Annotated in this window: 110 protein-coding genes; 71 read left to right on the top strand and 39 right to left on the bottom strand. The window is 69.6% G+C overall.

The annotated features are described in order from the left end of the window. Positions 1 to 495 precede the first annotated feature (495 nt). Positions 496 to 960: a hypothetical protein gene (locus tag ABZZ22_RS06365; RefSeq protein ID WP_354928050.1), complete on the top strand. Its 465-nt coding sequence runs from the start codon at positions 496 to 498 to the stop codon at positions 958 to 960. Continuing rightward, on the top strand, positions 884 to 1414 hold the full coding sequence (locus ABZZ22_RS06360) for a hypothetical protein (protein ID WP_354928047.1): 531 nt from the start codon (positions 884 to 886) through the stop codon (positions 1412 to 1414). The genes ABZZ22_RS06365 and ABZZ22_RS06360 overlap by 77 nt, the downstream gene beginning before the upstream one ends. 211 nt (positions 1415 to 1625) lie before the next feature. On the opposite strand, the gene ABZZ22_RS06355 is transcribed toward ABZZ22_RS06360, so the two are convergent. Further along, entirely contained in the window at positions 1626 to 2489 is an 864-nt protein-coding gene (locus ABZZ22_RS06355; protein ID WP_354928044.1) for an NmrA family NAD(P)-binding protein, read from the bottom strand. A 63-nt stretch (positions 2490 to 2552) separates the two neighbouring features. Between ABZZ22_RS06355 and ABZZ22_RS06350 the strand changes: the two genes are divergently transcribed. After that, on the top strand, positions 2553 to 2930 hold the full coding sequence (locus tag ABZZ22_RS06350; protein WP_354928041.1) for a helix-turn-helix domain-containing protein: 378 nt from the start codon (positions 2553 to 2555) through the stop codon (positions 2928 to 2930). Between the two features lie 11 nt (positions 2931 to 2941). Here the strand turns inward: ABZZ22_RS06350 and ABZZ22_RS06345 are convergent, their stop codons facing one another. Both ABZZ22_RS06345 and ABZZ22_RS06340 read right to left on the bottom strand, forming a co-directional pair. Beyond that, positions 2942 to 3403: a GDYXXLXY domain-containing protein gene (locus ABZZ22_RS06345; protein ID WP_354928038.1), complete on the bottom strand. Its 462-nt coding sequence runs from the start codon at positions 3401 to 3403 to the stop codon at positions 2942 to 2944. Beyond that, a complete protein-coding gene (locus ABZZ22_RS06340) occupies positions 3400 to 4569 on the bottom strand; it encodes a DUF2157 domain-containing protein (protein WP_354928035.1) in 1170 nt (389 codons plus the stop codon). Before ABZZ22_RS06340 ends, ABZZ22_RS06345 begins: the two co-directional genes overlap by 4 nt. Positions 4570 to 4917: 348 nt before the next feature. Here ABZZ22_RS06340 and ABZZ22_RS06335 point away from each other — a divergent pair, with 348 nt between their 5' ends. Next, complete coding sequence (locus tag ABZZ22_RS06335) at positions 4918 to 5259, top strand: hypothetical protein (protein ID WP_354928032.1); 342 nt, start codon at positions 4918 to 4920, stop codon at positions 5257 to 5259. Positions 5260 to 5476: 217 nt separating this feature from the next. Then, the gene (locus ABZZ22_RS06330) at positions 5477 to 6337 is read left to right on the top strand and encodes a type IV toxin-antitoxin system AbiEi family antitoxin domain-containing protein (RefSeq protein ID WP_354928029.1); all 861 of its coding nucleotides are present in this window, start codon (positions 5477 to 5479) and stop codon (positions 6335 to 6337) included. A 146-nt stretch (positions 6338 to 6483) separates the two neighbouring features. On the opposite strand, the gene ABZZ22_RS06325 is transcribed toward ABZZ22_RS06330, so the two are convergent. From ABZZ22_RS06325 to ABZZ22_RS06315, 3 genes are read right to left on the bottom strand one after another with little or no spacing between them, the layout of a single operon-like run. Further along, complete coding sequence (locus ABZZ22_RS06325) at positions 6484 to 7107, bottom strand: class I SAM-dependent methyltransferase (RefSeq protein WP_354928026.1); 624 nt, start codon at positions 7105 to 7107, stop codon at positions 6484 to 6486. 6 nt (positions 7108 to 7113) lie between these two features. Further along, positions 7114 to 7740, bottom strand: coding sequence for a GNAT family N-acetyltransferase (locus tag ABZZ22_RS06320; protein ID WP_354928023.1), 627 nt, complete (start codon positions 7738 to 7740; stop codon positions 7114 to 7116). Between the two features lie 9 nt (positions 7741 to 7749). Continuing rightward, on the bottom strand, positions 7750 to 9699 hold the full coding sequence (locus ABZZ22_RS06315; protein ID WP_354928020.1) for a DUF2207 domain-containing protein: 1950 nt from the start codon (positions 9697 to 9699) through the stop codon (positions 7750 to 7752). A gap of 187 nt (positions 9700 to 9886) precedes the next feature. Between ABZZ22_RS06315 and dop the strand changes: the two genes are divergently transcribed. The 4 genes from dop to prcA all read left to right on the top strand — a co-directional run bounded on the left by dop (position 9887) and on the right by prcA (position 13486). Continuing rightward, the gene (dop, locus tag ABZZ22_RS06310; protein WP_354928017.1) at positions 9887 to 11398 is read left to right on the top strand and encodes a depupylase/deamidase Dop; all 1512 of its coding nucleotides are present in this window, start codon (positions 9887 to 9889) and stop codon (positions 11396 to 11398) included. A gap of 117 nt (positions 11399 to 11515) precedes the next feature. After that, positions 11516 to 11713 (top strand): ubiquitin-like protein Pup, encoded by a 198-nt coding sequence (locus tag ABZZ22_RS06305; protein WP_008356645.1) that lies wholly within the window; start codon positions 11516 to 11518, stop codon positions 11711 to 11713. 85 nt (positions 11714 to 11798) lie between these two features. Further along, a complete protein-coding gene (gene prcB, locus ABZZ22_RS06300; RefSeq protein WP_354928013.1) occupies positions 11799 to 12635 on the top strand; it encodes a proteasome subunit beta in 837 nt (278 codons plus the stop codon). Then, entirely contained in the window at positions 12632 to 13486 is an 855-nt protein-coding gene (gene prcA / locus ABZZ22_RS06295; RefSeq protein WP_354928010.1) for a proteasome subunit alpha, read from the top strand. The genes prcB and prcA overlap by 4 nt, the downstream gene beginning before the upstream one ends. Positions 13487 to 13576: 90 nt before the next feature. On the opposite strand, the gene ABZZ22_RS06290 is transcribed toward prcA, so the two are convergent. After that, a complete protein-coding gene (locus ABZZ22_RS06290) occupies positions 13577 to 14017 on the bottom strand; it encodes a VOC family protein (protein WP_354928007.1) in 441 nt (146 codons plus the stop codon). Between the two features lie 125 nt (positions 14018 to 14142). Between ABZZ22_RS06290 and ABZZ22_RS06285 the strand changes: the two genes are divergently transcribed. After that, positions 14143 to 15114, top strand: a complete 972-nt coding sequence (locus ABZZ22_RS06285; protein WP_354928004.1) for an endonuclease/exonuclease/phosphatase family protein — start codon at positions 14143 to 14145, stop codon at positions 15112 to 15114. Positions 15115 to 15131: 17 nt separating this feature from the next. On the opposite strand, the gene ABZZ22_RS06280 is transcribed toward ABZZ22_RS06285, so the two are convergent. Next, entirely contained in the window at positions 15132 to 16640 is a 1509-nt protein-coding gene (locus ABZZ22_RS06280) for a SulP family inorganic anion transporter (RefSeq protein WP_354928001.1), read from the bottom strand. 105 nt (positions 16641 to 16745) lie between these two features. Between ABZZ22_RS06280 and ABZZ22_RS06275 the strand changes: the two genes are divergently transcribed. The 12 genes from ABZZ22_RS06275 (at position 16746) to ABZZ22_RS06220 (ending at position 29376) form a co-directional block, all read left to right on the top strand. Beyond that, positions 16746 to 17162, top strand: coding sequence for a MerR family transcriptional regulator (locus ABZZ22_RS06275; protein ID WP_354927998.1), 417 nt, complete (start codon positions 16746 to 16748; stop codon positions 17160 to 17162). Between the two features lie 80 nt (positions 17163 to 17242). Beyond that, complete coding sequence (gene pafA / locus ABZZ22_RS06270) at positions 17243 to 18604, top strand: Pup--protein ligase (RefSeq protein WP_183549465.1); 1362 nt, start codon at positions 17243 to 17245, stop codon at positions 18602 to 18604. A gap of 112 nt (positions 18605 to 18716) precedes the next feature. After that, a complete protein-coding gene (locus tag ABZZ22_RS06265; protein ID WP_354927995.1) occupies positions 18717 to 19700 on the top strand; it encodes an FKBP-type peptidyl-prolyl cis-trans isomerase in 984 nt (327 codons plus the stop codon). Between the two features lie 27 nt (positions 19701 to 19727). Then, positions 19728 to 20711 carry a WYL domain-containing protein gene (locus ABZZ22_RS06260; RefSeq protein ID WP_354927992.1) on the top strand — a complete coding sequence of 328 codons (984 nt, stop codon included), beginning with the start codon at positions 19728 to 19730 and terminating at the stop codon, positions 20709 to 20711. Further along, positions 20708 to 21778, top strand: a complete 1071-nt coding sequence (locus ABZZ22_RS06255) for a WYL domain-containing protein (protein WP_354927989.1) — start codon at positions 20708 to 20710, stop codon at positions 21776 to 21778. The genes ABZZ22_RS06260 and ABZZ22_RS06255 overlap by 4 nt, the downstream gene beginning before the upstream one ends. A 38-nt stretch (positions 21779 to 21816) precedes the next feature. Beyond that, positions 21817 to 22110 (top strand): twin-arginine translocase TatA/TatE family subunit, encoded by a 294-nt coding sequence (gene tatA / locus ABZZ22_RS06250; RefSeq protein WP_354927986.1) that lies wholly within the window; start codon positions 21817 to 21819, stop codon positions 22108 to 22110. An 8-nt stretch (positions 22111 to 22118) separates the two neighbouring features. Continuing rightward, a complete protein-coding gene (tatC, locus tag ABZZ22_RS06245) occupies positions 22119 to 22964 on the top strand; it encodes a twin-arginine translocase subunit TatC (RefSeq protein WP_354927983.1) in 846 nt (281 codons plus the stop codon). 17 nt (positions 22965 to 22981) lie between these two features. Then, entirely contained in the window at positions 22982 to 23866 is an 885-nt protein-coding gene (locus ABZZ22_RS06240; protein WP_354927980.1) for a YegS/Rv2252/BmrU family lipid kinase, read from the top strand. Between the two features lie 29 nt (positions 23867 to 23895). Continuing rightward, positions 23896 to 26676 carry a DEAD/DEAH box helicase gene (locus ABZZ22_RS06235; RefSeq protein WP_354927977.1) on the top strand — a complete coding sequence of 927 codons (2781 nt, stop codon included), beginning with the start codon at positions 23896 to 23898 and terminating at the stop codon, positions 26674 to 26676. A 102-nt stretch (positions 26677 to 26778) separates the two neighbouring features. Further along, the gene (locus ABZZ22_RS06230; protein WP_354927974.1) at positions 26779 to 27900 is read left to right on the top strand and encodes a ferrochelatase; all 1122 of its coding nucleotides are present in this window, start codon (positions 26779 to 26781) and stop codon (positions 27898 to 27900) included. Between the two features lie 25 nt (positions 27901 to 27925). Next, positions 27926 to 28819 carry an inositol monophosphatase family protein gene (locus tag ABZZ22_RS06225; protein ID WP_354927971.1) on the top strand — a complete coding sequence of 298 codons (894 nt, stop codon included), beginning with the start codon at positions 27926 to 27928 and terminating at the stop codon, positions 28817 to 28819. A gap of 266 nt (positions 28820 to 29085) precedes the next feature. Next, positions 29086 to 29376 carry a DUF4193 domain-containing protein gene (locus ABZZ22_RS06220; RefSeq protein ID WP_354927968.1) on the top strand — a complete coding sequence of 97 codons (291 nt, stop codon included), beginning with the start codon at positions 29086 to 29088 and terminating at the stop codon, positions 29374 to 29376. Positions 29377 to 29546: 170 nt separating this feature from the next. On the opposite strand, the gene ABZZ22_RS06215 is transcribed toward ABZZ22_RS06220, so the two are convergent. Beyond that, positions 29547 to 29855 carry a DUF4235 domain-containing protein gene (locus ABZZ22_RS06215; RefSeq protein ID WP_354927965.1) on the bottom strand — a complete coding sequence of 103 codons (309 nt, stop codon included), beginning with the start codon at positions 29853 to 29855 and terminating at the stop codon, positions 29547 to 29549. A gap of 35 nt (positions 29856 to 29890) precedes the next feature. Further along, positions 29891 to 30349 (bottom strand): DUF3093 domain-containing protein, encoded by a 459-nt coding sequence (locus tag ABZZ22_RS06210; protein ID WP_354927962.1) that lies wholly within the window; start codon positions 30347 to 30349, stop codon positions 29891 to 29893. Positions 30350 to 30422: 73 nt separating this feature from the next. On the opposite strand from ABZZ22_RS06210, the gene dut reads away from it, so the two are divergent. The 7 genes from dut to ABZZ22_RS06175 all read left to right on the top strand — a co-directional run bounded on the left by dut (position 30423) and on the right by ABZZ22_RS06175 (position 35964). Then, positions 30423 to 30884, top strand: coding sequence for a dUTP diphosphatase (gene dut / locus ABZZ22_RS06205; protein ID WP_354927959.1), 462 nt, complete (start codon positions 30423 to 30425; stop codon positions 30882 to 30884). A 51-nt stretch (positions 30885 to 30935) separates the two neighbouring features. Beyond that, on the top strand, positions 30936 to 31598 hold the full coding sequence (locus ABZZ22_RS06200) for a DUF3710 domain-containing protein (protein ID WP_354927956.1): 663 nt from the start codon (positions 30936 to 30938) through the stop codon (positions 31596 to 31598). 10 nt (positions 31599 to 31608) lie between these two features. Further along, positions 31609 to 31980, top strand: a complete 372-nt coding sequence (locus ABZZ22_RS06195; protein WP_354927953.1) for an OB-fold nucleic acid binding domain-containing protein — start codon at positions 31609 to 31611, stop codon at positions 31978 to 31980. A gap of 11 nt (positions 31981 to 31991) precedes the next feature. After that, positions 31992 to 32738 (top strand): DUF3159 domain-containing protein, encoded by a 747-nt coding sequence (locus ABZZ22_RS06190; protein WP_354927950.1) that lies wholly within the window; start codon positions 31992 to 31994, stop codon positions 32736 to 32738. Next, positions 32735 to 33781 carry a hypothetical protein gene (locus tag ABZZ22_RS06185; RefSeq protein ID WP_354927947.1) on the top strand — a complete coding sequence of 349 codons (1047 nt, stop codon included), beginning with the start codon at positions 32735 to 32737 and terminating at the stop codon, positions 33779 to 33781. Before ABZZ22_RS06190 ends, ABZZ22_RS06185 begins: the two co-directional genes overlap by 4 nt. 154 nt (positions 33782 to 33935) lie before the next feature. Continuing rightward, on the top strand, positions 33936 to 34397 hold the full coding sequence (locus ABZZ22_RS06180; RefSeq protein WP_354927944.1) for a cell division protein FtsQ: 462 nt from the start codon (positions 33936 to 33938) through the stop codon (positions 34395 to 34397). A gap of 76 nt (positions 34398 to 34473) precedes the next feature. Beyond that, complete coding sequence (locus tag ABZZ22_RS06175; protein WP_354927941.1) at positions 34474 to 35964, top strand: PepSY-associated TM helix domain-containing protein; 1491 nt, start codon at positions 34474 to 34476, stop codon at positions 35962 to 35964. A gap of 168 nt (positions 35965 to 36132) precedes the next feature. On the opposite strand, the gene ABZZ22_RS06170 is transcribed toward ABZZ22_RS06175, so the two are convergent. Further along, complete coding sequence (locus tag ABZZ22_RS06170) at positions 36133 to 36543, bottom strand: transcriptional repressor (protein ID WP_292651110.1); 411 nt, start codon at positions 36541 to 36543, stop codon at positions 36133 to 36135. Positions 36544 to 36671: 128 nt separating this feature from the next. On the opposite strand from ABZZ22_RS06170, the gene rpmB reads away from it, so the two are divergent. The 5 genes from rpmB (at position 36672) to ABZZ22_RS06145 (ending at position 39782) form a co-directional block, all read left to right on the top strand. Beyond that, positions 36672 to 36908, top strand: a complete 237-nt coding sequence (gene rpmB / locus ABZZ22_RS06165; protein ID WP_292651108.1) for a 50S ribosomal protein L28 — start codon at positions 36672 to 36674, stop codon at positions 36906 to 36908. After that, complete coding sequence (gene rpsN / locus ABZZ22_RS06160; RefSeq protein WP_354927937.1) at positions 36908 to 37213, top strand: 30S ribosomal protein S14; 306 nt, start codon at positions 36908 to 36910, stop codon at positions 37211 to 37213. The genes rpmB and rpsN overlap by 1 nt, the downstream gene beginning before the upstream one ends. A 162-nt stretch (positions 37214 to 37375) precedes the next feature. Further along, positions 37376 to 38362, top strand: a complete 987-nt coding sequence (locus ABZZ22_RS06155) for a permease (protein ID WP_354927934.1) — start codon at positions 37376 to 37378, stop codon at positions 38360 to 38362. 162 nt (positions 38363 to 38524) lie between these two features. Further along, complete coding sequence (locus ABZZ22_RS06150; RefSeq protein WP_354927931.1) at positions 38525 to 39226, top strand: TIGR03943 family protein; 702 nt, start codon at positions 38525 to 38527, stop codon at positions 39224 to 39226. Positions 39227 to 39236: 10 nt separating this feature from the next. Beyond that, entirely contained in the window at positions 39237 to 39782 is a 546-nt protein-coding gene (locus ABZZ22_RS06145; protein ID WP_354927928.1) for a hypothetical protein, read from the top strand. A 90-nt stretch (positions 39783 to 39872) separates the two neighbouring features. Here the strand turns inward: ABZZ22_RS06145 and ABZZ22_RS06140 are convergent, their stop codons facing one another. Continuing rightward, a complete protein-coding gene (locus ABZZ22_RS06140; protein WP_354927925.1) occupies positions 39873 to 41453 on the bottom strand; it encodes a bifunctional NAD(P)/FAD-dependent oxidoreductase/class I SAM-dependent methyltransferase in 1581 nt (526 codons plus the stop codon). Between the two features lie 72 nt (positions 41454 to 41525). On the opposite strand from ABZZ22_RS06140, the gene ABZZ22_RS06135 reads away from it, so the two are divergent. From ABZZ22_RS06135 to ykgO, 6 genes are all read left to right on the top strand, one after another. Further along, positions 41526 to 42083: an XRE family transcriptional regulator gene (locus tag ABZZ22_RS06135; protein ID WP_354927922.1), complete on the top strand. Its 558-nt coding sequence runs from the start codon at positions 41526 to 41528 to the stop codon at positions 42081 to 42083. A gap of 76 nt (positions 42084 to 42159) precedes the next feature. Next, a complete protein-coding gene (locus ABZZ22_RS06130) occupies positions 42160 to 42423 on the top strand; it encodes a type B 50S ribosomal protein L31 (protein WP_354927919.1) in 264 nt (87 codons plus the stop codon). A gap of 157 nt (positions 42424 to 42580) precedes the next feature. Next, positions 42581 to 43699 carry a GTP-binding protein gene (locus ABZZ22_RS06125; RefSeq protein WP_354927916.1) on the top strand — a complete coding sequence of 373 codons (1119 nt, stop codon included), beginning with the start codon at positions 42581 to 42583 and terminating at the stop codon, positions 43697 to 43699. 31 nt (positions 43700 to 43730) lie between these two features. Beyond that, positions 43731 to 43907: a 50S ribosomal protein L32 gene (gene rpmF, locus ABZZ22_RS06120; protein WP_354927913.1), complete on the top strand. Its 177-nt coding sequence runs from the start codon at positions 43731 to 43733 to the stop codon at positions 43905 to 43907. Between the two features lie 27 nt (positions 43908 to 43934). Further along, complete coding sequence (gene rpsR / locus ABZZ22_RS06115) at positions 43935 to 44171, top strand: 30S ribosomal protein S18 (protein WP_179658079.1); 237 nt, start codon at positions 43935 to 43937, stop codon at positions 44169 to 44171. A gap of 6 nt (positions 44172 to 44177) precedes the next feature. Next, on the top strand, positions 44178 to 44300 hold the full coding sequence (gene ykgO, locus ABZZ22_RS06110) for a type B 50S ribosomal protein L36 (RefSeq protein WP_045547214.1): 123 nt from the start codon (positions 44178 to 44180) through the stop codon (positions 44298 to 44300). Between the two features lie 107 nt (positions 44301 to 44407). Here ykgO and rpmG read toward each other — a convergent pair whose 3' ends face one another. Beyond that, entirely contained in the window at positions 44408 to 44578 is a 171-nt protein-coding gene (rpmG, locus tag ABZZ22_RS06105; protein WP_354927908.1) for a 50S ribosomal protein L33, read from the bottom strand. A 158-nt stretch (positions 44579 to 44736) separates the two neighbouring features. On the opposite strand from rpmG, the gene ABZZ22_RS06100 reads away from it, so the two are divergent. Genes ABZZ22_RS06100 through ABZZ22_RS06085 form a run of 4 tightly spaced genes read left to right on the top strand, consistent with a single transcriptional unit; the run spans position 44737 to position 49440 of the window. Then, a complete protein-coding gene (locus tag ABZZ22_RS06100) occupies positions 44737 to 46278 on the top strand; it encodes an ABC transporter substrate-binding protein (RefSeq protein WP_354927905.1) in 1542 nt (513 codons plus the stop codon). Next, positions 46275 to 47228: an ABC transporter permease gene (locus ABZZ22_RS06095; protein ID WP_354927902.1), complete on the top strand. Its 954-nt coding sequence runs from the start codon at positions 46275 to 46277 to the stop codon at positions 47226 to 47228. Before ABZZ22_RS06100 ends, ABZZ22_RS06095 begins: the two co-directional genes overlap by 4 nt. Beyond that, complete coding sequence (locus ABZZ22_RS06090) at positions 47225 to 48052, top strand: ABC transporter permease (protein ID WP_354927899.1); 828 nt, start codon at positions 47225 to 47227, stop codon at positions 48050 to 48052. Before ABZZ22_RS06095 ends, ABZZ22_RS06090 begins: the two co-directional genes overlap by 4 nt. Continuing rightward, the gene (locus ABZZ22_RS06085) at positions 48049 to 49440 is read left to right on the top strand and encodes an ATP-binding cassette domain-containing protein (protein WP_354927896.1); all 1392 of its coding nucleotides are present in this window, start codon (positions 48049 to 48051) and stop codon (positions 49438 to 49440) included. Before ABZZ22_RS06090 ends, ABZZ22_RS06085 begins: the two co-directional genes overlap by 4 nt. A gap of 66 nt (positions 49441 to 49506) precedes the next feature. Here ABZZ22_RS06085 and ABZZ22_RS06080 read toward each other — a convergent pair whose 3' ends face one another. From ABZZ22_RS06080 to amiA, 8 genes are all read right to left on the bottom strand, one after another. After that, positions 49507 to 49785, bottom strand: a complete 279-nt coding sequence (locus ABZZ22_RS06080) for an HU family DNA-binding protein (protein WP_179658077.1) — start codon at positions 49783 to 49785, stop codon at positions 49507 to 49509. A 90-nt stretch (positions 49786 to 49875) separates the two neighbouring features. Further along, entirely contained in the window at positions 49876 to 51564 is a 1689-nt protein-coding gene (locus ABZZ22_RS06075) for an ABC transporter ATP-binding protein (RefSeq protein ID WP_354927892.1), read from the bottom strand. Then, a complete protein-coding gene (locus tag ABZZ22_RS06070; protein WP_354927889.1) occupies positions 51561 to 53222 on the bottom strand; it encodes an ATP-binding cassette domain-containing protein in 1662 nt (553 codons plus the stop codon). Before ABZZ22_RS06070 ends, ABZZ22_RS06075 begins: the two co-directional genes overlap by 4 nt. Beyond that, positions 53219 to 54223, bottom strand: coding sequence for a hypothetical protein (locus ABZZ22_RS06065; RefSeq protein WP_354927886.1), 1005 nt, complete (start codon positions 54221 to 54223; stop codon positions 53219 to 53221). The genes ABZZ22_RS06070 and ABZZ22_RS06065 overlap by 4 nt, the downstream gene beginning before the upstream one ends. A gap of 14 nt (positions 54224 to 54237) precedes the next feature. Continuing rightward, positions 54238 to 55641: a YcaO-like family protein gene (locus ABZZ22_RS06060; protein WP_354927883.1), complete on the bottom strand. Its 1404-nt coding sequence runs from the start codon at positions 55639 to 55641 to the stop codon at positions 54238 to 54240. Further along, the gene (locus tag ABZZ22_RS06055; RefSeq protein ID WP_354927880.1) at positions 55638 to 56621 is read right to left on the bottom strand and encodes a CocE/NonD family hydrolase; all 984 of its coding nucleotides are present in this window, start codon (positions 56619 to 56621) and stop codon (positions 55638 to 55640) included. Before ABZZ22_RS06055 ends, ABZZ22_RS06060 begins: the two co-directional genes overlap by 4 nt. Then, a complete protein-coding gene (locus ABZZ22_RS06050; protein ID WP_354927877.1) occupies positions 56618 to 57397 on the bottom strand; it encodes a hypothetical protein in 780 nt (259 codons plus the stop codon). Before ABZZ22_RS06050 ends, ABZZ22_RS06055 begins: the two co-directional genes overlap by 4 nt. Positions 57398 to 57522: 125 nt before the next feature. Beyond that, on the bottom strand, positions 57523 to 57621 hold the full coding sequence (gene amiA / locus ABZZ22_RS06045) for a streptamidine family RiPP (RefSeq protein WP_246321463.1): 99 nt from the start codon (positions 57619 to 57621) through the stop codon (positions 57523 to 57525). A 112-nt stretch (positions 57622 to 57733) separates the two neighbouring features. On the opposite strand from amiA, the gene ABZZ22_RS06040 reads away from it, so the two are divergent. Genes ABZZ22_RS06040 through ABZZ22_RS06020 form a run of 5 tightly spaced genes read left to right on the top strand, consistent with a single transcriptional unit; the run spans position 57734 to position 63552 of the window. Beyond that, on the top strand, positions 57734 to 58936 hold the full coding sequence (locus ABZZ22_RS06040; protein WP_354927874.1) for a hypothetical protein: 1203 nt from the start codon (positions 57734 to 57736) through the stop codon (positions 58934 to 58936). After that, complete coding sequence (locus tag ABZZ22_RS06035) at positions 58933 to 60612, top strand: prolyl oligopeptidase family serine peptidase (RefSeq protein WP_354927871.1); 1680 nt, start codon at positions 58933 to 58935, stop codon at positions 60610 to 60612. The genes ABZZ22_RS06040 and ABZZ22_RS06035 overlap by 4 nt, the downstream gene beginning before the upstream one ends. Continuing rightward, entirely contained in the window at positions 60612 to 61754 is a 1143-nt protein-coding gene (locus tag ABZZ22_RS06030; RefSeq protein WP_354927868.1) for an iron ABC transporter permease, read from the top strand. The genes ABZZ22_RS06035 and ABZZ22_RS06030 overlap by 1 nt, the downstream gene beginning before the upstream one ends. Next, entirely contained in the window at positions 61751 to 62542 is a 792-nt protein-coding gene (locus ABZZ22_RS06025; protein ID WP_354927865.1) for an ABC transporter ATP-binding protein, read from the top strand. Before ABZZ22_RS06030 ends, ABZZ22_RS06025 begins: the two co-directional genes overlap by 4 nt. Beyond that, positions 62539 to 63552, top strand: a complete 1014-nt coding sequence (locus ABZZ22_RS06020; protein WP_354927862.1) for an ABC transporter substrate-binding protein — start codon at positions 62539 to 62541, stop codon at positions 63550 to 63552. The genes ABZZ22_RS06025 and ABZZ22_RS06020 overlap by 4 nt, the downstream gene beginning before the upstream one ends. A 70-nt stretch (positions 63553 to 63622) precedes the next feature. Here the strand turns inward: ABZZ22_RS06020 and ABZZ22_RS06015 are convergent, their stop codons facing one another. The 4 genes from ABZZ22_RS06015 to ABZZ22_RS06000 are packed head-to-tail and all read right to left on the bottom strand — an operon-like array spanning position 63623 to position 68636. Beyond that, complete coding sequence (locus tag ABZZ22_RS06015; RefSeq protein ID WP_354927859.1) at positions 63623 to 65380, bottom strand: ABC transporter ATP-binding protein; 1758 nt, start codon at positions 65378 to 65380, stop codon at positions 63623 to 63625. Next, positions 65377 to 67251, bottom strand: a complete 1875-nt coding sequence (locus tag ABZZ22_RS06010; RefSeq protein WP_354927856.1) for an ABC transporter ATP-binding protein — start codon at positions 67249 to 67251, stop codon at positions 65377 to 65379. Before ABZZ22_RS06010 ends, ABZZ22_RS06015 begins: the two co-directional genes overlap by 4 nt. A 45-nt stretch (positions 67252 to 67296) precedes the next feature. Continuing rightward, the gene (locus tag ABZZ22_RS06005) at positions 67297 to 67968 is read right to left on the bottom strand and encodes a TrkA family potassium uptake protein (RefSeq protein ID WP_354927853.1); all 672 of its coding nucleotides are present in this window, start codon (positions 67966 to 67968) and stop codon (positions 67297 to 67299) included. A 5-nt stretch (positions 67969 to 67973) separates the two neighbouring features. Beyond that, positions 67974 to 68636 (bottom strand): TrkA family potassium uptake protein, encoded by a 663-nt coding sequence (locus ABZZ22_RS06000; RefSeq protein WP_354927850.1) that lies wholly within the window; start codon positions 68634 to 68636, stop codon positions 67974 to 67976. A 181-nt stretch (positions 68637 to 68817) separates the two neighbouring features. Between ABZZ22_RS06000 and ABZZ22_RS05995 the strand changes: the two genes are divergently transcribed. The 4 genes from ABZZ22_RS05995 (at position 68818) to ABZZ22_RS05980 (ending at position 74571) form a co-directional block, all read left to right on the top strand. Further along, positions 68818 to 70773: an APC family permease gene (locus ABZZ22_RS05995; RefSeq protein WP_354927847.1), complete on the top strand. Its 1956-nt coding sequence runs from the start codon at positions 68818 to 68820 to the stop codon at positions 70771 to 70773. Next, the gene (locus ABZZ22_RS05990) at positions 70770 to 71954 is read left to right on the top strand and encodes a TRAM domain-containing protein (RefSeq protein WP_354927844.1); all 1185 of its coding nucleotides are present in this window, start codon (positions 70770 to 70772) and stop codon (positions 71952 to 71954) included. The genes ABZZ22_RS05995 and ABZZ22_RS05990 overlap by 4 nt, the downstream gene beginning before the upstream one ends. Before the next feature lie 1004 nt (positions 71955 to 72958). Beyond that, positions 72959 to 73909, top strand: a complete 951-nt coding sequence (locus ABZZ22_RS05985) for a histidine kinase (protein ID WP_354927841.1) — start codon at positions 72959 to 72961, stop codon at positions 73907 to 73909. After that, entirely contained in the window at positions 73906 to 74571 is a 666-nt protein-coding gene (locus ABZZ22_RS05980; RefSeq protein WP_354927838.1) for a response regulator transcription factor, read from the top strand. The genes ABZZ22_RS05985 and ABZZ22_RS05980 overlap by 4 nt, the downstream gene beginning before the upstream one ends. A 1-nt stretch (position 74572) precedes the next feature. On the opposite strand, the gene ABZZ22_RS05975 is transcribed toward ABZZ22_RS05980, so the two are convergent. Further along, a complete protein-coding gene (locus ABZZ22_RS05975; RefSeq protein WP_354927835.1) occupies positions 74573 to 75490 on the bottom strand; it encodes a sigma-70 family RNA polymerase sigma factor in 918 nt (305 codons plus the stop codon). Between the two features lie 69 nt (positions 75491 to 75559). Between ABZZ22_RS05975 and ABZZ22_RS05970 the strand changes: the two genes are divergently transcribed. Continuing rightward, entirely contained in the window at positions 75560 to 76327 is a 768-nt protein-coding gene (locus ABZZ22_RS05970; RefSeq protein ID WP_354927832.1) for an SDR family oxidoreductase, read from the top strand. A gap of 32 nt (positions 76328 to 76359) precedes the next feature. Here the strand turns inward: ABZZ22_RS05970 and ABZZ22_RS05965 are convergent, their stop codons facing one another. Then, positions 76360 to 77682: an NAD(P)/FAD-dependent oxidoreductase gene (locus tag ABZZ22_RS05965; protein WP_354927829.1), complete on the bottom strand. Its 1323-nt coding sequence runs from the start codon at positions 77680 to 77682 to the stop codon at positions 76360 to 76362. Positions 77683 to 77792: 110 nt separating this feature from the next. On the opposite strand from ABZZ22_RS05965, the gene ABZZ22_RS05960 reads away from it, so the two are divergent. Further along, positions 77793 to 78626, top strand: coding sequence for an arylamine N-acetyltransferase (locus tag ABZZ22_RS05960; protein WP_354927826.1), 834 nt, complete (start codon positions 77793 to 77795; stop codon positions 78624 to 78626). Between the two features lie 75 nt (positions 78627 to 78701). Here the strand turns inward: ABZZ22_RS05960 and ABZZ22_RS05955 are convergent, their stop codons facing one another. Further along, positions 78702 to 79106 carry a four-helix bundle copper-binding protein gene (locus tag ABZZ22_RS05955; RefSeq protein ID WP_354927823.1) on the bottom strand — a complete coding sequence of 135 codons (405 nt, stop codon included), beginning with the start codon at positions 79104 to 79106 and terminating at the stop codon, positions 78702 to 78704. Between the two features lie 409 nt (positions 79107 to 79515). Between ABZZ22_RS05955 and ABZZ22_RS05950 the strand changes: the two genes are divergently transcribed. The 4 genes from ABZZ22_RS05950 to ABZZ22_RS05935 are packed head-to-tail and all read left to right on the top strand — an operon-like array spanning position 79516 to position 81903. Then, the gene (locus ABZZ22_RS05950) at positions 79516 to 79953 is read left to right on the top strand and encodes a hypothetical protein (protein WP_354927820.1); all 438 of its coding nucleotides are present in this window, start codon (positions 79516 to 79518) and stop codon (positions 79951 to 79953) included. Further along, complete coding sequence (locus ABZZ22_RS05945) at positions 79950 to 81182, top strand: divalent metal cation transporter (RefSeq protein WP_354927817.1); 1233 nt, start codon at positions 79950 to 79952, stop codon at positions 81180 to 81182. The genes ABZZ22_RS05950 and ABZZ22_RS05945 overlap by 4 nt, the downstream gene beginning before the upstream one ends. Then, positions 81179 to 81568: a hypothetical protein gene (locus ABZZ22_RS05940; RefSeq protein ID WP_354927815.1), complete on the top strand. Its 390-nt coding sequence runs from the start codon at positions 81179 to 81181 to the stop codon at positions 81566 to 81568. Before ABZZ22_RS05945 ends, ABZZ22_RS05940 begins: the two co-directional genes overlap by 4 nt. Then, complete coding sequence (locus tag ABZZ22_RS05935; RefSeq protein ID WP_354927812.1) at positions 81565 to 81903, top strand: hypothetical protein; 339 nt, start codon at positions 81565 to 81567, stop codon at positions 81901 to 81903. The genes ABZZ22_RS05940 and ABZZ22_RS05935 overlap by 4 nt, the downstream gene beginning before the upstream one ends. A 63-nt stretch (positions 81904 to 81966) precedes the next feature. Here ABZZ22_RS05935 and ABZZ22_RS05930 read toward each other — a convergent pair whose 3' ends face one another. Next, complete coding sequence (locus tag ABZZ22_RS05930) at positions 81967 to 82398, bottom strand: hypothetical protein (protein ID WP_354927809.1); 432 nt, start codon at positions 82396 to 82398, stop codon at positions 81967 to 81969. After that, positions 82385 to 82756, bottom strand: coding sequence for a hypothetical protein (locus tag ABZZ22_RS05925; RefSeq protein WP_354927806.1), 372 nt, complete (start codon positions 82754 to 82756; stop codon positions 82385 to 82387). The genes ABZZ22_RS05930 and ABZZ22_RS05925 overlap by 14 nt, the downstream gene beginning before the upstream one ends. A 284-nt stretch (positions 82757 to 83040) precedes the next feature. Between ABZZ22_RS05925 and acnA the strand changes: the two genes are divergently transcribed. Both acnA and ABZZ22_RS05915 read left to right on the top strand, forming a co-directional pair. Further along, on the top strand, positions 83041 to 85743 hold the full coding sequence (gene acnA / locus ABZZ22_RS05920) for an aconitate hydratase AcnA (RefSeq protein WP_354927803.1): 2703 nt from the start codon (positions 83041 to 83043) through the stop codon (positions 85741 to 85743). Positions 85744 to 85888: 145 nt separating this feature from the next. Next, positions 85889 to 87400 carry a hypothetical protein gene (locus ABZZ22_RS05915; RefSeq protein ID WP_354927800.1) on the top strand — a complete coding sequence of 504 codons (1512 nt, stop codon included), beginning with the start codon at positions 85889 to 85891 and terminating at the stop codon, positions 87398 to 87400. On the opposite strand, the gene ABZZ22_RS05910 is transcribed toward ABZZ22_RS05915, so the two are convergent. From ABZZ22_RS05910 to ABZZ22_RS05900, 3 genes are all read right to left on the bottom strand, one after another. Next, complete coding sequence (locus ABZZ22_RS05910) at positions 87322 to 88980, bottom strand: glycosyltransferase family 39 protein (RefSeq protein WP_354927797.1); 1659 nt, start codon at positions 88978 to 88980, stop codon at positions 87322 to 87324. The two genes, ABZZ22_RS05915 and ABZZ22_RS05910, sit on opposite strands and share 79 nt — an antisense overlap. 87 nt (positions 88981 to 89067) lie before the next feature. Next, the gene (locus ABZZ22_RS05905; protein WP_354927794.1) at positions 89068 to 89754 is read right to left on the bottom strand and encodes a hypothetical protein; all 687 of its coding nucleotides are present in this window, start codon (positions 89752 to 89754) and stop codon (positions 89068 to 89070) included. Next, the gene (locus ABZZ22_RS05900; protein ID WP_292644024.1) at positions 89751 to 89978 is read right to left on the bottom strand and encodes a hypothetical protein; all 228 of its coding nucleotides are present in this window, start codon (positions 89976 to 89978) and stop codon (positions 89751 to 89753) included. Before ABZZ22_RS05900 ends, ABZZ22_RS05905 begins: the two co-directional genes overlap by 4 nt. Before the next feature lie 100 nt (positions 89979 to 90078). On the opposite strand from ABZZ22_RS05900, the gene ABZZ22_RS05895 reads away from it, so the two are divergent. Next, the gene (locus tag ABZZ22_RS05895) at positions 90079 to 90384 is read left to right on the top strand and encodes a thiamine-binding protein (RefSeq protein ID WP_354927791.1); all 306 of its coding nucleotides are present in this window, start codon (positions 90079 to 90081) and stop codon (positions 90382 to 90384) included. Here ABZZ22_RS05895 and ABZZ22_RS05890 read toward each other — a convergent pair. The 3 genes from ABZZ22_RS05890 to ABZZ22_RS05880 form a co-directional block, all read right to left on the bottom strand. Beyond that, positions 90381 to 90872 carry a (2Fe-2S)-binding protein gene (locus tag ABZZ22_RS05890; protein WP_354927788.1) on the bottom strand — a complete coding sequence of 164 codons (492 nt, stop codon included), beginning with the start codon at positions 90870 to 90872 and terminating at the stop codon, positions 90381 to 90383. The genes ABZZ22_RS05895 and ABZZ22_RS05890 overlap by 4 nt on opposite strands. 8 nt (positions 90873 to 90880) lie before the next feature. Then, positions 90881 to 93202, bottom strand: a complete 2322-nt coding sequence (locus ABZZ22_RS05885) for a molybdopterin cofactor-binding domain-containing protein (RefSeq protein WP_354927785.1) — start codon at positions 93200 to 93202, stop codon at positions 90881 to 90883. Positions 93203 to 93477: 275 nt separating this feature from the next. After that, positions 93478 to 94803: an MFS transporter gene (locus ABZZ22_RS05880; protein WP_354927782.1), complete on the bottom strand. Its 1326-nt coding sequence runs from the start codon at positions 94801 to 94803 to the stop codon at positions 93478 to 93480. Positions 94804 to 94951: 148 nt separating this feature from the next. Here ABZZ22_RS05880 and ABZZ22_RS05875 point away from each other — a divergent pair, with 148 nt between their 5' ends. Beyond that, the gene (locus tag ABZZ22_RS05875; RefSeq protein ID WP_354927779.1) at positions 94952 to 96187 is read left to right on the top strand and encodes a helix-turn-helix domain-containing protein; all 1236 of its coding nucleotides are present in this window, start codon (positions 94952 to 94954) and stop codon (positions 96185 to 96187) included. Here ABZZ22_RS05875 and ABZZ22_RS05870 read toward each other — a convergent pair. Next, positions 96184 to 96393: a hypothetical protein gene (locus tag ABZZ22_RS05870; protein WP_354927776.1), complete on the bottom strand. Its 210-nt coding sequence runs from the start codon at positions 96391 to 96393 to the stop codon at positions 96184 to 96186. The two genes, ABZZ22_RS05875 and ABZZ22_RS05870, sit on opposite strands and share 4 nt — an antisense overlap. A gap of 110 nt (positions 96394 to 96503) precedes the next feature. Here ABZZ22_RS05870 and ABZZ22_RS05865 point away from each other — a divergent pair, with 110 nt between their 5' ends. The 6 genes from ABZZ22_RS05865 (at position 96504) to ABZZ22_RS05840 (ending at position 103135) form a co-directional block, all read left to right on the top strand. After that, complete coding sequence (locus ABZZ22_RS05865; protein ID WP_354927773.1) at positions 96504 to 96956, top strand: NUDIX domain-containing protein; 453 nt, start codon at positions 96504 to 96506, stop codon at positions 96954 to 96956. A gap of 11 nt (positions 96957 to 96967) precedes the next feature. Next, positions 96968 to 98893, top strand: coding sequence for a 1-deoxy-D-xylulose-5-phosphate synthase (gene dxs, locus ABZZ22_RS05860; RefSeq protein ID WP_354927770.1), 1926 nt, complete (start codon positions 96968 to 96970; stop codon positions 98891 to 98893). Further along, positions 98890 to 100014: a sugar diacid recognition domain-containing protein gene (locus tag ABZZ22_RS05855; protein WP_354928053.1), complete on the top strand. Its 1125-nt coding sequence runs from the start codon at positions 98890 to 98892 to the stop codon at positions 100012 to 100014. The genes dxs and ABZZ22_RS05855 overlap by 4 nt, the downstream gene beginning before the upstream one ends. Before the next feature lie 174 nt (positions 100015 to 100188). Continuing rightward, positions 100189 to 101562, top strand: coding sequence for a GntP family permease (locus ABZZ22_RS05850; RefSeq protein ID WP_354927767.1), 1374 nt, complete (start codon positions 100189 to 100191; stop codon positions 101560 to 101562). A gap of 3 nt (positions 101563 to 101565) precedes the next feature. Further along, positions 101566 to 102717, top strand: coding sequence for a glycerate kinase (locus ABZZ22_RS05845; RefSeq protein WP_354927764.1), 1152 nt, complete (start codon positions 101566 to 101568; stop codon positions 102715 to 102717). Positions 102718 to 102913: 196 nt separating this feature from the next. Continuing rightward, positions 102914 to 103135, top strand: a complete 222-nt coding sequence (locus ABZZ22_RS05840; protein WP_354927762.1) for a hypothetical protein — start codon at positions 102914 to 102916, stop codon at positions 103133 to 103135. A gap of 87 nt (positions 103136 to 103222) precedes the next feature. Here the strand turns inward: ABZZ22_RS05840 and ABZZ22_RS05835 are convergent, their stop codons facing one another. After that, the gene (locus ABZZ22_RS05835) at positions 103223 to 105316 is read right to left on the bottom strand and encodes a 3-hydroxyacyl-CoA dehydrogenase NAD-binding domain-containing protein (RefSeq protein WP_354927759.1); all 2094 of its coding nucleotides are present in this window, start codon (positions 105314 to 105316) and stop codon (positions 103223 to 103225) included. A gap of 1 nt (position 105317) precedes the next feature. Further along, entirely contained in the window at positions 105318 to 106517 is a 1200-nt protein-coding gene (locus ABZZ22_RS05830) for an acetyl-CoA C-acyltransferase (protein ID WP_354927756.1), read from the bottom strand. Between the two features lie 312 nt (positions 106518 to 106829). Here ABZZ22_RS05830 and ABZZ22_RS05825 point away from each other — a divergent pair, with 312 nt between their 5' ends. Then, positions 106830 to 107789, top strand: a complete 960-nt coding sequence (locus tag ABZZ22_RS05825) for a PAC2 family protein (protein ID WP_354927753.1) — start codon at positions 106830 to 106832, stop codon at positions 107787 to 107789. A 15-nt stretch (positions 107790 to 107804) separates the two neighbouring features. Continuing rightward, positions 107805 to 108683: an acyl-CoA thioesterase II gene (locus ABZZ22_RS05820; RefSeq protein WP_292644066.1), complete on the top strand. Its 879-nt coding sequence runs from the start codon at positions 107805 to 107807 to the stop codon at positions 108681 to 108683. The last annotated feature ends 203 nt before the right edge of the window (positions 108684 to 108886 follow it).

Raw genomic sequence — 108886 nt, 5'->3', positions numbered from 1 at the left:
CCGGAAGCCGGCGGCCACGAGGTGACCGACGACGGTCTTGCCCTGCCAGCCCGGCGAGGGGTGCACGGCCACGCCCACGGGCTCGGAAGCAGGTGGCAGGCCTAGTTATTCTCAGGTTTCACAGACGGTCACGAGGTCCCCTTCACGAACCAGGAGTCATATGGAGCCGGCCGAGTCTCACGAGTTGACGGACTTTGCCACCTGGCAAACGTTGATCCAGCTGGTCAACACGTGGGAGCCCAGGTTGTCCGACTGGAAGGCGAGTGTCGGTCGCGGCGTCATCGGAGGTTTCGTCATGACGCCTGACGGCGGTTGTCTCGACCTCATGCGTGCCTGCGAACCAGTCCAACATGCACTGCGAAAGTCCGGTCGCGACTCTGTCGACTTCGCGGTACGCACGGCCTGACGTTCATACCGAGATCAGCGCAATGTCAGTCCCCGGTCCGGCAGCAGCCACTTGTATCTTGAGGAGCGTGAGCAGGGGGACGGAGACTGATGGGCGTCAAGGAAAGCGACCTGAAGCCGGTCGCCGATCGGATCGCCGAGTGGGAGGACGACGGCGGTCTCGCAACCAGGCTGAACGGCTGGGACCTGACGAGCAACGGCGTGGTCGTCGGATCAGACGTGGCGCAGAAGCAGCTGCCCAACGGGGCCGTTGCCGCGTTCGTGGAGTTAGCAGGTCTGGAACTCGATCAATACACCTCCGAGGAGATCAAGCCGTTTGGTGCGGGAGGGATCGATGACTCGTTCCGGGTGTCGCTGGACGGCGTTGAGGACCCGATGGGAGTCACTATCACCGTGCTGAAGGAGCTGGGGGGACCATGCGACTCGTTACGGCACGCTCTCGGTCGAGGCACCAGGTGGATTTCACGTCCTGGTAGCGATGGACAAGCTCGACGCGAGCCTGATCGGCAGTGTCGTGACGGACCTCGAAAGCCTGCCGGACTGGAGTGCCTATGATGGCGCGTCGGTGCAGGTCGGCGGCTTCAACGAGAAGCCGAAAAAGATCGGACTCCACTTCAATGTTCCCTTGACCGACACGGTCGATGCCAACAGGTCGGCTCTCGCGGCGCAGGCGAAGCTGGTGAACCCGAACCACCTTTTCGTGTCGGTCGCCGACGTGCCTTCTGAGGGATTCCTCCTGGTGATGGGCACGGTCGAGGAAGTCGAGGGCGAGGTTGCGGTGCTCGAGGGGATGAGGGACTCGCCGATCGCGAGCGTCACCTACGTCGGCGGCGGCTCCGACACGTGGCTGGTGCTGACCGTGACGACGCAAGACGACCTCCTCGCCGTTGCACAGGACGCGGAGCGGGTAGGCGTCAGTAGACTCGAGATGTCGATCGAAGGGCAGGACGCGATCGGTGACAAGTTCGAAGGTACGCCGGCGGAGTTGATCAAGCAGCTGAGTCGCTGACGATGCGTTGGCCGGGCATCGTCGTGCTTGGGACCCAGCAGGGCACCGAGCCCGGCCGTTCTAGCGAGCAGGTCTCCACCACGGGTCAGTACCTGTAGACAGATCAGCTGACTGATCCGCCCGTGACCTGCGGTTCTGGTCGCGGGCGGATGTCTGTCGGTCGGCGGGTGACACGGGGCACGTGCAAGCCGTGTCCAGTGATTCTGGTGTCTCAGAAAGGTACGTTGGCGAGCCAGTCCTCGACGGACCGCGGTGAGATGCCGAGTAGGCTCTGGGCGCTGTTGTCGGGGGCGATGGTGTTTCCTTCTTGGGTGTTGAGGGCCTGGTAGAGACCGACGACAGGGGCGCTGGCCTCCGGCCCGAAGAGCAGGGAGATCAGCTCGCCGAACGCCTCGGGTGTGATCGCCTCGTAGGTCACGTCGCGGCCGAGGCGTCCGGCGAAAGATGCGGCCAGGTCGGGGCCAGTGAGTCCGGGATGGGCGCCGACGGCGACGATGCCTGTGGTGGAGTGGTCGGTGAGGAGCCGGACCACGACGTCGGCGACGTCGCGGTGCGAGATCCAGGACGTCGGGAACGCGGTCGGGAGCGGATAGCGGAGGACGCCGTCGAGCTTCGCGGGGCCGGAGATCACGGGCAGGAGCAGGTTTTCCAGGTAGAGCCGGGTGGCGACGACGGCGGTCGAGACGCCGGTGTCGCTGACGCGGCGAATGAGGGTGGCGATCGGGCTGTCGTCGTTGGCCTGCAGGGGAGAGCCGGGCTGGTCCACGATCTGACCGCTGGTGGAGATCACCACGCGGGCCGGCTGCGCCTTGGCGACCGCGGTGGCGATCGCCTCGACGTACTGCAGGGACTGCTCCGGCGGACCCATCGGCAGATGGGTGAACACGCCGTCCGCGCCGGCGTACGCCTCGGCGAGGGAGCCGGCATCGGCGAGGTCGACGGCAATCGAGGCGACGCCGTCGTTCACGGCGTCCAAGGTGCGTACGGCGGCCACGGCCGGGTTCTCGGTGGCGAGCATTGCGGCGAGGACGGGGGAGCCCTGGGCGCCGGTGGCGCCATGGATGATGTAGGTCATGGGTCTATTGGTGCATATTGTGCACCAGTTACGTCAACTGCACTATTGGGTTAGGATGAAGAAATGTCAGATGTCGAGCTTCCTGAGCTTCCCGAGTGTGGTGTGTCGCGTTTCCTGATGCTCTTCGACGGTCCGTGGGCGACGCTCATCGTTCGGGAGCTCATGCACGGCCCGCACCGGTTCGGTGAGCTGCGAAGCGCGCTTCCCGGGATCAGTGCCCATACGCTGACCAACCGGCTGCGTCTGTTCGAGGCTCGCGGCATCGTGACCCGCACCGCGTATGCCGAGATCCCGCCGCGGGTGGTCTATGAGCTGACTCCGCTCGGCTGGCAGCTGCGTCCGGTGCTGGACGCGATGTACGACTGGGGAATCGCCGCACCCGTCTCGGCCCTGGTGTCCATGCCGGAACAGGCGCCGGCGATCGAAGAGCCCCAACGTTAGTCGGGTCTCTGTCAGTGCGTCTGGACCGAGACGAGCGCCGCGTTGCCGCGCGAGTCGACCTTCACCACCGCGACGGAGTCGCCGCGGCCGACGTCGCCCTCGATCTCCTTGGCCCGGTCCTGCGGGACGAAGAAGCTCTCGATGCCGCAGGCAAGCCGCGAGCCGTCGTCATGGCATTTCAGGAACAGCCCTTCGGCAGGCGGGTCGACCGAGACGCTGGTCGCCTCCCAGACCTGACCACGTCGTGCCAACGAGACGTACGCGTCCCCGGTCTGGTGAGTCGTACGCTCGGTGATGTCGGGATAGGCGAGGTCGACATAGGCGCCGCGGAACGGGTCGATCGGATCGACCGGGGCGACGCGGAGTCGGATCTCGTCGCCGGTGACACGTGCGGAGAGCTGACCGGCGACGGCGAGACCGACCAGTCCGAGATTGAGGATGCAGACGAGCATCAATTTGATACGAGCGTTCATGAGAGGCCCTCGCTGAGGTTGGCGGCCACGCCGCGTCGGGCGCGGTCGAAGACGAATCCGGTGGTGAGCAGGAGCACGCCCAGCATCAGGAACAGGGTCGCGCCGGACACGATCGGCGCGAAGACCGCGAAGCTCTGCATGGTCGTGAAGACGACCAGCGCGCCGGTGGCGAGCACGACGAGCAACGTATGGTCGCGCACTGAGCCGTCGACGGCGACCGCACCGGCAACGACGACGTATACCGCGATGCTGACGAAGGCGGACAGCCATGCCTCGCCCGACACGGCGCCGAGGTCGCTCACCTGCGGGTCCCAGGAGACCAGCGCGAGGCCTATCGGCACGATGAGCACCGAGGCCAGCACCTCCCACCGGGACCACCCGCGCGTACGCCCCACCGCGACCGCGGCGAGAAGCGCGGCGATCACCAGCGCCACGACGAGGGTTGGGCTCCACGCCAGCTCGCGGTCGCCGATCTGCGGGATGGCGGCGACGAAGAGGCCACCCAGGACGAGTACGCCGCCCGCGAGCCGCCATACCTGGGCGAACGTCTGCCGGTCTCGGTCGTGCAGCGCGGCTGTCGCCGTCGCGACGACGCCTCCGACCAGCACCGCGAAGACGCCGGCGAAGGTGCTCTCGCTGCTCGCCACCACCTGCCAGTCGAACCAGATCATCGTGGTCGTGATGCCGACGACCAGTGGCGCCACGCCTGCGCTCGCGTAGGCGTAGAGCAGCGCCCCCAGCCCCCAGAGCCCGACCAGAGAGGGCTCGTAGGCCGGCACCTGGAGACTCTGCGCCGCCTGGAAGATGACCCCACCGAAGCCGGTCGCCGCGATCCCGCGGAAAGCGCCGCGCAGGGGATGCGGCAGCGTGGGCACCTCCGCGGCAGCGGTGAACGCGAGCCAGACGACGACGATCCCGGCGAACCGCACCAGCGGCGAGAGCGTGTCGAGGTTGGTCGCCACCAGCCACACCAGCCCGACACCCAGAAACGCGCCGCCGAGGTAGGAGATGACCCGCGTCAGCGAGCCGGTGGGGGAGGCGACGTACTGCGCCTTGATCTTCTCCGCGGTGTGCTCGGTGAGGATGCCCTCGCCGACCCAGCGGGCGGTCTCGTCGTTCAGCCAGTCGAGCCGCCTCGGCGCGACTGGTCTTGCTCCTGTTTCCATATGACCATTGCAACGGCTCGCGGAGGCACAGCGCGTGAGCACGGCTACTCAACTCGTCGGCTCGTGCGATCGGGAAGACCAGCCGAAATGTATTCGGCTGCGGGTGCGCGCCCCGCGGGCTAGTGTTTGAGCGTTCGCGAGAGCGGGCCGGAGAACGGGGAGTCAGATGGCAGCGTGGTTGCTGATCCTGGGTGGAGCAGCGCTGCTCGTCGTCGTGGTCGCCCTCGTGGCTCTGGTCTGGATGCTGTCGGGTCGAGCCAAGCCCCGCACGGCCACGCCGAGCGAACCGACATTCAGCACGACTTCGGGGACACCGGCCCCCGCATCTGATCTGTAAGGTTGACCGACGTGGTAGACGAGATGGCGCGCAAGGACATCGAGGCAGGTCTGGAGACCCGCCATGAGCTGGGGGACGCGTTCGATGCCGAGCTGGTCGCCGGCTTCGCCGACCGCATCGAGAAGACCGTCCAGGAGCGGGTCGGCGCCACCGCCTCCGCCCGCACCCTCGCCGAGCGCAACGAGTCGCGCACCTCGATCTTCCAGTTCGTCCTGGGCGCAGGATCGGCCGTGGCCGGCATCCCGATCAGCATCACCCTCGGCGTCACCGACAACGTCGGTGCCCTGGTGATCTCCTGGGTAGGCCTCGTCGGCGTCAACGTCGCCCATGCGCTGCGTACGCGCAGACGCTGAGGCGGCTGGGGTGTTCCTCGAGCGAGGTATGCAGACGAAGTAACACATCCCGTGCGGAACTCCGCTGGGGATGTGCGCCTTCGCCTGCATACCTTGATGAAGGCGCACGACGTACGCCGGGCCAACTCCCGTCCGCAGACCGGTTCGATCGGAAGTTATCCACAGGCCGGGGAAATTGGGCTTTCTGGCCTCGCGCCGCGGCGTGAAGGTTGTGCGTATGGACGCACTCCAATTCTTCATCGAGCGAGACGGCTTCTTCACGACCCAGATGGCGCTGGAAGCGGGATATGCGAAGCGAGACATCACTCGCATGGCGCGCTCGGGCGAGTGGCATCGCATTCGCCGCGGTGCTTATGCGCCAGGCACAACGTGGCTCGAGCTCGATCCGGTGGCACGACACCAGGTCCGGGCGCGCGCGGTGATGCGGTCGTTGGGCGACTCCGTGGCGCTGAGTCACACCTCCGGTGTGGTGGCCCATGGGATCGACGTCTGGAATCTCCCGCTCGACCGGGTTCACGTCACCCGCCTCGATGGCGGCGCCGGGCGGATCGAAGGTGACGTCGTGCATCACGAAGGCTTCACCATTGACGACGAGGTGGTGGCTGCCGACGGGATGAAGGTGATGCTCGCGGAGAGATGCGTGCTCGAAGCGGCATCTCGCGTCGACACGGAGGCCGCGTGGTGTCTGCTCGACGCCGGGTTGCGGAGCGGAACATTCGACCGTGACCGCCTGGAGGCGGCGTACAAGATCGTGGAGCACTGGCCGTACATGCACCGTGTGAGAGCTCTCGTTCCGTTCGCAGACGGCAGATCGGGCTCGATCGGGGAGTCACGTGGAAAGCACCTGTTCCGTTCCTTCGGCCTCCCGCAGCCGGAGCTTCAGTACGAGGTACGGCGCGCCGATGGCTCGATCGTGGGTGTCACCGACTGGGCTTGGCCGGAGTTCGGACTGCTCGGCGAGTTCGACGGGCGGGTCAAGTACGGCCGTCTGCTCCAACCGGGGCAGGACCCCGGCGAGTCGTCTTCGCAGAGAAGAGGCGTGAGGATGAGCTGCGCGAGATCACCGGCTTCTCGATGATCCGCTTGATCTGGAGCGACTTCGCCCACCCCGCGGTGACCGCCGCACGCGTACGTCGCGCACTGAGCCTGTCGAAAGGTATGCAGGCGAAGTAACACATCCCGTGCGGAGTTCCGCTAGGGAAGTGAGCCTTGACCTGCATACCTTTACGAAGGAACCGCCCGCCCGACCGAGAGATACCCCCACGGGCGGGAGAGCGCGGGCCCGGGGAGATAGGACTGCTCCAGCGAGTCGAAGGTGAAGCCTGCCGACTCGATCAGCCTCGGGATGTCGCGGGCGAGGTGGCAGCCGCCGAAGAGCCGCTGCTGGAGACCGTCGAGGCGATGCTGCCAGCGGGCGACGGAGGCATCGGGGGAGAGGCCGTGCTCGACGAAGCCGACGGTGCCGCCGGGGCGCAGAACGCGGCGCAGCTCTGCGAGCGCGCCGGCGACGTCGGGGATGGTGCACAGCGAGAAGGTGACCAGGCCGGTGTCGACCGAGACGTCCGCGAGGGGGAGCCGCGCGCCGTCGAGCCCGACTCTGCTCACCGGGACCGACGAGTCCGAACGTCGTGATGCCGAGAGCCGCCAGGCGACGTCGGAGGGCTCGACGGCGACGATCTCGGTGACGGCGGGTGGATAGCGGCCGATGTTGCTCCCGCTGCCGAAGCCGATCTCGACGACGCGGCCGCGAAGGCCGTCACATGCCCGTGTCCGCAGCGGATCGAGCTGGGCGACGCCGCAGGAGCGGTCCACGATGTGTGGCACCACGCGCGTCTCCCAGAGTCCCATGGGTGCTCACTCCTCCAGCTCGCCGGTCCACTGGACCCCGAGCAGCAGCGTGCTCTCGGTCTCGGCGATCGTCGCGAACCCCAGGCGCTGGTAGAACCCGATCGCGCGGGTGTTGGCCGTGCTGACGCCGAGGTGGGCGCCGCGTACGCCCGCGACGTGGAAGGCGCCGAGCATCATCGCGATCAGCTCCTTGCCGACGCCCTGGCCCTGGGCGCGGGGGAGCAGGTTGATGTGGAGGTGCGCCGGGTACTCGCTCAGCAGCTCGCCCGGCGTGCGCACCGGCCGGTGGATCAAGGAGCGGAGCCGAGCGTTCCAGTCGTTGCGGTCGTGGTCGGGTCCGGGGTCGGGGTTGACCACGCGCAGCGCGGGCCACCAGTCCTCCTCGCACTCCTTCTCGAAAGCACGGGTGAACGGGGTGCCGACGACGTAGCCCACCACGCCCTCGGAGTCGACCGCGACGAAGCCGAGGCCGAGACGGAGCACGATGTAGGGAGCGGCGTAGATGTTCCCCGGCAGCCGAGGGTCGTCGTAGAACTCGGTTGCGTCCTCGCCCGATGCCCCCGTCAGCAGACAGATCGAGAAGATGTCGTCGAGGTCGTCGGCGGTGGCCCGCCGGATCTCAGGAGTGCCCATGGTCCAACCTCACCATGACCCGCCGCCGCCGTCTCCGCCGCCTCCACCACCACCGAAGCTGCCGCCTCCACCGCCGCCGCCACCGCCGGAGTAGGAGGACCCACCGCCGGACGCCGAGCCGCCGCTGGAGGAGGCCGAGTAGGAGCGGACCGCGGAGTCGATCGAGGACTCGAAATCGTGCGTGATCTCGCTGACGAGACCGGCGCTGCCTACGACGGTCATGTTCCGATACCGAGGGTGCTGGTCGTAGGGAAGGTAGCTGGGGGCGGCGGGTGCGGAGCCCTTGACCTCGAGCTTACGCGCCCAGTCCTTCGCACAGCCGAGCGCGACGGCCCAGGGCAGGTAGGAGTCGTAGGTGGCCTGGTCACCGACGAAGTCGCCCTTGCGGGAGTCGAGCGTCGAGCGGAACCCGATGACCTCGGCGGCCAGGTCACGCCCCGCCCGGGTGCGCACCAGGCCGGACCCAGCCGCGAGAACGGGACCGATGAGGACGGCGAAGACCCCGGGGGCGAGCGCCCACAGGGTGGTGCCGCCGGGACGTACGACCGCGAGGACGACCGCCGTGAGGGCGCAGACGATGAAGGCTACGATCCACCCGACCCGGCTCGTACGCTGTTCCAGCAGGCCCTCCTTGAGAGCCCACGCCCGGACCTTCTTTCCGTAGGTGTTGCGGATGCGGTAGATCCGGCGCCCGGCCGACTTCGCCGCGGAGGTGCTCTTCTTCGCCCCGATCGCGACGCCACCCAGCTCGCGGACGACCGCGCTGACCCCGTCGATGTCGTCCCACGACGTCCTCGGGTTGTCCAGGGAGACCTTCCAGCCGTTCTGTGTCGACCGGATGTCGAGGGCTCCGCGGGAGGCGGCATAGAGGATCGACGCCGCGAGCTGTCCCGGTCGGACGGTCTTCGAGACGACGTACGCCGCCTGCGCCGGCCCGACCCCGGCCGGTGGCGTCGCCCGGACATCGGCTCGGGGCAGCGGGTCCCAGGTCCTGGCCAGGATGTATCCGGCAGGGATCATCGCAGCGACCATCAGTCCGATGAGCACACCCAGGATCCCGGTGTCGGAGCCCATCACCGGGTCCCACGACTGGGACCACGGCAGCTCGGCCGACTCGGTCGAGGGTGCGGCGAGGTCCATCCCGGCCCGGAGAGTCACCGGAGTGCCCGGTGCCAGGTCACGAGCGGTGACGTGGACGGTGCTGGTGCCCTGGCCCGCGACGCTCGCGCAGCCGGAGCTGCCTCCGCTCCCGACCGCGCAGCGCACCTCCTCGGCCTCGGCGGGCAGGTTGACCGTGAGGTCGGCCTGCCCGATCGGCTGACGCCATCCGGAGGGGACCACGTTCCAGTAGAACCTCGAGCCGTCTCCGTCGGCCAGGAGCACCGAGCTCATCTTGTAGCTGATGACGTAGACGTGCTCGCCGACGGAGAGCTCCTCCGACTCGCTGCCGATCCGGACGTTGGTGAACCGGTCCGCCCAGCCTTCCTTCGTGGTGGTGGTCCGGCTGTACGGGTCGCCGTAGTGGTCCAGTGCTCGGCGCCGGCCCTCGACCTCGCCGTACTCCTCGACGAGGCCGGGCAGGATCTCCTCGTCGAAGTAGCCCTCCGAGAACGAGCTCCGGGCGAGCTCGAGCCGCTGCGCCTCGGTGGTGTCCGGATCGACGGTGACGTCTTGGAGGATGGGCTCCCGACGCAGCTTCGGTGCGTTGGGGTCGGCGGAGTCGAAGAACCGGAAGATCCCGTGGCTGCCCTCGCTCGGGAAGTCGACGGTGATCGTCTCGGTGACGTCCATCCAGCCGTCCGCGCCGACGGTGAACTCCGCGCGGTAGTCGGTGATCGTGGTCGGTTCGGCGACGGTCTCGCCGGTGCGTTCCCAGACCGCGGTCGCCGCGAGCGGCCACAGCACCAGCATCGCGAGGACGACCGTTCCGGCGCCGTACCACCAGGCGTAGCGTCTCACGTGCGGGGATCCTCCTGGTTCCGTCCAGCCGAACAACTGCCGCCAACCTCAGCGCGGCGGGTGGATGTTCACGTGGCTTCACGCACCCGGCCGGTAGCCTTGCAGGCATGAGCGAGCGTCAGCGAGCGACAATCAACCTCATGCCGCCGCTTCCGTACAATTCAGGGTTCCTGACGGAGGCGGCGGTATGAGCGTACGACGGGTTATGGGCACGGAGGTCGAATACGGAATTTCCGTGGCTGGACAGCCCCAGGCCAACCCGATGGTGGCGTCCTCGCAGGTCGTCAATGCATACGCGACCTCGACTCTCAAGGCGAGGAGAGCGCGCTGGGACTTCGAGGAGGAGTCACCGCTGCGTGATGCGCGCGGCTTCGACATGTCGCGGCAGGTGGCCGACCCCAGCCAGCTCACCGACGAGGATCTCGGGCTGGCCAACGTCATTCTCACCAACGGCGCCAGGCTCTACGTCGACCACGCCCATCCGGAGTTCTCCTGCCCCGAGGTGACCAACCCCCTCGACGCGGTGCGCTGGGACAAGGCCGGTGAGCAGGTGATGCTCGACGCCTCCCGCGCAGCTGCGCGGCTGCCGGGCAACCCGCAGATCCACCTCTACAAGAACAACACCGACAACAAGGGCGTCTCCTACGGCGCGCACGAGAACTACCTCATGCGCAGGAGCACCGCGTTCGCCGACATCGTCAAGCATCTGATCCCGTTCTTCGTCTCCCGGCAGGTCTTCGCGGGCGCCGGGCGGGTCGGGATCGGCCAGGAGCGCCCCAAGCACGGCTTCCAGATCTCACAGCGCGCCGACTTCTTCGAGGTCGAGGTCGGCCTGGAGACCACCCTCAAGCGGCCGATCATCAACACCCGTGACGAGCCCCACGCGGACCCGGAGAGATACCGCAGGCTCCACGTGATCCTCGGCGACGCCAACCTGGCCGAGGTCTCGACCTACCTCAAGGTCGGGAGTACGTCGCTGGTGCTCGCCATGATCGAGGACGGCTACATCACCCGCGATCTCAGTGTCGACGGCCCGGTCTCGGCACTGCGCGCGGTCTCCCACGACCCGACCCTGAAGACGCTGATCACGCTCAAGGACGGTCGCAAGCTGACCGGTGTCCAGCTGCAGATGGAGTATCTGGACCTGGCCAAGAAGTTCGTCGAGGAGCGCTACGGCTCGGATGCGGACTATCAGACGAAGGACGTCCTGGAGCGCTGGGAGTCGGTGCTCGACCGCCTCGAGCGCGACCCGATGGAGTGCGCCACCGAGCTCGACTGGGTGGCGAAGTACAAGCTCCTGCTCGGCTACCGCGACCGCGACTCCCTGGAGTGGGACGACCCCAAGCTCCACCTGATCGACCTGCAGTACGCCGACATCCGCCCCGAGAAGGGCCTCTACCAGCGGCTGGTCCGCTCCGGCCGGATCGAGCGCCTGCTCACCGACGACCTGGTGGAGAAGGCGATGCACGAGCCGCCGACCGACACCCGGGCCTACTTCCGCGGCCGCTGCCTGGAGAAGTACTCCGAGAACGTCGCCGCGGCCAGCTGGGACTCGGTCATCTTCGACCTGCCCGGTCGCGAGTCGCTGCAGCGGGTGCCGACGATCGACCCGCTGCGCGGCACCAAGAAGCACGTCGGTGGCCTGCTCGACTCCTCCGAGACCGCCCTCGACCTGTTCAACCGACTGACCGGTTCCTGACCCGTAGGTCACGACTCGTGCCACATCACGGTCCAACGAACGACTTCTGCTTCCTCCCGTAGCGAAATCGGGCATTGTTTCCTCAGGTTTGTCGGTGCGAGTGGATAGGTTGATGACATGGCACAGGAGCAGAAGCAGCCGAAGAAGTCCTCCGAGACGGAGGAGTCCGTCGAGACCGCGCCCGAGACCGATGTGAACGAGCGCAAGGAAGCGCTTGACTCCGACGTCGACGACATCCTGGACGAGATCGACGACGTCCTGGAGACCAACGCCGAGGACTTCGTGAAGTCCTTCATCCAGAAGGGCGGGCAGTAGGCATGAGCGAGCGCCAGCGAGCGACAATGGGCATACTCACGCCGTCGCGTCCGTATTCTGTCCTTTGCGCAACGGAGGGGATGGCGTGACGGAGTCCCGTATCCCGGCCGCCTTCATGACGCCGGGCACCTCGTCCTTTGCCGATTTCCTGACGGCGCAGTCGCCGGAGCTGCTCCCGCGACGCGACGCTGCCCCGGGCAACCTGAGCGACATCGCCCCGCACGGCACCACGATCGTCGCGGCGACCTTCCCCGGCGGCGTGATCATCGCCGGTGACCGGCGGGCCACGCAGGGCAACCTGATCGCCGAGCGCGACATGCGCAAGGTCTTCCCCTCCGACGAATACTCCGCGGTCGGCATCGCCGGCTCCGCGGGGATCGCGGTCGAGCTGGTCAAGCTCTTCCAGACCGAGCTGGAGCACTACGAGAAGATCGAGGGCACCACGCTCTCGATCGAGGGCAAGGCGAGCCGGCTGTCCGCTCTCGTCAGGGGCAACCTCCCGATGGCCATGCAGGGCCTCGTCGTCGTCCCCCTCTTCGTCGGCTTCGACCCCGACGCCGAGCAGGGAAAGATCTATGGGTACGACCCGACCGGCGGCCGCTACGAGCAGACCGGATACACCGGCGTCGGATCGGGATCGCTGTTCGCCAAGGGCTCGCTGAAGAAGCTCTACCGGCCCGACCTCGACGAGGCCGGCCTGGTCGCGGTCCTGATCCAGGCGCTCTACGACGCGGCCGACGACGACTCGGCCACCGGTGGCCCGGATCTCTCTCGCCGGCTGTTCCCGCTGGTCCACGTGATCACCGCTGACGGCGGGCGCACGCTGCCGGATGCCGAGGTCGCGGCCGTGGCCGAGAATGTCATCGCCGGGAGGCTCCAGCGGCCCGACGGTCCCATCGCCGAGCTGGAGGGTGGCCGATGAGCACTCCGTTCTATGTCTCTCCCGAGCAGCTGATGCGCGATCGCGCGGACTTCGCGCGCAAGGGCATCGCCCGGGGCCGGGCCCTGGTCTCGCTGCAGTACGCCGACGGCATCGTCTTCGCCTCCGAGAACCCTTCGGCTGCGCTGCACAAGGTCAGCGAGATCTACGACCGGATCGCCTTCGCCGCGGTCGGTCGCTACAACGAGTTCGAGAACCTCCGCATCGCCGGGGTGCGGCTGGCCGACATGCGCGGCTACGCCTACGACCGGCGCGACGTCACCGGCCGCGGGCTCGCCAACGCCTACGCCCAGACTCTCGGCACGATCTTCTCCTCCGGTGGGGAGAAGCCCTACGAGGTCGAGCTCTTCGTCGGCGAGATCGGCGACTCCGCCGAGGACGACCAGCTCTACCGGCTCACCTACGACGGCCAGGTCGTCGACGAGCACGGTTTCGCTGCCATCGGCGGCGCCGCCGAGTCCGTCGGGGGCTATCTCAAGGAGCGCTACACCCAAGGTGCCACGCTCGAGGACGCCATCAGGCTGGCCGTCGCCGCGCTGGGCCACACCGACACCGACGATCGTGAGATCGCCGCGAAGGACCTCGAGGTCGCGGTCCTCGACCGCAACCGCACCCAGCCGCGCAAGTTCCGCAGGATCCGCCCGGCGACGCTCGTCGAGATCCTCAGCTCGGTGACCACCAATCCGCAGGCCGAGGAGACGAAGCCGGCGGCCGTAGAGCCGCCCGCCGAGAAGCCGGCGGAGAAGGCTGCCGAGAAGCCGGTCGAAGAGTCGCCCCTGGCCCCGCCCACCGACGACGACGGCGACCCGCCGATCGCCCCGCCGCTCGACTGAGCCCAACGACGTGGGAGTGCCGGGGTCACCCAGTGACCCTTCGACAGGCTCAGGACACCGCCTCAGCACTCCCACGTCGTCTCTGCTCGGTCAGCCGATCCGGTCAGAGAGCGAGACGACGATGCCCTCGGGGCCGCGCACGTACGCCATCCGCACCGTGCCCTCGTAGATGCCGACGCCTCCGACCAGGCCATAGCCGTCTGCGGTCACCCGCTCGAGGACCGCGTCTAGGTCGTCGACCTCGAAGCAGACGTTGCGCAGACCCAGCTCGTTGGCCATCGCCTCGGGCGATCCGGGCACGTGGTCGGGGCGTACGAACCGGGCCAGCTCGAGCGCGGTCTCGCCGCCTGGAGGCCGCAGCATGACGATCTCGCAGCGGGAGTCGGGGATCCCGCAGACGGTGTCGATGAACTCGCCCTCGACGAACGCACGCCCCTCGATCTCCAGACCCAGGCCGACGAAGAACTCGGTGGCCCGCTCGATGTCGGCGACGGTGATACCGATGTGGTCGAACCGCAACTGATGTGTCATGACTGCCATCCTCGTGTCTGTGGGTGTCTCTGCCCGGTGAACGAGGCCGGCACGCCGTTCTCTACACGGCCACGGCGGTGGATTCGTGAACTCGGGCAGAGGCCGGTTGGCTAGTGTCGCTGTCTGTGAAGGTAGAGGCGGACGACGACGGCGGGCGACCTGCGCCGCAGGGGTCGCCGTGGCGACGAGGACGGCTGCTCGCTGTCTGCGCGGTGCTGCTCGCGGCGGTGATCGGGCTGCATGGCCTGGTGCCGAACCGCTGGGGCAACCTGGGGTCGCTGGTCGCGACGTCCCTGCCATGGCTCGGCCTGGCGGTGCCACTGCTGATCCTCGGAGCCGTCGTACGACGCTCGGCCATCGCCGCGCTGCTCGCGCTGGCTCCGCTTGCGGCCTGGGTCGGTGTGTTCGGCCCGCAGCTGACGCCCGTCGAGCCGACGGCGTACGACCTCACGGTCGTGCAGCACAACGTCGCCGATGACAACCACGATGTCGAGCGGACCGTCGAGGTCCTGCTGGCCGCGGATCCTGACATCGTGGCGCTCGAGGAGGTCACCTCCGAGCACCTCTCGCAGTACGAAGCGGCTCTGGGCCAGACCTTCGAGCACCACGCGACCCAGGGCACCGTCGGGCTCTGGTCGCGTCACCCGATCGCGGAGCATACGCGTGTCGACATCCGCCCGCCGGGCATCGGCGCTTCCTGGGACCGGTGCCTGCGAGCGGTCGTCCGGACCCCGGCGGGAGATGCGGCCGTCTACGTGGCACATCTGCCATCCGTCCGGCTGGGCCCGCGCGGGCTCGCCGCGAGCAGCCGCAACCGGAGCGCCGACCTGCTGGGGGAGGCGATCGCCGCGGATCCGGCGCCGGCGGTGCTGTTGGCCGGCGACCTCAACGGGAACCTGCGCGACCGCGGGCTGGCCCCCTTGACCGAACAAGTCTCCCGTGAGGAGCACGGGTTCCGGCTCACTTTCCCTGCTGCGCTCCCCGTCGTACAGCTCGACCATGTTCTGGCTCGTGGCGCTGAGGTGACTGATCTGCGAGTCCTCCCTAGGTCGGGGAGCGACCACCTGCCGGTCGCGGCCCAGGTGTCGCTGGGCTGAGTCGGCCGGGGTGCAGGTCAGTGGCTGCTGAGCTGGCCGGTGAGCCGTTCGTGCCGATCGGCGCTGGACCGGTTCAGGCCGATGATGCGTACGGACTTGCCCTTGGTCTCGTACTTGTGGGTGATCGCATCGAGCGCGGCGACCGTGGAGGCGTCCCAGATGTGGGAGTCGGAGAGGTCGATGACGATGTCGTCGGGGTCCTCGGCGTACTCGAACTGGGTGTAGAGGTCGTTGCTGGAGGCGAAGAAGAGCTCTCCGGTGACCCGGTAGACCGCGGCGACCCGGCCGTCGACACCCTCGACCAGCGTGCGGTCGGTCTCGGTCAGGTGGGCGACCCGGCGGGCGAAGAGGGTCATCGCCACCAGGACACCGACGACGACGCCGATGGCGAGGTTGTGGGTCGCGACGGTGACCACGACGGTCGCGACCATCACCGCGGTCTCCGAGCGCGGCATCCGGCGCAGCGTGGCCGGGCGGATCGAGTGCCAGTCGAAGGTGCCGACCGAGACCATGATCATCACCGCGACCAGGGCAGCCATCGGGATCAGCGCCACGATGTCGCCGAACCCGACGACCAGAATGAGCAGGAAGACACCGGCGAGGAAGGTGGACAGGCGGGTCCGTGCCCCGGAGGCCTTCACGTTGATCATCGTCTGGCCGATCATCGCGCAGCCACCCATGCCGCCGAAGAAGCCGGTGATGAGGTTCGCGATGCCTTGGCCGCGGGCCTCGCGGGTCTTGTCGGAGTGGGTGTCGGTGATGTCGTCGACGAGCTTGGCCGTCATCAGCGACTCGAGCAGCCCCACCAGGGCCATGCCGAGGGCGTACGGCGCGATGATCTGCAGCGTCTCGAGAGTGAGGGGCACGTCGGGCAGGAACCAGCTCGGCAGGCTGTCGGGCAGCTTGCCCTCGTCGCCGACGTTCGGCACGTTGATCGCGCCGACGACGGTGAAGGCGGTGAGCGCGACGATGGCGACCAGCGGCGCCGGGATCACCTTGTTGATGCGCGGGAAGCCGACGATGACGGCGATGCCGACGGCGATCATCGGGTAGACCAGCCAGGGGACGTCGACCATGTGGGCGATCTGCGCCTCGAAGATGAGGATCGCGAGGGCGTTGACGAAGCCGACCATCACCGAGCGCGGGATGAACCGCATCAGCCGTGCCACGCCGACCAGCGCCAGCACGACCTGGATCAGCCCGCCCAGCAGCACGGTCGCGATCAGGTAGTCGTAGCCGTAATCGCGCATCACTGGTGCGATCACGAGCGCGATCGCACCGGTGGCAGCCGAGATCATCGCAGGCCGTCCGCCGAGGAACGAGATCGCGACGGCCATGGTGAACGACGCGAACAGCCCGACCCGCGGGTCGACCCCGGCGATGATGGAGAACGAGATCGCCTCGGGGATCAGCGCGAGCGCGACGACGAGGCCGGCCAGCACCTCGGTGCGCAGCAGCCGCGGCGAACGCAGCGCGGCACGCACGGTGGGCTCGCTCGGCGATGAGACGGGCAGGGTCGAAGGCACTGAGAGGGTCCGATCGGTCGGGACTGGCAGGATGGACGCGACACGAAGACCGTACCCTCACGGGACGTAAGAGTTGGCGTCGCCGACGATGTGAGAAAGGACACCATGACGCGCAGAGCAGCTCCCGAGGGGGCCATGCAGATCGGTGAGGTGGCGACACGCACCGACCTCTCGCTGCGCAGCCTCCGGCACTGGGAAGAGGTCGGGCTGCTGAAGCCGTCAGGTCGCAGCGAGGGCGGCTTCCGGCTCTACACCGAGGAGGACGTCGAGAAGATCCTGGTGATCCGGCGGATGAAGCCGCTCGGCTTCAGCCTCGAGCAGATGAAGTCGGCCATGGCCGACATCGAGACCCTGCGTGCCTCCGACCCCGACCCTGACGCCGCGGAGCCGGCAGAGGCCGCGGAGGCGCGTGAACGGCTCGTCGAGCTTCGAGTCGAGGCAGGCGTACGCCGCCAGAGGCTCGAGCAGCAGCTCGCCATGGCCGACGAGTTCATCGCCATCCTGCGGCGCGAGGTGCGCTGACGTTCCGGAGGGTGGTCCACCCGCCGTGTCGTAGCGCTGAACGCCTTCGGCGCGACCGTCGACCGTCTAGGGTTTCAGGTATGGACAGGCGCATCTTCGGCATCGAGAACGAGTACGGCGTGACCTGCACGTTCCGCGGCCAGCGGCGGCTGAGCCCGGACGAGGTGGCCCGCTACCTCTTCCGCAAGGTGGTGAGCTGGGGCCGCAGCTCGAACGTGTTCCTCAGGAACGGCGCGAGGCTCTATCTCGACGTCGGCTCCCACCCCGAGTACGCCACGCCCGAGTGCGACGACGTGACCTCGGTCGTCACCCACGACAAGGCGGGGGAGCGGATCCTGGAGGGGCTGCTCCTCGATGCCGAGCAGCGGCTGCACGACGAGGGCATCGCCGGCGACATCTACCTCTTCAAGAACAACACCGACTCGGCCGGCAACTCCTACGGCTGCCACGAGAACTACATGGTCAGCCGCGCGGGGGAGTTCTCCAAGCTCGCCGACGTGCTCATCCCGTTCCTGGTGACCCGCCAGCTCATCGTCGGCGCCGGCAAGGTCACCCACACCCCGCGCGGGGCCGGGTTCTCGGTCTCCCAGCGTGCCGAGCACATCTGGGAGGGCGTCTCCAGCGCGACCACCCGTTCCCGGCCGATCATCAACACTCGTGACGAGCCGCACGCGGACGCCGAGAAGTACCGGCGCCTCCATGTCATCGTCGGTGACTCGAACATGTCCGAGACCACCACGATGCTCAAGGTCGCCAGCTGCCACCTGGTGCTGCGGATGATCGAGGAGGGCGTCGTCATGCGTGACATGACGATGGAGAACCCGATCCGGGCCATCCGCGAGATCGCCCACGACCTGACCGGCCGTCGCAAGGTGCGGCTGGCCAACGGCCGCGAGGCCAGCGCCCTCGACATCCAGAACGAATACCTGACCAAGGCGCGTGAGTTCGTCGACCGCCGTGAGATCACCGACCCGACCATGCTCGCCGCCCTCGACCTGTGGGAGCGGGGGCTGAAGGCGATCGAGTCCGACGACCTGTCCCTGGTCGACCGCGAGATCGACTGGGTGATCAAGTGGAAGCTGATCGACCGATACCGCGCCAAGCACGGCCTTCCGCTGGGCCACGCGCGGGTCGCCCAGCTCGACCTCGCCTACCACGACATCCACCGCAACCGCGGCCTCTACTACCTGCTGGAGAAGAAGGGCGCGGTCAAGCGGGCGACCACCGACCTGAAGATCTTCGAGGCCAAGTCGGTCCCGCCGCAGACCACCCGCGCCCGGCTGCGCGGTGAGTTCATCAAGAAGGCCCAGGAGCGCCGCCGCGACTTCACCGTCGACTGGGTCCACCTCAAGCTCAACGACCAGGCCCAGCGCACCGTGCTCTGCAAGGACCCGCTGAAGGCCTACGACGAGCGGGTTCAGCGGCTCATCGACGGCATGTAGAGCTCCAAGTCGCAGGAAGCGCTGTGGGGTGGCTTCGCCACGAGACAACCACCGTACGGATATGGTGTGCTCCGCTGTCGTCTATCTACTTCACGTCACGAAGGTTTGCACTGTGCCCACTGCTCCTCGGCCTCGTCTGCGCCACGCGCTGAGCGCGCTGGCCGTCACCATGCTCATCCCAGCTCTGGTCGCCTGCGGCGGCGAGGAGAAGAAGGGGTACGGCGATGAGACCGTCTCCGGCTTCGACGGGGTCACGGTCTCGGCCGCGGTCGACAAGGAACCCACGCTGAAGTGGAAGTCCCCGATCGCCTACCCCAAGGACCCCAAGGTCAAGACCCTGACCGAGGGCGATGGCGAGGAGATCCCGGAGGGCCGCGGCGTCTTCGCCAAGATCTACATCGGCAACGCGACCACCCTGGACAAGGAGTGGGCCTACCAGAGCCAGGCCCCCGAGGGCGAGGAGCTCCCGGCGGAGAAGCCGTGGAGCACCATCCTGAAGGGCGCCAAGGTCGGCGACCGGATCGAGGCGATCGTGGGCTCGGCCGACCTGCTCGGCGAGGGCGGCAACCCGCAGATGGGCATCGGCAACCACGACACGCTCCTGGTCGTCCTCGACGTGGTGAAGCCCGCCGCCGACAAGGCGCCGAAGGACGTCGACGCCACCGAGCTCCCGAAGGTCGTCGAGAAGAACGGCAAGCCGACCGGCTTCGACTTCACCGGCATCGCCAAGCCGAAGGCCGACGACGCGGTGCTCAAGCGCGCCATCGTCACCGAGGGCGATGGTGAGGAGATCACCACCGACCAGACGGTCACGGCCAACTACCTCGGCATGACCTATGGCGCGAAGAAGCCCTTCGACGAGAGCTTCAGCAAGGAGGCCGTGCCGTTCGCCCTCAACCAGGTCGTCCCGGGCTGGACCAACGGCCTGGAGGGCGTCAAGGTCGGCAGTCGTGTTCTCCTGCAGATCCCGCCGGAGCTGGGCTACGGTGCAGAGGAGAAGCCGGGTCAGGGTGGCACGCCGGGGATCCCGGCCAACAGCACGCTCTACTTCGTCATCGACGTCATCAAGGCCGAGGACACCCCGGCGCAGCAGTAGTTGAGTCTCTAGGGGGAGAACCACACCGTGGCGGCGGGTAAGACCGAGCGGTTGATGAACCTGCTCATCATGCTGCTCGTGCAGCGTGACAACGTGTCGAAGGAGCGGATCCGCGAGGTCCTCTACCCGTCGTCGCACGGTGAGGCGTTCGAGAAGATGTTCGAGCGCGACAAGGAAGAGTTGCGCAGCCTCGGCGTGCCCATCGAGACCGGGGTGATCGACTCCTTCTTCGAGGACGAGGTCGGCTACCGGGTCAGCCCCGAGCAGTTCGCGCTGCCGCCGATCACCCTCGAGGCCGACGAGCTCGCCGTGGTCGCGCTGGCGACCAAGGTCTGGGAGAACGCCTCGATGGCGGAGGCGACCACACAGGCCGTACGCAAGCTCAACGCCGCGGGGTTCGAGACCGACGTCTCGGCGCTGGAGATCGTGCAGCCACGCCTGGCCGCAGAGGAAGGCTCCTTCGAGGTCTTCGTGGCCGCGACCCAGGACCGGCAGGTCGTCGAGTTCGACTACCGCGGGTCGCGCGCCACCGAGCCGTCTCACCGGCGGCTGCAGCCGTGGGGAGTGGTGCGCTACTCGGGCCGTTGGTACGCGGTCGGGCACGACGTCGACCGCGACGACACCCGCATCTTCCGGCTCTCCCGCGTCCTGGGGGAGGCCCGGGCGGTCGGCGACTTCGATGCCTTCGAGGTGCCGGCCGAGGTGGACGTACGCGATATCGCACGAGACCTGGCGCCCGCCCCGCCAACAGGGAAGGCCGTCCTGCTGCTGCGCCAGGGGAGCGGCTACACCCTCCGCAGGGCCGCCGACTCCACCGAGCCCGGCGTGACCGGGCCCGATGGCAGAGACGACTGGGACCGGGTCGTGCTGACCCGGGTGCCCGCCGACCTGGTCGGGGCGGTGCTGGGCCACGGCCCCGACGCCTACGTCGAGGAGCCCGAGGACCTGCGCCGCGAGGTCGCCGCCCGGCTGGAGCGCCTGGTGGCACGCCTGGACGGAGCTGCCCCGTGAGTGAGCGGCAGCGAGTGAACCGGGCGAGCTCGACCGGTGCCAAGGGGCAGGTGGGACGGCTGCTGACCCTGGTGCCCTACCTCTACTCCCAGGACGTCGACGTACGCGTCGACAAGGCGGCCGCCGACCTCGGCGTCGAGGAGAAGCAGCTGGTCAAGGACCTGCAGGTGCTCTTCATGTGCGGCCTGCCGGGTGGCTATCCCGACGACCTGATCGACGTCGACATCGACGCGCTGACCGAGCCCGACGGCGACCGGGTCATCCGGATCTCCAACGCCGACTATCTCGACCGTCAGATTCGGCTGACCCCGATCGAGGCCACTGCCGTGATCGTGGCCCTGCGGGCGCTGCGGGGCGGGGCGGTGAGTGCGGAGACCAAGGAGGTCGTCGACCGCACGCTGGCAAAGCTCGAGCAGGCAGCTGCCGAAGGCGCCGCGGCGAGCGTCGACCCCGGCGAGGAGACGATCGACACCTCGCTCGTCCAGATCCACGCCGCGATCGCGACCGCGATCGACCAGGACCGGCAGATGCGCCTCGACTACTGGGTGCCGGCGCGTGACGAGGAATCGTCGCGGATCGTCGACCCCCGGGCGCTCGTCTCGATCCGAGAGATCGAGTATCTCGACGCCTGGTGCCACACCGCCGGAGCACCGCGGAGCTTCCGCCTCGACCGGATCAGGGGTGCCGAGGTGCTCGACACCCCTGTGGTCACCGATCCTGAGGACGGTGCGAGTGTCGAGGACGCGGCCGGGCTGCTGGAGCGTACGGACTCCGGCACGGTCGTCCGGGTGCGGCTGGCCCCCGAGGCCCGCTGGGTCGGTGAGTACTACTCGGTCATCGATCCGGTCGAGCTGTCCGGCGGCAGGCTCGAGGTGGGGTTGCGGGTCTATGACCAGCGCTGGCTCACCCGGTTGCTGCTGCGGCTGGCACCCTACGCTGAGCTCGTGGCGGAGGACGCCGGAGACGCGCAGGCTGACGCCCGAAGGGCGCAGATGAGCACAGAGTTCACCGAATCGTTTGCCGCGTCTGCGCGGCAGGCACTCGGCCTGTACCGTACGAGCGCGTAGACTTCTGACGTTCCCCCTAGACGTAGATGAGGTAGTTCATGTTCACTCCATTGATCGGTATGCCGCAGGGAGCCGAGTGGCTCATCATCCTGGCGATCGTCATCCTCGTCTTCGGTGCCGCCAAGCTTCCCGAGCTCGCCCGCGGGACCGGGCAGGCGCTGCGGATCTTCAAGACCGAGACCAAGGGTCTTCGCGACGAGGAGGAGAAGCAGAAGGGCGAGAAGGCCGAGAAGCCGGCCGAGCTGACCGCCTCCGAGCAGGAGCGCATCGCCGAGCTCGAGCGACGTGAGGCCGAGATCAAGGCCGAGCGCGAGCGCCTCTCCGGCAACTGAGGCAGACCTTGTCCATCGCCGGTGTTGTCGCGATCCTCAGCGGCACCCCCAAGCACGCCATCGGCGACGACGGCCGGATGGCGCTCTCCGACCACCTGCGTGAGCTTCGTGCGCGGGTGATCAAGGCTGCCCTGGCTCTGGTCGTCGGTTTCATCGTCTCGCTGTTCTTCTTCGAGCAGCTCTTCGGCCTCGTCATGGAGCCGTATCTCAAGGCCGTCGAGATGATGGACACGAACAGCGGGGCCGAGTCGCTCAGCTCCGTCAACGGGGCCGCTGGCGGCTTCATGCTCTACCTGAAGCTGTGCGGGCTGGCCGCCTTCATCGGCACCAGCCCGATCTGGCTCTACCAGATCTGGGCGTTCCTGATGCCGGGTCTGCACGCCCACGAGAAGAAGATGTCGCGGATCTTCGTGGCGGTCGCCAGCCCGCTCTTCCTGGCTGGTGTCCTGCTCGGCTACGTCACCTTGCCCAAGGGCCTGGAGATCCTGTTCGGCTTCATCCCCGACGGACTGACCAACATCGTCGAGTTCAGCGACTACCTGAGCTTCCTGAGCCGTACGCTGCTGGTCTTCGGCATCGCCTTCGAGATCCCGGTCTTCGTGATCATGCTCAACCGGATCGGGGTTCTGCCCGGTGCCGCGCTGGCGAAGTACCGAGCCTGGATCATCGTCGGCTCCTTCGTCTTCGCCGCCGTCGCGACCCCGTCCGGCGACCCGTTCACGATGACGATCATGGCCGGCCCGATGGTCATCCTCTTCGGGGTCTCCGAGGTCATCGCCCGGGCCCACGACAGACGGAAGGCCGGCAAGCGCAAGGACAGGATCGGCGATCCCGACGTCCCCTCGGTGATCTGACCAGTACGATTCGGCGCGTGACGCGCCAGATCGCCCTGCTTGCCAACCCGACCGCCGGCCGTGGCAACGCCGACCAGATCCTCGACGCGGTCACCGAACGACTCTCGGCATCAGGGGCTCTGGTCGAGCACCTGATCGGTGACGACGCCGAGCACGCTCTCGAGCTGACCCGGAAGGCGGCAGCCGAGGGCGTCGACACCGTCGTGAGCCTCGGGGGCGACGGGATGGTCCATGTCGCCGTGCAGGCGCTGGCCGAGACCGAGGTCAGTCTCGGAGTCGTCCCGCTCGGCACCGGCAACGACTTCGCGCGGGCGCTCGGGATCCCGACCGGTGACCCTTTGGCCGCGGCCGATGTCGTCGTGGGCGACCACGTCCGTCGTATCGACCTGGGGCGCAGCGACGACACCTGGTTCGCCACGGTCCTGGCGGCCGGGTTCGACGCCGCGGTCAACGAGCGGGCCAACGCGATGAGGTGGCCGCACGGCGACCTTCGCTACACCCTCGCCGCGCTGTCGGTGATCCGCAGCTGGAAGCCGGTGCCCTACCGGCTCGAGATCGATGGTGTCGTGCGCGAGCAGGAGGCCATGCTGCTGGCGATCGCCAACACCGAGTCCTACGGCGGTGGGCTGCGGGTCGCGGCGGGCTGCGATCCGTCCGACGGACTGCTGGACGCCATCCTCATCAAGCCGGTCTCGCGGCTGGAGTTCCTGCGCGTCTTCCCGGGCGTACGCCAGGCCAAGCACCTCAGCCATCCGGCTTTCGAACGCATCCGTGCCCGCCGGATCACGGTCTCCGCGCCCGGCGTGATCGCCTACAGCGACGGAGAGCGTCTCGGGCCCCTGCCGCTCGAGGTCGAGTGCGTCCGGTCCGCTCTCGGCGTACTGGTGCCGCCGCGCTCCTGAGTGTCGGCACCGGTCGATAGGCTCGGAGCATGGACGCCTCGCCAGCGGAGAAGTACGCCGCATTCCAGCGTGACAAGGACTACCCCGTCTTCCGGGACTTTGCCGCGCTCTACGACTTCGGGCTCGACGACTTCCAGGCCGAGGCGTGCCGGGAGATCGAGCAGGGTAAGGGCGTCCTGGTCGCGGCGCCGACAGGTTCGGGCAAGACGATCGTCGGCGAGTTCGCCATCCACATGGCGCTCGCCAGCGGCCGTAAGGCGTTCTACACCACGCCGATCAAGGCGCTCTCCAACCAGAAGTACAACGACCTGGTCAAGCGCTACGGCGCCGACAAGGTCGGCCTGCTGACCGGCGACAACGTCGTCAACGGTGAGGCGCCGGTCGTGGTGATGACCACCGAGGTGCTGCGCAACATGCTCTACGCGGGCTCGCAGACCTTGATGGGTCTCGGGTTCGTGGTCATGGACGAGGTCCACTACCTCGCCGACCGCTCCCGCGGCGCGGTCTGGGAGGAGGTCATCATCCACCTGCCGGAGTCGGTCTCGGTCGTCTCGCTGAGCGCCACCGTCTCCAACGCCGAGGAGTTCGGCGAATGGCTCACCACGGTGCGTGGCGAGACCACCACCATCATCGAGGAGAAGCGGCCGGTCCCGCTCTACCAGCACGTGATGGCGGGCCGCCGGATCATGGACCTGTTCGCCTCCTCCGACGTCGACGCGGCCGCCGGCTTCGTCAAGGAGGGCGCCCCGGTCAACGGCGAGCTGATGAAGCTGGCTCGCGACGACTGGGCTGCCGGACGGATGACGGACCGGCGTACGCCCAGGGACAAGCGCAAGGGCAACGGAAACAGACGAGTGGGCAACGGACGACGCGTCTGGATCCCGAGCCGGGTCGAGGTGATCACCGCGCTGCAGCGCGACAACCTGCTGCCGGCGATCAACTTCGTCTTCTCCCGGGTCGGCTGCGACGCCGCGGTCCAGCAGTGCATCCAGGCCAACCTGCGGCTGACCACGCCGGACGAGCGTGACGAGATCTTCGAGTACGTCGAGGAGGCCTGCGCGGACCTGCCCGACGAGGACCGCCACGTCCTCGGCTACCACGACTGGGTCGACGGGCTCACCCGTGGAGTCGCGGCCCACCACGCGGGGCTGCTGCCGGCCTTCAAGCAGGTCGTCGAGGAGCTCTTCCTGCGGGGGCTGGTGAAGGCCGTCTTCGCCACCGAGACGCTCGCGCTGGGCATCAACATGCCGGCCCGCACGGTGGTCATCGAGAAGCTCTCGAAGTGGAACGGCGAGGCCCACGTCAACCTCTCGCCGGGGGAGTACACCCAGCTCGTCGGCCGGGCCGGCCGTCGCGGACTCGACGTCGAGGGCCACGGCGTCGTGCTCTGGCAGCAGGGGCTGAACCCGCGCGAGCTCGCCGGACTCGCCTCGACACGTACGTATCCGCTGCGGTCGAGCTTCCGGCCGTCGTACAACATGGCGGTCAACCTCGTTCACCAGTTCGGTCGGGCGCGCTCGCGCGAGCTGCTGGAGCAGTCGTTCGCCCAGTTCCAGGCCGACAAGGCGGTCGTCGGGCTCGCTCGCCAGGTGCGCAAGGCCGAGGACGCCCTGGCGGGCTACCAGGAGGCCGCGACCTGCGAGAAGGGCGACTTCATGGAGTACGCCGCGATCCGCCGGAAGATCTCCGACGTCGAGAAGTCCTCCCAGCGTGAGCGGCGGTCCGACCGTCGCGACGAGATCATCGAGTCGCTCTCGAAGCTGAAGGTCGGCGACGTCATCGACGTGCCGACGGGCAAGTTCGCCGGCTACGCGGTCGTCCTCGACCCGGGCTTCGACCCGGACGGGCCACGCCCCTACGTCATCACCCAGGACCGACAGGCCCGCCGCCTGGCGATGATGGACTTCAACGTGCCGATCGTCGCCCAGACCCGGATGCGGGTCCCGAAGTCGTTCAACGGCCGCAACCCGCAGATGCGCCGCGACATGGCCTCCCGGCTGCGGGAGAAGACCCTCGACCTGCGACCCGTGCCCTACGAGGGGACGCCGACCGCCCGCAAGGAGCGCAAGAGCTCGGTGGAGACCCAGATCTCCGAGCTTCGGCGCGAGCTGAAGATGCATCCCTGCCACGACTGCCCCGACCGTGAGGACCACGCCCGCTGGGCCGAGCGCTGGTTCAAGCTCTCTCGTGACACCGACACGCTGCGGCGTCGGGTGGAGTCGCGTACGAACACGGTGGCGCGCACCTTCGACCGGGTCTGCGACGTGCTGGTCGCGCTCGACTACCTCGAGGGCGAGACTGTCACCGAGCGCGGGACTCGCCTGATGCGTCTCTACTCCGAGATGGATCTGGTCGCGGCCGAGGCGCTGCGCGACGGGCTGTGGGACGACCTGACACCCTCCGAGCTCGCGGCCGCCCTCTCGGTGCTGGTCTACGAGGCCCGCCGAGCCGACGACGCCACCCCGCCCCGCCTCCCCGGCGGTCGGGTCAAGGACGTGATCGCCGAGACCGTGCGCCTGTGGGGTCAGCTCGACGCCCTGGAGCGAGACCACAAGCTCGACTTCCTGCGCCAGCCCGACCTCGGCTTCGCCTGGGCGGCCTATCGCTGGGCCGAGGGCGACGAGCTCGACGACGTCATCAGCGAGGTCGATCTCGCCGCCGGCGACTTCGTCCGCTGGGTCAAGCAGCTCATCGACCTGTGCGGCCAGGTCGCCGACGCCGCCGGCGATGTCCCCCTGCGCCGCACCGCGAGGCAGACCATGGACGTCCTCAAGCGTGGTGTCGTCGCCTACTCGTCGGTGGTGGAGTAGCCCCGCTGGTCGAAGGCCACTTCGTTCGGACCTCGAAGCGACACGCTCGGCCGCGGGCGGCCTCGCGGCTCGACCAGCGGGGGCGATCAATATGATGGCCGGGTGGATGTCTCGCCTTACGATGCCTTGTTGTTCGTCTCCTTCGGGGGCCCGGAGAAGACCGAGGACGTGGTGCCGTTCCTGGAGAACGTCACCCGCGGGCGAGGGATCCCCAAGGAGCGGCTGGTCGAAGTGGGGCAGCATTACTTCGACCGCGGCGGGAAGTCGCCGATCAACGACCAGAACCGGGCCTTCCTCGCTGCGCTGCGCAGCGACCTGGCCGAGCACGGGATCGACCTGCCGGTCTACTGGGGCAACCGCAACTGGGACCCCTACCTGAGCGACACCGTCGCGCAGATGCGGGCCGACGGGATCGAGCGTGCCGCGGTCTTCGCGACCAGCGCCTACTCCTCCTACTCCTCGTGCCGGCAGTACCGCGAGAACCTCTTCGAGGCGTGCGACACCACCGGTGGTGTCGAGGGGGCGCCGGTGCTGGACAAGCTGAGGCGCTACTACAACCACCCGGGCTTCGTCGCGCCGGTCGTCGACGGCGTGCTCGCCTCTCTCGAAGACCTGCCCGAGGACGAGCGCGACGGTGCGCGGATCCTCTTCGTGACCCACTCGATCCCCACCTCGATGAACGACAACGCCGGCCCCGAGGGCAACGCGTACGTCGCCCAGCACCTCGACGTCGCCACGGTCATCGCCGATGAGGTCGCGCAGCGTCGCGGGGTGACCCACGAGTGGGACCTCGTCTACTGCAGCCGCTCCGGCGCCCCGCACATCCCGTGGCTCGAGCCGGACGTGAACGACCATCTCGAGGAGCTGGCGGGCAAGGCTCCCGAAGATGGCGGGAGCAGCGCCGTGGTGATGTGCCCGGTCGGGTTCGTCTCCGACCACATGGAGGTCGTCTATGACCTCGACACCGAGGCCATGGCGACCGCTGAGCGGCTCGGGATGCAGGCCCGGCGCAGCCCGACCGCGGGCGAGGACCCGCGCTTCGTGGCGACCGTACGCGACCTCCTCCTCGAGCGCGCCGCAGCCGAGCGCGGAGAGACCCCTGAGCGGCGTACCGTCGGTGACCTGGGGGCCGGCCCCGACCGCTGTCCCGTGGGCTGCTGCTTCAACCAGCGCTCCCAGCTGCCGACCCTGTCCGGGGAGGACTCGCCCCAGTACTCCGGGTGATCACCGGCGGCATAGGGTCGGCCCCATGACAGACAGTGCAGAGCCGTCCCAGCCCGCACCGCAGGGCCCAGTCCCCAAGGCCGGAGACCTGCTCGCGCTCGCCGTGGCGACCGCCCGCACGGCCGCGGACCTCGTGCGTGAGCGAGCCGCGGGTGTGGTCGAGGTGGCCGCCACCAAGTCGACCGCGACCGACGTCGTCACCCAGGCAGATCGCGACACCGAGGCGCTGATCCGGCGGCTGATCTCCCAGGAGCGTCCGGAGGACGGCTTCCTCGGCGAGGAAGGGGTCTCGACAAGCTCGACCACCGAGTTCTCGGGCACGAGCGGTGTCCGCTGGATCGTCGACCCGATCGACGGCACCGTCAACTTCCTCTACGGCCTGCCCAGCTACGCTGTCTCGATCGCTGCGGAGTACGCCGGTGAGGTGGTCGCCGGGGCCGTCGTCGACGTGCCCCACGGCACCCTCTACGCCGCCTTCCGCCAGCCGGACGGATCGGCAGCCGCGGTCAAGGACGGCGAGCCCATGGCCGTCCGTCAGCCCGCGGAGCTCGCCCAGCGACTCATCGCCACCGGCTTCTCCTACGACGCCGAGCTCCGCCGGATCCAGGCCGAGGCACTGGTGCGGTTCCTCCCGGTCGTACGTGACGTTCGTCGCATCGGCTCGGCGGCCCTGGACATCTGCGGGGTGGCCGACGGCACCCTCGACGGCTATCTGGAGGAGGGCCTGCATCTGTGGGACCACGCCGCCGCCTGCCTGGTGGCCGAGGCGGCCGGAGCGCGGTGGGAGGCGACGACCGGTGCCGGCGGCCGTCGGTTCGTCCTCGTCGCGCCCGCGCACGGCTACGACGAACTACGGAAAGCGGCTGTTCAGGCCGGTTTTCTGCCAGTTGAGTCGCTCCCGGGTGTCGTACCCGGCTGAATGCCGCCGGTTGATGTAGATCTATGACCGGCCGACGGCCGGGACGGTCCCGGAGCTCCGTCGGTCACGTCCGCGTTCACCCACCCGAAAGTCACTGGTCACCTACCGCGTGATAGGGAATACCCGCAGGTGACAGAACGTTTCGGCGACGCGGAACCCGGCAGAGTGTGCGAAATGCACGTGAATAGTGCACAATCACGGGCCGTGCCGCTGCCCTCGGGGGCGCGCGGGGGGACTGAAGATGAGTGAGAAGGGGAGTGGCGCAAATGGCGACGGACTACGACGCACCGCGTAAGAACGAAGAGGACCAGTCCGAGGAGAGCATCGAAGAGCTCAAGGCTCGTCGTCACGACAAGAACTCGGGCAAGGTCGATGAGGACGAGGCTGAGGCGGCGGAGTCGTTCGAGCTCCCTGGAGCCGACCTCAGCCACGAGGAGCTCGCGGTCGAGGTGAAGCCGAAGCAGGAGGACGAGTTCACCTGTATGAGCTGCTTCTTGGTCCACCACCGCAGCCAGCTGGCTGACGAGAAGAAGCTGATCTGCTTTGACTGTGCTTGAGCGCAAGCGAAAAGCCGCCGAGTCGGCGCGTTTGTATAGCTTGCGCTAGCAAGCGCTTTGTACAAACGCGCCGACTCGGCGGAAAGCCCGACGCAAGCCGGGCCAAAAAGAGAAGGCCGCACGGATTCCGTACGGCCTTCTTCGCTATCTCAGGTTCTGCTGATCCAGGACTAGTCCTTCTCCAGCTGCTTCGGCAACCGACCGACTGACCGCACGTAATAGCTGGCCGCGCGGCGCTGGGCGAACATCCGCGCCAACGCGATGGTGGCGCCGGTCGCAGCAGACCAGAGCACGGCCTCCACGAGGCGTACGTCGGGGTCGGCGGGGTTGGCCGGTGGTTTGCGTCCGGTGGACGCCTGCCAGCCGGAGGAGAGGACCTTGGTGGTGACCTTCGCGGCCCCGATTCCGCTGACGAGGGCCATGATCGCCCAGACCTTGTCAGCCTTGTCGGCTTTGTCAGCCTTGGTGGACTTGGACATGCCACGAGCCTAGGCCATGCGCGCGGGGATGGCGCTCACAGACTCGCGCGGAGCGCGTTGACCGACTTGGCGAGCGCGACCGGGTGGCGGGTGAAGAGCAGCCAGTAGGGCGCCGGGTCGGCCGGGTCCTCGATGGTGATCCGCACCGCGCGCTTGAGGTAGGGACGCAGAAGCAGGTAAGCCCTGGCGTCGGCGTCGCGGCCCGCCAGGTGATGTGCCTCGGTCTCGTCGAGAGCGACGGCCTCGCCGAGGAAACGAGCCTCGATCCGGGCGGGCCCGGCGCGCAGGACGCCGTCGGCGATGGTGATCCTGGCGTTGCCGTAGACGATCATGGCCAGCGCGAACAGACCGACGGTTGCCGCGGTGATGCCCCAGGCGAGCGCGGGTGGGACCCACAAGATGACCGCGATCCACAGGGTCGCCAGGAACATGACGCCCTGGACCCACCACCTCAGCGGTACGGTCAGTCGCTCGTCGTACGCGGAGGTGCTCACGAATCGTGAGTTTTTCATGTCGGGCAAGGGAGTCACCAATCGGGTGAGCCTCGGCGCCACTAGGGTGCGGGGTGTGTCTGATCTCGAAGTAGCCCTGGTGCGGCTGGACGCAGAGCTGCCGCCACCTGCGTACGCCCATCCCGGGGATGCCGGAGCCGACCTGCGGACGACCGTGGACGTGACCCTGAAACCGGGGGAGCGGGCGCTGGTGCCGACCGGGATCGCGATCGCCCTGCCGCACGGCTACGCCGGCATGGTGCATCCGCGCTCCGGGCTGGCCGCCAAGCACGGGCTCTCCATCGTCAACGCCCCGGGGACGGTCGACGCCGGATACCGCGGCGAGGTGAAGGTGGCGTTGATCAACCTCGACCCCGTCGAGGCCATCGAGCTGCGGCGCGGTGACCGGATCGCCCAGCTGGTGATCCAGCGCGTGGAACAGGCGAGCTTCGTCGAGGTGCCCACGTTGGCCGACTTACCGGACTCGGTTCGTGGCGATGGGGGTTACGGTTCTACAGGGGGCTTCTCCAACCGCTGAGCATCAGTGTTAGATAAGCCTCCTCACAGAGTCACCGCAACCTGAAAGCAGATGGTCGTGAAGTTCCGTCGCAAGTCCGCGCCCTCCCACCGTGGAGAGCCATCTGCATCGGTCGAGGAGGGGCCGGTGGCCTCCGACCGGCCGGTGCCCGCAGCCCCCGAGATCGGACCGTTCGACATCGACTCGGTCCCCGACGGGCTGATCACTGGTGACTGGGTGGACCTCGGCTCGATGATGCTCGCCCCGGCGCCGGGCAAGGAGCTGCGCCTGCAGGTGGACGAGAGCTCCGGCCAGATCGCGGCCGTGATGCTGACCGCCGAGGACGGCGCCATGGAGCTGCGCGCCTTCGCCGCGCCCCGCAACGGCGACCTGTGGACCGAGTCGCTGCCGATGCTTCGAGAGGACGTCCAGCAGCGCGGCGGTGCGACCGCCGACCTGGAGGGCCCGTGGGGCACCGAGCTGATCACGCAGATGAAGGTGAAGCTGCCCGACGGCCAGCCGGCCGTCCAGCAGACCCGCATCATCGGTGTCAACGGTCCGCGCTGGATGCTCCGCGCCACCATGCTCGGCCGCCCGGCGATGGAGCCGACCGCGGGCAAGGAGTGGGAGAAGCTCCTCGAGCAGGTCGTCGTGTGCCGCGGGGAGGGTGCCAAGCCCAAGGGCGAGGCGCTCGAGGTGAAGCTGCCGCCCAACGCGCGCCGCGTCGAGAAATGATCGGCTGAGGATGTCCAAGGGCCGGCTGCGTGCGAAGCTCAGCGACTGGGCGAACACCGCCTCGATCGACGCGAGCGAGATCCGGGCAGCGTACGTCGCCAAGGATGTCGCCTCCATCGCCGACGCGCCGGACCGCGAGACGGTGCGATTGCGGGGGACGCTGCGTACGATCACTCTGCGACCGCGCGGCGGCGTCCCGGCGCTGGAGGCCGAGCTCTTCGACGGCTCCGGCACACTGACGCTCATCTGGCTGGGCCGCCGGCGCATCGCCGGGGTCAGCCCGGGCCGGTCCCTGCAGGTGCAGGGCCGCATCGGTCGCAACGACGGCCAGCGCATCATGTTCAACCCCCGCTACGAGCTGATACCGGACCCCAACGAGTGAGCCAACCAAACGTGACCCCCACCTCTGAGACCCCTGCTGGCGACGGCCGGCCGGACGACCACGATCACAACCATCCGACGGTCGACACCGTCGAGGCGGTCGTACGCCGCCAGATGTCCGCCGGGCTCGGAGGTGTGCGCGGGATGCTCGAGGCCGGCGTGCCCGGCCTGGTCTTCACCATCGCCTGGCTGGCGGTCAAGGACCTCAAGTTCGCGCTGATCGCCTCGGCGGCGACTGCGGCGATCTTCCTGCTGGTGCGGCTGGTGCAGCGCTCGAGCCTGCAGTACGTCGGCAACGCCATCTTCGGGATCGTCATCGGCTTCGCGGTGGTGCGCCTGGCCCAGTCGATGGGTGGCTCCGCCGAGGAGCAGGCCCTGGCCTACTTCCTGCCCGGCATCCTGATCAGCCTCGGCTACACGGTCGTGGTCGGCGGCCTGTGCCTGATCGGTTGGCCGATCTTCGGCTTCTTCATCGGCGTCGCCAGCGGCGATCCGCTCGAGTGGCACCGGGACAAGCAGATCGTGAAGCTGTGCACGAGGCTGACCTGGCTCTTCCTGGCGCCGGGTGCGATCGGAGCGGCCATCCAGGGCCCGATCTGGTTCCTCGCCTGGAGTGGCTCGATCGACCGCGACTGGGCGATCCTCGCCCTCGGCATCCTCCGCACCGGCTTCGGCTGGGTGCTGCGGATCGCCTGCTACGGCACCATGATCTGGCTCCTCGCCCGCAACCACACCCCGGTCCAGTCCACGGCGCGATGAACCCACGCGCGGTCGTCGTCGCCGGCGCGCTGGTAGCCCTCGTGGCTGCCGGCTGCGGCAGCTCGACCGTGACCGTCGGCGGCAAGGAGCCCTTCTCGCTGCCGGTAGGACCGACCGAATGGGAGGCCACGGCGCCGGCCTGGTACGCCGACGGCACGCTGCACGTGGGGGAGCGGAGCGTCGATCTCGGTGAGCCTGTGGACGAGTTCGTGCTCGGCGCCACCGGTGTCTACTGGATGCGCGGCCGGACACTGATGTTCACGAGCGCGGAGGGCGAGACCGAGAAGGTCGAGGACGTCGGTTGGCGCAACCTGGCCGTGTCGGCGGATCGCTCGGTGTTCGCCACCGTGGACCAGTCGCGTGGCCCGACCGACGAGTTCGGCACCCACGTGCTCCAGCTGGCGGCGTTCGACACTCGCACCGGTGAGCAGCTCTACCGAACGCCTGACGAGGAGCCCGACGGCGGTGCGGATCTGGAGGACCTCTACGGCGAGGTCATGCCGCTGCTGGTCGGGGTGAGCGACGAGCACCTCTTCTACGACGGCACCACCATCGACCTCGACGACGGCTCCGCGACCCAAGCGAGCGACAGCCCGGACGGGGAGATCTACGAGGGCTACGCCGAGACCCTGTTCCCCGACGGCTTCCACGTCTATCTCGGCGGAGAGGGCAAGCGACGAGAGCTGGCCGACTCCTGGATCGCCGGGGTCGGGCGACTCTCCCCGGACCGGAGCACGATCTTCGACGTGAGCGAGTGGCCCACCAAGGCGGTGGCGTACGACGCGAACACAGGACGCCAACGTGCGATCGATGCCCCGTGGGAGCACTTCAAGCTGGTCGGGTGGAGCGACGAGGACACCTTCTTCGGCGTCGCGGAGCGCATCGACACGAACGCGGCCAACGTGCTGCGCGCGCGACAGGTCGTCACCTGCGAGGTGCGGACGCTCGCCTGCGCACCGGTGAGCCCGGTGGTCCGGACCGACGACGAGAACGTGGGCGGGCCTCCGGCTTTTCTCGTCGAGGGAAGCAGTGACGAGCTCTGACCGCGATCGACCAGCTTTGAGCACATGAGCGTGGCACGAGCGTAGTAGCCCGATCGTGGCGCCGACTCGGGATACGGTGCTGCGCGTGGAGTTGCGAGTGGTGAGGCCGGTACGCGGAAGCGCGTGGCTCTCTCTGCTCGCTACGCTCCAGATCATGACCGGTGGGGGCCTGGCCCACGTGGCCGCGGGCGGCGCCCTGCCGAGCGCCGACTGGCTGGCCGCGGCGGCACTGGCCGTCTTCGGTATGGGCATCGTGGTGCTGCAGCGTCGCGTCGGCCTCTTCGTCGGCACGCTCGCGGCCGGGTTGTCCCAGCTGGGGCTCCATGAGGTCTTCGCGGCCTTCGCTGCGGCTCCCGGCGCCCAGCACCAGCACGCCGCTGGCACGGCCGACGGCAGCGGGTCGATGCTCGTGGCCCACGCCTGCGCGGCCGTGCTATCCGTCGTCGTCTGGGGGCTGCACCGCAGGGCTCTCGCCGTGGTCGTACGCAGCCTCCCTGTCCCTCGGCTCGCGGTCGTCGGCAACCTGCTCGCCGAGGTGCGGGAGGTCGTCCCACGACCGGCTCCGTGGGTCGCCGTCTCTCCGCGAAGGGGACCGCCGAGGCCCTTCGGCCTCTGAGATCCCTCTGCGAGCACCACCGGGCGAGCCCGGTGGCTGTCTTGCGTACCCGAAATCGCGAGAAGAGAAACCTCGAATGCCCGTTCCTACCCAGTTCCAGACTCCATCACCGGCCGAGCCACGGACCGACCCGCAGGCGACGCCACCCCTCGACCCGCCGAGCCGACGACGCGACTGGTGGCCGATGGTCCGCCCGCTCGTGCTGCGCCTGCACTTCTACGCCGGGGTGCTGGTGGCCCCGTTCATCCTGGTCGCCTCGGTGACCGGGCTGCTCTACACGATCGCTCCGCAGGTGGAGCAGATCGCCTACCACGAGCTGACCCATGTCAGCCCGGCAGACGGCCAGGCGACGCTCGCCGCGCAGGTCGCCGCCGCCCGCGCGACCCATTCCGACGGAGCCGTCCTCCGGGTCGACGTCCCGGAGGCCGCCGACCGCACCACCCGGGTGGTCTTCACCGATGAGTCCGTCCCCGCCGGTTACGACATGTCGGTCTTCGTGAACCCCTACACCGGCCAGGTCGAGGGCCAGGTACGCAGCTATGGGCAGTGGCTCGGCTTCCGGGCTTGGCTGGACGATCTCCACCGAAACCTGCACCTGGGCGCGCTCGGCCGCGACTACAGCGAGCTCGCGGCGAGCTGGCTGTGGGTGGTGGCCCTGGGCGGGCTGGCGCTCTGGGTCGGCAGGCGCCGACGCGAGCGGCGCACCGGCCGGCTGCTGATGCCCGACCCTTCGACAAGCTCAGGACATCGCCTCGACGCCCGGGGACGCGCTCGGGTGATGTCGTGGCACGGCGCGATCGGCGTCTGGGTCCTGCTGGGCGCGCTGGTCCTGTCGGTCTCCGGGGTGACGTGGTCGCGCTACGCCGGAGCCAACGTCGAGGAGCTGCGTACCGCGCTGGCCTGGATGAAGCCGCTTCCGGCGACGTCGCTGGAGGGCGAGACCTCGGCGGTCGGTCACGAGCACCACGGGCCGGGCACGGCGACGTCCGGTGAGAACCCGGATGCGCTCCTGGTCCACGGCGTCGGTATCGACGGTGTGCTCGCCACCGCCCGCGAGGAGGGTCTGGGCGACCCGCTCTACCTGACCCCGCCGACGGACGCGGACAGCGCCTGGACGGCCGCGGAGAACAAGCGCGACTGGCCTACGAGCTACGACACCGTCGCCGTCGATCCGGCCAGCGGCGCGGTCGTGGACCGCGTCGATTTCGCGGACTGGCCGGTGATGGCCAAGGTGACCACCTGGACCATCGGCGCCCACATGGGGATCCTGTTCGGCGTCGCCAACCAGATCGTCCTGGCGGCGCTGGCGATCGGGCTGATCGCTCTCACGCTCCTGGGCTACCGGATGTGGTGGCTGCGACGTCCTCGCGGCGTGAGCCGACTGCGGTTCGGCCGACCGGCGCCGCGGGGCGCGTGGCGACGACTGCCGCGGACCGTGTTGGTCGGCGGCGTCGCGGTGACTGTGCTCGTCGGCTGGTTCTTCCCGCTGCTGGGGATCAGCCTCGTGGCGTTCCTGCTGATCGATGTCGCGCTCGCCGCGGCGCGCAGACGCCGCCGGGCGGGCTAGGGCATGTCTGGCAAATCCACGCCCGCTACGCGACGTTTCGCATCCGATCTGGCTGCGTTGCCGCCACTCGACAGCCTCCAGGATGCCTTCGCGGCGGACGCCTTGCCAGATCGGCCCGAAACGCCGCTCGCGCCCGCCGTGTCTTTACCAGACATGCCCTGAACCGGGTCAGGCGGCGCAGGCGGTGCAGAGGCCGAAGATCTCGACCGTGTGGTTGACGTCGGAGAAGCCGTGCTGCGCCGCCACCTTGTCGGCCCAGGTCTCCACGGCCGGCCCCTCGATCTCCACCGCCTTGCCGCACTGACGGCACACCAGGTGGTGGTGATGGGTCGTGGAGGCATCCCCGCACAGCCGGTAGGTGGACTCGCCGTCGGGCTTGTGGATCACATCGGCGAGACCGTCGTCGACGAAGATCTGCAGGTGGCGATAGACCGTGGAGAGGCCGATCTTCTCGCCGCTCGCGCGCAGCGTGGCGTAGACGTCCTGGGCGCTGCGGAAGGTGTCCTCGGCGGCGAGGGCCTCCTTCACTGCGGCGCCTTGGTTGGTCGCGCGCCGCTTGACCTGCTGGGTTGGTGCCATGAGCGCCATGTTAGTCGGTACCGGAACGGATCCCCTGCCCAGTGGCACCGTCAGCGGGCCGGCGATGACGCGGAGCGGGGACGGCTGTGTCATAATGAAAATGATTCCCGATAAGACGAAAGGCTGTCATGTCACGCACGTGTCAGGTCACCGGTGCCCGCCCGGGCTTCGGCAACAACCGCCCCTGGTCCAAGAAGGCGACCCGACGACGCTGGGAGGTGAACCTGCAGAAGAAGACCTACTTCGTGCCCAGCCTGGGCCGGAAGGTCACGCTGCGGCTCAGCACCAACGCGATCAAGCAGATCGACGTACGCGGCATCGAGGCCGTCGTCGCCGAGATGCGCGCCCGAGGGGAGAAGGTCTGATGGCCAAGAAGTCCAAGATCGCGGCCGAGGCGAAGCGGCGCGAGATCGTCGAGCGGTACGCGGAGCGCCGGGCCGACCTCAAGGAGCTCATCCGTGCCGCGGAGCCGGGCTCGGCCGAGCAGGCCGAAGCCGTCCGGGCTCTCTCGCGGCTGCCGCGCGACTCCTCGCCGGTGCGCCTGCGCAACCGCGATCAGGTCGACGGTCGTCCGCGAGGCTATCTGCGCAAGGCGGGCGTGTCCCGGATCCGGTTCCGCGAGCTCGCGCACAAGGGACATCTGCCGGGGATCACCAAGTCCAGCTGGTGACGTCGGCGAAGCCTAACCGGAACCATTCCGAGTCGGCGAGGCGCTACCCGGCGGCCGCCGGGCTGTGCTAGACACACGCCTCATGAGCGAGCGCAAGCGAGCGACCGTGGGCCTCAGGCCGCCGCGTCCGGATTCGCCCTCTCCTTCGACGGAGGCGGCGGCATGAGTACGAAGGCGCCCGAGCGGGCGGCCGAGAAGTCGGGGTTCCGGCTGGGGCAGACAGAGATCGTGGCGATCGTCCTGCTCGTCGTCCTGCTCTCCCAGCGCTGGCTGCTGCCGCTGCTGGATCATGACCTGTTCAACACCTGGGGCACGATCTTCGTCGCCATCGTGGTGCAGTCGGCCCCGTTCCTGCTCGGCGGCGTGCTGCTCAGCGCCGTCATCTCGACGTTCCTCTCGGAGAAGGCGCTGAGCAAGATCGTGCCGAAGAGCCCCGCGCTCGGCGTCCCGGTCGCCGGCCTGGCCGGGATCGGGCTGCCGGGCTGCGAGTGTGCCGCGGTGCCGGTGACCAACTCGCTGATCCGTCGTGGGGTCGCGCCCGCCGTGGCGCTGACGTTCATGCTGGCCGCGCCCGCGGTCAACCCGGCGGTGCTGGTCTCGACCGCGGTCGCCTTCCCTGGCCAGCCGATGATGGTGCTGGCTCGGTTCATGGCCTCGATGATCACGGCCGTCGCGGTCGGCTGGCTCATGCTCGCCCGCGGCAAGCTGCTGCTCGAGCGGCTGACCAACCTCGGTCGCGACCAGCACGCTCACGAGCGGTCTTTCCTCGGCAACGTCAGCCACGACTTCCTGCACGCCTCCGGGTTCCTGGTCCTGGGGGCCATGCTGGCGGCGGCGGTCAACACCTTCGTACCTCGCTCGGTGGTCAACACCGTCGCCGGGCAGGCCGTGCTGGGGATCCTGACGCTGGCGCTCTTCGCGTTCATCGTCGCGCTCTGCTCCGAGTCGGACGCCTTCGTCGCGGCCTCGTTCACGGCGTTCTCCGACACCGCGAAGCTGGTCTTCCTCGTCGTCGGCCCCGCGATGGACATCAAGCTCGCTTCCATGGAAGCCGGCCACTTCGGCATGGGCTTCGCGCTCCGTTTCGTACCCTTGGTGATCATCACGGCGGTCGCATCCGCCGTCGGCATCGGATGGTGGTTGCTGTGAGCGAGCGTCAGCGAGCGATCCATCGAATCAGCACGCGGCCGCGTCCGTACGATGGCGCTTGCGCAACGGAGGTGGCCGCGTGAGCGAGCGTCAGCGAGCGATCCATCGAATCAGCACGCGGCCGCGTCCGTACGATGGCGCTTGCGCAACGGAGGTGGCCGCGTGACACGGACAACCCAGGCACTGGTGGTGGGTTTCCTCGGCGCCGTACTGCTGCGGCTCGCGCTCGGGGACGGCTATCTGAGGTACGTCACCGACTGGATGAAGTGGCCGCTGGTCGTCACCGGTGTGGTGCTCCTCGGTCTGACGGCGTGGATGCTGCTGCGTCCCGAGCCGGAGGAGGAGGGCGAGGACGACCACGGGCATGGCCACAAGGTCCCGGCGATGACCTGGCTGGCGATCATCCCCGGTGTGATCGTCTTCGTCGCCAGCCCGCCGTCCCTGGGCGCCTACCTCGCCGAGCGTCGTGCCGACGATCCGGTCGCGGCGGCTCCCGACGCCGAGATCCTGCCGCTGCCGGCCTCGGACGGGCCGGTGGACGTCGAGGTCGCCGAGTTCATGTGGCGCGCCGGGGTCGAGGACGGCTCGACGATCAAGGGCCGTGACATCCGCCTGACCGGCTTCGTCAGCACCGACGAGAAGGGCAACTGGTACGTCACCCGTATCGCCATCGCCTGCTGTGCAGCGGACGCGAGCGCCTCGCGGGTGCGCGTGGAGGACTACGACGACGCTCCGGAGCGCGACTCCTGGGTCGCGGTCACCGGTCGCTGGGTCGAAGGCACCGCGCCGGGCGGCAAGTCGGAGACCGCCATCGAGGCCATCTCCGTCGAGCCGCGCGAGGCGCCGGCCAACACCTACCAGTGAGCGCTGACCGGTGAGCTCTGGGAAACAGCCGGGGAAGCGGTCCGGAAACCCGGCTCGACGCGCCGCTGCCGCAGCGCAGGGCGAGCGGGCCTGGCGAGAGCGGCTCCCGCACCCGCCGCGCGCGCTCGTCGTCGGCGTGCTGATCGCGGTCGCGATCGGAGTCGTGGTGCTGACCCGCGACCTCGGCTCCGGCGATGCCCCGGCTTCGGGAGGGCCGGGCGCAGCGGCGTCCTCTGCCGCTCCGGTCGCCTCGGGGCCGGTCGCCTCCCTGGAGGAGTTCTGCGGCGGCGTACAGACGATGGCGAACGCCCACGCTGCCCAGATGTCCTCGCCGAACGACGAGAACGAGACCGCGCTGGGACTGGCGGCGACGAGCCTGCAGTCGATGGGTGTTCCCGAGGGCACGCCGGCTGCTGCCTTCGAGGGCGTACGGATGATGATCGAGGACGCGCTGCGCACCGGCCGCGGCGAGGACCCGCTCGAGCGCAGCGAGGCGCAGAACCTCGCCTACGAGCGCCTGGGGGAGTTCCTGACCGAGAGCTGCGGCGCGGCGTAGTCGGTGGGCTTGCGGCACTTTCCCGCCCGGACGGGAAGTGCCCGCTCGCCCAGCTGACCTCCCTGTCCACGACAGCGGTCGCAGAGTCGGTCAGGGTCGGCGGCGGAGCAGGACCACGGAGTCCTCGAGGGTGGCGGGCTCGCCGGACGGGCTGGTGACGGGGCGGTCGCGGTGCTCGAGGACGACCGTCTCCCAGGCGTCCTCGGGCAGGTCGAGCGCCTCGAGCTCCTCCTTGGCGTCGAGGAAGCGGTGCTCGTGCATGGCGGCGTCGGCCCAGGAAGGTGCGGCGGCGTGCGAGGTGATGAGCAGGTGGCCGCCGGGGTTCACCAGCCCGGCCGCCCGGCGGAGGATGTCGGCGCGGGGCAGTTCGACGGGGGACTGGAAGAAGCTGGCGGTGACCAGGTCATAGCGTCCCGATCCGTCGAGGCCGGTCAGGTCGGAGGCGACGAACCGGGCCTGCTCCTCGGTGAGACCGGCCGCCAGGGCGGCCTGCCGGGCCCGGTCCACGGCGTTGCTCGAGATGTCGATCCCGGTGGCCCGCCATCCCTGCTTCGCCAGCCAGATCACGTCGGCCCCTTCGCCGCAGCCCAGGTCGAGCGCCGTCCCCGGCTCCAGGCCGGTGGCGACGTCACCGAGCACCTTGTTGACCTTGCCGGACCAGACGTGGTCGCTGCCGGCGTACCTCTCCTGCCAGAAGGCGACCGGGTCGTCGCTCGCCTCGGCGAGCTCAGTCTCGGGCTCGGCGACGGCGCGGTCGAAGTCGTCGGTGACCAGTGCCATGTTCACGAAGCTGCCGGCCATGGTGCCGGCGCTCATGCTGATCGGGACGTTGGCCATCGGGTTGGACACGTTGCCGACCGCCCAGATCCGGTCGCTGCTGGCCTTGCCGGTCGCGTCGACGGCGAGGAAGCTGCCGACGGGGCTCTCGGCGCGGTCGAGGTCGAGGTGGGCAAGGAAGTCGTCGTGCGGACGCAGGGTCCCGGCGGTGAAGATGGCGCCGACCTCGGTGACCAGCCCGTCGGCGGTGCGCACCGCGGTGACCTGGTCACCCTCGCCGAGCACCTCGGTGACAGGCGCGGCGACGAGCTCGACCCCACGCGCGCGCAGACGCTGCTCGTCGGCCTCCTCGACCGGCCCGAGTCCGGCGGTGAAGACGACGACGTCGTCGCTCCACTGCCGGATCAGCTGCGCCTGGTGCATGCCGAGGGGGGAAGTGGTCAGCACTCCGATCCGCCGGTCACGCACCTCCCAGCCGTGGCAGTAGGGGCAGTGCAGGACGGTGGCGCCCCAGCGCTCGGCCAGTCCGGGGATGTCGGGGAGCTCGTCGGTGACGCCGGTCGCGACGATCGCGACGCGGCCGGTGAGCAGCGCCCCGTCCTCCAGGAGGACGCTCACGCCGTCGTCGGTCTCGTCGAGACGGGCGACGTGCCCTGGGCGGATCTCCACGTCGTACGTGGACAGCTCCTCACGGCCCTTGCGCAGCAGGTCGGCGGGGTCGATGCCCTCGTGGCCGAGGACGCCGTGCATGTGCGCCGCGAAGCGGTTGCGGGGAAGGCCGGAGTCGACCACGAGGGTTCTGCGGCGGGCGCGGCCGAGCATGAGGGCGGCGGAGAGGCCGGCGGCTCCGCCGCCGATGACGATGGCGTCGAGGTGTTCGGTGTTTTCGGTCATGTCACCAGTTCACTGGCACAATGAAGGAACGGCAAGGCTTCTTGCAGATTTGGCAAATGGGAGATGGGGCACATGATCAACGAGCTCAAGCAGGTCGGCCCGCGGATCAGGGCGATCCGGCACAGCAAGGGCTGGACCCTGGATCAGCTGGCCGCGATGGCGGAGATGTCGCCCAGCACGCTGTCCCGGCTCGAGTCGGGCAAGCGGCAGGCGAGCCTGGAGCTGCTGATCCCGCTGACCCGCCATCTCGGCGTGGGCCTCGACAGCCTGGTGACGCCCTCGGTCCCGGATCCCCGCGTACGCCGGCCGGTGATCCGTCGCGACGGGATGGAGATCGCGCCGCTGACCCCCGAGGGGTCGCCGGTGAACACCTTCAAGATCACCTACCAGCCGGTCACCGAGGTGCCGGAGCCGCGGGTCCACGACGGTTACGAGTGGCTCTACGTCATCTCCGGAAGGTTGCGGCTGCTGCTCGGCGACCGCGACCTGGTGCTGACCCGCGGTGAGGCCGCCGAGTTCGACACCCGGGTGCCGCACGCGATCTTCGCGACCGGGTCGCGCCCGGCTCAGGTGTTGAGCATCTTCAACAGCGACGGCGTACGCATGCACACCCACACCGCCGAGGGGTGAGTCTCGCCTCGATGTGAGTGAGGCATCACCCTGTGTGTAGAATGAGAACCGTTATCATTAACCACAGGAGGTCCTCATGAAGCAAGGCATCCACCCCGTCTCCGGGCCGGTCGTCTTCCGCGACCGCTCGGCGGACAGGCTCTTCCTGATGCAGTCGACGATCCGCGAGCGTCTCGCCGACGACCACGAGCAGGTGACCTGGGAGAACGGCGAGACCTACCCGGTCGTCGACGTGGACGTCTCCAGCGCCAGCCACCCGTTCTGGACCGGACGTGGCCGCGTGGTCGACACCGAGGGCCGGGTCGAGCGGTTCAAGCGCCGGTACGGGCGCGGCCGATGAGCGAGCGTCAGCGAGCGACGATCGACATGGTCAGTGCGCCGTGTCCGTATCCTGGCGCTTGCGCTACGGCTACGACCGGAGTGAGGTCGAGCGGCGAGCTTGCTCGTCCGCTCGCGCCGAGCGAGGGAGTTACTGCGCGAAGCGCAGAGGTGGCGCGATGACTGCGCCCCGCCCACGGTCGCGGCGCAAGCTCCCGAGCCCGAAGGTGCCGGTCATCCTGGTGAGCGGGGTGGAGGAGGGCGCGATGCTCTCCGCCACCGTCTCGCTCCAGTTCGGCCTGCCCGACACGGTCATGGTCCGCCATGTCATCGACCCGAGCCGGCAGCTGCTGACCCGCATCGTCAGCGACATCAGCGGCGTGGTCGAGCACGAGGAGATCAATCTCGCCCACGCCTGTGTCGCGTGCGCGATCCGCGAGGACATCGTCCCCACTCTCGAGCGCCTGGCCGCGCAGGGCCGCTGGGGCAGCATCGTGGCTTGCCTGCCGGTCGCCGCGGAGGCGATCCAAGTCTGCCGGGTGCTCGCCTGGGGGCCGCGGACGGCCCCGCACATCTCCATCGCCGCGGTCGTTGCAGCGCTCGAGGGCACCACTGTCGCCGAGGACCTGCTCGGCCCCGACCTGCTCGACGAGCGCGGCCTGGCCACCTCCGAGGACGACCGTCGTGGCGTCGCGGAGGTCGCCAGCGCGATCGTGGAGTACGCCGACGTCGTCTGCATCACCGAGGCCCCCGAGCCCGAGGAGCACTCGCTGGTAGCGACGCTGGCCCAGCCGCGTACGCCCGTGGTGACGGATCCCTCGCTCCTGGACGCTGCCGGCCTGGTCGCCGGCGTGCACCGCCACCATGCGGTGGAGGCGTGGGTTGCGGAGGTGCGCCGCAACCCGTTGCCGCCGCTGCCCGAGGGCGGTGCGTGGCGGCTCGACCTGCGCTCCGATCGCCCGATCCACCCCGTCCGGTTCCAGGAGGAGCTGGAGATCCTCGGTGGCGGCCCGCGGCGCTCGCGCGGCTGCTTCTGGGTCCCGACCCGTCCCGACGACATCTGCGTCTGGGACGGCGCCGGTGGCCAGGCCAGTGTCGGCTCGACCGAGAAGTGGGGGCGCGCCGAGCGGCTCACCCGCATCGTCGTGGTCGGGATCGACGACGAGGCCGACGCGATCCCGCGTGCGTTCGAGCGTGCGCTCCTCACCGACCAGGAGATCGCCCAGCGCGGCCAGATCTGGGAGGAGTCCTGGGACGGGCTCGAGGACTGGCTCGGCCCCATCGGCCGCGCTGCCTGAATCGCATCAAACCACTCTGAAGGAGGCCGCCATGGCCGTACCGAAGCGCAAGATGTCGCGCAGCAACACCCGCCATCGCCGATCGAGCTGGAAGGCGACCCCGGTCGCCCTCGTGCCTGTGAGCGTCGACGGCCAGACCTACGACGTGCCCCGGCGCCTGGTCCGTGCGGTCGAGCGCGGCTACGTCGACCCCGCCAAGATCCGCTGAGAGTCTCGCTGAGAGAAAGGCCGCTCCATGCCCAAACGTCCGCCGTCTCCGGTCCGCAAGCGGCGCAAGCCGCTGCTGGCACCGGATGTCACCTACGTCGACTACAAGGACGTGCAGCTGCTGCGTACGTTCATCTCCGACCGCGGCAAGATCCGCTCCCGCCGCGTCACCGGACTCAGCCCGCAACAGCAGCGCGCGGTCACCAAGGCGATCAAGAACGCCCGTGAGGTCGCACTGCTGCCCTACACCAGCACGAAGGGATAGATCCCGATGAAGGTCGTCAACTCCATCCGCTCGCTCAAGAACCAGCCCGGCTCCCAGGTCGTACGTCGCCGAGGTCGGGTCTACGTCATCAACAAGCTCAATCCGCGCCTCAAGGCGCGTCAGGGCTGAGCCCGCCACTGCTGAGCCCCTGTCTCGCCACGCACCTGCGTGGCGAGACAGGGGCTCTTCTGGTCGAGCGGGACCGCCTCGGGCGGACGGGGCCGACTCGGCCTGGGTCAGCGTTCCTCGCGGAAGTCGACGTGGCGTCGAACGACCGGGTCGTATTTGCGCAGCACGAGCCGGTCAGGAGTGTTTCGGCGGTTCTTCTTCGAGATGTACGTGTAGCCCGTGCCCGCGGTGGAACGAAGCCTGATCTTGGGGCGTACGTCAGATGATCTGCTGGACATGCTCTGCTCTCCGACTAGTGATAATGGGAATGATTCTCAGTTAAGAGTACACGAGCCCATTGAGGAGAGGTGACGAATGGCCCCGGCCACTAATCGAATTGGTGATGAGAACGATTCTCAATTAAGTTGTGGGCTCTCCTGACTGGAAGGCAACAACGATGATCATCCGCCCCCACATGCGTGGCGCTGCCGCTCTCGCCGCCGTCGCGCTCGCCGCGACGGCCTGTGGCTCGTCGCAGTCCGCTGAACCCGACACCCTGCGGATCGCCGGGCCGTTCGAGATCCACAGCCTCGAACCATCCTCCGACGGCTACTTCTTCACCCGGCTCCACGTCACCGAGACGCTGGTCACGGCCGATGTGGAGGGCAGGCTCATCCCGGGCCTGGCCACCGAGTGGTCGGCCGACGAGGCGAACAAGGTCTGGACCTTCGAGCTCGCCGACGGGGTCGAGTTCCACGACGGCAAGCCGATGACGCCCGAGAACGTGGTTGCCGTGCTCGAGACGATGGCCGCCGACGCCGCCAGTCCGCTCGCCGATGTCGGCGTCAAGACGATCCGCGCCAGCGGGAACGCAGTGGTGATCGAGCTCAGCGAGCCGAACGTGTCGGTTCCCGCGACTTTGTCCCACTTCAGCACCGGGATCCTGGCCCCGTCCTCCTACGACGCGGACGGGAAGGTCACCAAGATCGTCGGAACCGGTCCGTACGAGGTCGCGAAGGTGTCGCTTCCCTCCCGCATCGAGACCGTACGTGTCGCCGACTGGCGAGGCGTTGAGCCCGATGTCGAGAAGGTCTCGTTTCAGGCTGTCGGCCGTGCCGAGAGCCGTGCGGTGATGGCGACCGGCGGCCAGGCTGACGTGGTCTTCGGTCTGGAGCCGGCTGGCCGCGAGCGCGTGGAGAGCACCGACGGCGTGGACATGGCGTCCGCGCTGCAGCCGCGCACCATCCTGATGAAGATGAACGCCGCTGATCCGGCGCTGGCGGACGTACGCGTCCGTCAGGCGATCAGCATGGCCCTCGACCGCGAGTCCATCGCCGAGGCGGTCCTACGTGAGAAGGACATCGCCGCGACCCAGCTGCTGACCCCGACCCTGGAGGACTGGGACGCAGAGCTCGAACCGCTGACGTACGACGCCGAGAAGGCGAAGGTGCTGCTGGCCGAGGCCGGGTGGAAGGCGGGTGCCGACGGCACGGTCGCCAAGGACGGGAAGCCGCTCACGCTCGAGCTGCTGACGTACCCGGACCGCCCGGAGCTGCCTGCGCTGGCCACCGCGATCCAGGCCGAGCTGAAGAAGGTCGGCGTGAATGTCGACGTAGAGGTCACGAACTCCAGCGAGGTGCCGGCAAAGCACGGCGACGGCAGTCTGCAGATGGCACTCGTCGCCAAGTCCTTCGCGCTGATCTCCGACCCGCTGCCCACCGTTGCCGACACCTTCGCCAAGGGCGGCTCCGACTGGGGCACCATGGGATGGAGCGACCCGGCTGTCGACCAGGCCGTGGCCGCGCTGATGGCCGGAGCCGAGGGCGCGGAGGCTGCCGAGCACCGCCGGACGATCGTGACGACCGCCCAGGAGCAGCTGCCGTTGGTCCCGGTCTCCTGGTACCGGATGAACGCCGCTGTCAGCGATCGCGTGGAGGGCTTCCAGATCGACGCGCTCGAGACCAGCTGGCGGATCACCGACGTCGAGCTGGCCGAATGACCCGCCTCGGTGGTGTGATCGCCCGCCGCGCGGCTCAGGCCCTGGCGGTGGCGATCGGCGTCTCGGCGCTCTGCTTCGTGATCACCCAGCGACTGCCGGGCGACATCGCCTACCGGATCGCCGCGGGACGCTACGGCTACGACATGGTCGACGCCGAGGCTGCCGCCTCGGTCCGTGCCGAGCTCGGGCTCGACCGACCGCTGTGGCAGCAGCTGGGGGAGTGGGTCCTCGACCTGCTCCAGCTCGACCTGGGCCGGTCCCTGGTCACCTCTCAGCCCGTGCTGACCGAGGTGAGCCACTACCTGGCCGCGACGCTGCAGCTGGCGACGCTCTCGATCGTGGTCGCGGTGGTCGTCGGTGCCGGGATCGGCGTCGTCGCTGCCCGTCGGCCCGGTGGCCTCGCCGACCGATTCTCGTCGCTGTGGGTGGCGAGCGTACGCGCCGTGCCGCCGTTCCTGTTCGGTCTGCTGCTGATGATCGTGCTCTCGGCACAGCTGGGGCTCTTTCCCGCGGTCGGGCACGGCGACGGTGGCATCGTCCTTCCGGCGCTGACCCTCGGGCTGAGCCTGTCCGGGCTGATCGCCCGGGTGACCCGCGACGCGGTGGTGGAGGTCCGGGGGTCGGCGTACGTGGAGTTCGCGCAGACCAAGGGGCTGCCCGAGAAGTGGGTGCTGGTGCGCCACGTGCTGCGCAACGCGGCCGTCTCGCTGGTGCCGTACCTCGGCGTGCAGTTCGTCGTGCTCATCGAAGGAGTCGTCGTGGTGGAGAGCCTCTTCGCCTGGGACGGCCTGGGCCACTCGCTGGTCCACGCCGTCTTCTGGCGGGACATCCCGGTGCTGCAGGCAACGGCCCTCGTGCTGGCGCTGCTGATCGTGCTGGTGAACACGCTGGTCGACCTGGCCGTGCTGGGTCTCGACCCGCGGCCGCGGGGACGGGCGGTGACGGCATGAGCATGGTGATGCTGGAACAGACCCTGGGATCTCGTCCGGTGCGGTCGTGGACGCGGATCGCGTCGTTGGCGGGGCTCGGGCTGATCATCGCGTTCGCGCTGATCGGACCCGTGGTGCTTCCCGATCCGGCGGCCCAGGATCTGGCTCGCTATCTGCAGCCACCGTCGGTCGCCGACCCCCTGGGGACCGACGACTTCGGCCGCAGCGTCGCATCACGCGTCGCCCATGCGACCCGCGTCTCCCTGCTTCTCGCGGCGGTCTGTGTCGCCACCGCGCTGGTGCTCGGCTGCGTCGCCGGCGTGCTGTCGGCGTGGTTCGGCGGCTGGGTCGATGCGGTGCTCCGCTCGATCTCGGAGGCCTTCGTCGCGATCCCGGCCCTGCTCGTGGTGCTTCTGGTCTCGGCCTTGGCCGCCCCTGGGTCGATGATCGCGCTCTACGTCGGCCTCGCGCTCGTGCAGTGGGTGGAGTTCTTCCGGGTGGTGCGGGCTCGCAGCGCCTTGATCCTCGGCTCGCCCGCCGTGGAGGCCGCGGGGTTGTTGCAGCTCGGCTGGGCCCATGTCGTACGCCGCCACCTCTGGCCGGCTCTCCGCCCGCTCCTGGTGACGCTGTCCTCGTTGGGCATGGTCACCTCGATCCTGGCGATGTCGACCCTCGGTTTCGTGAAGGTCGGGCTGCAGCCGCCGCGGGCGGAGCTCGGGCTGATGATCACCGAGTCGTTCCCGTTCTACGACGCGGCGCCGTGGATGCCGTTGGCGCCGATCGCGGTGCTGTTCTGTCTGACCATCTGCCTGCTCGGGCTGCGATCCCCTCAGGAGGGGCGATGAACCTGAAAGCCACCGGAGTGGTCGTACGCACGGCGTCGCTCGTCCTGGCCGATGTGCCCGACGTTCACATCGAGGCGGGCAAGCCGCTCTCGATCGTCGGGGAGAGCGGGTCGGGGAAGTCGGTCCTGGCTCATGCCCTGATGGGCACGCTGCCGTCCGAGCTGTCAGCGGTCGGCTCCCTGGCGGTCGGGGACGCCTCCTTCGACCTGGCCGAGCGGGACTCGCGACGCAAGCTGTGGGGTCGCGAGGTGGCGCTACTACCGCAGGAGCCGGCGCTCGCGCTCGACCCGACGATGCGGGTGCGGGCCCAGGTCGCCGAGGGTGTCGCCGGGTGGACGCCGCGGAGCACTGGTGCCCTCGAGGCAGCTGACAGACGCCTCGGAGAGGTGGGTCTGGCTCGAGCCGGCTCGTCCTATCCGCACACGCTCTCGGGTGGGATGGCCCAGCGAGTGGCGTACGCCGCGGCCACCGTCGGTGGCGCGAAGGTGCTGATCCTGGACGAGCCGTCCAAGGGTCTCGACCGGGCATCGGTCGATCAGCTCGCCGACCTGCTCCTCGGCCACGTCGACGAGGGCGGGCTGCTGCTCACGATCACTCACGACCTGCGGCTGGCTCGCCGGCTCGGTGGCGAGGTGATGGTCATGCGGGAGGCCGCTGTGGTCGAGTCCGGTCCGGCCGAGGAGGTGCTCACCTCACCGGCGGACGACTACACCAAGCGGCTGCTCACGGCCGAGCCGGTGCACTGGAGACACCCGTGGATGCGGACCGGTGGCCCGGACGACGGCGACCTGCTCGTCCGTGCCGAGGCCATCACGAAGTCCTACGCCCACAAGGCAGTCTTCGACGGCGTCGACCTGGAGGTCCGCGCCGGTGAGCGGGTCGCCATAACCGGGCCCAGCGGTGTCGGCAAGACCACGCTCGGCAACGCGTTGCTCGGGCTGACCAAGGTCGACAGCGGGTCGGTGACGTACGGCCAGGGCGCGGGGAAGGGCCGGATGCAGAAGCTCTACCAGGACCCGGCGCTGTCGTTCCCGCAGCGGGTCAGCCTGGAGAAGGCGATGGGCGACGTGTTGCGGCGTCACGGCATCGAGGCGTCACAGGTCGAGGCGATGCTGGAGCGGCTCGGACTGCCGTACGAGATCCTGAGACGTCGTCCCGGGCAGGTCTCGGGCGGCGAGCTCCAGCGGATCGCGGTCGTCCGGGCGATGCTGCCGAAGCCGTCGTTGGTGTTCGCCGACGAGGCGACGTCACGTCTCGACCTGGTCACCCAGGAGCAGACCGTCGACGCCCTCATGGGCGAGATCTCCGAATCGGGGGCTGCGCTGCTTCTGGTCACCCATGACATCGACCTCTCGGCGGCACTCGCTGACCGCGAAGTGGCCCTGTAGAAACACGGGGAGACAGACGAAGGGCCGGGTCGTAACGACCCGGCCCTTCGTCTGATCCAAAGGCTTTCAGCCCTTGTTCACCCGCTCCTTGAAAGCGGAGCCGGGCTTGAACGCCGGGCCCCGCGAAGCCGGGATGTCGATCGTCTTGCCGGTCTGCGGGTTGCGGCCGGTGCGAGCCGAGCGCTCGCGCGACTCGAACGTACCGAAGCCGGGCAGCGTGACCTTGTCGCCGTCAGCGACGGCCGCGCTGATCGCCTCGAGGGCGGCACCCAGGGCGGCCGAAGCCTGCGTCTGAGTGATCTCGGCCTGCTTGGCGATTTCGCTCACCAGGTCGGTGCGGTTCATGCGATCTCCTTCAATCGTTGATCAGAGCCGCAAAGGTTGACGAGATGCGGCTCGTCGCCAGCGTAGGCCAGTGGCGCGGATCTTCAACGTTCACGCGCCGCGTGTCCCGCGTGGTTGCGGGCTCTGCGGGGGTTTCTGGGGGCCTTCAGGGGCTCCCGGAGACCTGATCTCGACGACTCGGTCCATCCCGGCGAGAGTCTGCGGACGGTGGGAGACCACCAGCATGGTCGCCGGGATCGTGTCGAGCAGATCGGTGACCCGTCGGGCGGAGTCCTCGTCGAGGTCGGCGGTCGGCTCGTCGAGGATGAGGATCCGCGGGCGATGCAGGACGGCGCGCGCCAGCCGCAGCCGCGCGCGCTGTCCACCGCTGAGCCGGAGGCCGCCCTCGCCGATGTGGCTCTCCGGCGAGACCGCGTCCGCCAGGCCGAGCCGGGCGAGGAGGCTCTCGATCTCGGCGTCGGTCGTCGTGGGGCCGGCGATCGCCTCGCGTACGGTGCCGGAGAAGAGCGCGCCGTCCTGCTCGACGGTGGTCAGCGCAGTCCTGAGCACGGCGTCCTCGACCGCCGAGATCGCGACGGGGGCGGTCTCGGGGCCGATGAGGTCGATGGTTCCGGCGTCGGGGTCCCAGAGTCGGCTGGCGAGCGCTACGACGGTGGACTTGCCTGCTCCCGACGGCCCACGGAGCCCGACGTGCTCTCCGGGCGCGACGGTGAGGTCGAAGTCGTCGAGCACACGACGCTCGGCGTACCCGAAGCCCACATCGTTCATGACGAGGCCGAGCGGCCCGTCGGGCAGCGTGGCCGGTGGCGGGTCCAGGGTGAGCACGGCAGGACGGGCGAGCTCGTCGCCGACCCGCGCAGCCGAGGCACGCAGGGCGGGCAGCCGTGCGCAGGTGGCGGCGGCATCGGCAACCGGTGCGACGGTCGCGAGCGCGAGGACGACCAGGGCGGCGACATGCTCGGCTGCGACGTCACGGGCGAGAACGCTGACCAGCACGCCCACACCGGCGAGGGTCACCGCCGCCTCGCGGGCGCCGGTGAGCACGCGCTGGGTGGTCTCGAGCCTGGCGGCCGACCGCGCGGCATCGGCGCCGGTCTCCCGCAGCTGGCGGCGGACCGGTTCGTGGAGGCCGTAGCCCAGCACCTCGCGGAGGCCGCCGAGCACGTCGACGACCCGGTCGGAGAGTGCGCCGGTCGCCTCGACGACCTCCTGCCCGAGAGCCTCCAGACGGTGCCGACCCAGCGGAACCGTGGAGAGCACGAGCGCGAGTGCGACGAGCGTGACCAGCGCGAGCGCGGGCTCCACGAACGTGAGGAGGGCGAGGCCGAGAAGCGCGTTGACCGCTGCGGCGAGGAGCTGGGCGACGGTGTGGGCGTAGAAGAACTCCAGACGCTCGGTGTCGGCCATCGCGGTCGACGCGGCCCGGCCGACGTTCTCGCGACGCTTGGTCGGCAACGCGACCGCGTAACGGTCGAAGAGCGCCATCCGGAGCCGGGCGAGCACTCGGAACGCGAGCGCGTGGGAGGCGTCCATCTCACCCCAGGTCAACAGCGCCCGGAGAGCGACGAGGCCGCCCAGCAGGACCCAGAACCATCCCGGCGGCGCCTCGCCGCCCACGACGGCGCGGCCGACGGCGGCGGCGAGCAGCACCGAGATCGCTCCCAGACACACCTGGCTGACGACCACGAGCACGATCGTGGCCGAGATGGCGCGGCGCTCGCCGCCCAGATGACCGAACAGGGCGGTGAGAGGCCGCCTGGGAGCGGTGGTCGCGGTCATGGGTGGCTCCTTTCCAGAAGCAGCGGCGTCAGCCGGCCGTCGGTGAGCTCGAGGACACGCTCCACCCCGTCCAGCGACTCCTCGCGGTGTGCGACCACGACGACGATGCGGTCGGCGGCGAGCCGGGCGAGCGTGGCGGTGACGGTGCGTGCCGAGGCCGGGTCGAGAGCGCTGGTCGGCTCGTCGGCGAGCAGCACCGGCCGCTCCGAGAGGACGGCCCGGGCCAGGGCGATCCGCTGCCGCTGACCGCCGGAGAGACTGGCCCCGGCGCTGGCGACCGGGGTGTCGAGGCCGGTGGGGAGGCTGCGTACCTCCTGCTCGATGCCGGCCGCCGCGCACGCCTGCCACAGGTCGGCCTCGCTGGCGTGCGCGCGGGCGACCCGGAGGTTCTCGCGCACGGTCCCCTCGAAGAGCACGGGGCGCTGCGAGACCACGGCCACGTCGGACGTACGCACCGGACGGTCGTCGAGAAGAACCCGCCCGCTGGTGGGGGAAAGGTGGGTGAGGACCAGGTCGAGGAGGGTCGTCTTCCCTGCGCCGCTCGGACCGACGACGGCGGTGACGGCGCCGGCCGCGAAGCTCTCGCGGACGCCGTCGAGGATCGCCGGACCGTCGGGGTAGGCGAACGAGACGTCGTCGAGGACGAGCACCGCCGAGGGCGACACGATCCGGTCCGCCGCGGCCGGGCCGCTCGTCGAGGCGGCGTGCTGCGCGCCGACACCGAGCCTGCGGAGCGCCGGCACGGCAGAGGTCCCGAGGTAGCCCGCGTGCCAGGCGGCGGAGAGGTCCCGGATGGGCCGGAAGACCTCGCTCACCAGCATGAGCGCCAGATAGAGCTCTGCCGGCGGCACCCCGGTCCCACCCACGCTCGCGACCAGCGCGAAGCCGGCGGCGGCGACCGTGCCGCCCTGGACGGCGAGGTCGATGAGAGCGGTGTCGAGCAGCGAGGTACGCATCACCCGGACCGTCGCGCGGTGCAGCGCCCTGCTGCGCTTTGCCATCCGCTCCCGGGTCCGGCCCACCTGGCCGAGGAGACGCAGGGTCGCCATCCCGCGCAGGGCCTCGAGCAGGTCGGAGCCGAGACCCTCGTAGGTGTCCCAGTGGTCGTCCGAGCGCCGCCGCATGAGTCGCTTCCACAGGAGCGGGGCCGTCAGCGCGCCGAGCGCCGCCACCCCGGCGGCGAGACCGGAGAGCGGATGGACGAGCACCAGCAGGACGGTCACCACCGGGATCAGCACGAATGCCTGGGCGAGCGCCGGCAGGTAGCGGGTGACGTACGCGTCGACACCGTCGACCCCGTCGACGAGCGCCGTCCGGAGACCGCCGTCTCGCCGGCCCGGGTCGTGCAGAGCGTCGGGGACCAGAACGCCTCGCAGCGCCTCGTCCCGCACCGAGAGGCGTACTTCCGCGCCGAGCCGTCCCGCGACCATCGCCTGGACCCAGGACAGGAGCCAGCGCACTGCCACGATCGCGGCGATCCACAGCGCGGCGGCCAGCGCCCGGTCGTCGTCGTGCTCGACCACCGCGAAGAGGCCCTGGGCCAGGGCGTAGGCCTGCGGGAGGTAGGTCATGGTCACGAGGACCTGCAGCCCGACGGTGGCCGTGGCGGGGCCGGGATGTCGCAGCGCGGTGCGCAGCAGCAGCTTGTCGACCATCATGCGGCGGCTCCGTTCTCGAGGATGGCGATGGCGTGAACCAGCGGTCGTGCCTCCGCCGGGCGTGGGCAGAACCCGGAGACGGCGCGGACGCCGTGCCCCTGGGCGGTCAGCGAGTAGGTCTGCCGGGCAGCCTCGCGATGGATCTGCCACAGCTGTGCGTAGCCGACGGCGTCGAGGCGGGCGGGGCGTGGCCAGCCGAGGACGCGATCGGCACCGAGCACCCAGGACTGGCCGCTCTGCCGGGCGGCCTCGGCGCGGCGCCTGTCTACGGAGGCCCGATCGCGGTGCTCGTGGAAGTGGGCCAGCGCGGGGGAGCGCCGCGCACAGATCGCGGCGGCGGCGACCTCGTCGAGGTGCGGGTCGTGGGGCAGCCTGATCCGGGCCAGGGCCAGCTCGGGCACGAGGCCGCGCTCGAGCCACCAGGCGGTCTGCGCTGCTCGGGGAAGGCGGAGGGCTCGACGGGCGGCGGCGAGGTCGGACCAGTCCGCGGGCAGGTCGGCGTCCGGGACCAGGCGGAGCAACGCCTCGAGCGCGTACGCCGCGTCGGCGACCCACAGCGGCCACGCCCGGTGCCGGTAGCGACCGAAGGTGCGGCCCGGCTGGACGGTGAGCACGATCTCGACGTGGTCCGATGCCGGCCATACCGGTCCACGCGGGTCGGAGCGCCGGACGAGCATCTCGGTCGCCGGATCGTAGACGTAGCGACCGGGGCCGAGCTGCCGTCCGCGGCCGGGCGGAACCACCAGGTGCCACTGCACGGGATAGCAGCCACCCGCCGAGGGGACCGCCCGGCGCGGGATCGTCGTCGGGGTGCCATCGGGCCGCGGATGGTGGCCGCGTGCCCGCCACAGCCGATGGATGGCGGTCGCCGCTGTGTCCCCGAGGTCGGCGCTCTCGACGGGCTCGCCGGGCCAGCGGTTCGCGCGCGGCCCAGGGGGCAGCGGATCGCCCGGGAGCTCGGAGGAGAAGGCGCTCGCGAGGAGCGCCGTGCTCGAGGTCATGTCGCGCCCGCGCATCACATGTGGGGCGGCGGGCACAGGGCCAACGGCTCGTCGGGGTCGACCGGGTCCCAGCCGCGGTCGCGCGCGGCGTCGGCGAAACGCGGCATCCCGAGGTAGCGGAACGCGGCCGGGGCGTTCGGCACCAGGCCGGTGACGAAGGTGCGGACGACTCGCAGCGGTGTCTGTGCGACGTCCCGGGTCGTGAGGTCCCGGGTGATGATCCGGTGGCCGCTCTCGTGCAGACGGCCGCGCACCGCGGCGACGTCGGTGGCCGGGACCTCGGAGATCGGGACCGTGCCGAGGGCCGGCGCGGTGAACCGGTCGGCGAGCGGGTGCACCCGGGGATCGAGCCAGACCTGGACATGGGCGCCGAGATCACGGACCCGGGCGAAGTCCGGCCCCACCGAGTCGAGGTAGCGGCGGTCCTCACGGTGGTCGAGGTAGAGGCCGGGAGCCATCAGCCCGGCGCGTACGGCCTGGAAGACCCAGCCGTCGGCGTCGCGGCAGCCGAGCGTGTAGATCCAGGTGTGGACCGCCTCGAGCACCGCCTTGCGGACGGCCCGGACGGGGTCGGTGGACGCCGAGAAGCCTGCGGCGTAGACGCCGGTCTCCCGGTCGCGTACGAGGGCGGCCATCGCCGGGGCGAGCTCGGTGGGCATCCGGACGACGTGCACGTCGAGCGGCGCTCCCTCGAGGTCGGCGCTCAGGCCGGGGACCGAGTCGGTGTCGATCCCCTCGGCCGGTCCGCCGTGGTGCCACCACACCTCGAGGGCGTCGCGCTCGACGACCTCGAGAAGACCCCGGTCGTGGGCGTCGTCGGCGCCTTGACCGGTGGCGATGCCGGCGTAGTTGAGGTGGAAGACGCGGTCGAGATGAGCGAACCGTCGCTGGCGCCAGTTGAGACCGATGAGGGCGTGCGGCATCCAGACGTCGGTCGCCGCATCAGCCCGGCCCGCAGCCGGCTGCTCCTGGCAGCGGCTCCACAGCGTCGGCACCTGGTCGTCGAGTGCGCGATAGGGGAAGTCGGGCCGGGCCAGCTGTGCCGCGCTCCAGCGAGGGAGGTCGGCGAGGTCGATGACTCGAAGGCCCTGGTCGCGCAGCTCGGCGGCGGTCCCGGTCCGGTGGTCGGCGGGGTCGAGCCGGTCGGGGATGAAGTTGCCGCAGTAGCGCTCCACGCCCTCCGCGATCGCGGCGGTCCGGGCGCCCGCGACGTCGCCGAAGGTGGTGCCGAGCGAGACCCGGTCGGCCGGCCAGTCGCCGAGCCAGCGGGCGTCGGAGACCTCGGCGGTCAGCGAGGTGTAGCGCAACGGCGCCCGTTCGGGGCGCAGCACCTCGCGCACCCGGCGGATCAGTCCGGTCTCCCTGTCCACCAGGCGTTCGACGTCCAGGGGTGGCATGGCTGTGGGGGGCGTGGTCATCGGAGTCCTCTCGCGGTTGCCGGCACGGTCGTGACGAGTGGCCGTCCGGACCAGGTCCGGGCGGCGACGTCGAGCCGGAGCTCCTGCCCGGGCGCGGGCTCGGCGTGGGTGAGCCAGCGCAGGATGACGCGGCCGGGGGAGCCGGCAGCGTCGTACGCCGCGCGCAGCGCGGGATCGGTGGTCCCGATGCCGAGGTCGTGGCCCCAGGGGCCGCTGACCAGAGCGCTGCCGGTACCGCTGCGGGCTCCCCACCCGGCGGCCAGCCTGCGGGCGTACGCGTCGAACGGGTCGGCGTCACCGGTGACGACGAGCAGCGGCGCGGTGGCGTCGCCGAAGTGGTCGAGGACATCGAGCGCGGGGGCTGACCACAGCTCGCAAAAGGTGGCGAGACGCGCGGCGTCCCACCCGAGCTGAGCCGCGGCCACCATCGGCCCCTCGCGGTCGGCGACGGCTGCTGCTGTCCGTAGGACGTGAGGGGCCAGCGCCGCCTCGTCCTCGCGCGCGAAGCCGTGGATCGCCCACCAGCCGAGCCGGTCCAGGTGCTGCGGGGTGCCGTCGGCCGAGTAGGCGGTCTCGTGCGCGCCGAGGGCCGGCACCAGTGCGACCACTCGGGTCACCCGCGGGTCGATGCGAGCGGTCTCGAGGGCGGTGTGGGCGGCGTAGGAGGCGCCGTAGGCCACCACCGGCGTCCGGGGGCAGCGCTGGTGCAGGGCATCGACGGTGTCCGTGCCGTCACGGGCCTCGGTGGCGTAGGGCCGCCAGGTGCCAGCCGAGGAGTAGCGGCCGCGCACGTCCTGGACGAGGCAGTCGAAGCCGTGACGCGCCAACGACGTGGCCAGCGGCAGGTGCGCCCGGGCGTCGTACGGCGTCCGCACGAGCACGACGGCACGTGCGGTGCCGACCGAGCGGACGAGCCAGCCGCCGAGGATGACGGCGTCGCGGGTGCTGACCGGGAAGGGGCTGACCGCCGGTTCGGTCACCGCGCGGTTTCCTGCGGGCGCGGTGCCGGTTCGTCGAAGCCGAGGACCGTGTGCGTACGTTCGCGTGGACCGTCGCCGATGACGCGCAGCAGCCTCCTGTGCTCGGAGACCGCTGGATCGCCGCTCGCCCAGTCCTCCAGGATGGCCAGGCAGCGTGCGACCGTGAGGGTCGATGTCGCCCGGCGCAGCGGCCGGGGGTCGCGGTGGTCGCTGGCGAGCCACGAGGAGAGCTCGGGGGCGGCGGGGGAGGCGGCGAGTCGGCGGCGGCTGACCTGGTCGGGGGTCGCCTCGCTGCCGTCGACCATCAGCGGGAAGATCAGCATCCGGCCGCCCTCGCGGCGGCCGCGCAGCAGGGCCACTCCGCTGCTGATGAGCTGCTCGAGAGGCTCACCGAGCTCGGCGTCGGGCCGCTGCGGGATCTCCCGCACGTCCACGACGGCGTCGGCGCGCGGGCTCCGGGAGCCGTCGGTGCGGACGACCTCGGCGCCTGAGCGCGTGAGCTCCGCGGCCAGCACTCGGCTGAGCCGACCGCGACCGAGCACGAGCACGCGGCGTCGGCCCTCAGGCCATCGTGAGGCTCGGGTTCTCGCGTCGCGCTCCAGGGCGGCGCGGCGTACGCGAAGGAGGTAGCGGTAGGTCGGCAACCGGCCCGGTTCGGGGAGGTCGTGCAGCCTGAGGAAGTCACCCGAGCCGGTACGCAGTGCGGGCATGTCGGTCGAGAGACGGACCTCGCCGCGGGCGGCGGGGATCGGACGCCAGTCGTGTCTGGGGTACATCGGGGCTCCTCGGTGGTCATGGCTCGGACAGGGGCCGGGGGTGCCGGGCTCGTCAGCTCGGCACCCCCGCGATTCAGACGGTGGCCAGGTCGCCCGAACGGCACTGAGTGCTCACCCGTCGGCGATCAGTCGAAGGGGTTCTCGACCAGCGCGTTGGAGTGGGACGCGGAGAGGTGCGCCAGCTGCTCGGTGTCCTCGATCTCGCTCACGATGTCGTTGTTCATCGGAAATCTCCTCTGTCGGATCGTTCGGCCCGGCGGCGCCGGGGCCCGCTTGGTGCGGACAGCGGCATAACGTATATGAGAATCATTCCCAATACCAGTAGGGTGTCCGATCATGAACCCCACACTGGTCCTGGCAGACCATCGCGCCGGCCGCTGGCGCACCTCCGAGATCACTGGTGCGCCCGGCCCGTGGGCGAGGGCGACGCTGGCCGAGCACGCAGGCATCCTCACTCTCCCGGCGACCGCTCCAGGTGGGGCGCGCGCGGTGTTCGCCGACGACGCACTCGGCACGCTCGTCGTGCTCGACGGCGCAGGTCAGGTACGCAGAGTGCCGGTCGCGATCCCCGCCGAGCATCTCGCCTGCGATCCCTCTGGCCGCTATGTCGTCGTCACCACGGGACTGGGCGCATCGTGGGACCCGTGGAGCGACCTGGTCACGGTCGTGGACCTGGCAGACCCGAGCGGCACCACCGCCGTACGGGTGCGGGTCCGCACCGGCGAACCCGGCGTCGTGATCGTTCCGGATGTCGGAACAGGCGAGCCGATGGTCGTGCTGCGACATCGCGAGCCCGGAGAGGCCGAGGTCATCCCTCTGCACGACCTGCTCCGGGCCGGGCCCCACTGCCCGGTCGTCCGCGGCGAGCGCCTCGACCTCCAAGGAGACCTCGGGCACGGCGACGCCGCCGATGACCGGACCGGGGTCGTCCACCTGTCCACCGAGGCGGGCATCGAACGGCTCCGCGTCATCGGCGGCCGCCCCGAGCGACTCCAGACCTGGCCCTGGCCGGTCCCCGGACGGGCGTACTTCCTCCGCTTCGACCCGACGACCGGGATCGTCTGCTCCGTACGGGGCGCCGACTCAGACGCCGAGCAGTGGCATACCTGGACCAACCATGTGGTGCGCTGGAGCCGCGACGGAGCGGCTGACGTGATCCGGACCGGGGACGGCCTGGTGTTCCGGCCCGACGCCGTCGGCGGTGCGGTCGCCTGGACGGTCGTGCACCCTGACGGCGACCGCCTGGCGATGCTCACCGGCGACCGGGTCAGCGAGATCGAGCTCGCGCCGATGAGCGCCGCCCCCCGTCCCGGGGTCGCGCCCTGGGACCCCGTCGGGGACAAGCCCGCACAGCGGCGGGCGCTGGCGCTGGTCTCCGGCGACGTGGCCGCGGTCACGCGCGGGGGTGACGGCGAGCTCCACCTCGTCCGCCCGACGGGGATCGAGTCCACCATCGACCTGGGCTCTCCCTTCGACGAGGGCGGGCATCTGGGCGTCATCAGGGTTCCCGAGACATGGGTCGACGGGGTGGGGCGGTGAGTCGCGCGAGCGTGCGCGACGCGCTACGTCGGGCCGAGCGGCCGGGACGTCTGGGCCTGCCGCTGGGCCGGTTCCGCCTGTCCCGGCGTCCTGGCGACCTGCTCGCGGTCCTGGTCGACGAGAACGGTGGGGTCGTCTTCGACCCCGGAGCGAGGATCCAGGGCGCCGCGCCGTCGCTGGACGGACGCCTGGTGGCCCTCGAGGTCAGCGATGACGGCTCCGAGAACGGGCGCGTCCTGGTCGTGGACACCACGTCACGGACCTCGACCGAGGTCGAGGGGGTGGCGGTCCGGCACGCCCGGATGGCCTGGGCCGGCGAGGACCTGTTCCTCGTCGACACCCAGGGACGCTGCCTGCGGGTCCGGCGGGGCGAGACGCCCCGGACGCTCTTCACGACTGCCGCCGGTGCACGCGTTGTTCCGATCGGCGTCGGCGGGCGGACGGTCATCGCCCGGACCGATCAGGAGCGGACCCGGCTGACCGGCACGGACGGCGCCGGACTCCTCGATCTTCCGAGGGTCCGCAGCATCAGCGCGGCCGAGGACACCGTGCTGGCGTTGACGCAGGAGGAGCTGGTGAGTCTGTGGATGCCCGGACTGAGTTCGGCTCGGTGCCGGCTGGAGAACCTGCCGGGCGTCCCCGTGCACGCCCAGGCGCTCCCCGGCGGCGGCCTGGTCCATCTGGTCGGAGACGGTCATTCGCTGGTGGTCCGGCTCATCGCCGACGCCGGTGTCCTCGCGCCGGCGCAGACGGTCGCGATCTCGGGGGAGCACGACGTACGCACGGCCTCCGGCCTCTCCTGGGCCCAGGGCCGAGCCTGGGTGCGGATCGAGTCGCCGGCGGGAGCGCCGAAGGTGATGCCGCTCGAGGAGGCGGCATGCTCGACCGGTGAGGGCCGACGGTCGCAGTTGATCACCGTCACCGCGGAGGACGGCGCCGAGATCGACCTGATCCTGACCGGCGACCCCGGCGGAGCGACGCTCCTGGAGGTCTACGGGGGATTCGGGATCGTCGACCTCCCGGCCTTCGAGCCGTCGGTCGCCGCCTGGTGCGAGCTGGGCGGGCTGCACGTGACCGCACGGCTGCGCGGCGGAGGCGGGACGGGTACGTCCTGGCACACCTCGGGGCAGGGCGCCGGCAAGACACGTACGGTCGCCGACGCCGTCATCGTCGCCCGCGAGCTGGTGCGCCTCGGCCTGACCCGGCCCGAGCGGCTGGTGTTCGCCGGGGCGTCGCTCGGCGGACTGGTCGCCGTCTCCGCCGCGCTCGCGGAGCCGGGCCTCGTCGCCGGGGTCGCCTGCACGGCCGCCCCGCTCGACCCGCACCGCATCAGCGAGCATCCGAGTGCGAGGCACTGGGCCGATGAGTTCGGCGACCCGAGCGATCCGGCGGTGCGGGCCGCCATGGACGACTACTCGCCTTTCGAGCGGGCCAGGCGCTTTCCCGGCGGGCGGTGGCCCCGCTTCCTGCTGACCACCTTCGCGGAGGACTCCCGGGTCTCGGCCGCCCCCACCGATCGGCTCGCCGAGGTGCTGGCGGCTCGCGGCGCGCAGGTCGACCGCGTCCACCGCCCGCGGATGGGACATGGCGGCAACCACCTCGACGCCGTACACGACTTCGCCGCCTCCGTTCTCGACTTCGCTCTCGACTCAGCACGCGTTTCCACAGGAGTGTGATGACCCCCACCGATATCTCCGTGACCGCCGACAACATCTCCCCGCCGGCGCTCTCGCGGCCCGGCGAACGTGTCGCCGTGCCGGCCGCCATCGCGCGCCGCAGATGGCGCGCCCGGCTGCTGACCGTCGGCCTGGGCATCGCCCTCCTCGTCGTCATCGCGCTGTCCGCATCGTCGGGCACCGTCGAGCTGTCCGCGCTCGACGCCGCCCGGCTCGTGACCGGTCATCTGCTGCCAGGGATGCCGTGGATGAGCGACGGCACCTACACCCTGCTGCAGGACCAGGTGGTCTGGCAGTTCCGGCTGCCACGCGCGCTCCTGGCCGCTCTGGCCGGAGCGGCGCTGAGCCTGGCCGGGGTCTTCATCCAAGCGGTCGTACGCAACCCGCTGGCCGAGCCGGCGATCATCGGCGTCTCCTCGGGTGCAGGGGTGGGTGCCGTCACCGTGGTGGTCCTGGGTGCGGCGGCGGTCGGCGCCTGGATCAGCACCGCGGCGTTCGTGGGAGCCGCGGTCGCCACCGCGGCGGTGTTCTTCGTCGCGTACAAGAACGGCAGCATCGCCCCGCAGCGACTTGTGCTGACCGGGGTGGCGCTGGGGACGTTCTTCAGCGCGATCACCAGCTACCTGACGCTCACGACCGAGGCGCAGAACGTGTTCAGCGTGATGTTCTTCCTGCTGGGCTCGGTGTCCGCGGCCACGATGACCGACCTGATCGGCCCGCTGACGGCGCTCGTGGTCGCTCTCGTCGTCTCGTTCACCAGCGGGCGCTCGGTCAATGCGCTCCAGGTCGGGGACGAGACGGCCACGGCGCTGGGCGTGCGGGTCAACCGGCTGCGGTCGGTCCTGCTGCTCGCGGCCGCGCTGCTGACCGGAACAGTGGTCTCCGTCGCCGGCGGGATCGGCTTCGTCGGGCTCGTCGTCCCGCACATCGCCCGGGTGCTGGTCGGCTCCGACCATCGGCGCATCGTGCCGGTGTCGGTGGCCGGCGGAGCCCTGTTCCTGTGCGGTGCGGACCTGATCGCCCGGACGGTCTCGGCGCCCGCCGAGGTGCCGCTCGGGATCATCACCGCCCTGATCGGGGTGCCGTTCTTCCTGTGGCTGATGCGCGGCCGAGCCGCCGACGAGCAGGGGATGTCCCGATGAGGCTCGAGACGCAGGAACTCACCCTGAACCGGGGCAGCCGCGAAGTCGTCACCGAGGCCTCGGTCGTGGTCGAGCCGGGGGAGGTCCTCGGCCTGCTCGGCGCCAACGGCAGCGGCAAGTCGACCATCCTGCGGGCCTGCTTCGGCGCGCTCCGGCCGGTCTCTGGTCTGGTGCGACTCGACGGCACCGACGTCGCCACGATGAGCCGGCGCGAGATCGCCCGCCGGGTCGCCGTGATGGCCCAGGAACCGCCGGACGAATTCGGGCTCACCGTCGCCGAGAGCGTCCTGCTGGGCCGTACGCCGCACCGCGGAGTCCTCGGCCGCGACAGTCCCGAGGACTGGCTCGTGGTGGGCCGGGCGATGGAGCTCGCGGGCGTCTCCGCGCTGGCCGACCGGCCGGTCCACCGGCTCTCGGGCGGCGAGCGGCAGCGCACGTTGCTGGCCCGCGCGATCGCCCAGGAGGCCGAGCTCCTGCTGCTCGACGAGCCCACCAACCATCTCGACGTCTCCTACCGCTTCGAGCTGATGCACACGGTCGCGGAGCTCGGGATCACCACCGTCGTCGCGCTGCACGAGCTCGACCTCGCGCTGGCCTACTGCGACCGGGTCGCGGTGCTCGACCGCGGGCACGTCGTCGCGCTCGGCGAGCCGGCGGACATCCTCACGCCCGACCTGGTGCGTGAGGTCTTCGGTGTCGAGGCCAGCCGGATCACCGATCCCGAGGCCGGCACCCCACACCTGCTCCTGCGCGGGACGTCCGCGCGGGTTCGAGAGAGGAACACATGAACACCACCCCACTGCTGCGCACCGTCCCGGTCGCGGCGCTCACGCTCCTGGCCGCGACCGGCTGCGGCGGCACCGGCGTCCAGAACGACGCCGCTGCTAAAGGCGGGTCCGCCGAGGGCTACCCGGTGACCGTGGAGAACTGCGGACGTGAGATCACGGTCGAGTCGGCCCCGGAGCGGATCGTCGGGCTCAGCCCCGCGCAGACCGAGCTGCTGGTGCGCCTCGGCGTCGCCGACCGGCTCGTCGGTCAGGCGCAGACGGCGATGCACGAGCTCCCCGAGGATGTCGCCGCGGCCGCCAGTGACGTGCCCGAGCTGAGCACGGACTCGCCGCCGGCACGTGAGCAGCTCCTCGACGTACAGCCTGACGCGGTCGTCGCCCCGACCGAGTACGAGTTCACCGCGGAGCAGGGTTTCGCGACCATCGACCAGCTCACCGATGCCGGGGTGACGACCTACGTCGCCGCCGGCGGCTGCCCCGAGCGCCGTGCCACCGGCGAGGTCACCGATCTGTTCACCGACCTGGAGGCGCTCGGGAGCGTCTTCGGGGTCCAGGCTGCCGCCGACGAGCTCGTCGCCGAGACCCGAGGAGACCTCGAGGCCGTCGAGAAGGCCGTGGAGGACCGTCCGCGGCCGACCGTCGCCCAGCTCTTCGTCGAGGGCAAGACGCTCTCCGCGATCGGCGCCGGGGTGGAGTCCGACATGATCGAGCGTGCGGGCGGCGACAACGTCTTCAAGCCGGACGAGGACCTCTTCGCCCAGTTCTTCTCCGCGGTCGTCTCGCCCGAGGAGGTCGCTGCCCGCAACCCCGACGCCATCGTCTTCGCCGTCCGGGAGGAGTCCGAGGCCGCGCGGGTCGAGGCGTACCTTCGCAAGACCTTCCCGAACGTCACCGCCGTCAAGGAGGACCGCTTCATCGCCCTGCGCACTCCGGACACGTTCCCGGGCACCCTCGGCAACGTCGCCGCGGTGCGGACGATCGCGGAGGGTCTGCACCCCGACGCCTTCTGACGGTGATCGACGGTGATCGACGCCGGCTGCCGGGTCGTCCCCAGGGACTGCCCGGCGGCCGGCTCCGCGTCTACTCTCCGGCGAGGAGCCGCCAGCCCTCGGCCTGCGTACGCTCGCGCCAGAAGTCGAGGTAGCGGCCACCGTGCGCGAGCAGCTCGTCGTGGCTGCCGCGCTCCACGATCCGCCCGCCGTCCAGGACGACGATCTGGTCGGCGGCCACGACGGTCTGCAGCCGGTGGGCGATGACGATGACCGTACGGTCGGCGGCGAGTGCCGTCAGCGCCTCCTGGACCGCGGCCTCGTTCTCGGCGTCGAGGGCAGCCGTCGCCTCGTCCAGGAGGACGACGGGAGCGTCCTTCAGCAGCGCCCGGGCGATCGAGACCCGCTGCTTCTCACCGCCCGAGAGCGTCGAGCCGGCCTCGCCGATCCGGGTCTGCCAGCCGTGGGGGAGGCGCTCGACGATGTCGTCGACGCGGGCCAGGCGAGCAGCCTCCTTCAGCTCCTCGTCGGTGGCGTCGGAGCGCGACATGATCACGTTGTCGCGCAGCGTTCCCTCGAAGAGGTAGACGTCCTGGAACACGATCGAGACGCGCCGCATCAGGGCCTCGGTTCCCAGATCGCGTACGTCGACGCCACCGAGCCTCACCGAGCCCGCCGTGACGTCGTGGAACCGGGCGACCAGGCGCAGCAGGGTGCTCTTCCCGGAGCCCGACGGGCCCACCACCGCGGTCAGCGAGCGTGGCGGCGCGGCGAGGGAGACCTGGTCGAGGACCTGCGTGCTGTTTTCATAGGAGCTGGCGTCGTAGGAGAAGGCCACGTCCCGCAGCTCGATGCCGCTGTCGGCCGGCTCCCCGGGGACGGCCGGCTCGGAGAGGGGCTCGAGCGCCAGGACGTCGAGGACACGTCGCAATGAGCCCTCCGCGATCCGGAGTGCGCTGGAAAGCTCGCCGTAGTCGATGAGCGACTCCACGAACCGCACCGTGAGGACGAGGAGACCGATCGCGGTGGCCGGGGCGAGCGTTCCGCCGAGGCTGAGCTGGACGGCGAGCGCGATCACCACGGTGAGCAGTGCCTGGATGGCGAGCAGCTGGATCCCCAGGCCGCCGAACCCGGTCACCAGCAGCCGTCGGGAGGCCCGTTTCTGCTCCTTCAGTGCGGTCTCGACGAGCTCGTTGCCGTGGACGGTGCGTCCGAAGACCCGCAGGGCCGGCTGGTTGAGGGCGAACTCGACCACGCGCGCCGAGCCCTCGGCCATGGCGGCGTCGTAGGCGCCCTCGCCGCGGCCGACGATCGTCGCGAGGAGCCGGGTGGCGGCCAGCACGGCGAGGACCCCGGCGAGGAGCGCGAGCGCGAGGCGCCACTCCAGGAACGCCATCGCGACGATCACGGTGACCGGGCTGACGACGGCGGCGATCAGCGGCCGCAGCAGATGGCCCGGCACCGAGGCGATGTCGGTGGCGCCCTTGGAGGCCATCCGCGAGAGCTGTCCGGTGCGGTCCTGGTCGTACCAGCCCAGCGGCAGCCGCACGGTGTGGTCACCGAGCCTGGCCAGGGTGATGTCGAGCAGGTCGCAGGCCAGGTCGTAGCCGTCCATGTTGCCCACCGCCAGAGCGACGTGATGGGCCACGAAGAGGCCGGCGAGCACCGTCAGCCAGGTCGTCGCGGCGTCCCAGTCCTGATGCAGCGCGGCGTCCAGGACCGGTACGACGCACGCGAAGGCCAGACCCTGGAGCACTCCGGTGGCGACGAACATCGCGACCACGCGGGCGAGCTGGCGCCGATGGGGGCGATCCACGAGGGCCGCGAGCAGACGGACGATGGAGATCATGCGCACTCCTCGTCGCCACCGTCGGTCGTGTCGAGACCAACACATTCTCTGCCCGCGCTCATGAGGACTGTGTTGGTCTCGACGCGCTCGGCCGCAGGCGGCCTCACGGCTCGACCGACGGAGGCCGGGTGGGCGCGCTGGTCGGCGGCCCAGAGCCGGGCGTAGCGCCCGCCGCGGGCGAGCAGCTCCTCGTGGGTGCCGCGCTCGGCGACCCGGCCCGTGTCGAGGAGCACGATCTGGTCGGCCGCGGTGACCGTCGAGAGCCGATGGGCGATCACCAGCAGCGTACGTCCGGCGACGAGGCGGGACAGCGCCCGCTGGACGAGGGCCTCCGACTCGGGGTCGGCCGCCGCGGTGGCCTCGTCGAGCACGAGGATCGGGGTGTCGGAGAGGAGGGCGCGGGCGATCGCCACCCGTTGCCGCTCGCCTCCGGAGAGCTGGGCGTCCTCGCCGACCACGGACTCGTAGCCGCGCGGGAGCTCGTCGATGCGGTCGGCGATCTGTGCGGCCGCCGCCGCCCGGCGTACGTCCTCGTCGGGTGCCTGCGGATGGGCCAGCCGGATGTTGTCCCGGATCGAGGTACGCAGCAGCCCGGTGTCCTGGAAGACGAAGGAGACCTGCTCGTAGAGCTGTGCGCTCGTCAGCTCGCGCAGGTCCACGCCGTCGATGGTGATCCGGCCCGCTGTCGGGTCGGCGAAGCGGGGCAGCAGCTTGGCGAGCGTCGACTTGCCCGATCCGGAGTGGCCGACGAGCGCGGTCACGGTGCCGGGTTCGAGGACCAGGTCGATGTCGTGCAGCACCGCCGCGGTGGCGGGGGAGTAGGCGAAGGAGACGGACTCGAGCTCGACCCGCGCCGAGATCGGCGCGGCGGCAGGGACCGCGGGCTCGGGGAGCTCCGGCTCGGCCAGGAGCCGCTGGATGCGGTGCGCCGCCTCGGTCGCCTCGCGCAGCTCGCGAGCGGCGTAGCCGGCGACGGTGACCGGTGCGGTCATCGCCAGCCCGAGGACCAGGAACGGGACCAGGTCCGGCCCGGTGAGCCAGCCTGCCCGCAGCATCCAGACCCCGCCACCGAGGACGAGCACGAGGGTGAGCGCGGGGGTGAGCGCGAGCTCCATCAGCAGCATGCCGAGGGCGGAGTGACGCATCCAGGCGCGGTTGAACCCACCGAAGCGGGTGGCGACCTCCGCCAGTCGCCGGTGAGCCTGCCCGGTGGCACCGAACGTCTTGATCTCCGCGATCCCGCCGGTGTTCTCGACCGTCGCCGCGGCGAGCTCGGCCAGTCCGGCGTCGTAGTCGCGGTAGAGAGCACCGGCGCCGCGCATCGAGATCCGGAATCCGATCAGGCCGAGCCCGAGCGGGACGAGCGTGATCAGCGCGAGCGGCGGGGAGACGACGAAGAGGTAGACGGCGACGACGGTCGGGAGCGTGATCGCCGCGGTGAGCTCCATGACCGAGTGGGCGACCAGATGGTGCAGTGCGGCGACGTCGTCCTGCACCGCCTTCTTGACCGTGCCGGAGTTGCGCTCGGTGAACCATGCCAGCGGCACCCGGCCGAGCCGCGCGACCAGGAGCCGGCGCAGATGGATGGAGAGGTCGAGGTCGGCGACGTGGGAGAGCCAGGACGAGCCGAGCACCGTCGCCAGGCGCACCAGCAGTGCCGCGACGCTCACCCAGACGACGACCCAGGCGCGGTCGGCGTCCACAGCAGTGCCCGGATCGCCGGTGACCGCGGGCAGCAGGATCCGGGCGAGCTCGACGATCCCGACCAGGGGCACCAGCCCGGCAACGGTCGAGACGACCATCAGCAGCAGGCTGGCGATCAGCCTTCCCCGGACAGGGCGCAGCGTCTGGAGGAGAGGAGAGCGAGCCAACTGATGTCCTGCCGAGATCGGGGGGTGCGGCGTACGAGACCGGCGTCAGCCGGGATGGCCGGCCGGGGCGAGAAGACGCTCGAGCTCGTCCTCCTGCTCGGTGGGCACGACGAAGAGGAGCTCGTCGCCCTGCTCGAGAGATTGCTCGGGCGTGGGTACGTAGACCTGGCCGTCACGCAGGAGCGTGACCAGCGCGCAGTTCTCCGGGAACGGCACCAGACCGGTGGGCTTGCCGACATAGGGCGAGTCGGCGGGCAGGGTGATCTCGACCAGGTTGGCCTGCCCCTGCCGGAAGGTGAACAGCCGCACCAGGTCACCCACGGTGACGGCCTCCTCGACCAGCGCCGACATGATCCGCGGTGTCGAGACGTTGACGTCGACGCCCCATGCCTCGGTGAAGAGCCACTCGTTGTCGGGGTGGTTGACCCGGCCGACGGTGCGCGGCACGGCGAACTCGGTCTTGGCCAGCAGCGAGCAGACCAGGTTGGCCTTGTCGTCCCCGGTCGCGGCGATGACGACGTCGCAGTTGTCGAGCCTGGCCTCCTCGAGAGAGGAGAGCTCACAGGCGTCGGCGAGCAGCCACTCCGCGTCGGGCACTCGCTCGGGCTTGATCGAGCCCGGGTTCTTGTCGATGAGGAGCACCTCGTGGCCGTTGGTGATCAGCTCACTGGCGATGGACCGGCCGACGGCCCCAGCCCCGGCGATTGCAACTCTCATCGTGGTCAGTCTTCCTCGGGGCCGTTCTTGATCGTCTGGTACGCCTGCGCGGTGTTCTCCTCGCGCATCACGATGTGGAGCACGTCGCCCTCCTGGATCACGCTCTCGCGGACCGGCAGCATGCCCTCGCCGAGCCGGTCGATCCAGGCGATTCGGCTGCCGGACTGGCGCTGGAACTTGATGGTCCGCTCGCCGACCCAGGACTCGGGCATGACGACCTGGTCGATGCGGATGTTGCCCGACATGTCCCGGAAGTCGGGCTCGGCGCCGGCCGGGAGGAGCCGGCGGAGCACCTGGTCGGCGGTCCACTTCACCGTCGCCACCGTGCTGATCCCGAGGCGCTGGTAGACCTCGGCGCGGCCGGGGTCGTAGATGCGGGCCACGACCTGCTGGATGCCGAACTCCTCGCGCGCGACCCGCGCGGAGATGATGTTGGAGTTGTCGCCGCTGGAGACCGCCGCGAACGCCTCGGCCCGCTTGATGCCGGCCTTGAGCAGGACCTGCCGGTCGAAGCCCATCCCGGCGACCTTGTCGCCGTTGAAACCCGGTCCGAGCCGCCGGAACGCGTCGGAGTTCTGGTCGATGATCGAGACCGTGTGGTTACGGTCCTCGAGACTCCTGGCCAGGGTCGAGCCGACGCGGCCACAGCCCATGATCACTACGTGCACCGTGTCATGATTGCACTCGCTCTGCCCACGTGTCGCCTACGCCCTCGAAGTTGGCGTGTTCAGGGGCCGGGCCCGATCCGGAAGCGCGCGCAACCCGAGATTTGCCGTAGCCTCGGCCAATGTGGGTGTAGGCGACGTATCCAAACGGCTTCTGATCGGCCGTAAGCTCCGTAGCTCGCAGTTGGGCGAGACATTGCTGCCGAAGCGCATCGCGCTCCCGGTGTTCGCAAGCGACCCGTTGTCCTCGGTGGCCTACTCACCCGACGAGATCTTCTTGACCCTCGCGCTCGCCGGGGTGACCGCCTACACGTTCTCCTGGAAGATCGCGATCGTCGTCGGCTTCGTGATGTTGGCGGTCGTGCTGTCCTATCGCCAGAACGTGCAGGCCTATCAGAGTGGCGGCGGCGACTTCGAGGTCGCGTCAACCAACCTGGGCGCGAAGCCGGCGCTGACGGTGGCCAGCGCCCTGCTGGTCGACTACGTGCTGACGGTCGCGGTGTCGATCTCGTCCGCGGCTCAGTATCTGGCGACGACCGTCGACTTCGCCCGTGGACACGAGGTCCTGATCGCGGGCGCCGCGGTCCTCTTCCTGGCCGCGATGAACCTACGCGGCGTACGTGAGTCGGGGACGGCCTTTGCGATCCCGACCTACATCTTCATCTTCTCGATGCTCGGCATGGTCTGCTGGGGCTTGGGCCAGCACTTCCTCGGCGGCGGCCTTGGTCGGGCGGAGAGCGCGGACCTCCAGGTCATCGCCGAACCCGAGTTCGCCGACGGCTTCGCCGGGGTCGCGGCGGCCTTCCTGCTGCTGCGGGCCTTCGCCTCCGGGTGCGCCACGCTCACCGGTGTCGAGGCGATCGCCAACGGCGTACCGGCCTTCCGTAAGCCCAAGGGCAAGAACGCCGCCACCACGCTCGCGCTGCTCGGCGCGATCGCGATCACGCTGGCGATGTCGATCGTCGCGCTGGCCAACATCATCCACGCCCAGGTCGTCGAGGACCCCGAGCACCAGCTGCGTGGGCCCAACGGGGAAGTGCTGGTGGACTACCATCAGGCGCCGCTGGTCGGGCAGATCGCCCATGTCGTGTTCGACAACTTCCCGCCGGGCTTCTTCCTCATCACCCTGTCCACCGGCATGATCCTGCTGCTGGCGGCCAACACCGCGTTCAACGGCTTCCCGGTCCTGGCCTCGATCCTGGCCAAGGACGGCTACGCCCCGCGAGCCTTCGCCGCCCGAGGAGACCGGCTCGCCTACAGCAACGGGATCGTGATCCTCGCAGGATTCTCGATCCTGCTGATCGTCGCCTTCGATGCCGAGGTCACCCGGCTGATCCAGCTCTACATCGTGGGGGTCTTCGTCGCGTTCACCATCGGCCAGGCCGGCATGGTGCGTCACTGGACCCGGCTGCTCAAGAGCGAGCGAGACCCGGTGGTCCGCGCGAAGATGCAGACCAGCCGCACGATCAACGCCTTCGGTCTCTCGGTCACCGGCATCGTCTTGGTGGTCGTGCTGATCACCAAGTTCACCCACGGTGCCTGGATCTCGATCGTGGCGATGGCGATCGCGTTCCTGCTCATGACCGGCATCCGCCGTCACTACGACAACGTCGCTATCGAGCTGGCGGCCGACGAGCGCGACCGGGTGCTGCCGACGAGGGTCCATGCGATGGTCCTGGTCTCCAAGCTCCACAAGCCGACTCTGCGAGCGCTGGCCTTCGCTCAGGCATCGCGGCCCAACGCGCTCGAGGCGGTGACCGTCTCGACCACCGACTCCGACACCGCCGAGCTGCTGAAGCAGTGGGACGAGCGCAACCTGCCGATGCCGCTGAAGGTGCTCCACTCGCCCTACCGCGAGCTGATCCGCCCGGTCGTGGAGTACGCCTCGGCGATCCGCGACGCCAACCCACGTGGAGTCGTGGCCGTCTACATCCCCGAGTACGTCGTCGGCCGCTGGTGGGAGCAGTTCCTCCACAACCAGACGGCGCTGCGGCTCAAGGGCCGGTTGCTGTTCACGCCGGGTGTGATGGTCATCTCGGTGCCCTATCAGCTGGCATCGGGCAAGGAACGCGCGGAAGAGATGCGCGAAGAATACTGGCTGGCCCCCGGGCTGCGCCGAGGAAGCGACGGACGACGATGAGCGGCACACGTAGACCCCCACGTGGGCGGCGGCCGCGTCCGAAGGCCGCGAAGGGCGAGTCCTACGTCGGGCGGCGCTTCGAGGTCGAGGTCGGGCCGGTCGCTCACGGCGGTCACTTCGTCGCCCGAGTTCGGATCGAAGACGCCTCTCGCGTCGTCTTCGTCCGCCACGCACTGCCCGGCGAGCAGGTGGTCGTCGAGATCACCGAGGGCACCGCCGGTGACCGGTTCTGGCGCGGCGACGCGGTCTCGGTGGTCTCGGCCGCGGCGGACCGTGTCGTTCCGCCGTGTCCGTACGCCGGCCCCGGGCTCTGCGGCGGTTGCGACCTCCAGCACGTCTCGCTCTCGGGGCAGCGAGATCTGAAGGCCACGGTCCTGCGGGAGCAGCTGGTGCGGCTGGGTGGCCTCGACGCCTCTGACCCACTGCTGACCGGTCTCGTCGTCGAGGCCGTTCCCGGCGATGTCGACGGCCTGCGGTGGCGTACACGTCAGCGCTACGTCGCCGCGCCCGGCGGTGGACGCGGGATGCGGAAGTATCGCTCGCACGAGGTGATCCCCGTCGCCGACTGCCTGATCGCCGCTGTCGACGCGCGCGAACCCGCTCCCGGGACCGTCGTCGAACGAGTCGACGTCGGGGGAGTCGAGCACACCTTCGAGGTCGCCGCCGACGGCTTCTGGCAGGTGCACCCCGGAGCTCCGGAGGCGTTGGTCTCGGCCGTGCTCGCAGCGCTCTCGCCGGCCCCGGGCGACTCCGCCCTGGACCTCTACGCCGGTGTGGGTCTCTTCTCCGCCTATCTCGCCGACAGGGTGGGACCGTTCGGGCAGGTCGTCGCCGTCGAGGGAGACCGGACCGCCTCCGCGCTCACCGCGAGCAACGTCCCCGCCGCCGAGGCGATCGCAGGCGACGTCGGCACCGTCCTGGCCGACTTGGGCGAACGGTCGTTCGACCTGGTCGTCCTCGACCCGCCCCGCGAGGGCGCTCGACGAGCCGTCGTCGAGGCCGTCGTCGCGCGTACGCCTCGCAAAATCGCCTACGTCGCCTGCGACCCCGCCGCGCTCGCTCGCGACGTAGCCATCTTCGCCGAGCACGGTTACCGGCTGCGCTCCCTGCGTGCCTTCGACCTCTTCCCGATGACCCATCACGTCGAAGGCGTGGTACTGCTGGAGAAAACTGGGCTCTGACCTGCGGTGAGATCGGAATGCGCGTGGTGCCTCCGACGCCAGTACGCCACGGTGACGACGCCAGCAGGGGCCCCCAGAGAACCAGTGGGGCGTAAGCGAGGTAGAAGATGAAGGCACTCCATCCTCCTGAGTTGCCCGGGAAGTCATGGGGGAGCGGGTCGCCTCCGAGCTTGATGCCGGCGACCTGAATGACCACTCCGATGACGGTCCACAACATGGTCAGTACGGTGGCGCCGAGGGCGGCTGGGATGACCGCGGCCAGCGTCGGCACTCTGCGTCCGCCCAGACCTGGGACCCATCGGGGGAACGCCTCACCCCACGCGGCGACCAACCCGACGGCGGTGAACGCCAGCAGCTCGGCGACGATCGACAGAAGGATCACGTAGACCCACCCTGGCAACCAGTCCGGGACCTGCCCCATGCCCACCTTTTCCCCGTCGCCGAAGACGACGTTCGCGATGCGCCAGAGGCCGGAGGGGAGTACGACGAAAGGGATGCTGTAGGCGGCGATCCGCGCCCAGCGGGGCACTCCGTCCACAGAAGCGTGGGCAGCTGTCCATGCGGCGTGGAGCCGCCCGATCCCAGCGGGCGCCTCGATGAGGTCTGCACTAGTGGTCATGGAACAAGCCTGCGTTGGCGGGGCGATGGCGGCCACGGGCCGTTCGGCACGGTGTCTCTCGCTCCGAGGGGCACCGGGGTGCCGTTCGGCACGGGTCAAGAGGTACCGCGCTGCGTAGAGTCGCTGCGTGCGAACTTCGAGGCGGCCACGGGACTCGATCGGAGCAGTGTCGGCCGCGGTGGTGGGGCTGGCTGCTCTCTCTGTCACGCCTGTCTTCGGCGTCTGGGCTACTCTGCCGGCCGCCATCGCCCTGGCGGGTGCCTGTTGGATCGTTGGTGGATGGCCGCGAACTCGGATGAGCGTCGGCGGCTGGTGCGGGGCTGTGGGCGTCGTCTCCTTGGTGGCGACTCTCTTGTATCCGCGTCCTGGCGGCTTGGGCGGCGCAATGCTCGGAACCTTGGAGGCCGTGGCCCTGCTCCCGCTGATCGTCCTGTCGGCCCGCGCCGCTCCGGCCAGGCAGGCAGTGGTCGCGAGCGTGATGGCGCACGCCGCCTGCACGCTGTGGGTGCTGCGCTTCCTGCCACGTGACTCTGCGTCCGGCACATTGGCCGCCTGCGTCTTCTGGTCGCTGCTCGCCACGTCCGCCGTTGTCGTCGGGCTCTACCTACGGTCCCTGGACGCAGAGCGAGCGCGAGCCGTGACGGCCGCCCGAAGGAGTCAGCGCCTGGAGCTTGCTCGCGACCTGCACGACTTCGTCGCCCATGACGTCAGCGAGATGGTGGCCCAGGCGCAGGCGGGCCGGTTCATCGGCGAGGAGCATCCACAGAAGGCGCTGGCCGCACTCGAGCGGATCGAGGAAGCCGGTCTCACTGCCCTGGCGTCGATGGACCGGACGATCCACATGCTCCACGACGTGGACGAAGAGAGCTCCGCGGGCCAGGAGCAGAGCGCCGCCTCTCGCCCGATCCCCGGCTTGGCGGACCTGCCCCGGCTGGTCGACCGCTTCGCCGCCTCCAGTCCCGCCGACGTGCGCCTCGATCTCGATCTGGCGCTGACGGACATCGTGGCCCGCGAGGTGACCGCCACGGCCTATCGCGTCGTCGTGGAAGCCCTGACCAACATCCGGCGACATGCACCGGCGGCCGCTCGGGTGGACGTACAGGTCCAGGTTGCGGCCGGGCCAACGCTGATGATCACAGTTGTCAACGACGATGGGACACCGTCCGTGCGGGGTCCCGTGGCCGCGCACCACCGCCGTGGCGGGCTCGGTCTGCCAGGTCTGACCGAACGCGTCCAGTCCCTCGGCGGCACCTTGGCCGCAAGCCCCGGCAGCGACGGCGGCTGGAACATGACAGTCATCCTGCCCATGGGCGACACGGTGGTGTCAGCGTCGTGACCACAGAACCCATCCGCATCCTGATCGCCGACGACCAGCAGAACATCCGCCACGCCTTCCGTCTCGTCCTGGACGCGCAGCCGGACATGCTGGTGGTCGGAGAGGCAGCCGACGGCATGTCCGCCGTCGAGCAGGCTCGCCACCTCAGACCTGACGTGCTGCTGGCCGACATCAGGATGCCCCGGCTCGACGGCCTCGAGGTCACCCGGCTCCTGGCCGGTCCCGACGCCGCCGGCGCTACGCGAGTCATCGTCGTCACGACCTTCGACCTCGACGAGTACGTGCACACCGCGCTCAGGAACGGAGCGAGCGGTTTCCTGCTCAAGCGCTCCGGACCGACACTGCTCATCGAGGCGATCCGCGCCGCGATGACCGGCGACACACTCATCAGCCCGCAGGTCACGGTCCGACTCCTGCGCCACCTCACCTCACCGCCCGGCGCACCCAGCCGTGCAGTCGACGTGACGTTGACCGACCGGGAGCTCGACATCGTTCGTCCGCTCGCGCGCGGAGGATCCAACGCAGAGATCGCCGTCGACCTCTTCATCTCGCCGGGGACCGTCAAGAACCACATCGCCAACATCCAGCGCAAGCTCGGCGTCCGCAACCGTGTCGGCATCGCGGCCTGGGCCTGGGAGACCGGCCACAGCAAGCCCGGATGACCTACCGGGAGGAGACCGGCTCCGGATCCACGCCCGCGTCGGGGGCGAGGGTGACGTCGAGCAGCCGCAGCCGAGCGGGATCCGCGATGATCTCGATCGCCACGATGTGAGTGTCGACCACGGTGAACTCGATGACCAGGCTCAGTCGGCCGAGGGGAGCCATCACGAGGGCGGGGCGGCCGTCGACCATCGCCACGGTCGTGACGCGAGCTCGGGGCGCGGCCGACAGCGCGCTCTTGGCGACGACCAGCGCACCTTGGAGAGTGAGGGGCCTGCCGGCGCCGGTGACCGCGGCGTCGGTACGCAGCTCCACATCGGGGTCGAGCAGCGTGAGCAGTGCCTCGAAGTCGCCGGTGCGGGTGGCTGCCAGGTAGGCGCGCACCGCGTCGTGCCCGCGAGCGGGATCCGTGGCCGCGGTGTCGGTGCCCTTCACCTTGTTACGTGCACGGCTGGCGAGCTGCCGTACGGCGGCAGGCTGGCGCTCCATCATCTGGGCGATGTCGTTGAAAGCGACCTCGAACATGTCGTGGAGCACGAACGCGATGCGCTCGGCCGGACTCAGTCGGTCGAGCACGACCAACATGGCCAGCCCCACTGACTCCGCCAGCTCGGACTCCTCCGCCGGCATCTGATCGGCGTCGACCGCGCCCAGATGATCGGCCGTGTAGCCCTCCAGCGACTCCTCACCCCGGGTGCGCCTCGTTCGTAGGAAATTCAGGCAGATGCGGCTGACCACGGTCGTGAGCCACCCCTGCAGGTTCTCCACCTCGGCCTGATCGACGCGATCGAGTCGAAGCCATGCCTCCTGAACCGCATCCTCGGCCTCCGCGGAGGACCCCAGCATCCGATAGGCGAGAGCCAGCAGACGGGGCCGCTCGGCGTCGAACACTGCGAGCGCGGAATCTTCCTCGATGGGCATGTCACATTCCTGAGCTCGGCGGGTTCATACGGATGAGACAGACGCAGAATCTACAGAGGAGAACCCACAATGGCACCCACAATCCTGGTCACCGGCGGAACCGGCGTTCTCGGCTCGCAGGTCGTTCCGCTGCTGCGGTCGGCGGGCCACGAGATCCGAGTGCTGAGCCGCCACGAGCGCGAGGCGGTCGACGGTGTCGAGTACGTCGCCGTGGACCTGATCACGGGAGACGGCCTCGCCGAGGCGCTCACCGGCGTACGGACCGTCCTGCACCTCGCCGGCGGGCCCAAGGGCGACGACGCGAGCACCGAGAACCTGGTTCGCGCCTCCGAGCGCGCCGGCACCGTCGAGCACCTGGTGCTCATCTCGGTCATCGGCGCCGACGTCGTACCGCTCGGCTACTTCGAGCGGAAGGCGAAGTCGGAGCGGATCGTCGCCGACTCCACCATCCCCTCCACCATCCTGCGCGCTGCCCAGTTCCACGACCTCACGCTCACGACGGTGCAGGCCATGGCAAAGGCTCCCGTCCTCGTCGCGCCCAGCGGCATCCGCTGGCAGCCGGTGGCCTCTCGCGAGGTGGCGGCCCGGTTGGCCGAGCTGACCCTGGGCGACCCCGCGGGCCGAGTGGCCGACATGGCAGGCCCGCGGACCTACACGCTGGAGGAGCTGCAGCGCAGCTACCTGCAGACCGTCGGCAAGCGCCGGATCCGGATGCCGATGCGGGTGCCGGGCAAGGCCGGCAAGGCGTACCGAGCAGGCGTCAACCTGTCCACGGAGACGCCCGCCGGCACAGAGACCTGGGAGGAGTTCCTGGCAGCCCGCGTGCCCGCCGCGTGAGCCGACTCCTCCGGGTCAAGCCCAGAGAGCGGTCAAGCCCAGAGAGCACTGAAGGCGACCGGTGTGCCGAGGATGTTCTCGGCGGCCCGATGTCCGGAGCGGAGCGCCGCCGTCACGGTCGCCGGATCCTCCGACCAGGTGGCCTCTCCCGCGATGTGCAGAGCTCCTTCGACGGGCGTCGCGAGGAGGTCGTGGTCCTCGGGAGTTGCGCCCACGGTCAGGTACCCGTAGGAGCCCCGGGCGAACGGATCGTCCCGCCACCTGGTGACGAGCACGTGGTCGGGCTTCGCGACGGCGTCACCGTAGATCTCCCGGAGCGAGGCGAGCACCGAGTCCGCGACGACGGCGTCGTCCCAGGTGCGGATGGCCTCGGCGCAGGGACCGGCGGCGAAGGTGAGGAGCGTCGGCACGCCGTGCAGGTCGGTCAGGTCGTAGCAGGAGTGCCACCAGCGCCCGGCGTCGCCCTGGCGCCGGATCGCGTAGACGCCGTCGTCCCAGAACCGGTCGGGGAAACGGAGGACGACCTTCTCGAAGTGGTTCGGCTCCAGCCGCTCGATCGCGCCGGCCAGCGGCTCCGGGAGGGGCGGGTCGATGAGGAACTCGGGAGACTTCAGTACGCCGATCGGCACCGTGACGACGACGCGATCGGCTCGGAAGTCGCCGCAGTCGCTGGTCACGCACACGCCGTCGCGCGACCAGCGCACGGCGCCGACGACGTGAGCGAGCCGGACGTCCAGGCCGTCGGCCAGGCGCGTCGCGAGCCGGTCGTAGCCCTCGGGAAAGACCACCTCGTCACCCTCGACCTGATCGTCGTCGAGCCCGTGGGCGTCGAGGTCGGCGATCCACACGCCGTACTGCTCCTCCGTTCGGTGCCGCAGGAACTCCCGCACCCGCTCGACGCGCTCCGGGCGCCAGTCGAGCAGAGCCAGCGCCGCCTCGACGACGGTCTCGTAGGAGTCGCCGGGCCGCGATGCCGCGATCGTCCGGCCCAGGAGCTCGTCGACCGTGTGTACGTCGCCGGCGAAGTGCTCGGCGTCGGCTGTGCTCAGGCGTTCCCCGTCGGGGCCGTAGTAGGCGATCGGCCGCCCGTCGGGCTGGAAGCTGCCGACGGTGAACTCGGACATCGGCATGCCGAACGCGCGGACGACGTCGACCAACGGGTTGTCGTCGATCCCGTGGATCCACGAGGCGCCGAGGTCTGTGACGAGGCCGTCGCTCCGCTCGGTGTGGACGCGCCCGCCGACGCGGTCCCGCGCCTCGAGTACGAGGACGCGCTGGCCCGCTCCGTTGAGCAGCCGCGCCGCCGTCAGCCCGGCGACGCCCGCTCCGACGACGATCGTGTCGTAGTTGGTCACCGCCAGGATTATCCCGGAGTCGCCGGTGCCTGTCCTTGTCCTGTGTGCGGTCGCCGTCGACCGCACCTATATCGGTTGCGCATCGTGGACATCGGCGCTGAGATTCTGTCGTGAGCGATGATCTGTGGGGGACCGACCGGCTCGATCTGACCGCCTATCTGGAGCGGATCGGGGTGGCCGAGTCGCCCGGCCCCTCGCGTGAGGCGCTGGAGGAGATCTACGACGCACACCTGCGCACCTTCACCTTCGACAACATCGACGTGCTGCTGGAGCAGCATCCTGGCGTCGACCTGGCGGACGTGCAGAAGAAGTTCGTCGGGCGGGGGAGAGGCGGCTACTGCTTCGAGCACGGGACGCTGCTCGCAGCAGCACTGGAGCAGCTGGGATTCGCCGTTGAGCGGCGGCTCGCGCGGGTCGGTGACGACCCCACCGGCGCCGGACGTACGCATCTGGTGGCCGTCATCGATCTGGACGGAGAGCGGCTGCTGGCGGATCCCGGGTTCGGGCTGAGCGTGTGGCGGCCGATCCCGCTGGTCGACGGGGCCGTCGACCAGCTCGGCGGCATCACCCATCGGGTGCGATGGACCGAGCACGGCTGGGCGCTGGAGCGGGCGAAGGGCGAGGGGTGGGATCTGATGCACACCCACGACGAGGCGCTGGTGGTGCCCAGCGACGTCGCGCTCGGCCACCACTACACCAGCACCCACCCGACGGTGCACTTCCGCCACCGGCTGATCGTGACCAAGCTCCTCGCCGACCGTCACGTCAGCCTCACCCACGACACCGTCACCATCCGCCGCGAGGGCGAGGAGACCGAGCACCGCGAGATCGGGCTGGACGAGGCGATGGCCTACGTCGACGAGCTCGAGGTGCCGCTCACCGCCGACGAGCGGGTCCGCCTGCGCGAGCGCCTGGATACTCTCGAGCGCCAGGAGAGTCGTTAGTGGCGCGTCCGAGAAGTTCCTAGGCGCTTCACGCCGCGTGCTCTCGCGGACCCCGGGCGACCGGGCATCGGCGATTCAGCCGAGGCTGGCGATGAGGTCGCGGCAGGCCTGCTCGCATCGGCGGCACGCCTCGGCGCAGATGCGGCAGTGCTCGTGCATGTCGGCGTGGCCTTCGCACTCGTCGCCGCATGCCTTGCAGGCGGTTGCGCATGCCTCCAGGAGTGCGCGAGTCAGGTTGGCGTCGTATCCGGTGTGCCGCGACAGGACATTGCCGGTGGCCAGGCAGATGTCGGCGCAGTCGAGATCGGTGCGGATGCACTTGGTGAGCTCCGCGACCAGGTCCTCGGCAAGGCAGGCGTCGGCGCAGGCGGTGCACACCTGGCCGCACTCGAAACAGGCCGCGATGCACTCGGCGAGCTTGTCCTTGTCGATGTTGCCCAGGCCCTTCGGGTAGGCGTCCAGCATGTCGGTGTGAGCCACGGTTCCTCCTCGGCTACGGCGATGGGATCCCCGGTCGGGAGCCCACTGACTCGCCATTTCTGCTCACCTGTACCCACCTGATGTGAACGTCATCCGCATGGTTGCACGGTCATGTGGGTATCTCGATCGCATGACTGACGAGAACGCGCTGGCGACGAGTACCGGCTCTCGCATCCGTTGCGTCCGCGCATCGATTCTTGTGGACGGGGTACCAGGGAGTGAACACGAGTTCGTGCGCCCCCGGCCTGTGGACCGCTGCTCCAGAGTCCGGTCACGCGCCGAAGGAGTGCCGTCGGTCCGGGAGACGAAAGGGGACGTGCATGACCATGGTGATGGCGCTGGTGCTCGGGTGGGCAGTGTTTCTGTTCGAGATGGTCGCGCTCTGCTGGTGGGTCGCGAGGCACCACAGATGACCCGGCGACTGGTGGCGGTGCTGCTCGCGGCGTTCCTGGTGTCCGGGTGCGTGCCGGCGAGCCCGGACGTCGACACCTACGGCGACGAGGCGCTGCGTACCGCGGGCACGGCGGTCTCGCACGTACGCACGGTCGAGCGGGTGTTGAACCTGCTCCATGAGCAGCGGATGCTGCGACCGACGGCGATCACCCAGCTGCGCTACAGCGAGGACGGGCTGGGGACGACTACGACGTCGTTCAGCGAGCTGAACCCTCCGTTGGCGAGTGACCCGTTGGCAGACAGGCTCGGCGGCCTGCTGGACCGGGCGGAGCAGCTGGTCATGGACGCTCGCGTGACCGTCGAGCGCCGGGCCGTCGAGGACTACGCCGACGTCGCCCGCCAACTGGAGTCGACGGCGAAGAAGCTGGAAGCAGTGGAGGCGGGGCTCTCGTGAAGAAGATCTTCGCCCTGTTCCTCGGCATCATGACCGCCATCGGGGGCTTCGTCGACATCGGGGACTTGGTGACCAACGCGACGGTCGGCTCCCGCTTCGGGATGTCACTGGCCTGGGTGGTGGTCCTCGGTGTGATCGGGATCTGTGTGTTCGCCGAGATGTCGGGCCGGGTGGTCGCAATGAGCGGCCGGCCCACCTTCGACATCATCCGCGAGCGGCTCGGGCCCCGTATCGGGCTCGCGAACCTGGTCGGATCCATGGCCGTCACGCTGCTGACATTCGTGGCGGAGGTGGGCGGCGTGGCACTGGCGCTCGAGCTGGCGACCTCGGTGTGGTCCTACTTCTGGATCCCGTTCACCGCCGCCGCGGTGTGGCTGGTGCTGTGGCGAGCGAAGTTCTCGTTCGTGGAGAACACCTTCGGTCTCCTGGGTCTGGCCCTGGTGGTCTTCGGTGTGGCGCTGTGGCACCTGGGCCCGGACTGGAGCCAGCTGTGGAGCGACGCGGCGACAGCCGACAAGCCGTCCGCCGAGCCCTGGCCGTCGTACTGGTACTACGCGGTTGCCCTCTTCGGGGCGGCGATGACGCCGTACGAGGTCTTCTTCTTCTCCTCCGGTGGCGTCGAGGAGCGCTGGTCGTCCAAGAGCATCCCGACGATGCGGGCCAACGTGCTGATCGGATTCCCGCTCGGCGGGCTGTTGTCACTGGCCATCGCCGGAGCGGCCGCGGTCACACTGATGCCCGCGGGTATCGAGGTCGAGACTCTCGGTCAGGTCGGGCTGCCGGTGGCCATGGCACTGGGCAAGCTCGGTCTGGCCGTGGCGATCCTCGGGTTCTTCGCCGCCACCTTCGGGGCCGCCTGCGAGACGGGCCTCGCTGTCGGGTACAGCATCGCCCAGTACTTCGGCTGGCAGTGGGGCAAGGCCGTGCGCCCTCGCGAGGCGTCGCGTTTCCACGCGGTCATCCTGTTGTCCGCGATTGTCGCCGCAGTCGTCCTGATGACCACGATCGACCCCATCCTCGTCACGGAGTTCTCGGTCGTGTTCGCGGCGGTCGCCCTACCGCTGACCTACCTACCGATCCTCATCGTCGCCAACGACCGTGGATACATGCGGGACCGGTGCAACGGCATCCTCACCAATATCCTGGGCACCATCTACCTGGTGATCGTTCTCCTGGCCTCGCTCGCGGCGATTCCGTTGATGATCTGGACCAAGATGGGGACTGTATGAACAACGCACCGCAGACCATTGACGCCTACCTCAGCCTCATGGACCGGCAGATCGTCGCCAACGACGGGCGGACGGTGGCCAAGGTCGACGACGTCGAGCTCGAACAGCGTGAGGACGGTCGTCTCTACGTCACCGCCTTGCTCACCGGCCCCGGCGCTTTCGGTCCGCGGCTGGGAGGGGCCCTGGGCAACATCGTGCGCGGCTCCTGGTCGCGGCTGAGCGGCCGCACCGAGCCGGCCCGGATCGAGTGGTCCAAGGTCGCCCACCTGACCAGCGCGGTGGAGCTGGGGGTGTCGGCTGATGAGGTGGACGTGGACGGCTTCGAACAGTGGGTGCGTGACCGGTTCATCACCGCCCTGCCCGGGTCGGAGGTGAACCCCGAATGAGCAGCCACCGGCTCGATGACGTCCTCGGAATGTCGATCCGCTTCGCCGACGGCCGCGGCGGCGGCCGCGTCCTCGATCTGCGTCTGACGCCCTCCCAGCGCGTCTCCGGACCGCTTGCGGAGCTGGTCGTCGAAGGAGTCATCGCTGGCAGGGCGCGGCCAGGCACGCTCTTCGGCTACGACCGTCACCAAGAACAAGGCCCGTGGCTGATCCGGGTGATCATCCGGGCATTGCACCGGCACACCGGGTACGTCGCCTGGGACGACGTGGACCGAATCGACTGGGACGCAGGGATCCTCCATCTCCGAGTCAACCAGCTGGCCGAGCTATCTTGAGTCTTGGTGGAGTCAACGTGGAGTGGAGTCGCTAGCTGTACCCGGCCAATAGGTTGGTTACAGCTAGCGGCTTGCGTCGTCGGTGATGGCACGCATCGCCATCGTCGGGTCCTCGGAGAGGTCGGTGACCAGCTGCCTGCGGTCGAGGACGGCCTCGTCGAGGTGAGGTCCGAGGGTGCCGAGCAGCTCCCTGGTCGTCGCGGTCGGCACCGCGTCGAGCACGCGCGTGCCGCGCCGGTGTGAACGAGGCACGACGCGGGCGAGCGCATCCGCCACCGATCGGGTCGCGCCGGCGAACGGTGCCGTGATCGGGTCGGTGATCGGACCGAGCCAGTTCGCGGCGCGCTCGGCCTCGGCGTGAGACGTGCGCGCCTTCAGGTCCCCGAGGCGTACGTCCTCCAGCGCCTGCTCCAGACGGTGCTGCTCCTGGAGGGCGAGGGCGACGACGACGGCAGCGCCGAGTGCGGCGAGCAGAGCGAGGCTAGCGACCAGCATGGACCTTGACCTCGGCCACGACACCCTCGTCGGCGAGCCGTTCGCGCAGCGACTCGGCGGCCTGGTCGTAGACCATCTTCGAGAGCAGCGCGGGGCGCACCCGGTGCAGCATCGTGGCGGCCTTGGTCTGGGCGGAGGCCAGCTCGAGCGGGTTGAGGATGCGGATGCTCAGCAGCCGGTCCTCGGGTGGGAGCTCGGCGTAGGCGTTGCGCGGCACCGTGAGGTCGGCCTGCTCCAGCCGCCACAGCAGCCCGATGGTCTCGGCGCGCAGGGCCTTGTTGGACCGCCGCAGGCGCCAGGCGACGGCGGCGGCAGCCGCGGCGACCACCAGTGCCACAACAGCGATCAGTGTGCTCAACGCTCTCCTCGCATCACTACTGGCTCCGACGAGCAGGGGCCCGCCGGGAGGCCCGGTCGGACCAATCATGGAGCATCCGAGGATCGCTGTCAGCGGCGGTGGTCACAACTCGGCGCGCCGGGTGATTCGAATTGTCGTTCGACATCATGTATCTTGATATCAAGAGATTGGGCGGGTGGCCGCCACAAAAGGTTAGGTGAGCCTTTGTTTTCCCGGCGCGGGTAGCCGGGGCAGGATGGGTTCCAAAGACTTGAATTCGTACGTCTGTAGACGCGAGCAAGGAGATGAACGCGTTGGCCAGCAAGGACAGCTTCGGTGCCAAGAGCACCCTGGACGTGGACGGTAAGTCCTACGAGATCTTCCGCCTGGATGCGGTCAAGGGTGAGGGCCTCGACGTTCAGTCGCTGCCCTTCTCGCTGAAGGTGCTGCTGGAGAACCTCCTGCGCACCGAGGACGGCGCGAACATCACCGCCGACGACATCAAGGCGTTGGCGGGCTGGGACGAGACCGCCGATCCCGACAAGGAGATCCAGTACACGCCGGCGCGCGTGATCATGCAGGACTTCACCGGCGTGCCCTGCATCGTCGACCTCGCCACCCTGCGCGAGGCCGCGGCCGAGCTCGGCGGCGACCCGACCAAGATCAACCCGCTCTCGCCCGCCGAGATGGTCATCGACCACTCCGTGATCGCCGAGGTCTTCGGCACCCCGGAGGCGTTCGAGAAGAACGTCGAGATCGAGTACGAGCGCAACCGCGAGCGCTACCAGTTCCTGCGCTGGGGCCAGACCGCCTTCGAGGACTTCAAGGTCGTCCCGCCGGGCACTGGCATCGTCCACCAGGTCAACATCGAGCACCTCGCCCGCACCGTCTTCACCCGTGAGGTGGACGGCGAGCTGCAGGCCTACCCCGACACCTGCGTCGGCACCGACTCCCACACCACCATGGTCAACGGCCTGGGCGTCCTCGGCTTCGGCGTCGGCGGCATCGAGGCCGAGGCCGCGCTGCTGGGCCAGCCGGTCTCCATGCTGATCCCGCGCGTGGTCGGCTTCAAGCTCAACGGCGACCTGCCCGAGGGCTCGACCGCGACCGACCTGGTGCTCACCATCACCGAGATGCTGCGCAAGCACGGTGTGGTCGGCAAGTTCGTCGAGTTCTACGGCGACGGAGTCACCGCGCTGCCGCTGGCCAACCGCGCCACCATCGGCAACATGAGCCCGGAGTTCGGCTCCACCATCGCGATCTTCCCGGTCGACGAGGAGACCATCAACTACCTCAAGCTCACCGGCCGCTCCGAGGAGCAGCTGGCGCTGGTGGAGAAGTACGCCAAGGAGCAGGGCCTCTGGCACGACCCGGCCGCCGAGCCGCGCTTCTCGGAGAAGCTCGAGCTCGACCTCGCCACGGTCGTCCCCTCGATCGCCGGCCCGAAGCGCCCGCAGGACCGCGTCTCCCTCACCGACGCCAAGACCTCCTTTGAGGGTCACCTGCCGACGTACACCTCCAAGGCAGTAGACGCGAAGATCCCGGTCACCCTGGCCGACGGTCAGCAGTTCGAGCTGGAGAACGGCGCGGTCACGATCGCCTCGATCACCTCCTGCACCAACACCTCCAACCCGTCGGTCATGATCGGTGCGGCGCTGCTGGCCAAGAAGGCCGTCGAGAAGGGCCTGACCCGCAAGCCGTGGGTCAAGACCACCCTCGCGCCGGGCTCGAAGGTCGTCACCGACTACTACGACAAGTCGGGCCTCACGCCCTACCTGGAGAAGGTCGGTTTCAACCTGGTCGGCTACGGATGCGTGACCTGCATCGGCAACTCGGGCCCGATCATCCCCGAGGTCTCCGCCGCGGTGAACGAGCACGACCTCGCCGTCGTCTCGGTCCTCTCCGGCAACCGCAACTTCGAGGGTCGCATCAACCCCGACGTGAAGATGAACTACCTCGCGTCGCCGCCGCTGGTCATCGCCTACGCCCTGGCCGGCAACATGAACGTGAACCTGTTCGAGGACCCGCTGGGCCAGGACCAGGACGGCAACGACGTCTTCCTCAAGGACATCTGGCCGACCCCGGCCGAGGTCGAGGAGACCATCGCCACCTCGATCTCCTCCGACATGTTCACGAAGGACTACGCCGACGTCTTCGCGGGCGACGAGCGTTGGAAGAACCTGCCGACCCCGACCGGTGACACCTTCACCTGGGACGAGGAGTCGACCTACGTCCGCAAGGCTCCCTACTTCGAGGGCATGGCCAAGACCCCGGCCCCGGTCACCGACATCGAGGGCGCCCGGGTGCTGCTGAAGCTGGGCGACTCGGTCACCACCGACCACATCAGCCCTGCCGGCAACATCAAGAAGGACTCGCCTGCCGGCAAGTACCTCATCGAGCACGGTGTCGAGCAGCGGGACTTCAACTCCTACGGTTCGCGCCGAGGCAACCACGAGATCATGATCCGCGGCACCTTCGCCAACATCCGGATCAAGAACCAGGTCGCCCCGGGCACCGAGGGTGGTTACACCCGCGACTTCACCCAGCCCGACGCTCCGGTCAGCTTCGTCTACGACGCGGCGCAGAACTACGCCGCGTCCGGCACCCCGCTGGTCGTCCTCGGTGGCAAGGAGTACGGCTCCGGCTCCTCGCGCGACTGGGCCGCCAAGGGCACCTCGCTGCTGGGCGTCAAGGCGGTCATCACCGAGTCGTTCGAGCGCATCCACCGCTCCAACCTCATCGGCATGGGCGTCATCCCGCTGCAGTTCCCCGCGGGCCAGAACGCCGACAGCCTCGGCCTGACCGGTGAGGAGACCTTCTCGATCTCCGGCATCACCGCGCTCAACGAGGGCGTCACCCCGAAGACGGTCAAGGTCACCGCCACTGCGCCCGATGGTGGGGCGAGTGTCGAGTTCGACGCGGTCGTCCGCATCGACACCCCCGGTGAAGCCAACTACTACCGCAACGGCGGCATCCTGCAGTACGTCCTGCGCAGCCTGGTGAGCTGACCCTTCACCTCGCGCTTGGCCGGGCCCGTTGCTCCGATGGAGCGGCGGGCCCGGCCTCATGACATCTGGGCGAACGCCGGACGAACATGCCCGCTGGGGGCCCAGATGAGTGCTCGCCGGGGATGATGGCGTCCTAGATTTGGGTGTGCCCAATCGCAGAGCGTTTCTGCTGGTCGGCGTCGTGGTCTTCGTGCTGTGCCTGCAGACGGCTGTCGCGACCGCGCCGCTGCACCAGGCCGACGAGCGTGCCCACGCGGGCTACGCGGAGGTGCTGTACCGGGGGCAGCTGCCGACCATCGACACCCCGATCCCGGCGGAGCCGGACGCCTACCCGCGAATGTCGGCGATCCTGGCGACCAAGGACGAGGCCCACAGCGCGGTCTGGGTCGCCAACCATCCGCCGCTCTTCTACGTCCTGTCGCTGCCGTTGGTCGCGCTCGGTGACGCCACCGGTCATCCAGGGGTCACCTACTTCGGCATGCGGCTGCTCAACGGCATCGGCCTGGCCCTCTCGGTCCTCCTGGTCGGGCTGATCTCGCGTGAGCTGGTGCCTCGACGCCCGGCGGTGCCCCTGCTCGCCGCGGCTCTCGCGCTCTCCTGCGGTGCGATCCCCTACCGCGGCGGCGGCATCTACAACGACGGCCTCTCCGTCGTGACCATGCTGTTCGTGGTGCTGGTCGCGCTGCGGATGGTCAGAGCGGGGGTCACTCCAACCCGGATCGCGTTGATCACAGCCGCGGCCACCGCCTCGGTGGCGACCCGGTCGACAGGCGTGATCGCAGTGGCGCTCGCCTGCCTGGCCGTGGTCGGCGCGACGTGGCTCCACCGGCGCAGCCGCGCGGGTCTGGTGAGCGGTCTCGTGGGCGGTTTCGTGGTCGGCATCGTGCCGGTGGTGGCGGTCGCCTGGTTCTACGTACGCAACATCCGTCTCTACGGCGACCCGACGGCCTCGGCAGCTCTCTTCGAGAAGTTCGGCCGCGAGCCGTCGGGCACCACGCTCGGCACCCTGCTCGACCCGACGTTCCACTGGCGGCTCTTCGCCTCGCTGTGGATCGACGAGCGGCTGCTCAACGTGCTCGTGGTCGTGCCCGTCCTGGTTCTCGCGGTCGTGCTCGCCGCGCTCTGGGTCGAGGCCCGCGCGCGGCACCGTCAGCTCAGCGGCCGGCGGGCCCTGCGGCGCTGGATCGGCACCGTCTCCGCGGAGGACTGGGCAGCGTGGGGAGTCGTGGTGGGCTACTCGGCGCTGGTGGTCGCCAGTATCGCCTCCTTCATCGCCGGCGGCGGCTGGATCCATGCTCGATATGCGATGCCGCTGCTGCCGCTGACGGCCACCCTGGTGGCTCTGGCCGTGCTACGCCTCGGCCGGGCCCTGACGCCTGGGGCAGACCCCGCTGCGCTGGAGGCGAAGGTGGCGTACGTCTTCGTCTCGATCATGCTCGCCGTGGCACTCGTCGCCCACGTTCTGCTGCAGACCCAGCTCACCGGTCCGGTGCACAGCCTGCTCGGCGGCGGCCTCTTCGTGATCGGCGACGTGGTCGTGCTGGCGGCAGCGGTGGTGCTGGTGCGTGAGCTGCGAGCTCAGCCGGTGCACTCGGAGAGCGAGACGACCTCGATCTCGGGGCCGGGGCGCTCGAACGCGAGCGGATACCAGTCGTAGCTGAAGTCGAAGGAGAACCTCGGCGCGCTCGCTCCGTCTCGGTAGGGCGAGATCGTCACGATCTGGTCTGCCTCGCGTCGCAGCCGATCGTAGTAGGCAGCGGCGCCGCTCAGCCCGGCTGCGAGGCCGCGGTCGCGCTGGTGGCTGGTGACCAGCACCCAGCAGTAGCCCTCCTCGCGGTAGGCGTCGACGAGCTCGGGACTCAGCCGTGACTCATACTCCTGGAACGGCCGCGCGACCGGCCGTTGCGCGACGTCTGCGGAGTCGAGGTACGCGGCAGGGAAGGCCGGCTCGACCACGATCCGGGCTCCGGGCGGGAGGTGGTCGCGGAGGTGGCCGAGGGCAAGGGTTCGGGTGTCGGTGCGGGTGAGGATGACGGAGTTGCGCACCGAGTCGACCATGGGCTGGGCGAGCATGAGGAGCGCAACCGCCGGCAGCGCCGGCCCCGCCAGACGGGTCCGTCGCCGTTCGGTGAGGCGCCTGGCGATCCAGCCGGCCAGGACGACCGCCCCGAGCCCGGCGAGGACGGCCAGGAGCGGGTAGGTCGGCAGCATCCAGCGGGCGAAGAACCGGCCTTGGGTGGAGGCGTAGAGGTAGAGCACGACGGGGAAGAGGACCAGCAGCAGCGTACGTCCCCGGTCGCTGCGCAGCCCGGAGATCGCGCCGAGCAGCGCCATCGCGACCGGCACCACACCGAGCCCCCAGAGGAGGGAGTACGGGTAGTAGGACCAGGCGTCGCCGATCTGCCCGATCTTGCCGGCGGGGAGCTGCGCCGACTGCCCGCTGTACTGGCGGATCGCGTAGTCGAAGTCGATCACCAGGAATGGGTTGACCAGCACGAACGCCGCGAAACAGGCCACCCCTGAGCAGACGAGGGCGGTGAGGGTCGGGAGCACCCGGTCCTTGCGCTCGAGGAGACGCAGGAGGCCGGCCAGCCCGACGACCAGCGCGACCGGTCCGGCCGAGTACTTGGTGCCGGCGGCGAGCCCGACCATCGTGCCGGCGAGCGCGAAGTCGGCCAGGCGGCCGCCCTCGTAGGCGCGCATCGAAGCCCAGATCGCCAGCGTCACCGGGATCAGCGTGACGATGTCGTTGAGCGCCTGATGGCTGTAGAAGACGGGGAGGAAGGCGAAACCCAGCAGGGCGCCGGCGATCAACCCCGCGGCAGCGCCGTAGAGCCGGCGTCCCAGTCGGTAGACGAGGTAGACCAGAACGGTCGCCAGAGTCGCGACCACGACCCGAGACACCCAGAAGACCTCGCCGGGATCGGCTGCCAGCTGCTCGGTCACGTCTTGGCCGATGTAGACCATCCGCAACACGATGGCCAGCAGGTAGGTCAGCGCCGACGGGTTCTGGAAGTAGCCCGGGTTGAGGTCGCCGTCCGCGGCAGCCGCGGCCTGCGGGACGAAGTGGAGCTCCTCGTCGGGGTTGTAGACCTGGGGCAGACCATGGTCGATGCCGACCAGACGCAGCGCGAAGGACCCGGTCAGCAGCGCTCCGAGCAGCAGCCTGATGCGCCCCTCGCCTCCGTCCCGGTGTTCCGGGGGGAGGGGAGGGTGCGGCAGATGGACAGTGGGCACGCGCGGACGGTAACCGCCAGGTCGCGCGATGGCGCGCTCATTTCGCCGTCGTTCGACAGCTTGTCACCGGATGGCCAGGTTCCGGCCTCAGGCGAGCGAGGCGATCCTGGCGCGACTGTCCTCGCTCAGGATCGCCAGGAGCACCTCGGCTGCCTCGCCGTGATCGTCGGTGGCGGCAACCAGCTCGGCGAGGGTCTCGTCGGAGAGGCCGGCGAGGATCGGGTCGAGCACCGAGGTGTCGTCGAGGAAGAGCGCCACCTGGAGGATCTCGGCGCCGGAGGCGCCGTCCATCACCTGGAGCGAGGTCTCGGGGCCGACGACGCTGGTGAACCTGGCCAGCGTCAGGACGTGACCGTCGGCCAGGAGCCGGCGGCCGACGTCGACGAGCAGTGCCCGGTCGAGCCTGGCGATGATGGCGCCCACCCGACTCGGGTCGAGGTGGACGGAGAGCTCGGCGAGGAACTCCGGTTTCAGGTGGCCGGCCAGCTTCGCGGCGTCGGCCGGATCCATCACTGCAGCCACGCGGGCACTGAGCATCGGCCCCATCGCGATCTCGGTGATCTTCGCGGTGACCGCCGCGGGGAGCTTCTTGCTGACCGCGGCCAGCCCCTTGACCCGGGACTCGTGGCGGCTGAACATCGCGTGCGAGACGATCCCGCGCAGGTCGCGGAGGTCGTCGGGGGAGGTGGTGGCGAGGAACGCGAGCTCGGCCTCGTCCACATGCATCTCGTGGGCGAGCTTGGTGATCTCCAGCGCGCTGGTCAGAGCCGTCATCGGGCACCTCCGAGCATCCTCTGGACGACCCCTCGCAGCATCTTCGGAACCATCTTCAGCGCCTCGTCGAGAGAGGCGTCGAACGCCTTGTCCTCCGCGGTCATCACGCCCCGGACCAGATCGTCGAAGCGGTCCAGCTGCTGGTCGTCGTACGCCTCCAGCGGCGCGAGCCGCGTGGCCGGCACGCCGAGCGTGGCAGCGAGCCGGTCGAGTCCCTCACTCATCGCCTTCCTTCCCGCCGGCTGTGGCACGTTCGGCCCCCGGCGGCGCCACTATATGCAGCCGACGGAGGCAGTTGGAGAGCCAGTTGGATATTGTCTCGACATGCTCGTCGCCTTCTCGATCGCCCCGACGACCTCCGACGACCCCGATGGCTCGGTGGCCGCGTCCGTCGCGGAGGCGATCCGTATCGTCCGCGACTCCGGACTGCCCAACGAGACCAACGCCATGTTCACCAACCTGGAAGGTGAGTGGGACGAGGTCATGGGTGTCATCAAGCAGTGCGTCGACGCGGTCGCCGCCGTCTCGCCGCGGGTCGGGCTGGTGCTCAAGGCCGACATCCGGCCCGGCTACACCGGCCAGCTCACGGCGAAGGTCGAGCGGATCGAGCAGGAGCTCTCCGGCTACTAGAGCCCACGGGCCATCGCGTCCTGTCCGGTCTTGATGGCCTCGCGGATCCGGGTGTAGGTGCCGCAGCGGCAGACGTTGCGGATGGTGTCGAGGTCAGCCTCGTTGATCGCGCGGCCCTCCTCGCGGACCTTGTTGACCAGAGCGACCGCGGCCATGATCTGGCCGGGCTGGCAGTAGCCGCACTGGGCGACGTCGTGCTCGAGCCAGGCCTCCTGCATCGGGTGCAGCCCCTTGCCCGGGGCGGTGTCGGCAAGACCCTCGATCGTGGTGATCTCGTCGTCGGCGCCGATGTCGGAGACCCGCACCGAGCAGGGGTTGAACGCCTTGCCGTTGATGTGTGAGGTGCAGGCCTTGCAGACGTTGATGCCGCAGCCGTACTTGGGTCCGGTGACACCGAGGATGTCGCGCAGGACCCACAGGATGCGTACGTCGTCCTCGACGTCGACGGTGACGGACTCGCCGTTGAGCTGGAAGGTGTGAGTAGGCATCGAAGACCTCAGAACGTGTAGGAGAGGCCGTCGGTCGGCGACTCGGGGACGGACGGGATGAAGGACTTGGGCTCGAAGTGGAGCGGGTCGTGGAAGTTGATCGGGAACTCCGTGGGCATCTTGCCCGTGGCTCGGGCGTAGGCGCAGGCGACGGCGGCCATGGAGGCGGCCACGCCGGCCTCGCCGACACCGCCCGGCTGGCTGCCGTGCGACTCGATCACCTCGCACTCGAACTCGAACGGCGTGTTCCACTGACGGGTGTAGGCCGAGTTGTCCCAGCTGGCCTCCAGGAACTGCCCGTCGACCAGGTGGTTGCTGTAGGTCAGCGCCTGGCACATCCCGTCGGAGAAGCCTCCCATCATCTGGGCCTTCACTCCGGCGGGGTTGATCACCAGGCCGACGTCGGCGACCACGACGGCCTTGGTGACCCGGGGTCCGGTGACCGCGTCGCGTACCTTGCGGTTGACGGTCTCGGGGCGGCAGTCGATCTCGACGAGGACGGCGGTGGCGCCCTTGTACTCCTTGTGGACGGCGATGCCCTGTGCCGTTCCTGCGGGCATCGAGCGGCCCCAGTCGCCGAGCTCGGCGGCACGGTCGAGCACCCGCTTGACGACGTCGCTCTTGAGATAGTTGCGCCGGAAGGTGACCGGATCCTGCTTCAGCTTCTTGGCGAGCTGGTCGACCATGAGCTCACTGGCGGTGGCGACGTCGGGGGAGTAGATGTTGCGCACCGAGCTGGTGTTGAACCGGTCGACCGCGGGCTTCGGCTCGTTGAGCAGCTGTGTGACGACCCCGAAGTTGTACGGCAGCTCCTGGCTGAGCAGGAAGATCGACTCAGAGAAGGTCAGGTTCGACAGACCGGTCGGTAGCGCGGCCGCTTCGGCGGTCAGCCGCTCGCCGAGCCCGTGGGTGAAGTCGGTGGCCACGCTGGCGTGGCGCTGCTCGAATGTGAGGATGCTGCCGGCCAGCACCGTGGCCCGGACCTTGGAGACCGCCATCGGGTGCACCCGGCCCTGGCGCGGCTCGTCGGCGCGGTGCCACATCAGCTTGACCGGCGCACCGAAGGCCTTCGAGGCGTGCGCGGCCTCCACGGCGGCGTCGCTGAAGAGCTTGCGGCCGAAGGACCCGCCGCCCTGGACCACGTTGACCGTCACCTTGGTCTGGGGGAGGCCGAGCGCCTTGGCGATCCGGCCCTGGGCGTCGATCGGCGACTTCAGGCCGCCCCAGACGGTGGCCTCGCCGTCGCGTACGTCCGCGACCGCGCAGTTCGGCTCGAGGGCCGAGCCGCTGCGGAAGTGGAAGGTGAACTCGCCGTCGACCGAGGTCGCCCCGATCTTCGGCACCGCGAGCGGGATCTGTCCGGCCTTGAGCTCGGCCTTGATGTCTTTGGCCGACAGCCCGCCGACCGTGCCGGAGTTCCAGGTGACGTCCAGCGCGCGGACGGCGTCGATGCACTGACCGAACGTCTTGGCCCGGACCGCGACACCGGTCGGGATGATCGCGACGTGGGTGACACCCGGCATCGTCTCGACGTCGCCCTTGTTGTTGATCGCGTGCGGCGTGCCGTTGAGCTCGGGCGCGCGGCACACCATCGTGGGCAGGGCGTCGGGGATGTCGAGGTCCATCGCGAACTGCTTCTTGCCGGTGACGGCCTCGCGCGCGTCGATGCGCCGATGGGGCTTTCCGACGACCTTGTGGTCGGAGGTCTTCTTCAGCTCGACCTCGACCTTCTCGGTCGTCGGCTTCGCCGCCTTGGCAGCGGCTTCGCCGTAGGTCACCGACGAACCGTCCGGGAGACTGATCACGCCTTCCTTGGAGGTCAGCTGGGTCACCGCGCCCCCGAGCATGATCGCGGCCGCCTCGAGCAGCGCCTTGCGTGCGATGGCGGCGGCGACCCGGACCGGGGTGTAGACCGAGACGATCGTGTTGGACCCGCCGGTCAGCTGGTTGAACAGCAGCTCGGGGCGAGCCGGGGCCAGCGTCACGTGCACGTGGTCGATCGGGAGCTCGAGCTCCTCGGCGATCAGCATCGCGACGGCCGTGGTGATCCCCTGGCCTACCTCCATCCGCGGCAGCGCGAAGTGGGCATGCCCCTTCTCGTCGACCTCGATCGCGATCAGGTTCGAGGTCGGCATCGCGCAGTGCGTGAGGAAGTCGTTGAGGTCATAGACCTCCGGAATCTGTGGCACCGACGGGATCGGTGCCGCGTTGGCCGCGGACGGCGTCAGGCCCAGATCGGCTGCGGCGATCAGGGTCGCGCCGCCGATGACGTAGCCGACGAACGAACGTCTGGAGACCCGAGACGGGCCCTCAGCGGGATGATTCTCCATGGTGTGCTCACTCCTGGTTGGGCAAGGCCGAGATATTTGTGACCCCCGACACATAGCACCATTCAGCAGCCCTGGCTCGTTTGGGAAGGGCGCGTCGGGAAATGTGTGAGGCCGCTATAAATCGGGTGGTGACGGACTATAAATGGGTTCTGATGCCGGCCCGGGTATCCGGTTTCGAGGTCAGTTCGAAACTGCCGACGAATCGATCTCGCGGCGCAGGATCTTGCCGGTCGGGCCCTTGGGGAGTTCCGGCATGATCCAGACGTGACGCGGGTTCAGGCCGTCGTGGCTGGGGAGACGGGATCGGCGTCCAGCACCTGGCCGCGGGTCTCGCGCAGCGCGAGTAGGCACGCGGTGCTGAACACGGCCAGGACCGTCACGAAGCCGGCGAGGCCGCTGGTGCCCCAGCGCTCCAGAAGCGCGCCGCCGATCACGAGCGGCAGCGCGCCGCCGATGATCCCGGCCAGGTTGTAGGCCATTCCGGCAGCGGTATAGCGGTACTCCGCCCGGAAGAGCTCCGGAAGGTACGCCGCGGCCGGCCCGTAGGGGATGCCGATGGCGATCATCAGCACCGCCATTGCCAGGGTGAACGAGCCGGCGTCGCCGGGGGTCAGGATCGCGAACGCCACCGGGCCGGCGATCAGGCCGAAGACCGTCCCGCTCAACAGCACGGCGCGTCGGCCGACCCGATCGGAGAGCAGTGCGGACCCGATCACCGCGACGCAGAGGACGAGGCCGGCCACCATGTTGGCCGTCAGCATCTGGTTGAGGGTGAGACCGAGTCCGTTCTCCTCCGGCGGCCTGGTGGCGATGCCGCCGAGGAAGACCACGGCGAGGTAGAAGGCGCCGAACGTCATCGCCAGCATCCCGCCGCCGAGCAGGATCTGCCTCCACTGGTCGTGGAGTGCGGCGGCGAACGGGAAGGAAACCTTGGCTCGAGCGGCCGTGACCTTCGCGAACGACGGCGTCTCGGCGATGTTGAGCCGGACCCAGAGGCCGAGCGCGATGAGCACGATGCTGACCAGGAACGGCACCCGCCAGGCCCACTGCTGGAAGGCCGCCAAGCCGATCACCTGGATCGTGAGCAGGAAGGTCCCGCTGGCGATGATCACGCCGAGTCCGGGGCCCAGCTGGGGGAACAGGCTGTAGCGCCCGCGCTTGCCCTCTGCGGCGTACTCGGAGGTGAGCAGCGCCGCGCCTGCCCACTCGCCGCCGAGCGCGGTGCCCTGGGTCGCTCGCAGGAGCACCAGCAGCAGCGGCGCCGCCGCTCCGATCGCAGCGGCCGTCGGGATCAGGCCGATCGCGAAGGTCGCACCACCCATCATCAGCAGCGTCGTCACCAGGGTGCGCTTGCGGCCCAGCCGGTCGCCGAAGTGCCCGAACACCACGGCGCCCAGCGGGCGGAAGACGAAGGCGACCCCGAACGTCGCGACGGATGCCCAGGTGCCGGCGGCGGTGCCGAGCGAGGGGAAGAAGAGCGGTCCGAAGACCAGTGCGGCGGCGTAGCCGTAGATGAGGAAGTCGTAGAACTCGATGGTCGTGCCGACCAGCGATGCCATCGCGATCCGTGACATCGACCGGGGCTGGGTCGTTGTGGTCATGTGCCTGCCTCTGTGTCCGTCCCGCCGTGTGCGGCAGGATGTCGGGTGTGACAGGCATCACTGTGCGGTCGCAACGGGCCTCGGGGCCACGAGTACGAGCCACAGAACTCGTTGTGGTCGACCTACAACTCCGGACGAGGAGGTCCTGATGAGCACCGATCCGATCAAGCGCATCGTCGCCGGCGTCCGAGACCGCCTGCCGACGACCGTCGAGGTCTTCCTGACGCGCACCTGGGAGCAGGTCCCGGCCTACGCGGCCAGCCGCGACCCCAACCTGCGCAGCGATGTCGGCCGCCATGCCGAGGCGGTCTTCCATGCGGTGCTGATCACTCTCGAGGAGGGGCGCGACGCGGTCCGCGAGGACTTCCCCCTGAGTGCCGGTCAGGCGGCCAACCGGGTGCGCCAAGGGGTCGCGCTCGCTGACTTCCTGCATGCCTTCCGTCTGGGGCAGGTCGCGTTGTGGGAGCGAATCGTCGAGATCGCTGCCTCGGACCCAGAGACCAGCCAGGCGGCGCTGGCCGCGGCCTCGCGCGTGATGCAGGTGATCGAGGTGGGGAGCACGGTGGCTGCCGAGGCCTACCTCAACACCCAGCAGCTCGAGCTTGCCGAGGGGGACCGGATCCGGCGGGACCTTGTCGAGGATCTTCTGGCCGGACGTGAGGTCCCGGCGGGTCCGAGGCTTGATGTCGCTCGTTCGTGCGGGCTCGAGCGCGACGGACGGGCGGTAGTGATCATCGCGGTCCCGGTGCGCCCCCTACGTGTCGGCCAGAGTCTGCGCGAAGCGCTCCGGGTCATCCGCACCGAGCTCGGTCCGGATCAGGAGGGCGTCGCGGTGATCCAGCAGGAGCAGATGATCGGAATCCTGCCGGTGGCCACCGACGACGTGCAGGCTCTCGTGCCCGATCTACGCCGGGTGCACCGCCAGCTCGCCCGTCAGGGCATCGATCTGGCGGTCGGCGTCAGCACCGTCCACACCGGCTGGGCAGACGTCCCGGCGGCGTACGCCGAGGCTGGGATCGCCCGCGACTCCCTGGCGGAGCAGCCGGGTGTGGTGGCGCTGCCGATGCTCTCGACGGTCGACTACCTGGTGCTGCGCGAGGACGCCACCGTGCGTCGACTGATCCGTCCGGAGCTGCGTCAATTCGTCACCGACGACCTGGCGCGCGACGGGGCGATGATCGATACGATGCTGGCCTACGTCGCCAGCGACCTGAATGCAAAGCTCGCCGCGGAGCGCCTGCACATGCACGTCAACACCGCCTACTACCGGCTCGAGCGGATCGCCGAGCGCACCGGCTGCGACCTGCGCCGGTTCGCCGACGTCGAGGAGCTGATCTTCGCGATCCGGCTCCTCACCGGGCCTCGCGGAGTGGCGAGGGCCTAAGCCTGGGCCGGCTTGCGGCCGTAGAACCAATAGACCGCTGCGCCGAGCAGGTTGGTGCTGCCCCACAGCCGCCACAGGGTCCGCGGTCCGCGGATCTCGTCGTCGGAGCGCTTCTGCAGGTCACGCAGGATCACCGGAGCGACTGCCGCCTGGGCCACGAGAGCGCCGGTGGACAGGATCGCCTTCTGCTTCTTGGTCATTGCCATGAAGCCAGTCTTTGCCTTGGCTTGCGTCCAGTCAAGGAACGTACGCCTCACAGGAGTGTCGGCAGGTCGGCCGCGAGCGCCGGTCCGGGAAGCAACTAGGCTCGCACCTCATGACCGAGTTCGCCGCTGTGATCCTTGTCGACCGTCGTGGCTGGGTGCTGCTCCAGGAGCGTGACGAGCACCCGCGCATCGCGCCGGAGAAGTGGTCCTTCTGCGGCGGCCACCTCGAGCCCGGTGAGGACCCGCTGGCCGGCGCCGCGCGTGAGCTCGAGGAGGAGACGGAGATCCGGGTGAGCCCCGCCGACCTGCACCTGGTCGCCGTCCACGACGTCCACCACCCCGAGACGGGCACCGACGACAAGGTCCATCTGTACGCGGCCGGAACAGACCTCACCGATGCCGACATCGTGTGCCACGAGGGCCGGCAGATCGTCTTCGTCGACCCGGCGAAGGCACCTGACCTGGACCTCAGCGACTCCGCTCGGATCGGGCTCGGGCAGTTCCTCGGATCGCGCCAGCACGAGGCGCTATCCGAGTCGGCGCCCCTCAGGGCCGAGACGTAGAATCCCCTCCTATGGGTCTCCTCGAACGCATCGCCGCGCCGCAGGATCTTCGTGATCTCTCCGACGACCAGCTCGAGCTCCTCGCGAGCGAGATCCGGGACGTGATGATCCGGACGGTGGCCACCAACACCGGCCACCTGGGGCCGAACCTCGGTGTGGTCGAGCTGACGCTGGCCATGCACCGGGTCTTCGACAGCCCGCGCGACAAGATCGTCTTCGACACCGGCCACCAGTCCTACGTGCACAAGCTCGTCACCGGCCGGGCCGGCGACTTCTGCACGCTGCGCCGCGAGGGCGGGATGAGCGGCTACCCGAGCCAGTCGGAGTCGGACCACGACGTGGTCGAGAACTCCCACGCCTCCACCTCGCTCTCCTACGCCGACGGGCTGGCCAAGGCCTACACCATCCGCGGCGAGGACCGCCACGTGGTCGCCGTGATCGGCGACGGCGCGCTGACCGGCGGGATGGCCTGGGAGGCGCTCAACAACATCGCGATCCAGCACGACTCCAAGCTGGTCATCGTGGTCAACGACAACGGCCGCTCCTACACCCCGACCATCGGTGGCCTGGCCACGGCGCTGACCTCGCTGCGTACGAACCCGCGCTACGAGCTCGTCCTCGACATGGTCAAGCGCCGCCTCAACGCGGTGCCCGGGATCGGCGCGATGGCCTACGACGCGCTCCACGCGGTCAAGAAGGGGCTCAAGGACGCGGTCGCGCCCCAGGGTCTCTTCGAGGACCTCGGGCTGAAGTACGTCGGGCCCGTCGACGGCCACGACCGGCACTCGCTCGAGCAGGCCCTGACCAGCGCCAAGAAGTTCGGCGGCCCGGTGATCGTGCACGCGATCACCCGCAAGGGCTACGGCTACGACCCGGCCGAGCGCCACGAGGCCGACCAGTTCCACTCGCCCGGCCCCTTCGACGTCCAGACCGGCGCCGAGAAGCCGAAGGGCCGGATCTGGACCGACCACTTCTCCGACGCGATGGTGCGGCTGGGGGAGAGCCGCCAGGACATCGTCGCGATCACCGCGGCGATGATGCACCCGGTCGGCCTCGACGCGTTCCAGGCGAGGTTCCCGAAGCGCACCTTCGACGTCGGGATCGCCGAGCAGCACGCAGCCACCTCGGCCGCCGGTCTCGCGATGGGTGGCCTGCACCCGGTCTTCGCGGTCTACGCCACCTTCCTCAACCGTGCCTTCGACCAAGTGCTGATGGACTGCGCCCTGCACCGCGCCGGAGCCACGTTCGTCCTCGACCGGTCCGGGGTGACCGGTGACGACGGCGCCTCCCACAACGGCATGTGGGACATGTCGCTCCTCCAGGTCGTGCCCGGGCTCCGCCTGGCCGCGCCCCGCGACATCACCCGCCTCAACGAGCTGCTCGACGAGGCGGTCGACGTCGACGACGCGCCCACCGTCGTACGTTTCCCGAAGGGCCCCCCGCCCGAGGACATCCCCACGATCGCCAAGCTCGGCGATGCCGACGTGCTCGTGCGCAACGGCACCAAGGACGTCCTGGTCCTCGGCGTCGGCTCGATGGCCGAGGTCGCGGTGGGCGTCGCGGAGCGGCTCACCGCGCAAGGCATCGGCGTCACGGTCGTCGACCCCCGCTGGGTGAAGCCGGTCGACCCGGCTCTCGTCGAGGCGGCCGCCGACCACAGGCTCGTCGTCACCATCGAGGACAACGGTGTCGCCGGCGGCGTGGGTGCCTCGTTCCTGCAGACCCTGACCGCCGCCGACGTACGCACGCCGGTGAAGATCCACGGGATCCCGCAGGAGTTCCTCGACCACGCCAAGCGTCCCAAGATCCTGGAGGCGATCGGCCTGACTCCGCAGGCGATCGCCCTGGACACCATCTCGGTGCTGGAGGGCTTCCTCCGTGGCGACACCGTTCCTCCCATCGACGAGGGGCGCCTCTCGCACCAGGAGCAGCTCTGAGCGGTGCGGTCGGCACCGCTCATCTGACCCCGGAGCTGGCGCTTCAGGTCGTCGAACGGACCATGGGCGTCATCGGCCACAACGTCAACGTGATGGACGCAGCCGGAGTGATCCTGGCCTCGGGGCAGGACGACCGGATCGGCACCGTGCACGAAGGGGCCCTGCTGGCGGCGCAGCAGGAGCGGATCGTGGAGATCGCGCACTCCGACGCGCTCGCGCTGCGTGGCGTCCAGCCCGGCGTCAACCTGCCGCTGCGGTGCCACGGCCGGCTGGTCGGGGTCGTCGGCATCACCGGCGACCCGGGGCAGGTACGCGTGCTCGGCGACCTCATCCGAGTGACGGCGGAGCTGATGGTGGACCAGGCCCAGGCAGCCGAGTCCCGGCAGTGGCGCTACCGGGAGCGGGAGGAGTTCGTCGGCCACGCCGCCGCCGGACGGCTCGGTCCGCGCGAGCTCGCCGAGTGGGCGGCCGGACTCGGCATCGACCTCGAGGTGCCGCGACGTGCGACCGTGATCGCACCGGCGGCACGCACCCAGGGTCACACCGAGGCCCTGCGGGGGATCCAGCGGGAACTGCTGCAGGTGCGCGGCGTCCTGGTCGGGCGGGTGGAGCCGCAGGAGCTCGTCGTCTTCAGCCCCGCCGGTCGCTCCCCGGGCCCCAACGAGGATGTCAGCGCGCTGCTGCATGCAACAGAGGGCCGTCTCCGGCATGCCACCGGGCGCGCCTTCGCCGGAAGCAGCACCTTCGAGCATGCGTACCTCACCGCCCGCGACACGCTGGCGGTCACCGGTCACGTCGGCACGGGCGGCGGGTACGACTTCGACGACGTTCCGCTGCTCGCCCTGGTCAGGGGCATGGGCGAGGGCTGGCGAGGTGACCTGCTCGCGGAGCCGTGGCAGCGGCTGGTCGCGGCGGACCGCTCCGGCGAGCTCGTGGCCACATTCAGCGCCTACATCCAGCACCATGCCAGCGCGACGGCGGCGGCCGGCGCCCTGCACGTCCATCGCAACACCGTCCGGTATCGCCTCGCCCGGATCGGCGAGATCACCGGGCTGCGGATGGACCACCTCCCGGACGTGCTGATCCTCTACCTCGGTCCGGTGCTCGGCTCGGAGGGGTAGCCCGGGGCGGTTTGTGCAGATGCACAAGATCCGGGCAGTGGGCCTTGGCCATCTGCCTGTGGACGCCGTCACATCGCGACGTCGATGCTGTGCAGCGGATGCCTGACGCGTGCCTGGCGCGCGGGCACGATCTTGCCCGACCGGCGCGAGCCGGTATGACGACGAAGGACTTCCATGGCCGACCTGCTGATTCTGATCGCCCTGGTGATCGGGCTGATCCTGCTCACCGCGTGGGCACGGGTGCATCCGTTCCTGGCGCTCCTGCTGACCGCGTTGGTCGGCGGCCTGGCCTTCGGGCTGCCGCCTCTGACCGACGGTGACACCCCGGGTGTCGTCGCGATCGCCACCGGCGGTTTCGGCAGCACCCTCGGCGGCATCGGGATCGTCATCATCCTCGGCACGATCATCGGCGTCTTCCTCGACCGGTCCGGCGCGGCGATCACGATGGCCGACGCGATCGTGAAGCTGCTCGGCCGACGGTTCCCGACGCTGACGATGAGCATCATCGGGTACGTCGTGTCGATCCCGGTCTTCTGCGACTCCGCGTACGTCATCCTCAACTCGCTCAAGGAGTCGATGGCCGCCCGCACTCGCACCAGTCCGGTCGCGATGTCCGTCGCCCTGGCCACCGGCCTCTACGCCACCCACACCCTCGTCCCGCCCACTCCCGGCCCGATCGCCGCGGCCGGCAACCTGGGCCTCGACGCGCAGCTGGGCCTGGTGATGGCCCTGGGCCTCGTGGTCGGGCTCGTCTCCGCCGCGGCCGGGGCGCTGTGGGCGATGCGGTTCCGCGACGTCCAGCCCGACGGCGTCTCGGACGCCGAGGTCGACCGCCGGATCGCCGAGTTCGAGAAGCTCGCTGACACCGTCCAGCGTCCGGGTGCCGCCATGGCGTTCGCCCCGATCGTGATCCCGATCCTGCTGATCATGCTCGGCTCGGCGATGTCGCTCCCGTTCCTTCCCGGCACCGAGACGGTGGCGGCCGACGTGCTGCGCTTCGTCGGCCAGCCCGTCATCGCGCTGCTGATCGGCCTGGCGATCGCGATCGCGGGCCTGCGCCCGAGCAACCACGAGAAGACCGTGACCGACCGGGTCGGGGAAGGCATCGTCGACGCCGCGCCGATCCTCCTCATCACCGGCGCCGGCGGCGCGTTCGGTGCCGTCATCCAGGCGACCGACATCGGCACCTACCTCGGCACCGAGCTGTCGGCGCTGGGCATCGGGATCATGGTGCCGTTCCTGATCGCGGCCGCGCTGAAGACGGCCCAGGGCTCCTCGACGGTGTCGATGGTGACCACCTCCGCCCTGGTCGCGCCGCTGGTGGCCGACCTGGGGCTCGGCAGCGACCTCGGACGTACGCTGGTCGTGCTCGCGATCGGGCTCGGGGCGATGACGGTCTCGCACGCCAACGACAGCTACTTCTGGGTGGTCAGCCAGTTCAGCCGGATGAGCGTGCCGCAGGCCTACCGCGCCCAGACGATGGCGACCCTGGTCCAGGGCATCGCCGGCATGCTCGTCGTCCTGCCGCTCTCCCTGCTGATCGTCTGAGCCGTGCGCGTCGTCATCGCTCCGGACTCGTTCAAGGGCAGCTGCGGCAGCCCCGCGGCGGCCGCCGCCATCGCCGCCGGCTGGCGGCGCGGGGCCCCCGGCTGGGAGACGGTGTGCCTGCCGGTCGCCGACGGGGGAGAGGGGACGCTGCACGCCCTGGTCGGCTCCCTCGGCGGGCGGATCACCCGGCACACCGTGACCGGCCCGCACGGCCGGCCGGTCGGCGCCGAGCTCGGACTGATCCCTGCCGAGGAGGCCGGGGGCCGGCTCACCGGGGTGGTCGAGATGGCCTCCGCCTCGGGGCTGCACCTGGTCGATCCGACGCCGGCGAGCGCCGCGGCCGCCACGTCGTACGGCACGGGGGAGCTGATCAAGGCCGCTCTGGACGCCGGGGCCGAGCGCCTCCTGCTCACGCTGGGAGGAAGCGCGACCACCGACGGTGGCGTCGGGATGGCCCAGGCTCTGGGCGTACGCTTCAGCTCCTCGACCGGAGCGAGCATCGCTCCCGGAGGCGTCGGCCTGCACGACGTCGCCGCGATCGACCTCAGCGGCGTGCATCCCGGTCTGGCTCGCTGCGAGGTGGTCGCCGCCTGCGACGTGGACAGTCCGCTGCACGGTCCGCAGGGCGCGGCGTACGTCTTCGGGCCGCAGAAGGGCGCCGACGAGGCGACCGTGTGGATGCTCGACGACGGTCTGCGCCGGCTCGGCGAGGTGTGTGGCTCGCTCGCCGACCCGGCGACCCCGGGTGCCGGCGCGGCGGGAGGCCTCGGGTTCGCTGCGCTCGCGTTCCTCGGTGCCGACCTGCGCTCCGGCTTCGACCTCGTCGCGGAGGCCGTCGGTCTCGCCTCCGCGATCGCGGGCGCCGACCTGGTGATCACCGGCGAGGGCAGGCTGGACACGCAGTCTCTCGGCGGCAAGACGCCGGTCGGTGTGATGAGACTCGCCCAGGCACACGACGTCCCGGTCGTCGTGATCGCCGGTGACGTGTCGCAGGGTGCGGACCAGGCGATCGCGGCCGGCATGACGGCGGTCTTCTCCGCCGCACCCGGTCCGGGGCCGCTGCACGAAGCGCTGGACCGCGTCGAGAGCGATCTGTCCCGGACCGCGGAGTCGATCGCGCGGGTGTGGAGCGTCGCGGCCGGCGCGCGTCTCTGACCCTGAGACATGGCCTATGGCCGACGAAGAACCGGTTCTCGCAGGTCAGAAGGGGGCGGTTCGCGATCGAGACCGGACTTCACGTGTGGCGGTCCATCAGATGGGGGCGGGTCCCGGTCTAGAGTGTCGTTGGTCCCGGGACCGGCAGGCTCCCGGAACCATCGCCACCGTCACCAATCAGCACTCGGGGGAATCCATGCTCTACGACGATCTCGTGGCCGAGTTCCACTGGTCACCAGAGCAGATGTCCGCGCCGTTCGACCTGCGAGCGGCTGACGAGAAGGTCCGCAAGCGGATCGAGAGCCGGCGCCGCTCCGCGCAGGGCATGGATCAGCAGCGGCCTCGTTCGCGGCAGAAGACCGTGAACCCGGGCGTGGCCAGCAGCGGGAGCGGCGCCTACGTCGACAACCGCGTCTGAGCCCGGGCTGAGCCTGAACCAGCTCCTGACACACTGAACGCGAACCGCCGCCGACCACATCGTGGCCGGCGGCGGTTCGTCGAGAGGTCAGTGGAACTTCTTGCCGGTGACCTTCTCAGAGATGCCCTCACGGTCGAGCAGACGGGTGATACCGCCGTTCCAGAACTGGAAGCCGGCTCCCGTGATCATCGCCAGGTCGATGTCCTCGGCGGCCTGCGCGACGCCCTCCTCGAGCATGCAGCCGATCTCGTCGGCGATGGCCTCCAGCGCCTGCCGGCGGGCCTCCTCGGCGGTCTTGACCACGTCGCCGGTGACCAGCAGCGCCTCGACCTCGGGGTCGAGCGTACGACCGTCGGGACCGAAGAACGAGCTCTTCTTGGCCTCGACGACGCGGTGAAGGTTCTCGGAGAGGTAGAACCGGTCCGGGAAGGCCTTAGCCAGTGTCTCGTTGTTGTGGTACGCGATCGCGGGACCGACCAGGCCGATAAGCGCGAACGGGCCCATCGGCGCGACCCCGGCGAAGGCGGCCTCGACGACGTCGACCGGGGTGCCCTCGTCGGCGACCTTGGAGACCTCGCCCATGAAGCGGCCCAGGAGCCGGTTCACGATGAAGGACGGGCTGTCCTTGACCAGGATCGAGGTCTTCTTCAGCGACTTCGAGACGGAGAACGCCGTGGCCAGGGCCGCGTCCGAGGTCTTCTCGCCGCGGATGATCTCCAGCAGCGGCATGACCGCGACCGGGTTGAAGAAGTGGAAGCCCACGACCCGCTCGGGGTTCTTCAGGTCGGCCGCCATCTCCGTGATCGAGAGGCTCGAGGTGTTCGTGGCGAAGACCGCGGTCTCCGGCGCGACGGCCTCGGCGTTGGCGAAGACGGTCTTCTTGACGCCCATCTCCTCGAAGACGGCCTCGATGATGAAGTCGGCGTCGGAGAAGGCCTCCGCGTAGTCGACCGACGCGGTCACGAGCGCCTTGAGGCGGTTGGTCGCGTCCTGGCTCGCACGGCCCTTGGCGAGCTTCTTGTCGAGCTCGGCGTGAACGTACGCCACGCCCTTGTCGGCACGCTCCTGGTCGAGGTCGACCATGACGACCGGCACCTTGAGCCGCTGGACGAAGAGCAGCGCGAACTGCGAGGCCATCAGCCCGGCACCGATGATGCCGACCTTGGTGACCTTCTGCGCGAGCGCCTTGTCGGGGGCGCCGGCGGGACGCTTGGCGCGCTTCTGCACCAGGTCGAAGGAGTAGAGCGAGGCGACCAGCTGCGGGGTCTTCGACATCGCCACGAGCGCGTCGTCCTCGGCCGCGAAACCCTCGTCGCGCGAGGCGGTCTTGGCCAGGGTGAGCAGCTCGACGGCCTTCTTGGCGGCCGGGGAGGCGTCACCGGTCTTGGCCCAGGCGAAGAAGCCGGCGTTCTTGGCGGCCTCGTCCCAGGCGTCGCCTCGGTCGATCTCCTCGCGGTCGACCTGGATGTCTCCCGTCAGGACCTTGTCGGCCCACAGCAGCGACTGCTCGAGGTAGTCGGAGCCACCGAACATCGCGTCCGCGATGCCCAGATCGTAGGCCTCGGCGCCCTTGAGCACCTTGCCGTTGTTGAGCGGGTTCTCGATGAAGACCTTGGCGGCCTTGGCCGGACCGATCAGGTTCGGGAGCAAGTAGCCACCGCCCCAGCCGGGGATCAGGCCGAGCATGACCTCGGGCAGGCCGACCGCCGGCACCGAGTCCTGGATGGTGCGGTAGTCGGCGTGCAGCGCGACCTCGAGGCCGCCACCGAGCGCGAGCCCGTTGATGAACCCGAAGGACGGCTTCTTGGTGGTGCCGTCACCGTCACCGAGCTTGCGGAAGACCGCGTGACCCAGCTCGGCGATCGTCCGGATCCCGTCGGCGCCACCCGCCTGCAGCGAGGTCAGGTCGGCACCGGCCGCGAGGATGAACGGCTTGCCGGTCACCGCGATCGCGTCGATCTCGGAGTCGGCCAGGGCTGCGTCGTACGCCGTGTTGAGCTCGACCAACGACTTCGGCCCGAAGGTGTTCGGGCGAGTGTGGTCGTGCCCGTTGTCGAGGGTGACCAGGCCGAGCACCTTGCCGGAAGGCAGGTTGACCTTGGCCAGCTTGGCCGCGGTGACGACCTCGTCGTCGGTGAAGAGCTTCTCGGCATCAGCGAGAAGCGTGTTGATGTTCGTCATGTCAGGCCTCCGCGCCGTTCCAGTGAGGGTTCTCCCAGATGACCGTGCCGCCCATACCCAGGCCGATGCACATGGTGGTGAGGCCGTAGCGCACCTCGGGGCGCTCCTCGAACTGGCGCGCGAGCTGGATCATCAGCCGCACACCGGAGGAGGCCAGCGGGTGGCCGAACGCGATCGCGCCACCGTAGGGGTTCACGCGGTCGTCGTTCTCGTCGATGCCGAAGTGGTCCAAGAACGCGAGCACCTGGATCGCGAAGGCCTCGTTGACCTCGAAGGCCTCGATGTCGTCGATCGTCAGCCCGGCCTTGGCCAGCGCCTTCTCGGTCGAGGGGATCGGGCCGACGGCCATGACCTCGGGGGCGACGCCGGCGAAGGCGTACGACACCAGCCGCATCTTGATCGGCAGACCGAGCTCCTTCGCGACCTCCTCGGAGGCCAGCAGCGAGGCCGTCGCACCGTCGTTGATGCCCGCCGCGTTGCCCGCGGTGACGCGGCCGTGCGGCCGGAACGGGGTCTTCAGCTTGGCCAGGTCCTCGGTGGTGGTGCCGGGACGCATCGGCTCGTCGGTGGTGGCCAGGCCCCAGCCGTTCTCGGCCGAGCGGGTGGCGACGGGGACCAGGTCGGGCTGGATCTTGCCGTCGGCGTACGCCTTGGCAGCCAGCTCCTGGGAGCGGACCGCAAATGCGTCGGTGCGCTCCTTGGTGATCGCCGGGTAGCGGTCGTGCACGTTCTCGGCGGTGTTGCCCATGACGAGCGCGCTCGGGTCGACCAGCTTCTCGGAGATGATCCGCGGGTTCGGGTCGACGCCCTCGCCCATCGGGTGGCGGCCCATGTGCTCGACACCGCCGGCGATGACGACGTCGTAGGCACCGAAGGCGATGCCGCCGGCAGTCGTGGTGACGGCGGTCATCGCGCCCGCGCACATCCGGTCGATCGCGTAGCCCGGCACGGACTGCGGCAGCCCGGCGAGCAGGCTGGCGGTTCGGCCGATGGTCAGGCCCTGGTCGCCGATCTGCGTGGTCGCGGCGATGGCGACCTCGTCGATCCGCTCCGGGGGAAGGTCGGGGTTGCGGCGCGTGAGCTCACGGATGAGCTTGACGACCAGGTCGTCAGCGCGGGTCTCGGCGTACTGGCCCTTGGCCTTGCCGAAAGGTGTGCGTACGCCGTCGACGAAGACGACTTCTCGCAGCTGTCGGGTCACCGTGTCACTCCATGTGGGTTGCCGGTCGGTCGCCGCTTTGGGCGACGTTGTCGATGCGGGCACGGGGTGGTGCCCGAGGAATACATTACCCGCAAGTAACAACGGCTGGGTCCAGGGGTCGGTCGCAGCGGACGTCCGAGGTGTTGCGGCGGTGTCCGCGCGTCGGCTTGGGAATATCGGGGGCCTCCAGGATGCTGCCCTGTCGTCATGTGGAAGCGTGTATTGAGAAGGATGAGCCCCAGGGTCGAGACCCCGGGCGAGGCAGATGACGGCGAGGCCCGTGCGGGCCGTACGCGACGGGAGGAGGCACCGATGTCCGGATCACGACTTGTGCACATCGTGGACGACCTGCCCGAGGAGGTCGTCCTCGCAGGTGGCGACCGGCTTCCGATGGTGGTGGCCCTGGACGGATTCCTCGATGCCGGCAAGGCCGTCGAGCGAGCCACGGCCCACCTGCTCCAGGCCTCCAGGCGGGCGCCGGTGGTGGCGACCTTCGACGTGGACGAGCTCCACGACTACCGAGCCCGGCGTCCGGCGATCTCGTTCGTCAGCGACCACTACGAGTCCTTCGACGCGCCGCGGCTGGTCGTCCGGCTCCTCAAGGACACCGGCGACAACCCCTACCTGCTGTTGCACGGCCCCGAGCCGGACAACCGCTGGGAGGCGTTCGCCGGCGCCGTACGCGACGTCATCGAGCGCCTGGGCGTGACCGAGGTGATCTCGCTCGGCTCGGTGCCGATGGCGGTGCCGCACACTCGTCCGCTGACCACGACTCGGCACGCCAACGACCCGGCCCAGGAGCTCGCGGGCCAGGTCTGGGAGAGCCCGTGGAAGGGCGAGATCCGGATCCCGTCCTCGGCTCAGGCCCTGGTGGAGGTGCGCCTGGGGGAGTGGGGCCACCCCGCGGGCGGCTTCGTGGTGCACATGCCGCACTACCTGGCGCAGAGCGACTACCCGGCCGCAGGGGTCGCGCTGCTCGAGGAGCTCGAGCGTGCGGCGCGGCTGACCATCCCGGTCTCCGACCTGGAGGCCGAGGCGCAGCGCCGCGAGGAGGAGATCGCCTCCTACATCGAGGAGAACGCCGAGGTGCGAGAGGTCGTGGCCGCGCTCGAGCGGCAGTACGACACCTTCCAGCGCGGTGAGGAGTCCGGGCGCTCCCTGCTCGCTCCCGACGAGCCGCTGCCGACCGGCGAGGAGCTCGGTGAGCAGTTCGAGCGGTTCCTGGCCGGCCTGAACGGTCCCGACCCCGATGACGACCCCGAGAAGGACTGAGGGAAACTCACTCACATGACGACCGAGGCAGTAGCGGCGGATCAGGCAGTGGCGGAGTTGGTGGGTGTGCTCGACCTGGTCGAGATCGACAAGGATCTCTTCCACGGCGCCACCACGACCCGCAACTCACGCGGGCGCGCCTACGGCGGCCAGGTGGCCGCGCAGGCGCTGATGGCGGCGATTCGATCCGCTGACGACGCCTACACGGTGCACTCGATGCACTCCTACTTCCTGCTCCCGGGTGACCCGTCCTACCCGATCGTCTACGAGGTCGAGCGGATCCGCGACGGCCGCTCCTTCGAGACCAGGCGGGTCCGCGCGCGCCAGAAGGGGCGCGACATCTACTACCTCACCGCCAACTTCCAGCGGGAGGAGACCGGCTTCGAGCATCAGGACGCGATGCCGTCGGTGCCGCCGCCGGAGAAGTGCATCGACTTCCTGAAGATGATGGCCGACTCCGGCAGCCCGGAGGCGGTCTCGCTGGCGCGCGAGTGGGAGGCGGTCGAGGTGCGCGCCGTCGGCAACTCGCTGCTCGGCATCGAGCCGGACCCGACCCGGCCCGCGCAGCAGCGCCTGTGGATCCGGCTGGGCGCCGAGCTCCCCGACGATCCTGACATCCAGCGCGGCGCCTTCACCTGGGCCTCCGACATCTCGCTCCTCGGCGCCTCCCTGGCTGCTCACTCCCTGGACCACAAGGGCATCCAGATGGCCTCGCTGGACCACACCATCTGGTTCCACCGGCCCTTCCGCGCCGACGAGTGGTGGCTCTACGACCAGGAGAGCCCCTCGGCCTACGGTGGCCGCGGCCTGTCCATCGGCCGCGTCTTCACCGCCGACGGCACCCTGGCGGCGACCGTCGCCCAAGAGGGCCTCATCCGCCCACCGCGCGACTAGCACGTCCAAAGCGGCGTCGAGTCGGCTCGTCCTGACGGGATCTCGCGTCGAGTCGGCTCGTCCTGACGAGATTCAGCGTCGAGTCGGCTCGCGATCCTCTCCGACGTAGCCGGGTGGTGGCCTATACGGTGATCGGCTACTCGAGCATGGACGGCAAGAGCTATCAGTGGGGCACCCTGGTCGAGAAGGCTCACCGGGGCCAC

Source organism: Nocardioides sp. NPDC006273 (assembly GCF_040613495.1).
Classification (GTDB): domain Bacteria; phylum Actinomycetota; class Actinomycetes; order Propionibacteriales; family Nocardioidaceae; genus Nocardioides.
This window is presented reverse-complemented; position numbering and strand designations above follow the sequence as displayed.

Bases quoted from the DNA above. Each gene is read 5' to 3' on its own strand.
- ABZZ22_RS06365 (WP_354928050.1), top strand. From the start codon at position 496: ATGGGCGTCAAGGAAAGCGACCTGAAGCCGGTCGCCGATCGGATCGCC.
- ABZZ22_RS06360 (WP_354928047.1), top strand. From the start codon at position 884: ATGGACAAGCTCGACGCGAGCCTGATCGGCAGTGTCGTGACGGACCTC.
- ABZZ22_RS06355 (WP_354928044.1), bottom strand. From the start codon at position 2,489: ATGACCTACATCATCCATGGCGCCACCGGCGCCCAGGGCTCCCCCGTC.
- ABZZ22_RS06350 (WP_354928041.1), top strand. From the start codon at position 2,553: ATGTCAGATGTCGAGCTTCCTGAGCTTCCCGAGTGTGGTGTGTCGCGT.
- ABZZ22_RS06345 (WP_354928038.1), bottom strand. From the start codon at position 3,403: ATGAACGCTCGTATCAAATTGATGCTCGTCTGCATCCTCAATCTCGGA.
- ABZZ22_RS06340 (WP_354928035.1), bottom strand. From the start codon at position 4,569: ATGGAAACAGGAGCAAGACCAGTCGCGCCGAGGCGGCTCGACTGGCTG.
- ABZZ22_RS06330 (WP_354928029.1), top strand. From the start codon at position 5,477: ATGGACGCACTCCAATTCTTCATCGAGCGAGACGGCTTCTTCACGACC.
- ABZZ22_RS06325 (WP_354928026.1), bottom strand. From the start codon at position 7,107: ATGGGACTCTGGGAGACGCGCGTGGTGCCACACATCGTGGACCGCTCC.
- ABZZ22_RS06320 (WP_354928023.1), bottom strand. From the start codon at position 7,740: ATGGGCACTCCTGAGATCCGGCGGGCCACCGCCGACGACCTCGACGAC.
- dop (WP_354928017.1), top strand. From the start codon at position 9,887: ATGAGCGTACGACGGGTTATGGGCACGGAGGTCGAATACGGAATTTCC.
- ABZZ22_RS06305 (WP_008356645.1), top strand. From the start codon at position 11,516: ATGGCACAGGAGCAGAAGCAGCCGAAGAAGTCCTCCGAGACGGAGGAG.
- prcA (WP_354928010.1), top strand. From the start codon at position 12,632: ATGAGCACTCCGTTCTATGTCTCTCCCGAGCAGCTGATGCGCGATCGC.
- ABZZ22_RS06290 (WP_354928007.1), bottom strand. From the start codon at position 14,017: ATGACACATCAGTTGCGGTTCGACCACATCGGTATCACCGTCGCCGAC.
- ABZZ22_RS06275 (WP_354927998.1), top strand. From the start codon at position 16,746: ATGACGCGCAGAGCAGCTCCCGAGGGGGCCATGCAGATCGGTGAGGTG.
- pafA (WP_183549465.1), top strand. From the start codon at position 17,243: ATGGACAGGCGCATCTTCGGCATCGAGAACGAGTACGGCGTGACCTGC.
- tatA (WP_354927986.1), top strand. From the start codon at position 21,817: ATGTTCACTCCATTGATCGGTATGCCGCAGGGAGCCGAGTGGCTCATC.
- ABZZ22_RS06235 (WP_354927977.1), top strand. From the start codon at position 23,896: ATGGACGCCTCGCCAGCGGAGAAGTACGCCGCATTCCAGCGTGACAAG.
- ABZZ22_RS06225 (WP_354927971.1), top strand. From the start codon at position 27,926: ATGACAGACAGTGCAGAGCCGTCCCAGCCCGCACCGCAGGGCCCAGTC.
- ABZZ22_RS06220 (WP_354927968.1), top strand. From the start codon at position 29,086: ATGGCGACGGACTACGACGCACCGCGTAAGAACGAAGAGGACCAGTCC.
- ABZZ22_RS06215 (WP_354927965.1), bottom strand. From the start codon at position 29,855: ATGTCCAAGTCCACCAAGGCTGACAAAGCCGACAAGGCTGACAAGGTC.
- ABZZ22_RS06200 (WP_354927956.1), top strand. From the start codon at position 30,936: ATGGTCGTGAAGTTCCGTCGCAAGTCCGCGCCCTCCCACCGTGGAGAG.
- ABZZ22_RS06195 (WP_354927953.1), top strand. From the start codon at position 31,609: ATGTCCAAGGGCCGGCTGCGTGCGAAGCTCAGCGACTGGGCGAACACC.
- ABZZ22_RS06185 (WP_354927947.1), top strand. From the start codon at position 32,735: ATGAACCCACGCGCGGTCGTCGTCGCCGGCGCGCTGGTAGCCCTCGTG.
- ABZZ22_RS06180 (WP_354927944.1), top strand. From the start codon at position 33,936: ATGACCGGTGGGGGCCTGGCCCACGTGGCCGCGGGCGGCGCCCTGCCG.
- ABZZ22_RS06175 (WP_354927941.1), top strand. From the start codon at position 34,474: ATGCCCGTTCCTACCCAGTTCCAGACTCCATCACCGGCCGAGCCACGG.
- ABZZ22_RS06170 (WP_292651110.1), bottom strand. From the start codon at position 36,543: ATGGCACCAACCCAGCAGGTCAAGCGGCGCGCGACCAACCAAGGCGCC.
- rpmB (WP_292651108.1), top strand. From the start codon at position 36,672: ATGTCACGCACGTGTCAGGTCACCGGTGCCCGCCCGGGCTTCGGCAAC.
- rpsN (WP_354927937.1), top strand. From the start codon at position 36,908: ATGGCCAAGAAGTCCAAGATCGCGGCCGAGGCGAAGCGGCGCGAGATC.
- ABZZ22_RS06155 (WP_354927934.1), top strand. From the start codon at position 37,376: ATGAGTACGAAGGCGCCCGAGCGGGCGGCCGAGAAGTCGGGGTTCCGG.
- ABZZ22_RS06140 (WP_354927925.1), bottom strand. From the start codon at position 41,453: ATGACCGAAAACACCGAACACCTCGACGCCATCGTCATCGGCGGCGGA.
- ABZZ22_RS06135 (WP_354927922.1), top strand. From the start codon at position 41,526: ATGATCAACGAGCTCAAGCAGGTCGGCCCGCGGATCAGGGCGATCCGG.
- ABZZ22_RS06130 (WP_354927919.1), top strand. From the start codon at position 42,160: ATGAAGCAAGGCATCCACCCCGTCTCCGGGCCGGTCGTCTTCCGCGAC.
- ABZZ22_RS06125 (WP_354927916.1), top strand. From the start codon at position 42,581: ATGACTGCGCCCCGCCCACGGTCGCGGCGCAAGCTCCCGAGCCCGAAG.
- rpmF (WP_354927913.1), top strand. From the start codon at position 43,731: ATGGCCGTACCGAAGCGCAAGATGTCGCGCAGCAACACCCGCCATCGC.
- rpsR (WP_179658079.1), top strand. From the start codon at position 43,935: ATGCCCAAACGTCCGCCGTCTCCGGTCCGCAAGCGGCGCAAGCCGCTG.
- ykgO (WP_045547214.1), top strand. From the start codon at position 44,178: ATGAAGGTCGTCAACTCCATCCGCTCGCTCAAGAACCAGCCCGGCTCC.
- rpmG (WP_354927908.1), bottom strand. From the start codon at position 44,578: ATGTCCAGCAGATCATCTGACGTACGCCCCAAGATCAGGCTTCGTTCC.
- ABZZ22_RS06100 (WP_354927905.1), top strand. From the start codon at position 44,737: ATGATCATCCGCCCCCACATGCGTGGCGCTGCCGCTCTCGCCGCCGTC.
- ABZZ22_RS06095 (WP_354927902.1), top strand. From the start codon at position 46,275: ATGACCCGCCTCGGTGGTGTGATCGCCCGCCGCGCGGCTCAGGCCCTG.
- ABZZ22_RS06090 (WP_354927899.1), top strand. From the start codon at position 47,225: ATGAGCATGGTGATGCTGGAACAGACCCTGGGATCTCGTCCGGTGCGG.
- ABZZ22_RS06085 (WP_354927896.1), top strand. From the start codon at position 48,049: ATGAACCTGAAAGCCACCGGAGTGGTCGTACGCACGGCGTCGCTCGTC.
- ABZZ22_RS06080 (WP_179658077.1), bottom strand. From the start codon at position 49,785: ATGAACCGCACCGACCTGGTGAGCGAAATCGCCAAGCAGGCCGAGATC.
- ABZZ22_RS06075 (WP_354927892.1), bottom strand. From the start codon at position 51,564: ATGACCGCGACCACCGCTCCCAGGCGGCCTCTCACCGCCCTGTTCGGT.
- ABZZ22_RS06070 (WP_354927889.1), bottom strand. From the start codon at position 53,222: ATGATGGTCGACAAGCTGCTGCTGCGCACCGCGCTGCGACATCCCGGC.
- ABZZ22_RS06065 (WP_354927886.1), bottom strand. From the start codon at position 54,223: ATGACCTCGAGCACGGCGCTCCTCGCGAGCGCCTTCTCCTCCGAGCTC.
- ABZZ22_RS06060 (WP_354927883.1), bottom strand. From the start codon at position 55,641: ATGACCACGCCCCCCACAGCCATGCCACCCCTGGACGTCGAACGCCTG.
- ABZZ22_RS06050 (WP_354927877.1), bottom strand. From the start codon at position 57,397: ATGTACCCCAGACACGACTGGCGTCCGATCCCCGCCGCCCGCGGCGAG.
- amiA (WP_246321463.1), bottom strand. From the start codon at position 57,621: ATGAACAACGACATCGTGAGCGAGATCGAGGACACCGAGCAGCTGGCG.
- ABZZ22_RS06040 (WP_354927874.1), top strand. From the start codon at position 57,734: ATGAACCCCACACTGGTCCTGGCAGACCATCGCGCCGGCCGCTGGCGC.
- ABZZ22_RS06030 (WP_354927868.1), top strand. From the start codon at position 60,612: ATGACCCCCACCGATATCTCCGTGACCGCCGACAACATCTCCCCGCCG.
- ABZZ22_RS06025 (WP_354927865.1), top strand. From the start codon at position 61,751: ATGAGGCTCGAGACGCAGGAACTCACCCTGAACCGGGGCAGCCGCGAA.
- ABZZ22_RS06020 (WP_354927862.1), top strand. From the start codon at position 62,539: ATGAACACCACCCCACTGCTGCGCACCGTCCCGGTCGCGGCGCTCACG.
- ABZZ22_RS06015 (WP_354927859.1), bottom strand. From the start codon at position 65,380: ATGATCTCCATCGTCCGTCTGCTCGCGGCCCTCGTGGATCGCCCCCAT.
- ABZZ22_RS06005 (WP_354927853.1), bottom strand. From the start codon at position 67,968: ATGAGAGTTGCAATCGCCGGGGCTGGGGCCGTCGGCCGGTCCATCGCC.
- ABZZ22_RS05990 (WP_354927844.1), top strand. From the start codon at position 70,770: ATGAGCGGCACACGTAGACCCCCACGTGGGCGGCGGCCGCGTCCGAAG.
- ABZZ22_RS05985 (WP_354927841.1), top strand. From the start codon at position 72,959: ATGCTCGGAACCTTGGAGGCCGTGGCCCTGCTCCCGCTGATCGTCCTG.
- ABZZ22_RS05975 (WP_354927835.1), bottom strand. From the start codon at position 75,490: ATGCCCATCGAGGAAGATTCCGCGCTCGCAGTGTTCGACGCCGAGCGG.
- ABZZ22_RS05970 (WP_354927832.1), top strand. From the start codon at position 75,560: ATGGCACCCACAATCCTGGTCACCGGCGGAACCGGCGTTCTCGGCTCG.
- ABZZ22_RS05950 (WP_354927820.1), top strand. From the start codon at position 79,516: ATGACCCGGCGACTGGTGGCGGTGCTGCTCGCGGCGTTCCTGGTGTCC.
- ABZZ22_RS05940 (WP_354927815.1), top strand. From the start codon at position 81,179: ATGAACAACGCACCGCAGACCATTGACGCCTACCTCAGCCTCATGGAC.
- ABZZ22_RS05935 (WP_354927812.1), top strand. From the start codon at position 81,565: ATGAGCAGCCACCGGCTCGATGACGTCCTCGGAATGTCGATCCGCTTC.
- ABZZ22_RS05930 (WP_354927809.1), bottom strand. From the start codon at position 82,398: ATGCTGGTCGCTAGCCTCGCTCTGCTCGCCGCACTCGGCGCTGCCGTC.
- acnA (WP_354927803.1), top strand. From the start codon at position 83,041: ATGAACGCGTTGGCCAGCAAGGACAGCTTCGGTGCCAAGAGCACCCTG.
- ABZZ22_RS05905 (WP_354927794.1), bottom strand. From the start codon at position 89,754: ATGACGGCTCTGACCAGCGCGCTGGAGATCACCAAGCTCGCCCACGAG.
- ABZZ22_RS05900 (WP_292644024.1), bottom strand. From the start codon at position 89,978: ATGAGTGAGGGACTCGACCGGCTCGCTGCCACGCTCGGCGTGCCGGCC.
- ABZZ22_RS05895 (WP_354927791.1), top strand. From the start codon at position 90,079: ATGCTCGTCGCCTTCTCGATCGCCCCGACGACCTCCGACGACCCCGAT.
- ABZZ22_RS05890 (WP_354927788.1), bottom strand. From the start codon at position 90,872: ATGCCTACTCACACCTTCCAGCTCAACGGCGAGTCCGTCACCGTCGAC.
- ABZZ22_RS05885 (WP_354927785.1), bottom strand. From the start codon at position 93,202: ATGGAGAATCATCCCGCTGAGGGCCCGTCTCGGGTCTCCAGACGTTCG.
- ABZZ22_RS05880 (WP_354927782.1), bottom strand. From the start codon at position 94,803: ATGACCACAACGACCCAGCCCCGGTCGATGTCACGGATCGCGATGGCA.
- ABZZ22_RS05875 (WP_354927779.1), top strand. From the start codon at position 94,952: ATGAGCACCGATCCGATCAAGCGCATCGTCGCCGGCGTCCGAGACCGC.
- ABZZ22_RS05870 (WP_354927776.1), bottom strand. From the start codon at position 96,393: ATGGCAATGACCAAGAAGCAGAAGGCGATCCTGTCCACCGGCGCTCTC.
- ABZZ22_RS05865 (WP_354927773.1), top strand. From the start codon at position 96,504: ATGACCGAGTTCGCCGCTGTGATCCTTGTCGACCGTCGTGGCTGGGTG.
- dxs (WP_354927770.1), top strand. From the start codon at position 96,968: ATGGGTCTCCTCGAACGCATCGCCGCGCCGCAGGATCTTCGTGATCTC.
- ABZZ22_RS05850 (WP_354927767.1), top strand. From the start codon at position 100,189: ATGGCCGACCTGCTGATTCTGATCGCCCTGGTGATCGGGCTGATCCTG.
- ABZZ22_RS05840 (WP_354927762.1), top strand. From the start codon at position 102,914: ATGCTCTACGACGATCTCGTGGCCGAGTTCCACTGGTCACCAGAGCAG.
- ABZZ22_RS05835 (WP_354927759.1), bottom strand. From the start codon at position 105,316: ATGACGAACATCAACACGCTTCTCGCTGATGCCGAGAAGCTCTTCACC.
- ABZZ22_RS05825 (WP_354927753.1), top strand. From the start codon at position 106,830: ATGTCCGGATCACGACTTGTGCACATCGTGGACGACCTGCCCGAGGAG.
- ABZZ22_RS05820 (WP_292644066.1), top strand. From the start codon at position 107,805: ATGACGACCGAGGCAGTAGCGGCGGATCAGGCAGTGGCGGAGTTGGTG.